This is a genomic window from Acidobacteriota bacterium (assembly GCA_040754075.1).
In the GTDB taxonomy this organism is placed as follows: domain Bacteria; phylum Acidobacteriota; class Blastocatellia; order UBA7656; family UBA7656; genus JBFMDH01.
In genome coordinates this window covers 1-115343 of the sequence record JBFMDH010000021.1, presented here as the reverse complement: position 1 = coordinate 115343, position 115343 = coordinate 1, and the positions used below count along the sequence as shown (strand labels likewise).

The following is a 115343-nucleotide window of genomic DNA, read 5'->3' as shown; positions in this document are numbered from 1 at the left end:
TCTCGCCTTATTGAATGTGCCAAGGTCTTGATTTCTGGTTTAGCGGCTCAGCCGCAATCGCGAGAGATAGCTTTGATAATCGAAACTTTATCTGTTGAAAGATATGAAGAGTTCATTAGATCGCGACCTGTTGTCGTCATTCACTTTTGGGCAGAATGGAATCGGATTGATGATCAAATGAAGGAAAGGTTAGGGCAAATTCAACTTGATGACGTGAATCTTTTCAGAATAGGCTCAGTTGATATTGACCGGGAAGAGTTTTGGTCTATTGCAAGGCAACTCAAGATAAGGGGACTGCCAGCACTGGCTTATTATAGGAACGGCGAATTTGTGGAACTGACTCAATCGCTTTATCCAAAAGAACAAATTGAAGAAAAGCTGAAGGAATATTTAAAGGAGATTCAAATAATGGACACTGAGGTTTCAAATCAAACCTGTTCACTTCCTGATGAATTGAAATCGGCATTCGATGCGGCGATTCAGGATTGGAGCGCCAATGCGAAAGTCAAAAAACTGTGGGCGAAAGATGCCACGCTTTGGACAAACAGTGATGAAAGCAATTGGCTCGGTTGGCTCGACATCGTTGACGCACAACTCAATGCAATCGACCATCTCACCAACATCGCTGATGAAATCAAACGCGAAGGCTTTGCTTACGCGCTCCTGCTTGGCATGGGCGGGTCGAGCCTTGCGCCCGAAGTGATGAATTTGACCTTCGGCAAACAATCCGGCTTTCCCGAATTTCAGGTTCTCGATTCCACCGACCCGCAACAGATTAAAACCTTTGAAAACCAAGTTGACCTCTCAGATTGCCTCTGCATCGTCTCAAGCAAATCCGGCAGCACGCTTGAACCCAATATCTTCAAGCAATATTTCTTTGAACGTTTGAAAGCAACCGTCGGCGCAGATAAAGCAGGTTCGCGCTTTATCGCTATCACCGACCCGAATTCCAAAATGCAGAAGGTTGCCGAAGCCGATAATTTCCGTCACATCTTTTTCGGCGTGCCGAGCATCGGCGGTCGCTATTCTGCGCTTTCGGATTTCGGATTGGTTCCTTCGGCAGTGATGGGCGTTGATGTTAAACGATTTTTAGCGAGCGTCAAACGCATGGTCGAAGCCTGCAAGAATGATGATGCAAGCTTAAATCCCGGCGTCGCGCTTGGTTTGGTACTTGGCACAGCAGCGCGGCAGGGACGCGATAAATTGACGATTGTCACTTCGCCGGGCATCGCGGATTTAGGCGCGTGGCTCGAACAACTCATCGCCGAATCCACCGGCAAAGAAGGTTACGGTATCATCCCGATTGACCGCGAAGCGCTGGGTGCGCCCGAAGTTTACGGCAATGACCGCGTGTTCGCTTATTTGCGATTGGCAGGTGCGGCAGACGCGGCGCAGGACGCAGCGGTCGCGGCGTTAGAGAAAGCCGGGCAGCCGGTGGTGCGCATTGCGGTGGGTGATGTTTACGATTTGGGGCAGGAGTATTTTCGTTGGGAAATCGCTACGGCGGTTGCCGGCGCGGTGATTGGCATCAATCCCTTCAATCAACCCGATGTCGAAGCGAGCAAAATCGTCACCAAAGAATTGACCACGGCGTATGAACAAACCGGCAGCCTGCCTGCGGAATCACCGATTCTCGAAGAGCAGGGAATCAAACTCTTCACCGATGAGAAAAATGCCGCGCGCCTTGCTGAAGCGGCAGGCGATGAGCAAACCCTGCTTGGGTATTTGCGCGCCCATCTGAATTCGATTCACGCGGGCGATTACGCGGCGTTTCTCGCTTATGTGGAAATGAACGAAACGCATGAAGCCTTGATTCAATCGGCGCGTCATGCGGTGCGTGATAAAAAGCGAGTTGCAACCTGCCTCGGATTCGGACCGCGCTTTTTGCATTCCACAGGGCAGGCTTACAAAGGCGGACCCAACAGCGGCGTGTTTTTGCAAATCACCGCCGATGACTCTGTGGAACTCGCGGTGCCCGAACAAACTTACACGTTCGGCATTGTCAAAGCGGCACAGGCGCGCGGCGATTTTCAAGTCTTAGCTGACCGCCAGCGTCGCGCCTTGCGCGTACATCTTGGCGCGGATGTGAAAGCCGGATTAGAAAAACTCAACACGTTAATTCAACAAGCCTTGAGATAAGCATATTTTTTAACACGAAGAACAAAAATCATGATAATGCGAACGAAAAGCGATTTACCCGAAGAGCTTGAAAACCACAGGATTGAGATTAGGACTGATCTTAAACTTCAAGACGAGATTGCTGACCTCTGGCGGTATCAAACGAATCATTTTTGAAAAAGTCTTCGTGTTCTTTGTGTTCTTGGTGTTCAAATTTTTACTCAATAAGGAGCAACAGGTATGCAACTTGGTATGGTCGGACTTGGCAGGATGGGCGCAAATATGGTGCGCCGTTTGATGCGCGGCGGTCACGAATGCGTAGTCACGGATTTGAACCCCGACGCCGTAAAACAAATGGAAGGCGAAGGCGCGACAGGTTCCGTTTCGCTTGATGATTTCGTTGGGAAACTCACGAAACCGCGCGTCGCCTGGGTGATGGTTCCCGCAGGTGCGCCCACGGAAAATACTGTGAAAGCTTTGGCTGAGAGAATGGAAGCGGGCGACATCATCATTGACGGCGGCAACTCTTATTTCAAAGACGATGCGCGTCGCGCCAAAGAACTTCTGCCGAAAGGCATTCACTATGTCGATGTCGGCACGAGCGGCGGCGTCTGGGGATTGGAGCGCGGTTACTGCATGATGATTGGTGGCCCGAAAGAAGTGATTGAACATCTCGACCCGATTTTTAAAACCCTTGCGCCCGGCATCGGTGAGATAGAAAAAACGCCGCAACGCGAAGGGCTGCAAAGCACTGCCGAAGATGGGTATCTTTATTGTGGCAAAGCGGGCGCAGGTCATTTCGTCAAGATGGTGCATAACGGCATCGAATACGGCTTGATGCAGGCATATGCCGAGGGCTTCGATATTTTCAAAAATGCCAACTCGGAAGCTTTGCCAGAAGAGATTCGCTATGATTTGAACCTCGCGGATATTGCCGAACTCTGGCGACGGGGAAGCGTTGTCAGTTCGTGGTTGCTGGATTTGACCGCGATGGCTTTGGCGGAAAATCCGACGCTCGCAAATTACACGGGTTTTGTGCAGGATTCCGGTGAAGGGCGTTGGACGATTCAAGCGGCGATTGAAGAAGCGGTTCCCGCAGATGTGTTGACCGCGGCGTTATTCGTGCGTTTTCGTTCGCGTCAAGAGCACACCTTTGCCGAAAAAGTTTTATCGGCAATGCGCCAGAAATTCGGCGGTCATGTGGAAAAGAAGTGAAACGGTTTTTCTCTTTTTCAAACATAAGGGAAAATTGTGCAGTACAATTTCGAGTGGACTCCAATTAAAGCGAAAGCGAATGCGCGTAAGCATAAAGTTAGCTTTGAGCGGGCTGCCGAAGTGTTTTTAGACCCGCTTGCCTTATCTATCTTTGATGACGCTCATAGCGAGAAAGAAGATAGATGGATAACCTTAGGCAAGGATAAATCTGACCTGCTGTTGGTGGTCATTCACACATTTAATGAGGCGGAAAAAGATCAATCAATTATCCGAATAATTTCGGCGCGAAAAGCTAACAGAAATGAAAGAAAGCAATACGAAGGTGAATCGCTATGAAAAAAGAATATGATTTTTCCAAAGGTGAACGCGGTAAATTCTATCGCCCGAATGTGAAACTTAATTTGCCAATCTATCTAGACCCTGATGTTGCTGAGTTTATTCAAAAGTATGCAAAAAAGAATAAGCTTGACGCACAAATTTTAGTCAATAAATTGTTGCGAGGCAGTAAAGACATTGTGCAATCAATCTTGTAGCTATTATCGGCAATGCGCCAGAAATTCGGCGGACAGGTTGAAAAGAAGTGACCAATAGCAGGTGGTAAACTTGCCGGGTAGAATGCCTCCTGAAGTTTTATGCAAAGGAGTTGTTTATGCAAAATGTCACTTTGGATAAGGTGGTTCAAGAAATGAAGACTTTGCCTTCCGAAGATTTGCAACAATTGCGTATCGTGTTGGATGAGTTGTTATCCGAGGAAGAGAAGCGCAAGCGGTTCGAGCAAGCTATGCTACAAGCCGGACTTTTCAGTGAAATCAGAAAGCCCAAAAGAGATATCGAAGCATTCAAAAAATACAAACCCGTGAGAGTGAAAGGTAAACCGGTTTCCGAAACCTTGATTGAGGAGCGCCGGTAAATGCCTGATTATTTTTTCGACAGCAGCGCAGTTGTGAAACGCTACCTTAACGAAACAGGAACAGCTTGGGTTGCGAACCCCTTCAATCCGGCTACAGGTAATCAAATCTATATTGCCCGCATTGCCGGCGTGGAAGTGGTTGCCGCAATAGCCAGGCGCAGAGCCGGAAAAAGCGTTCCTCTCAAGGATGCCGCAAATGCAATTGCTGAATTTAAGCGTGAATTCAATAGTGAATACCTGATTGTTGAAATGACCCCCAATTTGATTGATAAAGCGATGAATTTGACAGACACCTATCATCTGCGAAGCTATGATGCAACCCATCTTGCGGCAGCGATTGGAACCAACAATTTATTGCGGGCTTCAAATTTACTGCCGTTGACTTTGGTTTCTGCTGACCTTGAACTCAATAGAGCGGCGATTGCCGAAGGGCTTACGGTTGAAGACCCTAATGCCCATCCCTGAACTTATTGAATAGGAGAATTTAAATGGCATCAGACCTGGTGAATGCAATGAGTGGCAACAGCCATTCGGATGATCGAAGCGACCCTTGCATTATGGTGATTTTCGGCGCTTCGGGCGATTTGACCAAACGCAAATTAATCCCGGCGCTTTACAATCTGGCAAAAGCCGGACTGCTGTCGCGGCAGTTTGCCGTCATCGGCATTGCCCGTTCCGAGATGAGCGATGAGCAGTTTCGCGAAAAAATTTCTCAGGATATGAAAGAGTTTGCCACCAGCGAAATCGAACCCGATTTATGGGACTGGGTGCAACGCCGTCTGCATTACATTCCCGGCGAATTTGGCGATGACAACCTCTATCAAAGGCTCAAAGGGCGATTGGAAGAAGTCAATCAGGAACACGGCACGCACAGCAACTATTTTTATTATCTGGCGACCGCGCCAAGCTTTTTCGGTGAAGTGGCACGCCGACTGAACACCGCAGGATTGGCACACGAAGAACCGGGCAAAGGGTGGCGACGGGTGATTGTCGAAAAACCGTTCGGGCGCGACTTTGATTCGGCGCACGCGCTCAATCTGGAACTCAAAGAAGTTTTCAACGAAAAACAGATTTATCGCATCGACCATTATCTGGGCAAAGAGACGGTGCAGAATATTTTGGTTTTTCGCTTCGGCAACGGCATCTTTGAACCCATCTGGAATCGCCGCTACATCGACCATGTGCAAATCACCGCATCGGAAGCCGTCGGCGTCGAAGGTCGCGGCGGCTATTATGAAACCTCCGGCGCTTTGCGGGACATGGTTCCCAATCACCTTTTCCAACTGGTGACGCTGACGGCAATGGAGCCGCCCATCTCATTTGAAGCCGATGCGGTGCGCGATGAACAGGCAAAAATTTTACATGCCATTCAACCGATGACCGATGAAGAGGTGATACGTCGCACGGTGCGCGGTCAATATGGCGATGGCTTGGTGAAAGGCGAACGCGCCGTGTCCTATCGCGCCGAAACCAATGTCGCGCCCAATTCCAACACCGAAACCTTTGTGGCGATGAAATTGTTGATTGATAACTGGCGCTGGGCGGATGTGCCATTTTATTTGAGAACCGGCAAACATCTGCCCAAACGTGTCACCGAGATTGCCATTCAATTCAAACGCGCGCCCTTCGTGTTATTCCGCGACACCCCGGTCGATAAACTGGTGACCAATCGTCTGGTCATTCACATTCAACCCGATGAAGGCATCTCGCTGCATTTCGGCGCGAAGGTTCCCGGACCCGTCGTCAAACTGGGCGATGTCGATATGGATTTCAATTATGTCGATTATTTCGGCAAGACCACGAGTACAGGTTACGAGCGGTTGCTTTACGATTGTATGACCGGTGACGCAACGCTTTTCCAACGCGCCGATATGGTTGAGGCGGCGTGGCGCGTGGTCAGCCCGATTATCGATCTCTGGAGCGCGCTTCCGGCGCGCAATTTCCCGAATTATGCATCAGGCACCTGGGGACCAAAAGAGGCGGATGATTTGCTGGAACGCGAAGGTCGGCGCTGGCGCAAAGATGAAGAGGATTTTGCCGGGTAACCACTGCGGAACCGACGGCATAAAAACGGAACCCGTGGAAACTCAATGAAATTTCCCTATGTTCGCTCTCTATTCCGTCTGTTTCGTGGTTCTCTTTTTTCGCCTTGAGGTTGGAATAAAAATCCTGCGTAGTGGATTTACTGAGTGAGCAATTTAAGCGAAAGGAAACAATCTCAGCATGTCTAAAACACAGAATATTATCAGTTGGGTTTTGCAAATTATCGTTGCGGTTATTTTATTTCAAACCCTGTTTTTCAAATTCACCGGCGCTGATGAATCGAAATATATTTTTATGACACTTGGACTTGAACCCTGGGGGCGCATCGGTTCAGGCATTGTTGAACTCATCGCGGTTATTCTATTACTGATTCCGCGCACCGTTCCTTACGGTGCAATCCTCGCGCTTGGCACCATCACCGGAGCGATCTTCAGCCATCTGACCAAACTCGGAATCGTCGTCAAAGATGATGGCGGGGTGTTGTTTATTCTGGCGTGTGCGGTTTTTGTCGCGAGTTTAGTGATTTTGATTTTACACCGGCGGGAACTTCCTGTGGTCGGTCAAGTTTTCGGTTAAAAGGAAATCGTTCATCCAAACTCTGTTTCCTCTCCTTGGCGTGATGGGTAAGATAACTACCGGTCACGCTTTATTTTTTGAGAGGAATGCATGATTGAAAAATTTCTTTGTCGCGTTCTGTGCGGTTTATTTTTTATACTCGCTCTCTCACCGTCATTTACTTCTGACGGTTTGGCGATTGCCCAACCTGGCCAAGCCGATAAAGCGGCGACCCTGGCGGCAATTAATCGTACACGCGCCATCGTTGAGGAATTGATTCACACCACTTACCCGGAACTTGCAAAAACCGATATTCAAATTCAAAGCTTCACCGATAATGCCGATTATTTCCGCACCCTGTTCAATTTCAAGCGATGGCTGTTTGGCTTGAAGATGCGCTATTACATCAAAGTCAATCCGCAAGTTTTTGAACGCGGCGCTCCCGCAGCCGGTATCCGGGCGATTCTCAGTCATGAACTCGGACACGTTTATGATTTTCAGACTAAAAATCGTTTGCGGCTTTTCGGGTTGATGCGCTTGGCGGGAAAAAATTATACGGCGCGATTTGAGCGGCGCACGGATTTGCAAGCGATTTCGCGGGGGTGTGGTGAAGGGTTGAAACTCTATCGCGAATGGCTATACCGGAACGTGCCTGCTAAAAAATTAGCAGAGAAACAACGCAACTATTTTTCGCCCGCAGAGATTGAGGCGATTCAAACAAAATTAAAAGCCCAACCGGAACGATTAACCTATTGGTTAAAACGGGTTCCGCGAAGTTTGCGGGAAATCGAGGATACGCAGTGAATTAATCCGAGTTTCCAGCGCGTTCGCGATATGCGCGCACCAGCCGAATCAATTCACCTAAACTGGAAGGCTGCGCGGCGCGGCGGCGATTTTGTGCGCCGATTTCAAACGCAATGCGCCATTGCTCGAACAATACGCGATAAGCCGCAAAGACGCTGTTTTTCGGGTCGTAGATATGTGTGGCTTCCGAGGTCACGCCGTTCAATTCAATCACTTTGAAATTTTCGCCGCGTTGGAATTCCTCAAGTGAGCTGGCGCGAATATCGTAGCGCCCGAAATAAAAGCCGGTAAATTTTTTGCTGATGCGGTCGATACGTTCTTCGAGCGCATCGGTTTTGTGTTCGATGCCATCGAGAAAAATTGCGCCGCGCGAATGCGTCCCGAGTTCGATGAGTTGCCGGGGTTCACCGGCGCTTAAAACTTCTTCAAGATGGTCGCCCTGTTTATCGAGATAAAATTTCGCCATACAGACGGCGCGTTCATCTGCAAGAATCAAATGTTCAAGCGTGCGTTTGCCATCGCCCGTAACCACCGGGAAATGCTTTTCGGTGATGGAAAAAATTTTGCCCCGCGCTTCATCGGGAAAGCGATAATAAAAGACCCCGAATTCAAGCCCCGCGACATATTCCTGAATAATCATATCGCTTGCGGCAGCGGTTAAATAATCGCGCAATGCTTCATCGCTTCGCACTACCGCGACCCCGCTGCCGCGTTGCCCCTGGTCGGGTTTAAGCACCACAGGAAAGTCGAGCGCCAGTTCGCGCATAAACATTTTTGCCTGCGCGAATCGTTCATCAATATTGAGCGTCGCTTTGATTAATTGATGGCGCGCAATAAAATCTTCGGCGTTTGACAGACCTCGTAAAATTTCGGCTTTCGATTCACCGACGAAACCGCCTGTCGGGATCGCGGGATTTGAGGCGGTGAACAAAGTTGCGCTGCGATATTTGACCATCAGATAAATAACATAAGCGACCACCGGCGGATAAAATGCCCACATCTTCCAGAATTCCCACCGTCTTTTTCTGCGCCACCAACCAATGAACATTCGCCGTCCACGATAGGTAGTCATCCGCACCATGAATCTAAGGGCAATCAATAAAATCAACCCGATGCCTAAAATTTTTAGAAACGAAGTTTGATTGGAAATCAGAAAAGCTTTCAATACTTCTGCGCCGACGACTGCCGATAGACCAATGAGGAGCGGCGACCACACAACGCCCGCAAGTAAAAAGTAGAAACAGAACCACCAGAAATTGGTGTGCAAAAGTCCCGCGGCAAAGTAGGTCGGCAGCCTCGCGCCGGGAACGAAACGACTGGTCGCAATGACCGCCAAACCGTTACGATTGAACCAGCGCGAACTGCGCTCAACATCTTTTGATTTGATGAACCACTTGAGCGGCACACGCGCAAGCGACGGGCGACCTAAGAATCTACCGGCTAAAAATAACAACACATCACCGATGAAAATACCGATAAAACAGGCAATGGCTGCGGCAAGAAAACTCAGGCGTCCCTGCGCCACCATCAGTCCGGCGCTGATGCAGGTCAGGTCTTCGCTGACGAGGGTTGCCGCTGCCAGTAGGAGTATCACCACCAGTAAGGTGATGCCGTGGGCTTTCGGCAGGGTTGCCGGATTGAAGGCTTCGGCGGCTTCGGCAAGGCGCGTGGCGTCGGCGCGGTCGCGAGTCAAAGCTTTGCCCGCTTCGACGTGATTTAAAAAAGGCAGAATGAACTGTGCGAGCATCGCGCCTTCGGTAAACACCGTGAAGTGATTTTCAGTTGGTAAAAAATGGGCTTCGCTTTGCGGCACTAAACGGAAATGCTCACGCGCTGCTTCAATTGGAACCAGCACATCTTTTTCACCATGCAAAATCAACATCGGTGATTCGTAATGCAATAAAAATTCGCGCAACGGTCGCTGGTCGGTGTCATAAAAATTTCGCGCATAAGCGACACCGAGTATCGCATCATCCAGATAACCGAAATGCGGCGTGGCTTCGCGCAGAAGCCACAGCCCCGCGAGTTGCATGGCGTGAACCGCATGATTGAGATGGTAATCGCCGAGCAGTTCCATCTCCTGCACTCCGATAGCTGAAAGCATAGTGATTGACCGCACACGTTCAGGGGCGATGTCCGCCAGGTTCAACACTACGCCGCCGCTCATGCTGAAGGCGATGAGGTGAGCTTGTCGAATATTCAATTTATCCATCAAGGCGAGCACATAACGGGCGTGCGCGCGAATTGAATAGTCGGGAACTTGATGCGTGGATTCACCGAAGCCCGGCAAATCCGGGCGAATGACGCGGAAACTCCGGGCAAGTTCAGGCGCAAGCGAGTGGAAATCTTTGGAATCGCCGGGGCTGCCATGCAAAAGAATGACGACCGGGCGCGAAGCTTTTTGTGAAGAGGCGTCCGAATGGATTGATGCGGTGTCGGAAGGATTAATTGAACTGTCGTTAGTGAATTCGCGATAGGCAAGGCGAATGGTTTGATTGGTTGTCAGATCGCCGTCAACGGCTTGCACCTCGACGGCGCGCATCTCTGCGGAGAGCGGCTTTTCGGTTTGAAAAGTTCTCACCCCAAACGAGAGCACAAGCAAACCCAGATAACCGGCGACAAAATATCTTTTTCGCACCTTTAAGCGGTTCTCCATCGTTTGAGTGTCGAAGTCGCAACCCCGAACTCATTGCCCACTTCGACGCCCTGCAATCTTAGCATCATGGCAATTAAGGCGAAGTGGTGAACCGTGTGGCTCAGTAAAAATTGCATCTCGCGCAAAACCGTTGAATGGCTCCATAAATTTGCATCAACCGAAACATCTTCCAACCGAACCATTATTTTTGAAGCTTCATCGATTTGGAGGGCAGTGAGTTGTTCAATCAGCCCATCAATTTTGGCAATGGCAACCGAGCGGTTGCGTTCAATCAACTCATCGCGTTCCCGCGTGTCGTAATCAATGCGGCGGTTTTCCACGCCATTTAAAAAAGCTGTGAAAAAATCCAGGCAATGGCGAACGTGGCTGCCGATGCCGTAATTGAAAACCGGCGGCATCGTACACCAATAAATTTCATCATCGATTCGTTTGAGCAATTGATTTGCTTGGGTAAGCAAGACGATTGCTTCTTCGGTTAATGGGTTGTGGCTAAAGTTATCTGACATTCTTCCTCTGTCGTCACAACGGGAGTGAATTGCTCAATGATAGCGGCGCGTAATCTTTGCGCCAGAATTTTACGATCATCTGCACTAAAGGTTTGCTCACCGAAAACCACTTTCGCATCAATCCTGCGCAAGCGAAATAGGGCAATGGCGTGCGAAGCAAATTCCATATCGCCCCACCAGCAAACGGACAGGTGGGCGGGCGGTTCATCGGGCGGCGTTTGATATGAGATGCTGGCATAGCTTACCGGCAGTCCGGTTTTTACCGCAGGCTCAAGCAGCGACGGTTTAAACGGCAACACCGTGTCGCCTTTTGAACTGGTGCCTTCGGGGAAAACCACGACGCCTTGCCGCTTCTGCCAGGCATTTTCAATCAACTCGATGACGCGCGGAATATCCTGTTTGCGCGTGCGGTCGATGAAAATAATCCCCATGCTACGGGCTAAAAAGCCTATGCCGGGCCAATCTTTAACATCGCTTTTGGATACGAAAACGCAATCAAGTTGTGAAGCGAAAACAATGATGTCGGTGTAACTCAAATGATTGGATACCAGAAAAAATGGCGCGCGAGGTGGCGTGCCTTCGATGGTGAGTCGCAGTCCGGCAAATCGCGCAAGGGTCTTTCCCCAGGTGCGAAATATCCAGTTGCGCCAACTGTAGCGCAGGTTTTTGAAGGCAAACACCAGTGGCAAGCCCGTAAGCCAGAGCAGGTAAAGCCCCAGGGTGCTTGCACCGATGGTGAGCAATCGAAATGTAAGACGCAATGGTTTTTTCATTAGAACCAATCACACGCCGAAAAAAACTCGACTCAAGGCATCGAGCGCCGCCAGATCGAAAATGACGAAGAAATCAATGGTTTTAAACAACCGGTCAATCGCCGGTTCGCCGCAAACCTTCGCGCCGTATCGCAAATAGGTTCTGAAGAGTTTTGGGATTTTGGCAGTCGCTCTCGGCTGAGCGACAAAGCCTTCGTCAAAACAGACAAAATCTTTTTGCGGCGGCACATGAAATTCTTCATGAAAATGGCAGCCCTCGGCAAGCAGTTGCATGACCGCTTTGCCTTCGCTTGGGTCAAGGCTTGTCAGCGAACAACAGCCAAAAAGATAACGCTTGCGATAAAGCCGCATATAAGCCACCAAACCTTTCCATAACAGAAAGAGCGCTTTTTGACTGCGATGCGCGTCGGCAATGCAGGCGCGACCGAGTTCGACACTTTGATTGAGAACCTCGACCGGTAAATGCGTTAAATCGAATTCGCCAGCCGAGTAAAATCCCAACCGGGCGATTTCGCTGGTGTGCAAACGATAGGTGCCGACCACTGTATTGGTTTCCTGGTCAATGAGCATCAGGTGATGACAGGTGGCATCGAATTCGTCGCGGTCACGTCCGGTTTGAAACGATGCATCCAGTCCTTCCTGAAGTTCAAGGTTGAAAACTTCAAACCGGAGTTTCAAAACGGCGTCCAACTCGGCAGGCGTTTGCGCAAATCGCACGACATAACGGTCTTCGCTGATAGCAATCTGCGGAGGCCCGGGTGTCAGCGTCAACAACTCATTGGTTTGCAAAACAATTGAATGTTCAGGTGACATCTCAGACCTCCTTTCGCGTAAAATTTTTTGAGCAATCGAAAGAAATTATTGGATGCATGACCAATGATTTACGCATCCCGTATTCACACGATTGTGACAACTGATAAATCCGCAACCTGTGTGAGTTTATTCCATACAGTGAGTGAGGGCAGTGTACACGAGGAACAATCTTGACGCAAAGACCTTGAGCAGCAGATGGATAATCGCAACCTTTCGCATCGCGGCAGGCAGGTGAGTCGATTTCTGAGGCTTTGAAAAAATATTATTTCTCGGAAATATTTTTGAAACCAAACCGGTCTCGTCACGTTATAAGCCCATGTGAGTGAACAGCATTCAATGTTAAACAATGCGCCTGAGAGACATTGAATTGCTGGTAATAAGCGTTGTCGCTTAGGGTGAATCCTCCTCCATTACTCACTAAGCGCAGCAACCTTCGGAAGACCTCCTCTAACGAATGCGTTGCTGCGCTTTATTTTTTCTCACAATTTTTTACAAGTTTAACAACTTTTTAAACAATCTTCTTGCGAAAGCGCAGGGCGCTCAATATCAATAACAACACGCCCATCACCGTAAGCACGATTACTTCTTCCAGCAAATCAAAAAAGGTCGCGCCGCGTAAAACGATGCCGCGAAGAATTTGAATAAAGTGAGTTGCCGGGATGATGTAGCCGATGGCTTTCATGGGCAAGGGCATCGAATCGCGCGGAAACATAAACCCGGAAAGCAGAATCGAAGGCAACATAATCAGAAATGCCATTTGAAAAGCTTGCACCTGATTTTGCGCCTTGGTGGAAATCAACAACCCGATTGCCAGCGCCGTAAATAAAAACAGAATGCAAAGCAGTAATAGCAGTATCACTGAGCCGTTAATCGGCACCTGAAAAATCACCCGCATTGCCGTAAGCACCGTACAGGTTTCAAAAAATCCAATCAGTCCGTAAGGCAACAGTTTTCCCATCATCAGTCCGAACGGTTTAATTGGCGTGACCAATAATTGTTCAAGCGTTCCGCGTTCGCGTTCGCGGACAATCGAAAAAGCCGTCAGCAAGGTGGTGACCAGTTGCAAAATCACTGCGACCAGTCCCGGCACCATGAAATTTGCCGAACGCGAATCGGGATTAAACAGCATCTTAGGGCGCATCTCTATGGGAATTTGCAGACCGTTTTGTTGCAATTGTTCGGTGATGCGACTCAGCGATTCCTGCATGCCTACGGAATTTGAAACCGTCAGGCTTTGCGTTGCGACCGTCGAATCCGACCCATCAATTAACACCAGCACGGTTGCCTGCCGATTGGTTGCCAGGCGGTCTGAATAATCGGGCGGAATTTTGATGCCGACTTTGACGCGACCCGCAACAATCGCATGGTTCAACGCTTCGTCGGAATCGACATACTCGACAATGTTGAAATAATCGGTGTTTTGAAAAGCCGCCAGCAGTTCACGCGATTCGCGGTGTTGGTCTAAATCATAAACCGCCGTCTTGATGTTACGAATATCGGTATTGATGGCATAGCCGAACACCGTCAGTTGAATCATCGGGATGAGCAACATCAACATCAAGGTCAACGGGTCGCGGGTGATTTGAATAATCTCTTTATAAAAAACCGAACCGAATCCTTTGAACATAATTTAATCCATCTGATACTGGTTTAGCTTTGCCATCAAGATGCAAAGCGAAAACGGAACAAACGGAATGAACAGAACAAACGGAATATTCAAATGGGTTCGCTTAAAACGCTATTCTCTTTCGCCGTTTCTGCCTGTTCGGTTATTTCCGTTTGTTCCGTTTTCTCTTCATCACGCCAACTTTGACGACCGGTATATCGTTTGTCATTTATTGCCATTGGTTGAATAACGTTTCGTTAAACTCACGAACACATCTTCAAGCGAAGGGCGCGCCGGAGCGACTTCTACGCCGTGAATGCCAATCGCCGAAAGGGTTTTTTGAATGGCTTCGAGCGGCTGGTTTTTGTCCATCAATAGATGAATCGATTGCCCGAAAATCGTCGCGCCTTTGACATAGGTGGCGCGTTTCAACTCGCCGAGCGCAATGGTCGTATTGGGGCAAAAGACTTCTACCCATTTTGCATCGTCAGGCGTCACCTCCGGCAATCGTTTCAAATCATCCGGCTCGCCGCAGGTAATCAGTTTCGAGTTATAGATGTAACCGACGCGCGCGCAACGTTCGGCTTCATCCATATAATGCGTCGTGACGAACAGTGTCATGCCTTCGCTTGCCAGTTGAAAAAATAAATCCCAGAGTTCGCGCCGCGCCACCGGATCGATACCGGCGGTCGGTTCATCCAGAAAAATAATTTTCGGTTTATGCACCAGCGCACAGGCGAGCGCGAGCCGCTGTTTCCAACCCCCCGACAAGGTGCCGGCGCGACGGTCGGTGAATTGTTCAATATGGGTTAAATCAATAACCGCTTGCCGCCGCTGTTTAAAATAATCGCCTTTTAAACCGTAAACCTGCGCGTAAAAATTGATGTTTTCGCGCACCGTCAAATCCTGATAGAGGCTGAACTGTTGCGACATATAACCGATGTTTTGACGTATATCATCGGATTGTTTTTCAATATCGAAATCCAAAACCCTTGCGCCCCCGGCAGTCGGCGCAAGCAAGCCGCAGAGCATTCGTATGATGGTTGATTTGCCTGACCCATTCGGTCCCAGAAAACCAAAAATTTCACCTTTGTGAACATTGAAACTCACATCACTCACCGCCGTGAAGTTGCCGAATTTTTTCGTCAGTCCGTTGATTTCAATTGCATTCATAAGCAGGGTTCGGAATACAGGATTCAGGATTCAGGGGAGAAGAAACGATGAAGGCGGAAGGCTGAACAGAAAGCGTTTTGTAGTTGTTCATCGTTCATCGTTCCTACTTCATACTTTCTTCCCCTGAATCCTGAATCCTGTATCCTATTTACTAATTTCCACATCCGCAGCCATTCCGGCGCTCAACTTTCGTGAACTGTTATCCAACCGCACGCGCACACCGAATACCTGATGATTGCGTTCTTCGCGGGTCTGTACATTGCGCGGCGTGAATTCCCCTTTGGAAGCGATGCTTTCAACTTTTCCTTTGAAAGTCTCTTTGGGAAATGAATCAACCGTGACGCTCACTTCCTGTTCGCGTTGCACAAAGCCTTTTTCCGGTTCGGGCACATAGACCTGCACCCACAAACGATCAAGTTCGATGAGCGTTGCCACCGGTGAATTGGGCGCAATCAAATCGCCCGGTCGCACCCGCAGCACTTCAACATAGGCATCGGCTGGCGCTTTGACTTCCAACTCATTCATCTGCGTTTCAATTTGCGAGAGCGTGGCGCGGGCTCGCGTGAGTTGGGCTTTCGCCGCATCGATGTCTTCTTTGCGCGAACCGCGTTCCATCAACTGTTTTTGGGCGGCGGCTTGCCTGTATTGACGTTCGGCGCGGGCAATATCCTCCCGGCGTGTGCCTTCGCGCAACATATCGAGTTTCTGTCGCGCCGCATCGCGTTTGCCGCGCGCGCGATCCATATTGGCTTTCGCGGTGTCATAATCCTGCCGCGAGGCGATGCCTTCACGACTCAGTTTTTCAATGCGCGCAAAATTGGCTTTGGCGACCTCGTAATCGGCATTGGCGGCGTCGAGTTCATCCTGGGCGGCGGCGATTTCCTGCGTGCGGGGTCCGTTGCGCGCCAGTTCATAATTCATCCAGGCGGCTTCGGCTTGAGCGCGGGCTTCGGCAATCTCTTCCGGGCGAAAGCCGTTTTGTAATTTTTGCAGGTTAGCTTCGGCGGCGGCGATGGCAGCAAGAGCGTCATTGCGTTTGGCATCCAAATCGTAACTTTCAAAACGGATGAGCGGGTCGCCGGTTTTAATTTGCTGACCTTCTTTAACCAGGACTTCAGCAATGCGTCCGCCAACTTTCGAGCCAACATGAATTTCATCGGCTTCGATGGTGCCGGAAAGCACCAGCCGATTTGCCGGTTCGCGGGCGGAAACATATTTCCAGGTCGCGACTGCCGCTACGGCGATGAGAATGACGATTGCTAAAAGAATAATTTTTCTAAAACTGCTCTTCATCGTTTCACCTGCTTTTTGGAATTCGGGGTTGGCTTACGTTTTGCGGATGAAGCCGTTTGAGAAATGGGTTTGGCGCGCCGATGATTTAATTTTTCAGGCAGCGTTTCGGTCGCCGCTACGCCATTCAAATAAAGGTTTGCCGTATGGGTTGCGACCCGTTTGATGAAGGCTTCGTCGTATTCGGGTTTGCCAAGCGCCATTGCAATCACCGGGCGAAAGGCATGAAAAATCATCATCATGCCCATCAAACTGAGCGGCGCCAGATCAATATCAACCGGGCGTAATTCTTTGCGCTTGACGCCGTCGCCAATCAATTGTCTGAGCATTAAATAATTGTTGACCGGATATTGTTGAAAAATTTTAATGAGTTCTTTACCGCCTGCGAGCATTTCGCGCAGCAGAATGCGCGCCAGTTTCGGATGTGAAAGGATGTAATGAACTTCGCCTTCGATAAATTGCGCAAGTTTCGCGGGCGCAGGCGCAGGAGTTGCAGAAACCGCGGCAATAAACGAACGTACCGATTCCACGGCGTTTTCAAGCATCGCGCGATACAGCCCGTCTTTACTGCCAAAATAATAATGCACCATCGCCGAAGTGACCCCGGCAGTTGCGGCAATGTCACGAATCGACGCGGCGGCAAGCCCACGCTCGGCAATCAATTCTTCGGCTGCCGCCAGAATATTGGCTCTGACAATCGGATCATCGGTCTTTAATCTCGCCATGTTTTTTAATTCACCGTTTGATTAATTAATCACTTGATTAATGAATATAGGTCTGATGTAGGTTCCCGTCAAGGCGAATAAATTTTTTCGAGTGTGCTATGGTAGATTTCATCAATACATGAACCGAGGTTTGAAGATGGGACTTTTCTTGAAACAACTGTTAGCCGGACGCGATTTTGCCAAAGGCGATAGCGTGGCAACCGGGATGGCGAATTTTATTTATGTGGTCGGCGATGATGAAACGCGGGAATGTCTGGTGGTCGACCCGGCATGGGATGTTGAAGGCATTTTGGATTATCTCGACAATCACGATTTCAAACTCGCGGGTGCGCTGGCGACCCATTATCACCCGGATCACGTCGGCGGAACATTTTTAGGCTACACGGTTGAAGGCATCACGAAATTGATGGAGCAAAGACCGGTGCCGGTTCACGTCAACGCGCACGAGGCTGAATGGGTAAAAGAAATCACCGGCATTTCTGAAAACGACCTGCGAAAGCAGGCAGGCGGCGATGAAATCTTAATTGGCAATCACCGGTTGACCTTTCTTCATACCCCGGGGCACACACCCGGCAGCCAGTGTTTTCTGGTTGACGGCAATCTGATTTCCGGGGATACGTTGTTTATTGGGGGATGCGGGCGAGTGGATTTGCCCGGCAGCGACCCCGAACAGATGTATTATTCGCTCACTCAAGTGTTGGCGAAACTTTCCGATGAGACGGTGCTTTATCCCGGTCATCATTACGCCGCGAAAATGGTGAGCACGATGGGCGATGAAAAACGCAGCAATTTTTATATGAAGATGAAAAGCCTGGATGACTGGTTGAGTTTAATGGGCGGGTAATGATTTGTGCTGAAGTTAAAAAAAAGCGCGCTTTAATTTAAAGCGCGCCTGTCAGTTTGTTGGACTCTCTTTTTATTTTGGTTTATGGGAGTTGGCGTTTACCGTTTAATTTGTCTCCAGGAAAGCAGTTTGATGGTGCCGTAAGAATTGCCATTGTTTAAGCTGAGCACGAAACTGCCGGTTTCGATGTTGGCGCTCACCGGCGTGCTGTTCATGTGTGGGTTGCTATAGGAGATAACCTGTCCGTCAAAACTGCCGTTGCCGCTCAGGTCAAACTGCTCACCGCAATAAGTAATCCCGTTGAACGTTGGCCCATTCGGTGTGGTTGCCGCGTCAACGTCGCCGCGAATGCGAACATCCTGTACCGCAATCATCAGAATGTCGACATCGACGAACGGGGGCAATTCCGGGGTGTGTAAATTTTTGAGCTTTGAAGTGAAATTGGTATTGCCGGTAATTTCAATCGAACCCGTAGCAAAAATGGTTGTGTCGACTGTGGTTTTGCCGAGATTGCCTGAGATGGCGACATTGCCGCCATTTTTACCACTCGGATAATTATCCTGCCCGACAACATAAACGATGCGGTTATCAGCTTGAGGTCCGCCGCTCGGTTTAATCGTCCAGGAGCCACTGCCGTAACTCCACCCGGTGTGGTCTAGTTCTTCTTCACTGATGGTCACGACACCGGTTTGCGCGTTGCGTGAAATGAAGACGGAACCGGCAGAACTTTGGGTAATTCTGGAACCACTGTTCGTGCCGCTGGTTTGGTCAAGCGCGCTAGCCAATGAGGCATAATCTACACCGAGTCTATCGGCAAGTCCCTTGAGCCGCCCCGTCGCGTTGTTTTGATTTTGATTGCCGGAACTATCCGAACCGCTATTGATATGCGCGCCGTCGGCAAAATTGGGGTCAAGCAACAGCGTATCCACAGTGCGGAGGAAATAATCCTGAATGCGCGGATTGGTCGCTGGGCCACCCGAAGTTAAAGGGGCGCGAGTGACAAATTCGGGGACGAGAATTTCCGGCTGAAGCCCGCCGTAAAACCCATCAATATGAAAACCACCGCCTTGCGTGGTAACCGTTCCGGTAGCCGTAGCCGATTGGGCAATGTGCGGCGCACCTTGAATAATTAAATTGCTGTTTGAATGCACGCTGCCATAGGCTCCGAGAATTTCCGCGTTACCCGAAACTTCGATGTTGCCTCTGGCAATCATTGCCGGAAATGAGACAAAGCCGACCCAGCCTTCGAGCGTGACCGAAGCATTTCCGTAAGTCCCTGTTGAATAGATGACGACCTTGTTGTCGTTATCAATATTGGGATTATTGGCGTTTGTGCCGGAGGTTTCCGAAAACGGACTGGGCGGGTTGAAGTTGGGAACCTTGGGCGACGCCGTTGAACTGGAAGGCTCATCATCAATCAGGCTGACTTTATAATACACGCCTTCGATGGCAGCACCGGTGATGGCGTCTTTGAGTTGGGTTCCGAGATTGGGATTACTCGCATCTGCGGGGTCAATCATAATTGAGCCGGTTTCAAACTCTGCAGCATTGGCAGTGATGAAAGGATTATTGCCTGACAGGTAATTGGTATTGAAATCTGTGCCGCGCAAAGCCAGCAGGGTTGAAAAATCCTGACCTTTGTAATTTCTCACCAGACACAACGCATGATTCAAACCGGCTTCGGCTGCCTGTACAGCGGTGGTTTGAGTCGTATAGGTGTTGCTGACGCTCAATTCGGAAATAGCTGTCAGGCTGATGCCCATCACCAGTGCCAGTAACAAAGCCATGATGAGCAGGGTTTGAATTAATGCGACACCGCGTTCTTGATTTTTGAGTTTTCTATGCATGGCATTTTCCTTCCTCGGTTATCGATTCCTGAGCCGTATGGCACCAGAATAAGCGACTTCGCGATAACGTTTGTCGCCCTGGGTGATGCCGTTGGGAATGGCTACCAGATTGACGATGATGGTTTTGTTGGTGCGTGTGGAACCATTAGGGTCTGTGAAAGATAAACTGATAATGTTATCGGCAATCGGAATGCTCTGTGCCGGCGAAACCGTATTGTCGTCCATGATGATGCGCCGGTTGACTGCATCCAGGCGTAAGGTCACATCTTCGGAGGTGACGATAACGTCGGAGTTGGCAGCGATATTGGCAGTGTTTTGGGTATCGCCATTGAGGTCGCTTTTCAGGCGAATTGAACTTGCGGTCGAAGAATTACCCGAAACCACCGGCGATTGTAAAACTGCAAAATCACTTTCGTTGACGGTCATTTTGCCGGTCGGATTGGTTCCCGCACTGCGAATGATTTCATTCAATCGCGACAGGGCAAACCGGGCGTTGCGCTGCGCATCGGCATAAGCTTCTTCATATCGATATGAGCTTTGAAAGCGGTTCAGTAAAGAAATCGATATGCCGGTGACAACCGTAATCAACATCAAGCCAATAACGAGTTCCAGAAGCGAAAAACCGCTTTGCTGATTGATAGCCTTCATAAATCTCCTAATCCTGTCTGGTAAGAATGGTCGTAACGGTCATCCCGTTTCTCATCTGGGGGATGGGGTTCATTTGCAAAATTTTGATGGTGACATAACGCATATCGGCGGTGCCCCCCTGTCTGACTACCCAACTCACATCAAGGTCACCAATCGGCGTATTGGCGATGGTTGCATGATGAGGGTTATTCGGGTCTAACGTATAAAGATAAGGCGTCGTACTGTTTTGCCCTGCGGAAGCGGCAGTTGTGGTGGTCAGAGCGCCACCGATGCTCACCGTGGGGTGTTCGGAGTTTCTTGACCAGACTGTCGAGCGCAATCTATCCACCTGATCCTGCGCTGCAGCGCCCAGAACATTTTTATGGTTTGAAATATTATTCGAGCGCGAGATGTAAGCCGAAACCGCGACGATTGAAACCAAGCCGACAGACAGCACGACAATGGCAATGAGCACTTCGATAACTGAAAATCCGGTTTCACGAGTTTTACCGGGTGCAGGTTGGTAATTTTTTTCTCTCATATCATTGTTCCTGATTATTCGACGCTGATTTTGCCTCGCAGATTGATGCGAACCTTGATGGATTTGCCATAGCTTTGCAGGGTGATGAGTTGTTCGGTGGCACCAATCGGCAATTCGCCGCGAGAATTAAAAGTCGCTTTTATTGGAGCATTGTCGGGAAAGGTTGTCGTGATGTCATCGGGCAACGTTTCATAAAAATAATTTGAGAGGGGAACGCCCGCCGCGACTTCATCCGGGTCTATGGTATCAGGAACGCCATCGCCGTTGGTGCCGGTAAAATCAAATCCGTATTGTTTCGTGGTGTTGTTAAACGAGAAGGTCACATTTTTATTTTTGGTCATGGCAAGCGCGCGCACGGCTGCCGCTCTCTCGGCAATGTGGTCGGCAGCGTTTTTCAACCGGTAGGCGCGCACAGCATTAATAAAATTTGGCAAAGCGAATGCCAGGATGGTCGCGATAATCAGACAAACGACGACAGTTTCCAGAACTGAAAAACCGGCTTCGGATTTTCTGATTTTTGGCAGATGCGCATGATAATTAAACATCATATTTCCTGATAAATTTACGTTGATAACTTGGAACACTTCACAAGGGCAGTCAGAGGACAATGCGTAAATTGAATAAAAAATTGCCTGATGCGATTTAGCATTAGGCTACTTGATTGAATTTTCTGCGGGAGGTGCGGCAGGTTCAGACAAGGTATTCAGTTGTAGACTGCAACAATCTATACAATGCAGAAATTTCGCAAGGAGCGTACCAGAGCCTTCAATAACCTGACTTTTTGACTCTGCCGGTTAAAATTGCCGGTCAAGGCGCTCTGATTGATTAAAAATCAATGAATCGCTACCCTGCTAAGGGAGGCGTGCAGGCGGGCAATCTGCCACTTGCCACCAGTTAATGCCGACTGGTCATCACCTATAATCCCTGCCCTTGTTACCTGATGACACAATGAAGATAAAAAATTCTCGAAATTTACGAGAGCTATCAGCTTGAAACAAAAGCGTCATTTTATGCCTCTTGAATTTGGTTATTAAGGCGATTGGCGATGGGGTTTCTTTTGCCAGGTTGAGGGAGCGGTCTTTGACCGCGACTACCTAACGACGCGATCAAAGACCGCTTGCCTCAGTAAATCGTTTTGCGGGTTGCTTTAATGTAGCGCGGGTTTTTATCAATTGAGCAATTGGCGTTCGCTGCTTTGTAAAAGGGCTGAGAAAGAATCCGTAAGCGCCACCTCCTCGACATACGAACTCTCTCTCAGTTTGCCGGTTATTGAAGCTGTTTGAAGGTTTGGCGGAACCCGGTCATTTGAATGTATTGGAAAAAAGGCGTTCCGGGCGGCAGTCGATTGGGGTCTAGAAATGAAACGTCGAAAACCCAGTTGCGGGTAGGTGGACTATAGGTTCGCCCGCCGCTTTTATGCGCGCCATTGTGTTGATGACTGTTAAACAGATTGATGAGCGAACCGCAATAGTTGACGCGGGTGCCCCAGCTTTCTAAAAATCGCGGAAAGTTGTGTACCCCGCCTGCGAGATTGGCATCACCGCCACCTTGATTGGGTTGTCCGCTGACGCGCAAACTGCTCATGGTATCACCCATTAAAAGCGCCGCGCGTACAGTGGTTTCGCCTGCGCTGTTGACGGTGCGCGTGCCAAATTCACAGGGGTTGCGAAAACTCTTGGCATCCGTCCATTGGTTTGACAGCAAGGTCACGCTATCGGCTACGAAAGCCGCGGGAACCTGCGCGCCATTGTATTGATTGGGTTGAGTCGGCGCGCTGGCAGTTGGTCCCGCCGATACACCTGTTGCATTGTAATTGCCAAGCGTATAAAACCCATTTTCTGTCGCGATGGTGTAGCCTGTGTTGGTTGAACCAATCAGCGATTGTCCATTAATGGCGCGAACTGCGCGACGGAAATATTTATGATCGGTGAGGGCTGCCAGGTCGGTTTCAATGCCGACATCATAACGCGCCGCTTCCCAGGTGTAATCGACATCCAGTGCGCCATTGCGATTGACATCTTCACCCGGTTGTATCACGCCGTCATTGCGTCCATAAATGTCTTCCATATCGAATTCGCCATCATTATCTGCATCACCCCGGCGGTCGGAAACATAAACGATAGTGCCTGCGCCGCTATTGTCGGAAATGTCATCGCTTGAAAGACTGCCGCCCGGCAGCCCGCCGTTTGCCGGAAACAGTCCATCAAAATCGCCTCTGATAAATGCGCCAAGGTTTGCCATGTCAATATCGACGACACTCAAGACGCCATTGACCGGAACTTTTGCTGTGGTTCCGAGGCTGTTGCCGGGCGAGGTGCCGGTATAGTAATACCACCAGGTTGGTGAACCGGCATTGCCGGGCGAGCCTGAACTGCCTGATGGCAGGTCTTCGCTATAAAGCCCTTCGCGTGAACTATACATCTTTATCGGGAAGGGAACGACGCGATAAGTGGTGCTGCCCACGGTTACGGTCTGTTCAAATGAGGTCGCGGCGGTTGCATAGGTTGCGCTTTGCGCAGTGCCTTCGGTTGCCGATGCGGCGGCGTTACTGACGCGCCAGATGTATGGAGAAGGCGCAGTATCCAATTGACTGGTGGCGACGAAATTCATACTGCTGCTGTAGGTGTAAGCCGGACGCGAACTGAAATCGCGCGGGTCGCTTAAATTGGTATAGGCGGCGGTGGTGCTGGTGTTGCTGCCGCCATTGATGTTGCCCGCCGGAACTTTAATCGGTGGCCCGGTGATTTCATAGCGTTGCAATTTGAAGATGGCGCGCGCGTCACCGATATTGAGTCCGCTTGGATTCTTATGGGTGATGCCGAGGCTCAGAAAATCTGCGGTCGCATCGACGGCAATCGGATTGTAAGTGGAAGGGTCAACGGTGACCACTTCGATTTTAATCCAGGTTTCGCGGGTGGCAGGCATACCGCCCGATGTATAACTTGCGCCTGTATAAAGCCGATTACCGTTGACGCGCTTTGCCTGATAGCCATCACTCATCGCTACAGGTTCATAGCCGCGCGTCCCGTCACCGCTGCTGGTGCGACTGCCGCTTGCGCCGCCCGCGCCATTGCCCGCGCCATCGAGTCTCACGCCGCCCGTGCCACCCGGCAAACGCGATTGGCTGTCGCTCAGGGTGACGCGGATGCAGGGTTTGTTATAAAAACGCGAATCTCTGAGTACCGTGTTGTCTGTGTCCTTGCCGCGTTTGACCAATTCTATGGGGTCGTTATTGGTGCCGATTTGCAAAGGCAATTTCAACAGTTTTTGATGCGCCAACAGATTGCCGTTAAATTTTGCCGAATCCGAAGACCAGGTGGTGTTGGGCGTCCAGTTCGGCATATCGGCATCCCCAGCCTGTACGCCCGAAGCTTTTTTCACGCTGCCAACCGTCACCAGTTGATTGACGCCCGCGGCATCTGCGACATAGACATTGCCGTTCCAACTCCAACCGGGGTCACCGGTGCGCGCCCCCATGCGCGAGGTATCGCGAATGATTTCGCCTGCTGCGGTCACTCGTGAATTGAAATAGAGATTATTGCCCGACATCATAAAAATATGGCGGTTGGAATGGACGCGCCCGCCGAAATTAAAGACCGGCCCGGGATGGAGTTCCATATCATCGTTATAAAAAATGCCGAATTGAAACAGCGGTATCTGATGGTTGAAAAAAGTCCGCGTGAGTTGCGCCTGCGCGCCGCCCGCATAGGTTGCAACCGAGGTCAATCGCCAGGGCGTGCGAATCGAAATCAGCCCGGAAAACGGCCCGTCATCAATTGGCTTGGGCGTCGATGCGGCGTCTTGCGTTACGTCCTGAATGAAGGTGAAACCGGCAATGTCGGGTTGGTTATTTTCAATGCGCGTGATGTCGGCAGCCGTGGGTCGCAGTTGCACATCGAAGATGTTATTGAAATCTCGCGACATCAATTCCAGACTTGCCTGCGAAGCATAGAAAGCCTGGGTGTGTGAATAATCATTGCCCATCACCAGGGCTTCGGTCGTCACTTTTGATAAACTCGCGGCGACGAAAATTGCCAGCAACCCCATAATCAACACCGCCGTGAGCGTCGCGGTGCCGCGTTGCTGTTGATTGCTTGATTGAGAATCCCCTGAATGATTTTGCCGATGCTGATTCATTGCTTCATCTCCCTTTGGCGTTAAAAAACGGATTAAAATTTTTCGTAATCGAGATTGCGCGCGCTGTAGGTTGCGGTAAGCGAGGTTCTGAACGGTTGATTGGTTTTCGGGTCAATATCAGGACTGCGAACCGTTATCGAAACTCGCACCTGGCGGATATTAACCATCTGGTCACTGGCGGGCGCATCGGCAACCGTGCCGTCTTTCATAATGTATTGCACCTGAAAATTTTCTACCCCGAAAGCCAGAGGTTGCGCCGTCCAGCCGGTCGCGCCGCCATAAACATCGCGCATCAAAGTGCCGGTGTTGCTGCCTGTGCCGTCTTCATCGACGACGTAATACTTCGCCAGCGTGATGCGTTGCAGGCTGCCGGGCAGGGCAATCTGTTTAATGGCGCTTCCCGCGCCAGGCTGATTGAGGTTGAGCGGGTCGGCAGCGCCGCTCTGGAAGTTCAATCTATCGGTGCCGGCTTTACCGGTGAGCATGCCGAGCGCAGCGGCGCTGGTCTGCCCGCCAATCAAATAAATATCGCCGACCTGACAGGGCGCGTTGCTGTAGCCGCCTGAGGTTTGAATGGTTAATTGCGACCCGTCACTGGCAATGCCGTTAATCGGAATCGAGATGCTGTTATTGAACGCATCATCAATGAAAGCGATGGTAATCTGGTCTGTAGCGGTGCCATTAACCGAACCGGTGTTGTCGCGCGCATAAATCGGGGTGACGAAATCCAGAGTCGTATCCGCATCGGCTGTGCCGCCAAACAACGTGGCAACTTCATTATCAGGTACGAGCGCGCCGACATTCGGATAGCCGACACCCGAGTTGATAATATCGCGCCCCACGGTGTTGAGGGCGATGCGGGCGTTTTGCAAAGCTTCGGCGCGCATATTGGTATTGAGTCGCCCGGAACGCCCGACTTCGAGCAATCCGAAAACCGCGCCTAAGACGATGGCGAAAATCACCAGACCAACGAGCAGTTCAATAACTGAAAACCCGGTTTGCAATTTGTTGGTTCCGCGATGGCATTGATGAAAAATTTTTCTGATGGGTAATGGGTGTTGCATCATTCACCTCTCCAATCTATTCATCCGAAGTTCGATAATTGGCAATGTAGCTGGTAAAGGTTTCGCTGCGTTGTCGCGTGCCGACCCAGTAAGAAATCTCTACCTGAATTTCGCGCAAGGTGATGGGCGCAGTGGGGCGATTGGGGTCGGGTTTGTCGGTAATCGTGATGGTGCGCTTATACCCGCTGACCGGTTCGCTATCGTCTGCGTTACCGGCAATGCCGTCGGAGCCGTTGGCGTCATCTGCGGTTCCGACAACGCCATCCCGACCGGGTGTGGGATAAATCAGTTGTTCGCCGGTCAGGAACACCCCTGCGGGAACTGACATGCTGCCGGTATTGCCGATGGCATCCCAACCCAGAGTTTCCAAATCGCGCGCCGTAAAAATCGCTTCGACGGTCGAGGTGGCGAGTTGTTTTGCCGAAAGCATCTCTTGACTCATCGTCGTCTGCGCGATGGCTCTGGTCATCGCCGAAACCAGTCCGAGAATGCCAATCAGTAAAATCGCCACGGCAATTAAAACATCGAGATAGGAAAAGCCGGATTCTTTCGCGCGCTTGCCGGTTATTGCATCGGTTGGTTGATTCATTAGTTGACCTCCCAGATAAATCGGTTGGTATCAAATCGCCAAACCTTGGCGGATGCGGTTGGGCCAAACAATGTCACTGCGCGAATCAAATTGCCCGTCGGTTGTTCGGGCGATGGAGCGGTGCCCGGGGTTGGCGAAAAAAACAGTGTGAAGCTGATAGGCGCAGGCGATGATGACGCATAGCCTGCGGTATTGGTCACTGAACCATCGGCGAGAAAATAAATATCGAGCGTGCCGTTAATATCAAAATTTGCCGATGGGTAATTGTACGGCGCATTCGGCAAGGTCAAAGGATTGCCGCCAACCGTTGGTCTCTCCAGTGTGACTTCGGCATTTAAAACGCCGCGATTGATAATTACTTCATCACCGCCCGGCAACATACCCATATCCGCGAGGCGTATGAGATTGTTGGCGCGGTCAATGGTGATGCGCTGAGCCTGGCGTTGCGCCAACGCGCGTTGATGAGCTTCGCGAAAAAAACTTAAAATTTTCTGCGCTTCATCTTCGGCGGCATAAGCGCGTTTATTCCCCCTGAAACCGATGACCGCGGCTGTCGTTAAGATAATGATAATGCTGACGACGACCATCAATTCGATCATCGAAAACCCCCGCTCACCAAGCGGACGACCTTTAGCTGCAAGATACACGTCTGGCGTCATCTTAGGTTTTACTCCCGATTTTTGCTGAACTTTTGCGTGAGGTGTGAATCAAACGGGTGTCAGGGGGTACGATGAATGATTCTTCAAGCTTGACACCTTTGTGCTTAAACTTCCCACATACATAGCAAAGTGAATTGCTGGTTTTTAAAGAGAGCAAGACCGGTGCCATAAATTGTCAGGTTCGCTTTCGCGGCATTTTAAGCGAAAAGCATGGTCTTTTAATGATGAATGAAAGCCGGTCAAATCGGCTTATGAATGACCTGTTTGGATAAGCTTATCGCCATTTTTTTTACTGAGCAGCGCAACGCTTTTTTTCAAGCCGTCGCGATGAAATAAAAAAAATGAAATGCCCACCCATAGAGGGCGAACGGGCTAGTCGAATTGATACGAAAATCTACACTGTCAGTAGATTCTTACCTAGAACCGAGGGCTTGCCCGGTTAAAGATTCCGAATCGTTTATTCATCACCGGGAATCGAAAAATATTTTGTCAGCGGTTTTGCGCGCCGAACATCGACGCATTAAGATACTCGCCCAATTCTGCAAAGGAGGAAACAGACCTTGCCCGAATGGTTCAAGTTAATCGGCATTGTCATGGTCATTCTGGGATTCGCTTTCAAACTGCGCACCACGATTGTGGTGATGGTGGCGGCGCTCGTTACCGGTTTGATTGCCGGGTTGCCCTTGTTTTCAAGCGCAGGTTTTTTTCAAAGCTTGCCGTATTTCACCAAGCCCGGACAGGAAGGCATTATCAATATGCTCGGTCGCGCCTTTAGCGACAGTCGTCTGATGACGCTTTTCATCATCACGCTTCCGGCAATCGGACTTGCGGAGCGTTACGGGTTGCAGGAACAATCCGCCAACTGGATTCGCAAAATCAAAACGGCGACGGTTGGGCGGTTGGCGATTACTTATCAACTCTTTCGCATCTTGCATGGATTGATGGGGCTTCGTTTAAACGGTCATGCGTCGTTCGTGCGCCCGTTGATTTTTCCGATGTCGGTGGGCGCTGCCGAAGCAAAAAGCGGAGAAGAAGTCGCAGAAGACAAAATCGAAACTATCAAAGCGGCAAATGCGGCGAGCGAAAATTACGGCAATTTTTACGGGCAGAATCTTTCGTTCGTGCAAGCGGGAATTTTGCTGGTGTACGGGGTGATGAAAGGACTCGGATATGAACTGAGTCTCTGGCGAATGATTTTATTCACCACGCCGATTGTGATTTTTTCTGTGATTCTGGCAGTGATTCAATTCCGCTGGCTCGACAGGCGTTTGAAAGAATGAATGGTTCATCGCTATTTGTGCGAATGACGCGGTCAACGCCGCCTGCTCAACAAAATATTTTTCTCAATAAAAACACTCTCGTTGAAAAGGCGGTCAGAGACTGCCGCTGATAACTATTCAAAGGTATTTCAATGACTCACATCGCTTTTGTTTCCGTCGTCAATGCGTTACTCAATCTCGACACCGTGTATGTCATCACGGGCTTGGTGCTTGCGGTCTTTGCCGCGATGAGCTTTCGCGACCGCGCCAATCAACACCGTATCGCCAGCGGCATCTTCTGGTCGCTGCTTGCTGTGGCGTTTGCCTTTGGCAGTTTTCTGCCGCACTGGCTCACCGGGCTTCTGGTTCTGGCAATGGTGGTGATTGACGGCATCGGGCGCGTCGGGCGCGGGGCTTATAACGAAACCACCAAAGAAGAACAAGCCGCACACGCCCGGCGACTGCGCAATAAAATCTTTTTGCCGGTCATCGCCATTCCCGTTGTGACGATTGTTTTTGCAATGCCGTTTTTGATTGCCCTCTATTTCAAAGTCGAAGGCATAGATTCTGCCGCCGTCAATCGCGCGGCGCTCGTCGGTCTTGGGTTCGGTGGGGTCATGGCGATGCTTTTGTGTTTGCGCATCACCAGAGATAAACCCGCTGTAATGTTCAACGAAGGGCGGCGCATCAATGATGCGATGGGGGCGCTCAGTTTGTTGCCGCAACTGCTCGCTTCGCTTGGGGTGATTTTTACGGCGGCAAAAATCGGCGATTTGATTGCCGGTGGCATTCAACAGATTATTCCTGAAAACAGCCTGTTTTTACTGGTCTTGGCGAATTGTTTAGGCATGACGCTGTTTACCATTGTCATGGGCAATTCGTTTGCGGCATTCCCGGTGATTGCTTCGGGCGTGTTGGTGCCGTTGATTGTCAAACCTTTAGGCGTCAACCCTGAGATGGTCGCGATTATTACCCTGACGGCGGGTTCAAGCGGGACGTTAATGACACCGATGGCGGCGAATTTCAACATCGTGCCGACGGCTCTGTTGAATATGAAAGACCAGTACGGAGTGATTAAATTCCAACTGCCGTTTGCGCTGGCAATCTGGACGCTGCACGTTCTGCTGATGTGGACATTGATAAAAGTAATGTGACTACCACTTCGCCAGTTGTGACACTTGAAAAACTGTCACAACTGGAACACAAATTTCTGAGCGAAAACGCTATGCTGTAGGAAAAGAATGCCGCTCAATTCAATGCGGAGGCTGTAGTCATGATTCAACACTTTATTTGTTTAATGATATTTTTCGCGGCAAATCTTGGACTGGTTTTGCCACAGTCGCAGACTTCCCAACCAATGCAAACGTTTGCCACGCTAGAGGGAACAGTTATAAATCGTGCAGGCGGAGTTATCGTCGGAGCCAAGGTCACTTTAACCCACATTGAGCGTGGAACTAGTTGCGTTGTACAGACCAATGCGAACGGTTCTTTCAAAATTGTTGATTTGCCTCCTGGTATTTACAAAATTCAAATTGAAGCTAAAGAATTTGAGTCCACCGTTTGGGAAATGAATCTGGGCTTAGGTGATATGAAAGGGTTTACGGCACAACTCAAAGGTGGAGGGTTTGATTACAAGAAAGATGAAAATGAAGAACAGGATTTTATCAAAAATAAAATTCTCTCCGTCAATAGCCTGAAAAAAGACATTAAGAAAAACCTGCCATTAGGATCATCAATCGCACAAGTCAATGAATTCCTTAAACAACGAAGCATTGAGCATAGTAAATTATTCATCGGTGATAGTGACTCTGATTACCCAAATGAAAAAAATCTCAGACTAATTCACACATCAATTAGAAATGTTAGAAAAGGACTCTTGGGGAATTGGGGAATCTTCATATCATTTCGCTTTGATGAAAATGACCACCTGATTGACTATAAAGTGAAGTGGGTAGGGTTGACTTGATTGTAGCATTGAATATAAACAGTCGGGTTAAATTTTTGGAGGATATTAATTTTCTGGGTCGAGTAGGTGTTTCCAGAGTTTCGGTGAGGCGCGAAAGCTGGTTTGTTGTAAACGCCTCACCGCATCTTCAATATCAATCAAGTTGCGAGCTTGGTCTAATACGCCTAAAGTGCCGACAACCTTTAAGCCCCGGGACACTGCTTTTTCGCGTCCGCGCTTTTCATCAATGATGAGCAGGTCGCAACCCAACTCTTGGGCAAGGGCAATCGCTTCTTTTTCGCCTTCATCCAATTCGTTCAGTGCTTCATCAATTTGTTCGACAGTTTCAATCACTAACCATTCAGGACGCTGGTTCACCCAGTTGCGGACAACTTCGGGCGCATCTGCTGAATTCAACTCTTTCCATACCGCTTGCGGCAGAATGACTTGTGAAAATAAATCTCTCAGGATGTCGGTATAGCCAATAAGAATGAGGTAATTTATCGGGCTGGTGTCGGCAATAACAATCATTTCTTGATTACCCGTTCAAGGGTTGCCCGATCTTGGTCTAAATCCGATTCTGAATAAGGTAAATAAGCTTGACGTTCTTTAAGAAAGCTTTCAGTTTCCCACCAGGAAAGATGCAAAATTTGCTGCACCTGCCCTCTGCTGAGCGCACCGCTGCGATAGCCTTCAACGGCTATGGCTTCAAGAACACGGCGAGGCAAATCGCGCCATTCGGTTTCCAATTGACGCGCTACATCGTCAGGTAATTCAACCGCTATATTCATTGCTTATGCCTCCTGGAAAATCACTAACAGTGTAACACAGACCCTAACACCAGATGGATGCTACAGCCGCAACTTTGCAAGGAGCAATCGTCATCCTGCAAAAATAAATTGGACTTTCCATCACTCAGCAGAAAGAACCTGTAACCTGCTTTGCGTTCTTGGCGTCTTGGCGGTATAAACCAATTTCCACACGGTCTTAAAAAATCATAAAGGAGCCTCGAATGATGAGATTGAATGCGATTTGGCGGCGCGGTGTCGTCGCCGCTTTACTGGCAGTCAGCATTTTCGTATCACTTCCGCAAACTTCAGCACAACAGAAAGGTTACGATGCCAGCTTGATGAAAGGACTCAAGTGGCGACTCGTTGGACCCTATCGCGGCGGGCGTTCGGTAGCGGTCGCGGGTGTCAGTTCGCAACCCAACACCTTTTATTTCGGCGGCACCGGTGGCGGCATTTTTAAAACTACAGATGGCGGCAATAACTGGATGCCGATGTCTGACGGCTTTTTCAAAACCGCATCGGTTGGCGCAATCGGCGTTTCCGAATCCGACCCCAACATTGTTTACGTCGGCATGGGCGAAGGTCCGATTCGCGGCAATTTCTCTTACGGCGACGGCGTCTATAAAACCACGGACGCAGGCAAAACCTGGAAACATCTCGGACTCGTCGAGACCCGCCAAATCAGCCGCGTGCGCGTGCATCCGAAAAATCCCGACATCGTTTATGTCGGGGCGCAGGGACACGCCAGCGCCCCTAATGACGAACGCGGCGTGTTTAAATCTACGGATGGCGGCGCGACCTGGAAAAAAATTCTCTTCAAAAGCAATCGCGCAGGCGTCACCGATTTGATTCTCGACCCGAGCAACCCGAATACGATTTACGCCGGCATCTGGCAGGTCGAGCGCAAGCCCTGGACGATGGAAAGCGGCGGCGCAGATAGCGGACTGCACAAATCCACAGACGGCGGCGAAACCTGGACGGACATCTCGAAAAATCCCGGACTTCCGAAAGGCATTATGGGTAACATCGGCGTTACCGTGTCGCCGCTCAATCCCGAACGCCTCTGGGCTATCATTGAAGCCGAAGATGGCGGCGTCTTTCGCTCGGAAAATGGTGGCAAGACCTGGACGAAGGTCAACGAGTCGCGCAATCTCCGTCAACGCGCCTGGTATTACACGCGCATCTACGCAGACCCGCAATCCGCCGACACGGTCTATGTACTCAACACCAGTTTTTATAAATCGATTGATGGCGGGCGCACTTATTCAAGCATCCCTGTGCGACATGGCGATTGCCATGATTTGTGGATTGCGCCCGATGACCCGAAACGCATGATTATGGGCGATGATGGCGGCGCGGAAGTGACCTTCAACGGCGGCAAAGATTGGACGGAAGAAGACCAACCGACCGCACAGTTTTATCGCGTCACCGTTGACCAGGATTTCCCTTATCACATTTACGGCGCGCAACAGGATAATTCAACAGTGAAGATTGCTTCGCGCGCGCCCGGTTTCGGTATAGACACGTCGGACTGGTACGATGTGGGCGGCGGTGAAAGCGGTTGGATTGCGCCGCATCCGAAAGACTCGAATATCGTTTTCGCAGGTTCGTATGGCGGACTGCTGACGCGCTATGACCATCGCACCAAACAGGAGCGCAACATCAATGCCTGGCCCGATAACCCGATGGGACATGGCGCAGTAGATTTAAAATATCGCTTTCAATGGAATTTTCCGATTGTCTTTTCGCCGCACGATGCGAATGTGCTTTACGCGGCAAGCAATGTCATTCACAAAACCACCAGCGAAGGGCAAAGCTGGCAGGAAATCAGCCCAGACCTGACGCGCAACGATAAATCGAAACAGTTGCAATCGGGAGGACCCATCACCAAAGACACCACCAGTGTTGAATATTACGGCACCGTATTTACGATGATGGAATCGCCGGTGCAGAAAGATTTAATCTGGGCGGGCAGCGATGATGGCTTGGTTCACGTAACACGCGACGGCGGCAAAAATTGGACGAACGTGACGCCGCCAAAAGACCTCATGCCCGAATGGATTCAAATCAATTCGCTCGACGCTTCGCCCTTCGATGCGGGCACCTGTTATGTCGCGGCGACCATGTACAAGCTGGATGATTTCAAACCCTATCTCTACAAGACCACCGATTACGGCAAGACCTGGAAGAAAATCGTGAATGGCATTCCGGCTGACGCATTCACGCGGGTGATTCGCGAAGACCCCAACAAAAAAGGCTTGCTCTATGCCGGAACCGAAACCGGCATCTATGTTTCGTTCGATGATGGCGAAGCCTGGCAACCGTTGCAACTCAACATGCCGGTGACGCCTGTGACCGACATCGTCGCGCAAAAGCGCGATAAAGATTTAATTGTTGCAACCCAGGGGCGTTCGTTTTATGTGCTTGATGATATGACCGTGCTGCATCAACTTGCGGATGCCGCGAAAGCGGATGCGTATTTGTTCAAACCCGAAGAGGCGTATCGCTTTCAAGGTGGCGGCGGATTCAGCGCGCCCAATTCAACCATCGGCGAAAACCCGCCAAATGGGGTGGTCATTCACTACTATTTGAAGAATAAACCCAGTGATGTGCAGCTTGAAATTCTCGATGCGGCGGGCAAATCAATTAAGAAGTTTGCGAGTAGAGGCGCAGCCGGGCAGGGCGCGCCACAATCTGCCGGTGATGATTTCTTCGCGTTTTTTGGCGGCGGCGGAGCAAGTCGCGTAGCCGCAGCGGAAGCCGGACTCAATCGTTTCGTATGGGATATGCGTTATGCGGATGCGACGCGCTTTCCCGGTTTGATTATGTGGGCAGGATCGACGACGGGACCAAAAGCCGTGCCGGGAATGTATCAAGTGAAACTCACGGTTGATGGCAAAACCCAGACGCAGAATTTTGAAATCAAACGTGACCCGCGCCTTACGACGACGCAGGAAGATTATCAAAAACAGTTCGATCTGCTTACCAGAATTCGCGACAAAGTGACCGAAACCCACGAAGCGATTTTGCAGATTCGCGATGTGCGTAAACAGGTTGACGAGGTGGTGGCGCGCACCAAAGAGCAGACGGGCGCGAAAGCCATTGCCGATGCCGCGAAACGTTTGAACGATAAGATGAAAGCGGTTGAAGAGGCACTCTATCAAACCAAGAATCAGAGCGGTCAAGACCCGTTGAATTATCCGATTCGTTTGAATAACAAACTCGCGGCGCTCACAGGCGTGGTCGCCAGCGCCGATGCCGCGCCGACCGAGCAGACTTATAAAGTTTATGAATATCTGGTCGGCGAAATTAACCAAGAACTCGCGAAACTCGCCGAGATTATGAAGACCGATTTACCGGCATTCAACAAAGTGGTTCGCGACCAGGAAATTCCTGCGGTGATTGTGAAACCCAAAACCACTCCGCAATAGCAGCCGTGAATTTCTCAACAAACCGAAGGCGGAGGTTTGAATGCTCTGCCTTCGGTTTAATAAGGCGCTTTAACCTGAAGGGTTGGAATTTTTTCAAAATGACGGAGGTTTCGGGTTGCCAGTGTCAAATCTTTATTAAGCGCGGTAGCAGCGATTAAAGCATCTGGTAGTGCAACGGCATACTCACGCGTGATTTTTCCACCTTCAATGGCAACCGGTTCATCAAGGTAGGCGATACGAAAAAGATTGAGGAAGCGGTTTACTTTTGCTGCCTCTCTGGGAAGTTTCATTTTTTGACCGGCATAAATTTCTGCAACCGTAATGACAGATACCCAAAGGATTCCTTGTTTTCGCTCACGCCGTAGAAATTGTGTGGCTTGTGATACACCGCGAAAGTGATCTATCAAAATATTGGTATCAATTAACCAATCCATCAACTGCGTTCCTTCCATTGTCTGCGCAGCGCGTTTTCGTATGCAATACCATTCATTTCATCTTTCCAGATGCCGGAAGTTTCACGAAGGATACGATTGGCATTCAAAGATTTGGGCAAACGGGAAATCAGGAAATCGACATAATCGGCAACTTCGCGTTGTTTGTCTTCCGGTAGTTGGGTGAGTTTGTCTGTTAATTCCTCAAGATTTTGCATTTGCTGTTCATCCTATTTTGATGTCGGTAGCGGACTCATTATACAAACATCCTGCACGTTTGCGCAGTCTACATTCAAAGGTTCATGGTCTTCTGTACACGCCATAGTCACACGCTTTATTATCTCAGTTTCACTATTGAATAAATTTTTAGGATGAGATTATGGCACAACAAAATACTTTCGATGTGGTTTCAAAAGTTGATATGGCGGAGGTCAAAAATGCTTTGAATCAGGCGATGAAAGAGATCGGGCAGCGGTATGATTTCAAAGGCACCAATTCCAATATCGAACTCGATGAAAAAAATCATACGCTCACGTTGGCAACCGCGAGCGAGTTTACCTTGAAATCCTTAAACGATGTCTTGCAACAAAAACTGGTGCGGCGCAACGTTTCGCTGAAAGCGCTCTCATACGGAAAAATCGAACCCGCGGCGCGCGACAGCGTCCGTCAGGTCGTCACCTTGCAACAGGGCATTCCGATTGAAAAAGCCCGCGAAATCGTCAAATTCATTAAAGACTCGAAACTCAAAGTGCAAGCCGCCATCAACGGCGATTTCGTGCGGGTCACGGGTAAAGACCGCGACACCTTGCAACAGGTCATCGCCGCTTTGAAAGCCAAAGATTTCGGCATTGATATGCAATACACCAATTATCGAACGAACTGAGCGACGGAAGAGGTGATGAGGTGATGAGGTGATGGAGGTGAAGAGGTGACATAGAATTTTCATTACGCAGTTTTGTGGTTGTTTAGTTGTTACTACGCGCTGACAGATTTTTTCATCTGGCAAATATATAACGACCAACTGGCGCAAACCGCAGAAACCAACAACCACTCACCCCTTCACCTTTTCACCTCTTCATCCTTCACCTGAGTTGCAGCGTCGGGTCGCCAAATAAAATCCAGGTTTTGCGGGTATCCAAATCTTCGCAAACCCGCTTGGCTTTTTGAATCGCTTCACCAAGCGTCACCGGTTTACCGTTTGCTTGAAATAGGGCGCGATAGAGTTCGCGATTCATCGCCGCCTGATTGCCCGGTAAACTCATTCCCGATGATGCCCACACCGCAATCGCCCCGCCGTTTGGCGCTTTCAAAAACGCTTCGCCTAATGATTCAACCATCGGGTCTTGAAAATAACCATTCAAACAGGTCATGGTCACCATCAACGGCAGACGGTCACGATTGGTCAAACTGAGCGCGTCGGTGGCGGTCAACAAATTGCCGCGCCACACGGCGAGCGAACCATGTCCCGCATAGTTGATCAACTTCTGCCCGCGCATCATCGCTTCAAGAAGTTGTTTTCGCGCCGTCGCCGCATCCATCTGCCCGCGTTTGAGTTCGCTGATTTCGAGATTTTCAGGCAACGCTTCACGAAGCGCCCCGGAAGCCGCTTCAAAATTGAACCCGTCATTGGCATCACTAACCAGCAATGCCTCTTGCGAAACTTGCGACTGTTCGTAGGCAATCAATTTAGTAAGCACAGCGGTTAAGGCAACCAGGTTTTGCGCTGGCAGGCGACCGACCAACATTTCAGTAACACCATCATTATTGAAATCGGCAAACCAGTCGTCGCTGGCGGTTTCCATGTTTGCCGTTTCAATCAATCTGGTCGGCACATGATCGAGGCTCATTGTGCCGAGATAATTTTTCGGGTCGTAACTGGCATCGCCAACCAACATCACAAAACGCGGCGCAATTTGCCAATGAGTTTGCGCGAAGTTCAAGAAATCCTTTATCGCTTGCGGTGATTTGTGACCGTTGTTGAATTCATCGAACACATCTTCGAGGTCAACCAAAGTGACTTTGAAACCTTGGGTCTCGCGTAAGGCTTTAAGCGGCAGCATTGCCTCATAAAATTCGCGCGGCGTGATGATAACGAAATCCGCGATGTTGGTTGCGCTTCGCAAATTTGAAGCGCGATTGGCTTTTATCGCAAAGGGTTTTTGCGCTTGCTCATCACTGATTGCCAGCAATTGGCGTTGCCCGCTGCCTCCTGCAACGACATTGATAGCAAATCCGGTTTTTTGTCCGCTGATGTCAACCGCAAGTTCCTGTGCGGCATCGGCATTGGTGACATCGAAAACCCGCAGGTTGCGCGAGGTAAATCCACCGACCGTCACCCGCTGCCGCGCCGTTGCCGAAAATCGCAATGTGTTATTTGCCGCCGTAAAGGCGCGTTGATACTTGATGCGAATGGCATCAACCAGAGAAACATCGCTTGCGCCCTGTTCGGCTTTGAGTTGAACAAGGTTGATGCCTTCTTTGAGAAGCGCAGGCGAGATGGTGAAACTTGCGGTTTTATTTTCCTGCCCGGTGAACACAACGTCGCCCAATCGCCCGCCGTTCAGTTGCACCGAGACGCGATGCGCGCTTTGGGTGACGCCCTGCAAAACGACTTCGACAACTGCCGGTGTAGCCGTGGCTGCGAGATTACGAAGCGTCATTTCCTGATTGACCCAGTTACTGGTCACCAGCGAACCGAAAAAGTTTTCGCGGTCGCCGTTTCTGAGCGCCGAAAAATAGATGAAGCGGTCTTTGCGTTCGCCGGTTTGGGTGAAACTCGCTGCCCCGCTTGTCGCGCCATCAACTTTCGCAGACTTGACGCGCAAGCCCGCCTGATTGCCAAAGGTCAACCAGTAAACCCGCTCATCGGTTGCAGTCGAATCAAGCCCCAAGCCATAAAATTCAACCGCGTCCGTGGTATCAAAGCGCCCATCGTTTTCGCCTTTGACGTTGATGGGAATTTCGCGCCCGTCAACCAACATCTGCAAACGCCTGGGGTCAACATCGCGCGGAATGCCTGCGGCAATCAGTTCACTTTGCGTGACGCGATAATAGCCTTCACGTTTGATCAATAATTTCGCTGCCTGTTGCGTCGGCAAAGCGGTTTGCGCAAGCGAGGGTTCAAGCGCATTTGCTTTGCGGGTCATCGCTGTTGAACTTGACGAATCAACAAGTGTGGCTTGTCTTGCGCCGAGTTTCGCAAGCATTTCGGAACGCTGTAGGGATGGCGCTTTGCCGAGCGCATATTTCAATTCAAATGGCCCGTACATCGTAGCTTTGCCGTTTAAATCAATGGCTTCAAGCCGGTATTGCACCGGTTGCGCAAACGATGTGAGCGCATCCGACCAGGCGTAACCTTCGCCTGCCGCTAAAACGGTTTTGCCACCGGCAAGCAGAGCCGAACCGCCAATCAATTGTTGATTGATGCGCGTCAGTTTGCCGCCTTCATCGCGATAGACATTAAAGCCCAGGTTGTCTGCTTCGTAACCGGTCTTCCATTCCGTTAATACTTGTCCGTCGTTGTAAGCCGTGGCATTGAATGACACCAGATTCACTGCCGTAGGTGATGCGGGCGTTGAAATATTTAAACACCAACCGCCGCTGATGCTGCCGCCATCGCCGCCGACATCGTCAACTACCCAGAGTCTCCAGGTTCCGTTCGGGTTCAAGCCTTTCAAATCCGCAAGCGTGTTGCTGTAAGGCGCAGCCGGTGCAGGTGAAGGAAAGGTATCGCCGCCTTCGCCATCGTTGAGGTTCGTTGGTCTGTAAGAACCTGTAACGAATCCTGAACCGCTTGATGGGAAGTTAGAAGCCGCGTCTTCATCGATGGTGAGCGTCAGGTTGCTTACCCCTGGATTGGTGCCGCCAACATCTGACATCAACATGACTTTTTGTCCGGTCGGCGCTTCCAGCATAACATCCACATCGCGCGGCCAGGTGTGCGAAAAATTGGTTAGCGTCACAGATACTTTCACGGTGCCGGTATTCAATCCTGAAACCGCGATGTTCGAGGAATAAGGCGTCGCCGCGCCGGGCGTACCAGTCAACGGAATTGAAATGCTTGTCGAATTGCACAAAGTGCTGTTCGCTACATTGAGCGAAAAATTGGCATCCGACATATCAAAGAAAATATTGCCGACGGCTTCGACTTTGACCCGCGCCGAAGGCGATGAGAGGTTGGGAACCGTAACGAATTCGCTGCCGTCATTCGGGGTGCTTGCCGCAAGCACCGTTGGAAAAGTATTGCCGCCATCGGTCGAAAGCGAAATTTTCACATTCGCCGCATTGATGGGCGCAGCTGTGGTATTCGCTACGTTCCAGGTGACGAGTTGACTGGAACCGGCTGTCCAACTGCCGGTCGAAGTGTTGGGTTGGGTCACCGCAAAAGGACCTGCGGTTGAAACCACACTGACGCTCATCGATGCATTGGCAGTGCCGCCGCCCGCCGCGCGATTATCTCTTGCGGTGAAGCGGAAATTCATGGTGCGGGTTGTTGATGGCAACAACTCGCCGGTTAAACACGAACCTGACCCGCAAGTATAAGTCGAAGGCGGCACGTTGGCGTTATTCAAAATATATTGCAATCGCGGAAAGGTGCGCGAGGTGTTCGTTGAAGGCGTGAATGAACGAAACAGCGGGCGTGTGCCATCGTCCGTGTGTGGCGGAGCCGCCGCGCCCAAGTCAAATTCTTCCCAGACGTAAGTCATCGCATCGCCATTCGGGTCGGTGGGCGATGCGGTCAAGCTGAAGGGGGTGCTTGCGGGAATCGAATAATTGCTCAAAGCGGCAATCGTCGGCGCGCTGTTGCCGGTCGCTGCCGTGGTGGCGCAATTGCCTGACCCGTTGGCATAGCCGATGATGAATTCCAGACTGCCTGTGTGAAAGTAGAGTTCATTGCTGGTTTGCAGATTGTCGGGGCTGCAAATCGTGTAGCCCATAATTGTTGAACCGCTGCCCGGCTCATAGGAACTTGCGCCGCTGCGTTGTCCTGAACAACCGCCCGACGTGGTGTTGAAAGTGTGCGGCGCGCTGAATTGATGGGCGAATTCATGAGTGACGCCGGAAACGAAAATGCTGTGGGTGATGGGTGTGCCGCCCATCGTGGATGCGCCGCGACCTTTGCTGCCGCCACAGACGACGCCGAGTTGCGCGATACCTGAAAACGAGAGAAAGCCGGGGCTGACGGTAATGTCGCCAAAGACATGCCCGATGTCATAATTTGCCGAACCGATTACATTGGTCAGATTTGTCTGGTTTTCATTAAGCATGGTGCTTGGCGAACTGTTGGTGTATGGGTCGGTTGACCCATTGGTGTAGATGATGCTCAATTCGTTGGCAATCAACTGAAAGGTGATCGTGGCTTCGCGTTGATAGATGGCATTGACCTGATTGATTAAAGAAGTGATTTGCGTGAGCGCCGTGTTCGGGTCGCCGCCGCCATATTGCGTGGTGAATTCACCGGTCGCGGCGACTGCTAAACGATAGGTGCGAAGCGATGTGCCGGTGGAAAAAACATTGGGCGCAGTGAGCACGCCGCGTCGTTCGGCATCAGCCATCTCGGCATCGCCGACCAGACAACCGAGCGAGATTTTGTCGGTTGAAAGGTCGCGGTTGTAATAGGCTAGGTAATTGGTCGGGTCATCTTTGGCGAGCGGTTCGATAAACGATGTGCCATTGGCTGAAAGAATGATGGCGTGAAAACCGAGCGGCGTGAAATCAAATCGCGCTGTGGCAGTGGGGTCGTCTATGCCCTGGGCTTTGTAGGTTTTGACCTGCGGAAATTTCGCTGCCAGTGCCGCTGCCATGATTGGCGATTCTTCGATGCGGAATTTGGCAAATGTGCCATCGGGCATCGGCAAAGTTAAAATCACATTGGTCTTTTGCGCCGCATCAGTAAATTCCATCGGCGCTTGTGAAATCTGTGTGGCAAGCGCCTCGCGATTGAGACTCACACGGGTGAATGCATTCAAAGCGATTGGCGGCGCGAGTCGCTGCATGGCGTCGGTCTTTGAGGTCTGTTGCCAGACGCCATCGGCAGAGATAACGGTTGTAACAATGGCAGGCGCAGCTTTCGCCGTGAATCTCTGGTTTTGTAAATAAAAAATTGCGGCGGTGATCACCATAACGGCAAATAAAAAAGCCAATGCGCGAAATGATGATTGATGCGAAAAATGCTTTGATGATTTATAACGCGGATTGCCCGTAGTTTTCATAATCGAATGCTCACTTTTTATTCAGCTGTGTGAGGGACTTAATAATCAGTCAAGAAATCGGGGTGATTTTCAATCTTTGGCGTAGCTATAGAAGATGGTTTGCCTGGTTCAACCAGGCGTGTCCATCATAAGAGGGAAGCGCAGGCGAGTCAATAATCTTTGAGTTGTGGGAATTGTGCCGCGCAAACTTTCCTGATACGTCGAACCGGATTATCGCACGGGCTTGAATATCGCTTCTCATCAGGCAGTCGGTCATCATCTTGGGTTGTTGATAAATCAAAACGCGCCGGTGTTGCAGAGCAACATCAAGCGCGTCATGCTCTCTTGAAAATTCTTTGTGTCCTTTGTGTTTTTGCGGTTGGTTTTCTACGCCGTGCGTTTGATTAACATCACCGTCATATCATCAACCGGCGAGGCTGCGCCGACAAAACGCGACAACGCTTCATCGATGCGGTCGCGGATGCTCGATGCCGAGCGGTGCAGGTTTTTGGTGATGACTTCAATCAACCGTTCTTCGCCGAATTCTTCATCCTGTAAATTCACCGATTCGGTGATGCCGTCACTATAAATCACCAGCACATCGCCGACATTGAAATGCACACGGTCTTCGTCGTAACTCATGCCGGGCATCAATCCCACAGGCAATCCGCCTTTATCCAGTTTGACGATTTCGCCGTTGGTTCTGACGAGCAGCGGCACATTATGACCGCCGTTGGAATACGCCAGTTCGCCGGTTACAGGGTCGAGCACCGAATAAAACAAGGTGAGGTATTTGCTTGATGGCGAGTTTTCATAAATGTAGCTGTTGACCTCTTCCATCACCTGACTGATGGAGGTGCGGGCTTGCGATTGGGCGCGCACGGCGGCGTGAACCGATGACATCAGAAGCGCCGCGCCGGTGCCTTTGCCGGAAACGTCGCCAACTGCCAACACCAGTTTACCGTCGCGACGTGGAATGTAATCGTAATAATCGCCGCCGATTTCGCGACAGGGGAAAGACACGGCGGTCATATCCCAGCCTTCGATTTTCGGCGGGGCGACCGGTTGCAAGCGCATCTGAATTTCCGATGCGACTTTCAACTCTTCTTCCATGCGGCGTTTTTCGAGGCGTTCTTCGAGCAATCGTTCGTGTTCGATTTTGATTGCTGCAACCGAAGCAATCGTCGTCAAGACTTTGAGGTCTTCTTCTTCAAAACGATTGTGCAACGGATTGTCGATGTAAATCATGCCGAAGGTCTCTTCTTCGGAAGCCAGTGGCACTGCCATCACCGAGCGGATTTGACTGAGGACGACCGAATGTTGCGCTTGAAAGCGCGGGTCGTGCATGGCGTCCGAAGTTAAAATCGGGGTGGTTTCCGAAATCACTTTGTTGGCGATGGATTGACTGATTTGCACCTGAGAATTGCTTCCCAGGTCGCCGCTTTTGGCGCGGGCGATTTTACAGATTAAATCTTTGCCCTCTTTCAAAAATAGAAATCCGCGTTCGGCATCAATGGCGTTAAAGACCAGGTCGATGGTCATCTTCAAGGTGTCTTCGAGCGAGGTGCGTGGCAGCAGGGCGATACCCACCTGTGACACGATATTGAGTAAATCACGGTCTGAGGTCTGGTCTTGTTTTTGCGGCGCAATGGCTGTACGCACAGCGGTCATCGAACGCGCGCCGCTCGTCACATCGCCTGAAAACGAACCCGATTGAATCGATGAGAGCAATTCCGAAGTGGTGCGCGCCGGCAGATAGGTGGTGATGGTATCGGCAGGAAGATTATCCATCCCGCCCGATAGAAAAACGGTTCTACCCGATAGCGTCGCCTGTTCGCCCGCCGAATATTCGATTTCGGTTTCGCCGATGCGAATAATATCGCCGACTTTAAGGCGCGCGGTGTTGCTGAGCCGCTGACCATTGAGAAAGGTGCCGTTGGCGCTGCCATTATCAACCACGATAAGGTTGTCGTTTTCGCGGCGAAACTCGGCGTGCAGACGTGAAGCGAACGGGTCGCCGATGCAGATGTCATTGCGCGAAGAGCGTCCGATGGTTAAACGCAGTTTGTCCATCTTGACCACGGATGGCTCGAAATCTTTTGGGCGAACGATGAAAGTATGCATAGCTTTCCAGGGTTCAAGGTTCAGGATTCAGGGGAGAAGAAACGATGAAGGCGGAAGGATGAAGGATAAACAACTGCAAAACGTTTTTTGTTCATCGTTCATCGTTCATCCTTCATACTTTCCTTTCCCTGAATCCTGAATCCTATCGTGACATTACCACAATGGTTTTCGCAAGTTTATCGTGCCAGCCTTGTTGGCGCGGGTCCCAGAGCATCCACAAAAAACCCAGAAACCCTGCCAGCATCGAAAGCGGATAACCAATCAGGTGTCTGATGAGCGCGCCTTTGATGGTAAAGGGTCTGCCGTTGTTGTAGATGATTTGAATGCCGATGATGCGCATGCCGATGCTTTGCCCGCTGCGTCCTGCCATCACGATAAAATTTAAAAATAAGAGCAGGAAGGTAACGCCCGCGACGATGAACAAATCGCGGTTGGAATCAACGATGGAACGTCTGCCGACGGCTGAAATTAAAAATGTCGAACCCATGATGACAATCAAGGTGAGCAGAAAATCGAACATCCAGGCGCCATAACGCAAGCCGAATCCCGCCTGTTTATGCAAGCCGATGAAGGCATGGGTTGGCGGCGCAATCCGATGTTCGGCGGCAGCCAACGGCGGCGCTTTTGCGGCATCAGCTTGGGCGTCAACGTAAGACGGTACATTCAATGTAGCAGGCGGCGCACTCGCCGCGCGGTTCATCTTTTCAACTAATTCAGGAATCGGTTTGGCAACGGCTGCGTCAGGCTCTTGAACCGCAACCCCATGTCTTGGGGTCGGGAGGTTTTTACCGCATTTCGGACAAAACTTGGAGCGCAGGCTTATCTGGTTTCCACAATAAGGACAAAATCTGGTCATAAACAGAGTAGTCCGTAAGCGCTAGTCGGAAGCCGGTAACAAGCAGTCCTTTTACCGACCACTGACTACCAACTACCGGCAACCGATTACGTTAGCACAAATTTCAATAAGGTTCCGCCGAGTTTTAATTCGTCACCCGCTGTCAGTACCCGTGGCGCTTTGGTGTTTAAACGAATTGACCCGCCATTGACGGAATTGACCACCGTGCCGTTTACCGAACCTAAATCTTCAACCAGGAATTGTTCTCCCTGCCGGTAAATCCGGGCGTGGCGACGCGAGACTTTGGTCTCCGGGTCATACATCGTTAAATCAATTTCGGGAAAGATGCCGGTGTGCGGGTCTGTGCGTCCGAGCAGAATACTTTCTTTATCGATAGTGAATGGTTTGACGCCATCGTTGGCGCCAAGAATCAGCAGTTTAGCTGTGGCGCGCGAAGGCAGCGCAACATTATTGCTTGGCGCAGGCGTTCCCACCAGGGGTTGGCGCTGGCCACAATGCGCGCAAAAGACATCATCAACCCCGATTTTATCGCCGCAATGTCCGCAAAAAACCCAGGTCTGCGCCTGCGGTTGCACGCTTGCCGGTTGATTGGTCTGAACCCCGACGCCCAGCGAATCGCGCGATTTCAACGGGACTTCGACTCTACTTTCGCGGTTGGATTTATCTTGCGTGACCTCACGATTGCTCAGATAAGTCAGGTGGTTTTGCAACTCATGCATGAACTCCTGCGCCGAAACCGGTCTCTCGTCAGGCGAATGTGCCACCGCCCGCATTAACAGTTTTTCCATCTCCGGCGTAATATTGGGATTGATCTGTCGCGGCGTCGGATTTTTGCTGAAATCGAAAATTAACAAAGGATTATCCTGCGGGTCTGACCCGGTGAGCATATGAAACATGGTTGCGCCCAACGAGTAAATATCGGAACGCGGTTCAACCTTTCCGGCAAACAATTCCGGCGGCGCATATCCCATCGTGCCAATCGCGGTGACGCCTTTTTCTGTCGGACGCACAATGCGGGCAATGCCGAAATCGACCAGCATGACGCGTTGCGATTTGTCATCAAGCATGAGGTTTGCAGGTTTGAGGTCGCGATAAATAATCGGCGGATTTTGCGAATGAATGTAATGCAACACATCGCAGATTTGAATTGCCCATTTGGTCACAGCCGTTTCATCCACGACGCCGCCACGCACCTGCATTTGTTGAGCGAGGTCGCCGCCACCTATCCAGCGCATCACCAGATAATATTTCCCGCTCTCATTAAAGTAATCGTAGATGGTTGGAATGGAGGGATGTTCGAGTTGCGCCAGGACTTCGGATTCGCGTAGGAAATCTTCGACCGCTTTGGCGCGTTGCGAGGCATCGGCAAATAACTCGATCATCTCTTTAACGGCGCAGAGTCTATCGGCAAGCCGTTTATCTTTGGCTTGATAAACTGAACCCATACCGCCGCCGCCAACACGGCGCACGATGGAATATCTGTCCAGTAAAAGCGTGCCCGGTTCGAGTTGAACACCCGCCGACTTTTTAGGTTTTTTCGATTCAGGCATAATCCTTCTGTTCCAGATGAACGCGCTGTTTTATGATTGCTGGCTGAGTTGAAAACTATCCTCAAGTGCCGCTTTGCAAATTTGTCATTCTGATTATTTAAGTTTTGCACGGATACTGCAAACAGGCAAAACGCTTTATAAAATCCTGCGTAAATTTATGCTGACAATCGGTGAAGCAATTCAATCAATTATTGTTTAATAACCTGAAATTTTAAGAAAGTTTTGCCGACGATGACTTCATCGCCGTGTTGCAGCATCTGACGTTTGCCGGGCAGTAAGCGTCTGCCGCGATTGACAAAGGTGCCATTGGTTGAGCCTAAATCTTCAATTAAAAACTGCCCATTGTGTTTAATGATTCGCGCATGGCGGCGCGAGACCTTGGCTTCCGGGTCATCTTCGTCCAAATCGACATCGGGGAAGATGCCGCTGTCGGCGTCCCAGCGACCAATGCTGGTTTCAATGCCGCTGATGGCAAACTCTTTGCCGACGCGACCGCCGCGTTCAATCACCAGTTTGGCAAAGATGTCAGCATTGTTCTCAAGGTTTAATTCGCTCTGGTCTGAGCGCAACCCTTCGGTGCGCCCACGTTGCGACAGCACATAAGTTTTCGGTGTATTGCGCTGTTCGGTAATTTCGCTTCGCGACACATCGGCAACCGTGGTGTTCATCGACGAGGGTCGGTCATTACTCGCGACCGGTAAGACGTCATTGCTGCCGCTAGGGGTTTTCTCAGCGCCTGACGAACGAATCGGCATGGCAGGTTTGGGAAAACTCGTAGAAGTCGTAAACGAGGGCGGCGCAGGAATCGCGGATTCGTGAGTTGGCGGTTCTTGAATCGGCGCAGGCAGGCGCGTAGCCGGCGGGATGCTGTCATAACGCGGTGGCGACGGTGGCGGTGCCGCCGTTGGCGGTTGATAGTCCGGCGGAGCTTCCTCGCGTTTTAAAAATTTTGGCGCGTAGCCGGCGTCGAGTTTCATCCCACACTCGTCACAATATTCGCTACCGTCTATATTATGAGTTGCGCAATTATTACACCTAATCATAGGGCTGCTTCCTCCGAGGGTTTCTCTCGGGAGTTATTATTTTTCCGAAAGCCGATTATACCGCACGCCTGTTTCAGTAGCAATAAACCTCATTTCCCTCAATAAAAATAGTGCTTTTTAGACGATTCTCGTATCCGAAAACCTGTGTCGCAAAAAAGCCCGCAAAGTCTTCGTTGATGGGCGTGCATTTTTCGTTGCTTGCGCTCAAACTCACCACCCGCAGAAGGGAGACAACGATACAACCAAACCGCTTTTCGGGCAACTCAAGATACGGGTTTTTAGCGCATTAAAGTCAAAGAGAAAAAGCGAGTGAATTGATTATCACTCGCTTTCACCGGACTGGATATTAACCAATTTAGAATCGACTGATCTTATCTAAATAGCGCACGAACATTTTCATGCCGCCTGAAGCCATGTACCAGTCGAAATTTTCGTTCTTCGCATGATAGCCATGTTCGGGCAACGACAAGCCTAAAAAGTTAATCGGCACTTTCAAATATTTCTTCATCGTCACAACTGCGCCAATGGAGCCGCCTTCGCGGGTGAATGCGGGCTTTGCGCCAAACGCAAATTGCATGGCTTCGGTTGCGGCTTCGGAATATTTGCCGCCGAATTCGCCAACATAAGGTTCAAGCGCCCCCTGAAATTCCACTTTGATATCCGGGTTTTTCGCTTTTACGAAATCGCGCACCAGGGCAAAAACCGCTTTGGGGTTCTGGTCAGGAACCAATCGGCAACTGATTTTCGCCTGCGCCTGATAAGGCACGATGGTCTTGACGCCCGATCCTTGATAGCCGCCGCTGATGCCATGCACCTCGAATGTCGGAAGCGCCATCACCGCTTTCAAGACGCTTGCTTCATCATCGAAGCGCAAGGCTTTCAATTCGTGGGCTTTCTTGAAGCCTTTCGCAGTGAAGCCTGAATCGAGAAAACTTTGCACCTCCTGTTTCGTCGCTTTGCGAACGGCATCGTAAAAGCCTTTGATTTTCACCTTGCCGGTGGTCGCGTCATAACATTCATCAATCACTTTGCAAAGTTCGCCGATGGGATTGCGCGCCGCGCCGCCCGTGAGTCCCGAATGCACATCTTTCGCGCCGGTCTGCAAGGTCATCGTCACTAGCATCATGCCTCTTAACCCATATGGCACTGCGGGTTTTTTGCGCGAAATCCAGATGGTGTCGCTCACCAAAACGGAATCGGTTTTCAGCTTCTTCACATTGTTTTTGATAAAGTGCTCAAAGTTGGGGCTGCCGATTTCTTCTTCGAGTTCCCAGATGAAATTGATATTGAGCGGTAAATGGTTTTGCGCGGCGTAACGCGAAGCGAGCATCGCCGTAAGCGCCGGACCTTTATCATCGGTGGTGCCGCGCCCTTCGTAACGCCCGTTTTCTTTATAGAAAGTAAACGGCGCTTTGTGCCACTCATCGGCATTTGCCGGTTGCACATCAAGGTGATTGTAGATGGTGACGGTCGGGTAATGGTCACCGGCGCGCAGTTGTCCGAAGACTACAGGGTTGCCGGGCGTTTCATAAATTTCGGCGGTTGCGCCGATGGCTTCGAGATATTGTTTGGCTAAGGTTGCGCCGCGCCGTATATCGTCTTTGCGTTCGGGTTCCATGCTGATAGTTGGAATTTCGACGAACTCACCCAACTTGTCTTCAAATTCATTGCGTGAATCTTTGATATAGGAATTTAAATTGGTGTAAAGATTTTCTCCCATAAGATAAGCGGATTCTCCTTTAGAAATTCGTGCTGATTTTGGCGCGGTCATTATGATGACGGGGGTTTTCGAGTGTCAAGCAAGGATGCCTGGGCGCGAAAGATTCTTAAATTTCGTGCAAATAAAAAAGCCTCGACTCCTGCAAGGAAGCCGAGGCTTGAAGTTTAAATGACCTTAGAGCTTAACGGAAGTTCAGACGAAGTTGGAATTCGATGAGTCTTCCGCCCGGATCATTGGTGCCCGATACCGTGAAGTCACGATAGGCATTGCGGGTCTGTCCGAAGGTCGCGCCGATGCCCGACGCGGCAGCGTCTGTACCGGAACCTTGAATGGTGAAATTCTGATGATTGAACGCATTCAGGAATTGCACGCGGAACTCAAAATCGGTCTTTTCGGTGATCCTTGTGCGTTTCATCAAATTCAAATCCCAGCGGGCGAACCACGGGCCATAGAGGAAAATGCGGCTGCCGAGTTTTCCGGCTTCCGTAGGAGGCCCGATGTAAGGCGTTCCCGGATTCAAATCCGCAAGGGTTTTGCCGCCGACTTCAAATGCCGCCAGGGTGTTGTTGATAAATTCAATCGGCAGATAATACACCACACCTTGGCATTTGCCTGTGGTCTGACTGCACACGGTTGACTTACGAATCTTGACCAGGTCTTGCAATTGTTTGGCATCAATGTTGTGCAAGACCACGCCTGAGTCATTTTGATTGAAGGTCGCGCGTCCGCCGGTGAGCAGTATCGGCGTACCCGATTGGATACGGGTGACGCCGCCGATTTGCCAACCTTCGAGGAGTTTGCCGAGCACCGGAATATTGCCATTCAGGAAGCGTTGTCCCTGCCCGATGGGCAATTCATAAATCCAGTCGACTTTGAACTGATGACGCACGTCGCGCGGCGCAGGACCTTTTTCGTACTCAAAATCGCGCAGGGTGGTCGGCGTTAAAGCGGCTGCGCTTGAATTGACAAACATATTGGTCAACGACTTCGACCAGACATAGCTGCCTTGAACCAATAAACCGTTTGACAATCGTCTGCGCAGTTCAAGTTGCAAGGCGTTATAAGTCGAGCCGCCACCATTATCCATTATCCAGGATGAACCAGCCATCGGGTTCATCAGGAAATAGTTTGAACGTCTATAAGTGATGCTCGGATTATTCGGGTCGGTCAGCGTAACTGCGGGAACCAACCCGGCGTTAATCAAGGTCGTCATTCGGGTAACACTTGTCGCAATCGAATTTGCCGTGCTGCCCACCGTGCCACGGTCAAGCGAGACGACCGTGTTGCTGTCGGTGCTGCCGAAAATCGTCGTGATGATCGGCACATTGACCTGTCCGGGCAACCCTAGATTGCCATAGTTGTTGCCGCGTCCGGCGGCGCGACTGATTTTCAGATTGTTCTGGGCGTTCTGGAATTCCTTCAGGAAACCATTCTCAAACACATTGACTTCGTTCATGTTGTATTGCCGCCACATCTTGAGTCCGTGGTTGCCGACATAACGAATTTCCAATGCGGTATTGCGATTTAACTCGCGTTGCCAACCGAAGGTATAGGACTGCACGTAGCCAACATCGAGATTGGGATTGAAGTCATTAAGCGATGAACCTTGCGCAGCGGTGAACGGGAAGGTCACTTGCGGCGTGGCGCGGAACGGTAAGTTTGCCGCCCCGTCACGCAACCAGCGGCTGCCTGCCGTTCCAAACTCCACAGGGAAAGTGGTCGGGCTGGTGCCGACCGAGAAGAAACCGCCTTGATTGGAGCCGAACATCGAAATGTAGGCGTTGAAGCCTTCGCGCACATAGGCAATCGAATAACCGCCACGGAAAACCGTTTGTCCCGAATCGCCGAAAATTTTGCTCAGTATCCCGCTCTTGTATTCCGGCGTCCAGGCAAATCCCAGACTCGGCGCAAAATTGGTATATTGATTTTTGTAGGCTTTCTCGCCGGGTTCGAGTTTCTTGTACTGCGGCACCACAGGATTTTCAAAGACGCCCGGTTTGAAGAGATTGCCAATGCCTGAAACGCCGAACAAGCCATCCAATCCGACTCGCGTATAGACATCGTTTTCATTGATTGGCGATGCCTGAAATTCCCAACGCAAGCCGCCGGTCAAGGTCAGATTGGGTTTCACTTTCCACGAATCCTGCGCGTAGAGTCCCCATTCATCCTGATGATTGAATTCAGTGAAAGGCACCGGTTCATAACTATCGCCATTGATTGACAACGTCTTTGTGGTGCTGCTGATTCTGCCGGTCAACAGGGCATAGAGCGCCGCCGCTTCACTGCGTTGGGTCGCGGTGCTGCCGGGGAAATTTGTCGGAGTGAATATCGCAGTGCTGCCGTTATTGATCGGGTCGCCGGTGGCGATGCCGATGCCGATGGCTGGCACATAATGGGTGCTGACCGCCTGGGTGAAGGATTTGACTCGCGTAAACGCCAAGCCGAAATTCAAAGAGTGCGCACCCTTCAGATAGCTGAGGTTATCGCTGATGGTTCTGAGCGGCGTGTTGCGACGCGATTGCGAAGTGCGCGAGTTGAATGCGCTGGTGTATGGGTTGCCGACGGCAAAGCCACCAAACAGGTTGTAGAGACCCGGTGAGAATTCGCGGGTGAAAACCACCGTGCCATTGCCTGATGAAGTGGCGCGAACTTCATTGACGAGATTGTTGCTGATGGTCCAACGTTCTGCCGCCACAAAAGTGAAGTTGTTGCGATAGATGCTGCCGGTGATACCCGGTGTGCCCAGCGCAATGCCGGTTCCCGGATATTGATTGAGTTGACCGTTCACGCCATCCGGGTCTGAGAAATAATGTTGGTAGTTGTGGACAAATTCCAGGTGGTGTTTATCCGTGAGGTTGAAGTCCAATCTGACGGTTGGGAAACGGCGCAGGTTTTGTCCGGGGTCCTGGAAGGTCAGGTCCATCCGGTTGTAATCATTTGCCGTGTCAATGCGGCTCTTGAGCACGCCTTTTTGCGCGGCTTCATTGATTAAACCAAGTGCTGAGGCAATCGTCGGGTCAGGGGTTGTGGCGTATTGTCTGACCGATGCCGGAAGCGTCGGGTTTTTCGCTGCCGCCAGTTGATAGAGGTTGATGGCTCGGATTGCGCCTGTGGAATCTTTATAGGTGTAAATCCCTGCGCGCGCGCTATCGACCAACACGGTGCGCGCCGCATCGTAGGTTTGCGGCAAACGGAACTCCTCCATGTTGATAAAGAAAAACGCCCGGTCTTTGCCTTTCCAGACCTTGGGAATCCAGATGGGACCGCCGATGTTGCCGCCATATTGATTCAAAATCAAATGGTCGCGCGGCAATCCGTCAATGTTGTTGAAATAGTAGTTGCTGTTGAGCGCCGTGTTGCGATGTTGCCAAAACAGCGCGCCGCGATAGTTGTTCGAGCCTTGTTTGGTGACGAACTTGATTTGCACTGCGCCTTCACCGGCGCTTTCTGCGCCCGGTGTAGCGGTCGATACCGTGACTTCTTCGACGGCATCGGATTTCGCTTGCGTCGAAGTGAAAAAGCCGTCCGATGATTTCAAGAGATTGTCTTGAATGTTTGCGCCATCCAAGGTGATGTTGAGCGAAGATTTCGGCAGACCGTTCACCGAAGAAGTGCGCGGCGTGCCCGGCGTTTGAATGCCGGGAAGCGTCAACACCAATTGCATGGCGTCGCGCGTCGCCCACGGCAATTCGCTAATTTGCTTGCCGGTGATGGTCGAAGAAATGTTGGCGCTTTCCGTTTGAATGACGCTGCCGCCCGAAGTGACGACGACCTGTTCGGTTGCGCCGCCGACTTCCAGCGAAGCATTTGCAGTTGTCACCAGCCCGGTATCGACTTTGACGTTTTGAATGACTGTCGATTTAAAGCCCTGAGCCGTAATTGTGACCGTATAGGTGCCATTGGGAAGCGAAGGAATTGACCATCCGCCTTCATCATTGGCTTTTGCTTTATATTCGGTTTGAGTCTGCGTACTTTTAGCCGTGATTTGTGCCCCGCCAACCAGCGCGCCTTGGGTGTCGGTAACAACACCGGTCAGGCGGCCTGTGGTGGTTGATTGTGCCGGAACCAGATTCGCCAGCAACGACAGAACAATCAGGAGCAATACACAACGACTGAGTGAATGAAACCTCATCGTATCCTCCTCCACCTGCTATGCGCAGGTTTTGCTTTAAACAAAGTGAGCGTTATAAGAGTAAAAGACCAATGCGCCAGTCTTTACCTCTTTTTGCCGAGTGCAATGTACGGAAAACAAGAAAGAGCCTGAGTCGAACTTCCCCTCTTGATGGGGGGCAATTTACTCTCTTTGCACCCAAAACTCAAGTTGAAAGCAATAAGGCTTGGCGATTTTACGCGCCTTGGCGTTTACGAAATGATTAGCAGGTATAATCCAACATCGTCGAGAAACGATCTGACCCGTGATCAATGGCGATGTCTTTGCGCTGATAATCGATGTGCAACGCCGAAAGTATCACCACGGCGCGTTCATCCATCAGTCGCACCGTAAACGGCGCGCGCTGACCTCTGAGTTGCGGAAATAAATCCGACAGCAAAACATACCGGCAGGCGAGTCCCGGCAAAGAGGTTAATTGTTTCTGTGCGATGATGCCGGTTGAATTGAATACTTCCAAAGTCGGTTGTCCGCTTTTGTCTTCATCGATGTTGAACACGGCGAGCAGGGAATCGTTGACTCCGGGAGTGGCGTTTGCGCCGGTGATGAGATAATCGGAAGCCAAGCCACCGCGCCAGGCGATTTTCTGTAAAGCCCGCGCCCCGCGCGCCCCCGGTCGAAAATGGGTAAACGCGCCGGTGTTCCAGTTCAACACCCGCACCTCGGTTTTATTCAGGACGTGCGAAGTCTGTGGCGAAACCGCAATGCCGATGCCGCCCGCAAAGGGTTTTGCAAGCGATAATTTTTCAACATCGAGCCTACAACTTTGAAACGGTTTGAGTTTGATGGTGCCCTGAGTGAGTAAACCTGGCGCGAGTTGTGCGCCGAGGTCTTTGTCGCTGCGCGTCGTCCATTGCAAATTGCCTTCGCTGTCGCTTGCGTAAGCCAGCATCCACAATTCATCTTCGAGCGGTCGCCCGGCGCTCAGATAAACGCGACTGCTCAGTGATAGTCCGGCAAGCTTTGCCTGATTGAATACGAAAGCCGAATAGACCCAGCCGCGTGGTTTAAACGATTGACCCTCGCCAAACGGCGCTGCGCCGCGCGCCACCGGATAATTGGTTTGATGAATGGTGTGTTCGGCGGCAAGCGCATTTGCCGATTTTCCTTTGATTAACAGATAAGCGAAATTCTTGACCGTCGCCTTGTCGTTTTCAATGGTCAGCGCGCCGCCTTGTTTGATTTCGTGGCGCGTGGCTTTGACGAGTCGCGTCAGGTTTTTCGCTTGGGTAGGTTGCGCGTCGCCATTTAGATTGAAAAGCGCCGTGCCAAAAGCCGGAAGGTCATAAGCTTTTTCAATGCGCGCTTCGCCGTTATCGGCATAGAGCAGAATGCGTCCGCGACTGGCGGTTGCATAAGGGTTGAACAGGGAAAGGGTGCAGGCGTGCTCTTCAAGACTGGGGAATGGCATGCTCGAAAAATATTTGTCGGCGGTTTGAAATTGCAAAGGGTCTGGATGGGCGTGCAGGGTGTCAAAACTTTCGCCGGCATTCCAGCGCGCGAAGGCTGCGCTAAACAGGTCGCTTACAAACATCGGACGGTTGCCGCGCGAGCGCATTTTGATGGTCAGTCCGCCCCAGAAGGCGTCGCGACCGGTGAGCAAGTCGCGACAGTTGACAACCGTCGTTTGCATCGCCGGGACGCTCAACTTCACAGGGTTTTGCCGCGCCGCAGGTTTTCCTGCCGGATCATACAGGTACAACTCATAATCGGTGGCGTGAAGGTTTTCTCGATAGCCCTGCACCCCATCAAAGGTTGCCGAGGTCAAAATGATGTCGGTATGCAGATTCAAAGACGGGTCTTCGATAATCAGCGGCACGCACACCGATAACCAGCAGCCCTTGCCGTTTGCGGCAACGAGGGTGGTTGACAGTTGGGTTAAAGGTAAAGCTGCACCCGCAAGCGAGCCGGATAGCTGCGCCAAAAAATTTCTGCGATTGATGGTCTTCATGCCTTTCCCTCGAAGCCATCTCACAAACAGGTCGCGGTTCCACTGGAGCTTTAGAATATGTGTAGTGCAAAGAACGAAGCGAGATTTATGAGATGGTTTCTATCCTTTCTTTTTTAAGGCTTCACGCAATTGCTCGATGACCGCTTTAACCTGTGCGGCATTCGGCGCATTGGGCACATCGCGCAAATAGATTTCAAAAGCGTCGAGCGCTTTTTGATACTCCTTCTTCTGGAAATAGAGTTGACCGAGTAAAAGTTGCACGCCAGCCATTTGCGCGCCGCCGATTTCATAGGCTTTAGTGAGTTCGCGTTCGCAATCATCCATTTGACCGAGTTGCTGGTAAGACGCGCCGAGCATGAAATGAGCTTGAGCGTTGTTGGGTTCGGCTGCGGTTGCTTCTTTGAGCGTGGCTACGGCTGTATCGAATTTGCCCTGACGCATCTGCGCCGAGCCGAGTTTGACCTGTAAATCAACAACGTCGGCATCCTTGACTTTCAGGGCTTTTTGAATCTCTTCTTCGGCGGCAACCCATTCCTGTCCTTCGATGAGTGCTTCAATGAGCGGCGTATGCACGCTGTTTAAATTGGGGAAACGATTTTGTAAATTGCGCAATACCTGCGCGGCGTCTTTGTACTGCGCTTTTTTGTTGAGTACGATGCCGAGATTGAGTTGCGGGAAATAAACTTTGTCGGTGATTTTGATGGCAGCGCGAAATGTCTGTTCGGCTTCATCCAGGCGATTGAGTTTCATATAAACCACACCCAGATCGTTATGCGCCTGAAAATAATTTTTTTCTATGGAGATGGCTTTTTTGAGCGGTTCAATCGCTTGTTCATATTGACCGGCTTGCATAAGGGGAAGCGCTTTGGCATAAGCTTCTCTGGCTTTTGCAGAGACATTTCTATCGACATCATCAGCATTTATTTCTCCGGGCACAGCAGGCGTTTTCGCCGACAGCGGATTGAGATTTACGGTAATAAAATTGCCGGAAAATCTTGGGTCAAATGAGATAACCGTAGCCGCATAACTCGCGCTGTCGGAATCCACTGTAAGTTTAAACGGTACTGCGGGCGGGGTTGGTAAAAAGATACGCCCGTTAGAGTCGGTAAAGAAATACTCATCGCGCAAGCCGTCATCGGTGGTGATTTTAAAGCGTGTGACTTTTTGAAGTGGCGCGCCGTTTGGCAGAAATATTTGTCCGCGCAAACCTCTTTGCGCTTCGGCAAAAATAGATAGACAGATAATTGCGGAAATTAAAAATGTGAGCCGTGATAAAAATCGTTTCGCTGTCATAAGCTTCCTGTTGAGGAATAGGAGAAACGGGAGAACGCCGAAACGTTCCCCCGTTTGAGATTGATCTAACCGCGTGAGATTAGAAGTTGAGACGTAAGACGAATTGAATCAGGCGTCCGCCCGGATCATTCGTCGTTGAGGTATCGAGATAAGCGGAGTTGGTTTGCCCGAAAGTCAACCCGCCAACCCCCAAGCCGGTTGAATCGGCAGCCGCCGAACCGACCAGGAAGTTGATGTTATTAAACGCATTCAAGAATTCCGTGCGGAATTCGATGTTGGTGGTTTCGGTAATCCGCGTCTTCTTGGCAATACTCAAATCGGCGCGGAAGAAATTCGGACCATAGAGATCAATGAACGAGCCGACTTTACCCGGCGTCTTGGGTGGTGCGAGATATGCGCCTTGAGGAGTTCCGGCAATCGTGCCGAAAGCCTTCTGGGTATTTTCGATGAAGTTTCTCGGCAGGAAGAAAACGGTGCCGCGATTTGCGGCTTCGCCGTCTTTATAGACTTTGACCATTTTCTGCAATTCCTGGTTAGTAATGCCCACCAGATTGCAACCGGCTTCACCGGCATTAAAGGTGGCGCGTCCGCAATTCAACCTGAACTGGCGACCACTCTGCCAACGAATGATGCCGTCCGATTCCCAGCCTTCGAGGATTTTACCGATGACGCCACCGGGACCACGGAAGTTGAGGAATTTTTGTCCCGGCCCGATGGGGAATTCCCAAAGGTAATTCGCCTTGAAGGCATGGCGCAGGTCAAACGATGAGGTGCGTTTACCACTGCTCAGATTGCGAATCGAATAGCCAAAGGTTTCCAAAGCCCTGGCAAAGGTGTAGCTGCCTTGGATTAAAAGCCCGTTTGCCAGTCGGCGACGCAACTCGACTTGCAGCGAGTTGTAGTAACTGCTGCCGATATTGGTCTGGATGGCGCTGGTTGCCAGAATCGACGGGTTGGTAATGAACAAGTTTGGCGCTAAGCCTCTTGCCACACGGTTATTGTGGAAAGTGGTGTTGAATGCCAAGGTGTTTGCGGCGCTGCCGACGGTGCCGAAATCAAGCGCCGTGACGAAGGTGCCGCTCGCAAATTGCGAGGAGGTGGCGCTGCCAAATGAGGCTTCAAAGATTGGCAAAGCAACTTGGCCTGCGAGTCCCTGATTACGGAAGTTGTTGCCGCGACCGTTGGCGCGGGCGATTGCCAGATTCTTTTGTGCGTTGAGGAATTCCTGAAGGAAGCCACTTTCAAAGACATTGACTTCGTTGACCTGGACGTTACCCGGCAGGTAAATCGAACGATTGCCAACATAGCGGACTTCGAGAACCGTGTCGCGCATGATTTCTCTTTGCACGCCCGCCGACCAGGATTGCACATAAGGCGTTTTGATTTCCGGGTCGAAATCCCACATCGCCAAGCCCACCGAAAACGGTCTCGGGAAGCTCGGGTCAGCCGGTGGCGTAAGCGTCGGCAAGCCGTTGCGCAACAGGACGGAACCTGCTGGGAATTCAATGTCAGCTCGTTTTCCGGCAAAGTTCGTGAGTCCCGGATTGCTCGCCCAGACGCCCTGGAAGTCAAAGTTTCCACCCTTGAAGAAGGAGACTGAATAGCCTGCGCGAAAGACCGTCTGATCGCCTTCACCAAACAGAGTTTTCAGCCAACCACTCTTGAATCGCGGCGTCCAGGCGATACCGATATTGGGCGCGAAATTGTTGAGGTCATCATCATACGGCTTATCATTTTCAGTTACCGGGTTGTAGAACGGCACCTGTCCGCTGAGGGTGCCGGGTTTGAAAATATTACCGACGCCACTGACGCCGAAAAGATTGGCATAACCCGGACGGATATACACCCCGTTTTTATGAACCGGCGCCAGCACCGCTTCCCAACGCAGACCATAATTAATGGTCAGGTTGTCACGCAGGCGGAAAGCATCCTGTCCAAAGAAACCATATTCATAGGATTGATTGCGCTCGATGGCTTGTTCATTAAGCGAATACTTCTTGGTCTCTTCATTCAACTTGCCATTGATATTGACTGCCGTAACCCGACCGGTGAGCAAGCCGTAAAGGGCGCGGGCGGTTCCCTGAAAATTCGAGGGAATCGAATTGAACGAGTTGAATGCCGGGTCATTGGTTGCCACGCCAAAATTGACGGTCGGGACAATCGCGCCACCTGAACTCTGTTGGAACAGCGCATCTTTAATCCAACTGCCACCGAAACTGAAATTGTGTCGCCCTTTGAGATAAGAGACCGTATCGCGGAATTCAAATCGTGGGCCGTTGCGACGTGAATTGGTCGTTAATGAAAAAGGGTTGCTGCCAACCGGGAAGACCGGCGCGATGCCCGGGAACCCACTAGTCGAACCGAAGTAGGAGAAATCTCCGGGCGCAAGGTTGGCAAAGAAACCAACGGTGCCGCCGGTCAGTCCGTAACGCGCTTCGTTTACCAGAGACGAGGTGAGTTGCGAACGCAGGGCGGTCGAGAACGAGAAACGGTCTGAACCTTGTATGCCAAAAATTTGCGGCAGGGGATCGGGGAATGCCGGGTCTACACCATTCAGGAAATCCGCTTGTCCGGCGAAATCATTATAATGGTAGGTCACTTCCCAACGATGCTTGCTGGTGATATTGAAATCGAAACGCGCATCCGGGAAACGGCGCACTTGCCCGCCGGTATTGGTGAAGGTGAAGGATTGGAAATTCGGGTCGGTGCCATTGACCACTGCGCCTTTTGCCGTCGACGAACGAATGTCGCCAAGCACCTTGGCAATTGTCGGATCGGGTGTGGTCGGAAACCCATTGGCTCCGGCAAGCGAGTAGAGATTAAAAGTTCTAAACCCCGAAGGCTGCGTGATGTCAGGTATTTTGAAAATGCCGTTTTGCGCGTCGGGACTGAGAATCGTGCGGGTTCTTACAGCCTGTTCCGGCAGATGGAACGAGTCATAAGAGAAAAAGAAGAAGGCTTTGTCTTTGAGCCACGGAGTGATCGGGCCGCCGACTTTAAAGCCCCATTGATTGACCATTACCTGAGCGCGCGGGGTTTCGACTTTGGTTCCGTCCGCCAGGGTACGACGATTCAATTTGTTGAAATAGTAATTGGCATTGAAAGCCCGTTGACGGTTATACCACCAGCCGCCACCGTGATATTCATTGGTGCCGCTTTTAGTAACAAAACCGATTTGCACGGCACCCCCGGCTGCCGATTCGGCGGTCTGCCCGGCAGTCGTGACGCGCACTTCTTCAATCGCATCGATACGCGCACGGATATAGGTAAAAAATCCATCAGATGACCGGAAGTTGGTATCCTGCACATTGATTCCGTCGAGGGTGATGTTCAATGCGGATTTCGGTAAGCCGTTAACCGTAGATTGACGTGGGCGTCCGCCACCCGACGTGCCCGGAAGGTTGAGGACGAGGTCGAGCGCGTCACGTGAAGTGAAGGGAAGTTGGGTGATTTGTTTACCGACAATCGTTGACCCAATGGTCGTTGATTCTTTTTCAAGAATGGTTGCGCCACCCGTCACGGTAACCACTTCGTTCGTGGCTCCGACTTCGAGCGTAACCGTGACCGACGCGGTGGTGCCGCTGGTCGTCGTGACATTTTGGACAACCGTTTGTTTGAAGCCTTTGGCGGAAACGGTTACGGTATACGTTCCGACCGGCAATGATGAAAGAACGGTTTGACCGTCACTGCCGCCACTGGCTTTGTATTCAGTCCCGGTCGCTACGTTTTTAACCACCACCTGAACATCAGAAACTACTGCACCCTGTGGGTCAACCACTGTGATACTGATGCGGCTGGTGGTTACCACCTGAGCATTTGCCAGCCCGCTGAAACTGCCAAGCAGCATCAGGATGGACAGACAATACACACCGACTCTCTGAGAGAGAGTTGTTTTTCTCCTCATTAGGGTAAATCCTCCTTGCTATGTCTTGGACGATCATTCGGGATTCCAGTTTGCAAAACCGCTAACCGGTTAATGCAAATTTGCGCCTGAGACCTGAATGACCGGCACTACCAATTAAAATCCACTGATGATTGATTATTCGTGCGTTTAATTTTGAACGACTCTGAGATTTATCGAATTTACGACTGCCTGAATGTTTGAACGATTCATCAAGGAGCGATCATTGATTAGCTATCAATGCTCCCACTGAATTCCTGAATGTATGAGCGATTAAACCGACGACATTAAAAAATCGGAACTTACAACTTTTTTATTTTACTGCTTAATTCAATTGCCGAGATTTAGCTTTTTGTTTTTAGCTTCACGATTTTGAGACAAGAATGAATTTCTGGCAAGTCCGAAACAAAAAAATATTAAGACAGCTTACGCGGAAGCTTTATCGAGAGAAGGCTTGAACGGCATTTTTGTTGCCGAAAAGTTGGGGTGATTGATGGCTTACAAACGTTGGATGACTCTAACCAGGGTGAGCGCCTTGACATCGACGACCCCTGCATTTAACAAGGTTTCTGCCGCGACGCGAATCGTGCTTCCGGTGGTAAAAACATCATCAATTAAAAGTATGGAACGCGCTTTTAAGCGTTGCGGGTCGCGAACCTTAAAGGCTTTTGCTACGGATTTCAAGCGATCAACCTCATCCATGCCGACGCGGTGGCGCTCGGTCGCTTTGCTGCGTATCAGTGCAGTGGTATCGAGATTGAGACCATAGTCCCAAGCCAGGGCGCGCGCCACCACTTCGGCTTGATTGAATCCGCGTTCGCGCTTTCTCAGATCGTGCAGGGGAACCGGCACGATCACCTCGCTTGCTAAAACCGCTTCATTCGCTTGATAGGTTTGTCCGAGCATTTCTCGCAAACGACGACAAAGATGAGGCGTCGATTTTAAGAACAAAATATTGGCTTCAAGAGTTCCGGTATACGCGCCGCAGGCTCTCGCAAAAGTAAAAGGCATTTTCTGACAGCGTCCGCATTGACGCGGCTGAGCGGGTATGGTGGTCACGTCAGTCGTGCGCGCCGCAAATTGTTGAACCGGCGGCAATGGATAATCGCATTTGTGGCAGGTGCTCGTGCGGGTGAAAAGTTCGGTGAGGTGTGGATTTTCCCAACACCGATGGCAAACCACGCCGTCGCGCCAGGATTCAACCTGACCCTTACAGACGCGACATTCCTGCGGATAAGCGAGGGTGAGAATTCCGTCTCGTAAATTTTGCAGCGCGTGCGTGAACACGCCTTGCCTCCGTGCGGATAGATTTGGACAAGCGGATGGGGAATGAACCAAGGCTCAGGCTTTGCAGGCTGAGCCTTTCAATTATTCGCGTTCTTCTTTGTCGCTTAACAGTCCTTGCTCGACCAGTTCCTGGCAATCTCTGCAATAGGGTGCCCAGGGAATGGCGTCGAGTCGTTTCGCTTGAATTTCATTGCCGCAATTTAAACAATCGCCGTAATCGCCATTATCTACCCGGTCAATGGCTTCTTCGATAAGTTTTAAAGTGTTTCGTTCATTAGTGCTCTGCGAAAATAAAAGCTCTTTGGTGTAGGAGTTGGAAGCTTTATCAGCCGGGTCCTGGCTGATTTCGCGGTCAGCTTCTCTGCCATAATCCTCTGTGCGCTCTACCATACCCAGCAAAGCGTTTCTTTGGTCGATGAGTTTGGCTTCGTATTGTTTTAATCTTTTTTTATCCATTAAAAAACCTCTAGCTCAGATTTGTTCTTCCCTGAGTTGAAATCGCTCTCCCTCTTTGCATCGCCTCATTTCTGATAAGGCGAACCGTGAAGTATAGCAAATGCACGATAAGCTTGTTCAAGTAAAAATATGCGAGCAAGCTCATGGGTGAGCGTCATGCGTGAAAGCGCCAAGGTCAGGTTGGCGCGTTTTTTCACTTTTTCCGCCAGTCCCAGATGCCCGCCAATTACAAAAGTTAATTGTTTGGTTCCCGCAAGTCTGTGTTTTTCAAAAAACTCGGCAAACTGCTGCGAAGTCATTTCCCGCCCGCGTTCATCGAGCGCAATTAAAAAAGCATCTGCTTCCAGATGCTGCAAAATTTCTTCGCCCTCTTTTTCAATGAGCCGAAGTTTGACGCCTCCGGCATCGTCGCGGTCGCGCAATTCGGTAATCTCTACGCGACAATATTTTTTCAGGCGTTCAAGATAATCATTCGCCAATTCCCGAATCGCCGCGTTTTTGGTTTTGCCAATCCAGATAAATTGCAACTTCATGGTTTCCGGTTTGTTGGTTTGTGGTTTTTAGTTCATGAACCAGAAATTAATAAACCAGAAACCACAAACCTGCTGACTACTCGCCTCTACCGACGCCAATGTGATAGCGGCGCATCTTTTCATATAGATTTTTGCGGCTGATGCCGAGGATTTCCGAAGCGCGGGTTTTATTGCCGCGCACATATTCGAGAATTTCGCGGATGTAAACGGCTTCAAGTTCGGCAAGCGATGGTTTATGTGAGCGCGATTGCATCAAACGCCCGGCTGAGCGCAAATACTCAGGCAAATGTTCAATGTCGATCAGGTCACGATTGCTACCCGATACGGCGTGTTCGATGATGTTTCTCAGTTCGCGGATGTTGCCCGGAAAATCGTAATCCATCAGGATTGCCAATGCTTCATCTGAAAGTTGCAGGTGATTGCGCCCGTTGCGCTGTGCGAATTGTTGAACGAACCGTTCGGCAAGTAAAGGAATGTCTTCGGCGCGCGCCGCCAGACGCGGCAATTCAATCGTGAGCACTGCCAACCGATAATACAAATCCTGACGAAACGCCTGCGCGCGCACCGCCTCTTTCATATCGACATTGGCGACTGCAATGATGCGAACATCGAGTTTGATGGTCTGTTTGCCGCCGAGTCGTTCAAAGCTGCGTTCTTCGATAACGCGCAGCAATTTGGCTTGCGCCGACAGGCTGAGGTTGGCGATTTCATCCAATACCAGCGTGCCGCCATCAGCCATTTCAAAACGTCCGGGTTTAGCTTCGCTGGCACCGGTAAACGCGCCTTTTTCGTAGCCGAAGACTTCCGATTCAAATAAATCTTCCGGCAGCGCCGCGCCATCAACCTTGACGAAAGGTTTCTGGCGACGCGGGCTGAGGTCGTGCAGGTAACGCGCCAGGTAATCTTTGCCGGTGCCCGATTCGCCGAGGAGTAAAACACTGGTATCGGTTTGCGCGACGCGCTCGGCGAGTTCGGCAATTCTTTGCATAGCGGGTGAGGTAGCTATTAATTTATTCATGCGCCTGGCAAATCCAATATGCAATCTCTATGGGGCGGTTGCCCGTCTTAGTTATCGCTCAAAATTGCAAATTATTGAATACTTAGTTGCACACGTTTGGCATCGCGCCATAATCTCTCTAAATCATAAAAACGGCGTGCAGCGTCGGCAAAAACATGCACGATAAAATCACCATAATCCATCAAAATCCATTCGGCATTGGTGAATCCTTCGATGTGCAACGGGCGTTTGCCGGCTTCGCGTAAACGCTTTTCAATTTCGTCGGCGATGGCTTGCACCTGTCGCTGGTTGTTGCCGTTGCAGATGATGAAATATTCGGTAAACGAAGCCACTTCGCGCAAATCGAGAACCACCAGGTCTTGAGCTTTTTTATCGCTCGCCGCCTGTGCGGCGATTTGCACGGCATCTTCAATCTCTAATGCGTTCGCAATCTCTTTCGGGTTTCTACTCATACATTTTGCCTATAAAGTTTGTGCCTCTCTATGTAATCAATGACGGCGAGCGGCGTCAATCCGTTAATGCTTTCGCCATTTTTTACACGGCGACGAATTTCCGTAGATGAGACGTTTTGATTGACATAATCGGTCAAATAGATAAAACAACCTTCCGCTTTTGCAACCGGGTCTTGCCGATGCTTCAACTGCCCGCGCAAATCAATCACGCGGGCGCGAATCGTGTCATCCAAATGTGACGCCGATAATTCATGACCTGGGCGAAGGCTTACGATAATGTTGGTCATCGCCAGCAACCGCTGGTATTCACGCCACAAATGAAGCTCTGCAAACGAATCGCCACCCATCACAAAAAAGAATTTTATCGCGTTGCCATATTGAGCCTGCAACCTTTCCAGGGTTTGCACCGTGTAAGGTTTTTCCGGGAGTTCGATTTCCATTTTGGAAACTTCAATGCGCGGTTCGTCTTTAAACGCCAGCCGCGCCATCTCATAACGATGATGCGCTTCAGAGATATGATTGGTCGTTTTATGCGGCGGTCGATGCGCAGGGATGATTAACAACTGCTCGAGCGCAAAGCGTCGAACCACTGCCCGGGCGATTTCAATGTGTCCGATATGAATCGGGTCAAAGGTGCCGCCGTAAACTCCAATGCGTTTTTCGCTCATGCGGTTTCCGGTCTGTGGTTTCTGGCTCCTGGTTTTTGGTTTCTGGGATAATTGCTTTCAGTAGATAACTAGAAACCACAACCCGGAAACTACAACCCAGAAACCTTTTCCTCTTGCTGAAATTGTTCGATTTTTTTGCCGAGCCGGTAAATCAATTCTTTAATGCCAAGCCCAGTGACTGAGGAGATTTCCAAGATTTCCAGTTGGCGTTTTTCGCAAAACTCACGTAACGCTGCAAGACGCGCCGGATCATCGAGCGCATCGAGCTTTGACGCCACAACCATCTGCGGCTTATTAAGCAACGCCGGATTGTAAGACTGCAACTCGCGTTCGATGATTTGAAAATCTTCAACCGGGTCGCGACCTGTCGACGAAACATCCACGACATGCAGAAGCATTTTGGTGCGTTCGATGTGGCGCAGGAAATCGAGTCCAAGTCCGATGCCTTCGTGCGCGCCTTCAATCAAACCGGGAATATCGGCGACCACATAGGTTTTATAATCGTCATAAGCGACGACCCCGAGATGCGGTTCAAGCGTCGTGAACGGATAATCGGCGATTTTCGGTTTTGCCGCCGAGATGCGCGAAATCAGCGTCGATTTACCGGCGTTGGGAAATCCGACTAAGCCGACATCAGCGATGAGTTTCAATTCCAGTTGCAAGACGCGCACCGCCCCCGGTCGTCCGTCTTCGTGATAACGCGGGGCGCGATTCGTCGAAGTCGCAAATTGCGCATTGCCGCGACCGCCGCGACCGCCCGGCGCAATAACTACTCGTTCGCCGAGTTCGGTAAAATCGTGAATCAATTCGCCGGTGTCGGCGTCAGTTATCAGTGTGCCGACCGGCACCAACACGATGACATCTTCACCATCGCGTCCGTGTTTATTGGAACCTTCACCGTGACCGCCGCGACCGGCGCGATATTCGGGATTGAAGCGAAATTGCAGGAGGGTGTTGAGTTGGTCAGTAGCTTCGAGGATGACCGAACCGCCGCGACCGCCGTCGCCACCTGATGGACCGCCGCGTGGGACAAACTTTTCACGCCGAAAAGCTGTTACGCCGTTGCCGCCATCGCCACCTTTTACTGTTATCTTGGCTCGGTCTAAAAACTGCATCTTCTGATTGCGGATTGCGAATCGCGGATTGCGGATTTGGAAAGCCTTTCAATCCGCAATCCGCAATCTGCAATCCGCAATTCTAAGCTTGTGGATAGACGCTGATGAATTTGCCTTTGCGTCCTTTTTCCTCGAATTTGACGACGCCGGAAATCAAGGCAAACAGCGTATCATCGGAACCCCGTCCGACATTGTTGCCGGGTTTCCAACGGGTGCCGCGTTGACGAACCAGAATTTCTCCGCCGTTGACTGCCTGACCGCCGAAGCGTTTAATCCCTAATCGTTGAGCATTGGAATCGCGACCATTGCGCGAACTGCCTACACCTTTTTTGTGTGCCATAAAACCTCTAGTAGCGGCTGATGAGTGCCGTTATGAAATAATGATTTTAAAATTATCCGAGTGATTCGATCTTCACAGCCGTATAATTTTGCCGATGACCGTGAGTTTTCTTGTACTGTTTGCGGCGTTTCATCTTGAAGACGATGATTTTCTTTCCGCGTCCATGTTCAACTACGGTGCCGGAAACCCGCACGCCGTCAACCACCGGAGCGCCGACTTGAACGCTGTCGTCGGTGCTATGCACAAGGGTTTCAAAATCCACTGCATCCCCGACTTCCGCGTTGAGTGACGGAACCTGAACCACTTCGCCTTCGCTTACGCGAAATTGTTTGCCGCCTGATTGAATAATCGCAAATGACATAGTTATCTCTCTCCAAAACTTTACTTGAAACGAAAGTCCAAGATTATACTGACCGGATTCGAGCACTGTCAACGGTATGTTTTTCAAAATCCTGCTTGTGATTTAGCAATGCCCGCAGGATTTCAGGGTTAATGGGAAAATTAGCAGACTGGAAGTTGGGAAGAAAAAATATTTCAAGTGGCAATTTTCTATAACGCAAATTGCCAAACGACCATTCGTTCATCACAATAGAAAGCGTTTTGGAGTTCATCAATGATGTATTCTCGTCGTGCAATTAGCAGAATTTTAATTCCTGGATTGATGATTTGTTCGCTCTGGTCTTTGGCAAACGCGCAAAAGTCAACTGCCCAAGAACCGGATACAGTCAAACTCAACGCCACATTAATCCAGGTTCCTGTCGTCGTATCTGACCGTGGCGGCAAATTCATCGGCAATTTATTACCGAGCGACTTTTCGATTCTTGAAGACGGCAAACGCCAGGAGGTTGCACTGTTCAAAACCTTGCAACAGCCTTTCCATGCCGTATTGATTCTGGATACCTCGAATTGTGCCGCCGACCGGTTGCGCGCCATGCAGGCGGTCGCTCAGGGTTTTGCAAGAGAACTCAGCGCCCAGGATAAAATGATGGTGATGTCGTTTGATAACGAGGTGCGCGAGTTGACGGAATTCACCTCTGAGCAAAAGGAAATCGAAAACGCGATTGCGGCGACCGAACCTGGATTTGGCAAACTGCTTTATGAAGCGGTTGAAAATGCCTTGAACAAATTGAAAGCCGTTGACGGTCGCCGCGCCGTTATCCTCTTTACCGATGGCGTTGACATGAAAAGCATTGACGCCACCGCCGAAAGCAATTACCGGCTTGCCGAAGAATTGGGCGCAGTGATTTACGTGGTGAAATTCGATACCCGTTGGTGGCAGGAAGCCGAAGCGCGCAAACGAAAAAAAGAGCGTCCCGAAAAAAACTTGCCGTTTGAAGTCGATGTGCGAATTCCTTTGCCGCCTGAATACGGTGGCCCAGACCTGACGCCTCCGGGACTTCCGAGACCGAAAATTGAAATCGGCACCAGCACCGCAACTCCGCCCATCATTTATCAAGATGGCGTAACCGGCAACCGCACACAGGTAAATGCGCCCCCGCCGGATGAAATTACTCAACAACTCAATAAGGTGTACGGCGAGGCTGATGCGTATTTGTTGTCGCTGACATCGCGAACCGCCGGAACGGTTTTTCAAGCAGAAACTTTTGCAGCGACGCGCTCGGCTTTTGCAGCGATTCTCGATGAGATACGCAATCAATATTTAATCGGTTACTATCCGATGAATGAAAAGCGCGATGGTAAATTTCATAAAATAAAAGTTGAAGTCTCGCGCAAGGATGCAAAAGTACGCGCGCGCCCCGGCTATCGGTCAGCCAAAGATACGAATTAGCCCTTATTGAAGAAGCGGTAAACTTGAGCAAAATCGCGCTCCGACGCATGCCGATTTAAGGACAGGGCTACACCATATCGTGTATTTTTTCTTAGTCATCTTAACATCCTGCCAGCCTATTCAGCAGTTTTTCGTTTATTTCTGCAAAATTTCTGCGGTTTTTTAAATTTACCTCAGCCAATAATCGTGCGGCACGGCAGTTGCCCGGAACGTGGCGATTGAATCTCCGATAACCGAGGGTAAGAAAATGAAAAAAGGTCTCCCCATCCTCATCCTGCTGACCGCGTTTTTGGCAATCAATATTTTTCCGATCAGTTCATTTGCTCAAGATAATCAAACGCCCAAACTCGTTCTCGATGGTTCAACGCAAAGCTATGACGATGAATCATTGAGCGGCGAAGACGATGAACCGGTCGAGCGCGTGGCGCGTGTCTCGTTCGTTGACGGGGATGTTTCATTTTTGCGGGCGGGGGTAACGGAATGGTCTGATGCGGTTGAAAATTTGCCATTGCTTTCCGGCGATCAGATTTATGTTGGCAAGCGGGGGCGCGCCGAGATTCAATTCGGACGCGGCAATTATGTGCGATTATCCGAACAGACCGCTTTAACGATTACCGAACTTTCGCACACTGCGGCTTTGCTTGAAATCACCGAAGGCATCGCTATCATTCGCCTCGAACGCTTCGGCGCAGCCTGGAATCGCTTTGAAGTGGATACCCCGAATTCGGCATTGATTTTACAACGTGACGGCATCTATCGCATCAATGTGCGAGGCGAACGCGATTCGGAAGTGATTGTGCGGCGTGGTTCTGCCGAAGTCTCAACTGATGATGGTGATTTTCGGGTTCGCGAAAATCAGCGACTAACCATTGATACGACGCCAAACGGCAGACTTGAAATCGTTGCCGACAATTCCAACGATGATTGGGATAGATGGAGTTATGACCGCGACACCACGATTGCCACGAACTACATCAATACCTCGCCCGATTATGTGAGCAGTTACGAGACCAATTACAATTGCTTTTATGGCGCGAGCGACCTTGCGGCTTACGGATTCTGGACGAATGTTTCGAGTTATGGAAATTGCTGGGTGCCGCGCGTTGCCAGTGGTTGGGCGCCTTATCGTACAGGTCGTTGGTTGTGGATTCCGCGAACCGGCTGGACCTGGCTTTCGAGCGAACCTTGGGGCTGGGCGCCGTATCATTACGGACGCTGGGCTTATATCAACAATCTCGGTTGGGCATGGGTTCCGGGCTTTCATAATCGTTATTACAACTATGGGCATTCTTATTATCAATGGCGGCCCGCTTTGGTTTCCTTCTACAACACAGGCGGCAGCCATGTCGGTTGGTGTCCGCTTGCGCCCGGTGAACGTTGGCGCAATCCGAACCGCTTTAGAAATGATAACCCACACAGACATTTGCAATATCCAACAACCCGCGATGCCTGGCGCAGACCCGATAGTGGCAGTCGCCCGCGCAATCAAAACGGCATCACCTGGGTGGCGGCGAATGAATTTGGCGGCAGACCAAATGGTCGATTGAAAAGCATAGACAATACCCACATCACGCGAGTCGAAGGCGCCGTTAAACCAGGCTTGCCGGATTTGCGCGCCGCTGAAAATTCCGGCGTGGTGGTGTGGCGCAATGGTGATAGCAATAGTCGTCGTCCGGTTGCGCCGCCGAAAGAGATCATCGGTCGTTCGGTAGTCACACGCCAACGCCCGACCGACACCGAAGTTACTTACGCGCCGCCGCGTGAACGCAAATTCATCGGCACCCCGACGATGACCGATTCCGGTAGTCTGAAAAATCGGCGCGTTTATCGCGGTGATACAGGAAGCGAAATTTCAACCGGCGAAGGAACTTCACGCTCGAAAGATAAATCGCAGAACAACGGCGAGGCGAACGGCAATTCCGATAACCGCAATCGCAACACCGATGCTGCCAATAATGATTCATCGCGCGCCAGAAGAAAATTCGAGCGCGCGGATGAAGGGTCGATTGTTACGCGAGAAGAGAAGTCGCAAAGCGATAGCAATGCCAATTGGAAATCGCAGCGTTCGACACCGACGGAATATCCGAACAGCGATAATGCGGCGGAACGCAAGAAACGTGAACGCAATAACGACGACCAATCGCCAAACAATTCGGATTGGCGTTCGCGTCGCACCGATAACGAAACGCAAAATGGTGGCGAGTCCAATCAAGGCAATGCCAATCGTGAACGTAAACGTCAGGAGCGCCAGGAGCAGCCGCAAAACGATAACGGCAATCGTTATGAACGCCGCCGCGAAGAACCGCAAAAGCCCGTTGAACAACCGCGACCGAGAGAAGAACGCCAGCAGGAAAAACAGGAGCGTCGCGAGATGCGCCAGCGAGAAGAGCCGCGTTCCGCGCCGCCACCTCCGCCGCCACAACCATCGCCCTCAAAAGAGGAACGCCGCGCTCGTAAAAATGGTGGCAATTAGGCAGGGGAAAAAGAATTGATCATTGCATCAATCACGATTTTAGATTTTTGAATTTCGTTCGTTGAACTTTGCTTGGTGAATTGTTTTCGCGCCGCGGTTGGCGCTAACTGGACGGATGAGAAGCGAACTGATTTGATTAACACCCCATCTGCTTCATCCTGTTTCTCTTTTCATCTGTCTGGTTAGCGCCAACCGTATTTTTTTCACCACACCTTTCTTGACACTCGCGCAGCCCGTCTATAGATTCGCTCACCATGAGCGAACCGATTAATCTGATAAAAACCATATTTTTTAACGATGAAGAGGAGTTTCGTTGCGGCTGGCGCGTGTTGATTTTTTTTGTCCTTTACGTGGCGATTTTCTTGTTGATTAACGCCGTGGTTTTTCTGCTGAGCGCCCTTGTGCCAGCCTTGAAACCGCTGTTGACTATCTCTACGGAGCGACCTGCCGCCGAGTGGCGAGAGCTATTCGGCTTTATGTTATACAACGCCGGAAGTTTACTGGCGGTGCTTGCGGCAAATGCGATTTGCGCGAGAGCTTTGGAGCATCGCAGCTTTTTATCAACCGGATTTGCGTTGCATAAAGGCTGGTTGCGGGATTTCGTTTGGGGATTGGTGTTGGGCGCAACAACGCTCACGGTTGCGGTTGCCATCGCGGCGGCAAGCGGCGCGACGACATTCAATGTACAAGTATCCGGCATTAACTTTCTGGTATTCGCGTTTATTGTCCTGGCAATTACTTTTCTTATCTCGGCGGCAAATGAAGAAGCGATGGTTCGCGGCTTTGCCTTTCAGGCGTTGACCCACAACATCGGCGCGCCTATTGCTTTATTGATTACCTCAACGATTTTCGGAGTTTTGCATCTCGGCAATCCCAGTGTCAGCTTTTTTTCGACGCTCAATACGATTCTGGCAGGGGTGTGGTTAGGGGTGGCTTATCTGATGACGCGAAGTTTGTGGTTAGCTACGGCGTTGCATGCGTCCTGGAATTTCGTGATGGTTTTTGTGTTCGGTCTGCCGGTGAGTGGCATTGTGTTTTATAAAAATTTCGGTTGGTTTGCAGGGGAATCGCCGCACTGGAGTTGGCTTTCCGGCGGCATTTACGGACCCGAAGGCGGCGCTGCGGCAACCGTTGCGTTGATTGTCTGTACTTTGGTGATTTGGAAAAGCGGCTTATTTTCGACTTCAAAGGAAATGGTCGAAGCCATCAAACATGGCAAACGCCAGCCGGAAATGACGAGGTTGTTTGCGAAAGAAACTGATGATGGATTGCAGTGAATGACGAGCGAACCCAAAAATTCAAACTTGTCATTTTCTTAAAGCTACAGGTTTGGATTGGGGAGAATCGATTAGCGACGACTTTGAGGGTTTGTCAGTTCATTAAAGCCATAAAGCGAAAGCCTGTCTGTAAATCAAGCAGACAGGCTTTCGCTTGGAAAATTCAACCGCGATTTACGAATTCTTTTCCGCGATGTCGCCGATTAGTGGGAGTTTCCACATTTGCCCCTGGTTGGCTTTAATCATTCCGATGATGTGAACGATTATGATGGCTAAAACAATAGCCATTTGAATCAAGCTGAGTATCAGATTTCCTCCGGCGAATGCTGCACCGAATGGATTATCAGAAGTCGTTGTAACCGCTTTCCCCATACCTAATGCAATACTCAGAACGTAGAAAATGATGTAGATGGCAAAATACACGCCCCACAACAGCAAGCCTTGCAATGCATGAAAGCGTACAAAGCGACTTTCTTTCGGCTCGCTGGCAAGCCATAAAATACAAGGGATGAGGTTGATGCAGCACAAACAGCTTGGTATGTAGCAAAGCATGGCTGCGACGTTATAGCTCAACCCTCCAATTTTGGTTTTATTGTCTTGTGGCGGTGGCAAACCTCCTCCACCTCCGTAACCATAACCTCCACCTCCCGGCGGCGGAAAGCCTCCGCCCTGTGGTGGCGGAAAACCACCTCCCTGTGGCGGTGGATAGCCTCCCCCTGGCGGCGGATAACTTCCTCCCGGCGGTGGCGGATATCCGCCCGGCGGGTTTCCATATGGTGGCTGACTGCTCATGTATCTATATCCCCCTTTGCAATTATTCTGAACCGGAAATGAAGTACCCCGCGCCGCAATATACTAGACACCGCCAACGAGTGACAAGCTATCGGCGAGATATTTTTATTTCGTAACAATTTATTTTGTAAAAGCTGCAACAATGGACTCTATCAGAGCCGCTGCACTGTAGACCGGCGGTTGAATGAGATTTTGCAGATGATACTCTCTGGCGGTTGCCGCAGTAACCGAACCGATGCAGGCTGCCCATACAGTTTGCATCAACCCGGAAAGATTTTCCTGCCCGATGAGCGCCACAAAATGATGAATTGTTGAAGGGCTGGTAAACATCACCACATCTATTTTGCCTTGAGCGAGTTGTTCAACCAAAGCTTCGCGATTAGCCGTAGTGCTGACGGTTTGATAGACCGTCAGGTCATCCACGGTCGCGCCTAATTTGCCGAGTTCCAACGGTAACAAATCTCTTGCCGCTTGGGCGCGAGGTAATAAAAACCTGAGACCCGCAATGTTTTCTTCACCACCCGCATTTTCAATAATGGCGCTAAGTAAACCTTCGGCTCGGGCGTCCGTTGCGATGAGGTTCGCATTAATGGCGAAATTTTTAAGCGTTCTGGCGGTTGCCTCTCCGATAGCGCAGATTTTGGCAGCGGTTAGCTTTGACAAATCTTTATGCAGATAATCGTTTAATCGCTCGAAGAAAAATTTGACCCCGTTGGCGCTGGTGAAGATGAGATAGTGATAACTTGCCAGTTGGTCAATCGCCCGATCAACTGCTTGCCAGCTATCGGGCGGGACAATTTTTATCATCGGCACACAAAGCACCCTTGCGCCCAGGCTTTCGAGCAAACTGACGGTCTCTTGCGCTTGTTCAATGGCTCGCGTTACCAATACCGTTCGACCCTTGAGTGGTTGATTCACATCGGTCATGTATGCTTGTTACCCTTCTATTGAGGCAAAGTAAAATTTATCTGCGACAAAATAAAGTTGATAAAATGCCTGTTCAAAAATTAAAAATTTTTTCACCGCCAAATTATATTCAAGCGGTTTTCCTGAGAGCAATTGAATCCGAAAAATTACTTTTGCACACTACCCAAAACTTTAGCTAAGTCAGCGGAATTGTTGACTTAATAACATTTTACTGGTATAAACCTCGCTGAAATAGAATGTGCGGCAGTGAAGGCACGGCTATTGAAACCTTCAAAGTGAGGAACCTATGAGCAGCCTTTCGACGAAAACCAATAAGAGCCGCTCTGCTGCCTCTCAAAAACTTCCAGTTAAATCAAGTAAGAAGACCCTTACAAAAAAGGCGAAAACTTCGTTAGCAAAAAAAGCTGCAACGAAATCTAAGCCGATTACCGCTTTAAAGGTGAAAAAGCCTGTCAGCACAGTTCAAAAAGCGGTTGCGAAGAAGCCGGTTGCAAAGACGGCTGTCGCAAAAAAGGGCAAAGCTGCTTCGACTAACAAAGCGGCGTTGAAAAAGCCTGTAGCCAAGCCGATAGCTGTCACAAAATCAAAAGTTCAGGTCAAACCGACTGCAAAGGCAAAAGCCCCTGTGAGCAAAAAGGCTTTGCGGAGAGCCGAACCGGTTGTAGCCAAATCACCGGAAGTTTTGCCCAGAAAAAACTCTTCGCAGGCTGCTCTTGCCGCAATGGCAGCATTTGAACAGGCGCTCAAACTTTTCAATAAACACAATTATGCTCCGGCAAGAGATGCCTTTGAGCGCATCCTGCAGAAATTCTCGGATCAGGCGGATGTGGTTGCCGGCGCGAGAAAATACATCGCCATTTGTGAACAGCGACTGGCGCGCACTCCTGCCGCCCCGAAAAACCCCGAAGCTCTGTACGACCAGGGAGTTTTTGAATTGAACAATGCCAATGTTCAGGAAGCAATTAATCTCTTTGAAAAAGCCTTGAAGGGAAAACCCACGGCAGACCATATTCTCTATTCACTGGCTGCCGCTTACGCGCGTTTACAAAACCCTAAAAAATCTCTGGATGCCTTGAACCGGGCTATTTCGATTCAACCTGTCAATCGTTCCCGCGCTCGAAGTGATATAGACTTTGCCAGCCTCTACAACGATGAAGAATTCCAACAAATCACCGGTTATGGTTTACTGTTTGAAGATTAAGTTTGATTGAGGTGGTAAACCCAAATGCTTGCGAAACACAATACGGGGTTGAGAATTGTCTCGATTGGCGGCGGCACAGGTCTTTCCACCTTGCTCTCAGGCTTGAAAGAGTATGTCGGAGAGGAAAGTTCCATACCCGATTGGATTGATTTGCTGACCGCTGTCGTCACTGTAACCGATGATGGCGGCAGTTCCGGTCGGTTACGCGAAGAGTTTCAAATCCTTGCTCCCGGCGACATTCGCAATTGCATCGTGGCGCTTGCCGAAGACCGTCATCTGCTCACGCAACTGCTGCGTTACCGCTTTGAATCGGGCGGTGAACTTTCGGGCCATAGCATCGGCAACATTCTGCTCACCGCTTTAACCGACATCACCGGCGATTTTTTTGAAGCCATCAAAGTCATCAGTGAAGTGCTCGCCATCAAAGGACGCATCTTTCCTTCGACTATGGAGAATGCGAGGTTGGTGGCGAAACTGACGGATGGGCGCACCATCGAAGGCGAATCGAAAATTACCGCAGCGCGTTCACATATCGAAAAATTATGGCTTGCGCCGCCGTATTGCAAACCCCTGCCGGAAACCCTCGAAGCCATCAAACAAGCGCACATCATCACCATCGGTCCCGGTTCGCTCTATACCTCGATTATGCCCAATCTGCTGGTTGATGGCATTGTTGAAGCGATTTGTAATTCGTCGGCGATTAAAATTTATATCTGCAATATCATGACACAACCGGGGGAAACCGAAGGCTTCGGCGGCGAAGACCATATTCGCGCGCTGTTTGATTACAGCCCGAATTTGAAATTGGATTATGTATTCGCCAACAGCGCGCCGATTAGCCACAGTTTGCGCGAGAAATATTTTGCCGATGGTTCGGTGCCGGTTGAATTCGGTGAAAAAGCCGAAGCGATGTTTGCCGGTAGTGAATTTAAAATCATTCGCAGCGATTTCCTGAGCGAAGACGGCGTAGTGCGTCACGACCCGCAAAAACTGGCGCAGGTGATTATTGACCTCTATTTGACGGATGTTTTCGGAATGCCCCGCTTTGAAATCACCGATCTTTCACACATTGAAATCACTTGTTGATTGGCTTTTCCCTGCAAACTAAATTCTCGCGTCGCCCGAACGCTTACAGTAAAATTGAGGCTGCTGTTTGGAGGTTCCCGATTATTTTTCAAAACGATTGAAATGGGATAGATAAATTTATGGCTGATGTAATGATACTGGCTGCCGGTTTAGGCACACGAATGAAATCGCGTCGCGCCAAAGTTCTACATGAATTGGCGGGTCGCCCACTGGTTGCGCATGTGGTTCGCGCTGCGTTTGCGCTCAACCCCGAATCCCTCATCACTATCGTCGGGCATCAAGCCGCTGATGTTGAACAGGCGGTGCGTGATGAAGTCAGACGACTGGTTGAAACTGGCGCAACGGCGCATCCCGAATTGCTTTTCGCGCTGCAAACCGAGCAACGCGGCACAGGACACGCCGTCATGGCAGCGCGGGAACTCCTTGCAGGCAAAACCCATCCCCTGGTCGTTACCGCGGGCGATGTGCCGATGATGCAAAGCGCCATGCTCGAACGACTGGTCGCGCAGCACCACGCCGAACGCAACGACGCGACGGTTTTGACCGTGCGACTCGAAGACCCCTTCGGTTACGGACGCATCATTCGCGACGCGGAAGGGAACTACCTGCGTTGCGTTGAACAAAAAGACGGCTCACCCGAAGAACTCGCCATCAAAGAGGTCAATGTCAGCATCTATTGTTTCAATCCTCAGTCGCTCGTTGGCGCGCTCGATTATCTGAGTAGCGATAACGCGCAAAACGAATTTTATTTAACCGACGTGCCGCAAATTCTAATGAATCAAGGCAAACGCCTGGGATTGTTTTGTTATGAAAACCCGGATGAAGTTCGCGGCATCAACACCCGTGTCGAGCTTGCCGAACTTGAACGCGATTTGCGCGAAAAGAAATTGCGCGAATTGATGCTTGCGGGCGTGACCATTATTGACCCGGCGACGACTTACATTCATGCCGATGTTGAAATCGGACAGGACACCGTCATTCACCCGCAGGTTATCATCGAAGGTCGCAGTTGCATCGGCGCGGGCTGCACGATTCAATCGTGGACGCGGCTCAAAGATGTGCAGGTCGGCGATGAGGTGACCATAAAAAATTCCTGCGTTATTGAAGATTGCACTTTGCATAATCAAGTTCAGGTCGGTCCCTTTGCGCGCTTGAGAATGAACGCCGAGTTTGATGAGAAGTCGGTAATTGGCAATTTCGTTGAAGTGAAAAAATCGAAAATCGGCAAAGGCACTAAGGCGCAGCACCTCGCGTATCTTGGCGACGCGACGCTTGGTGAAAAAGTCAACATCGGCGCGGGCACCATCACCTGCAATTATGACGGGGTTCGCAAACATGAAACCCACATTGAAGACAACGTAAAAATCGGCAGCGATACCATGTTGGTTGCGCCTGTGCGCGTCGGCACTGGTTCAGTCACCGGCGCAGGCACTGTGGTCACCAAAGACGTGCCGCCCGATTCCTTAGCCGTCGGCGTGCCCGCTGTGGTGAAGAAGAAACTTAGATAAACGTTAAGCCGCGTGAGATAACGATGAACCGAATTTTGCAAGATACTTTAGCAATGATAAAAGCTGAACGTGGAGGTTCAGGTTCAGAAAGGTTTGCTCTGGTTGATAAATTGCTTCTTGAATATGGGGAAAACAATTTAGCGGAGCGTCTTTACAACGATATACCGCCAGAATGGACATGGGGAATCGTAGCTGATTTATTTGCAATTCTAATTTGGTCAACCAGTGACAACGGTCATGCACTGACAAACGTAACCGATCAGTGGCTGGAACAAGGCGATGACTTGAGGAAAATCCAGATAGCTTTACATCTGGATACCTATCCTTTTCTGCAAAGAGACAAAATGAACTCAGTTCTTTCAAGCTTGGCAACACGCTATCCGATAGTTGCCGACCGATGCAATGAACTGATTTTGTCGAGAAGCGAATCTGAGTAATTAAATTTACCTGAATTGGTTGAATATTTTGGATAAAAATATCTACCCGGCCTGTCTAAAATTTTTTGGATAAATTTATTTTCCCAGCCTGTCTAAACCAATCGTGTAAGCAATCGAAAACAAGGTGCTGAGTTTGCCGGATTATCGAACCGATGAGGAACTGGTCGAGTGTGCGCTCGCCGGGCGGGCGGAAGCCTTCCCGGAACTCTATGACCGTTTCTATTCGCGGGCTTACCGGCTGGCTTATGGCATGACCGGACGCCACGATTTGGCTGAAGACCTCACACAGGAAATTTTTATGCGCGTCTATCAAAAGCTTGATAAGTACGAACGCCGGTCGAGTTTTGCGACGTGGTTTTATCGTCTCGCAGTCAATAGCAGTCTCAATTCCCGAATGCGTGAAAAACGCGAAAATCACCAAGATATTGAATCGCACATCGGCTTGCCGGTGAGCCTGACGACCAGACCGGTTGAAACCGGTGTGCTCAGGCAACAGGTGCAGGCGCAAATCAACCGGGCGTTGCTCAGTTTGAAACCCAAGATGCGCATCATCGTCATTCTCAAAGATATTGAAGGGCTAAACATCGCGGAAATCGCCGACCGCCTGAATTGTTCAAAAGGCACAGTCGCTTCCAGATTGTTTCGCGCCCGCGATTTACTGGCGCAAAAACTGGCGCATTTGCGAAATACATTTTAATTGGATGAATAAGCCAATCGAACAACTGAAAAACCGGATTTGCGCCGCGCGCTTTCGCGAGTTGATGATTCGCGCGATGGATGGCGAACTCGACGCCCAGGCGCAATCGAAACTCGATGCGCATTTAAAAAGTTGTGCGCGATGTCGCGCCAGTTTTGCACGCCAGCAATTTGCGATGCAGTTGATTTCACAATACACCCTTCCCGATGCCTCGCCCGCAGGCAAACCCGAATGGGTCAAGGTGAGCGCCTTTGCAAAACCGCAGCCTGAACTTTCAAGAGGATGGATTGCCTCTCGATTTTTAAACCGGCGCGGCGTCGTTGTAACGATGGCAATTGTCGTGCTCATTCTCGCTATATTTGCGTGGCGTTATTTTCAATCGCCGCCGGTCACCTGGGAAATCGTTCGCCTCACCGGAAATCCGAAAATCAATCAGCGAATTCTTACGCGCACCGACAAAATCGCTATGGGTGAAACGGTAGAGACCGATAGCCAGTCGCGCGCCATGATTCAAGTCGGCATCATCGGACAGGTCGAGATAGACGCGAATACGCGATTGCGTTTGATTAGCGCCGGGGCAAAAAACCATCGCCTGGCGCTCGAACGCGGCAAAATTTATGCGACGATTCTAGCGCCACCGCAGGAATTTTTTGTCGAAACCCCTTCCGCGCTTGCAGTGGATATGGGGTGCGCTTATAGCCTCGAAGTCAACGACGCAGGTGAAAGCACACTCTTCGTTAAATCGGGTTGGGTAGCGTTGAAACTTGGCGGGCGGGAATCGCTTGTACCTGCCGGAAGTATGTGCCAGACCAAGCCCGGCATTGGACCCGGCACGCCTTATTTCGAGGACGCGACGAAGCGATTTAAAATCGCGCTCGAACGACTCGATTTCCAAAATGGCGGAAAAGAAGAACTGACCATTGTGCTTAACGAAGCGCGTGTCAAAGATACCTTGACGCTCTGGCATCTGCTTGAACGCGCCAGTGGCGAAGCGCGATTGCCAATTTATGAACGACTCGCGAGGCTTGCGCCACCGCCTGATGAGGTGACGCGGGAAGGCGCAGTAGCAGGTAATCGCGACATGCTCAATCGGTGGCGCGAGCGCATTGAATATCTGAGCATTGGCATTGACCTGACGAATGCGCCGACCGCAACCGGCACCTTGAAACCCGTTGGCGCAATGATTGATGCGCGCTTCAATCACTCGGCGACGCTTTTAAATGACGGCAGAGTGTTGATTGCCGGTGGTCGTGAAAAGCAAGGCACGATTCTAAGCAGCGCGGAAATCTACGACCCGGCGACCGGTGAGTTCACCGCAACCGGCGCAATGAAAACGCCGAGGGTCGGGCAGACGGCGACTCTGTTGCCGGATGGCAAAGTGCTGATTGCGGGCGGTTCGGACAGCGAATTTTTTTATGGCGCACTGTCGAGCGCAGAACTTTACGACCCCACGACCGGACAATTTTCAACGACCGGCGACATGCATGCCAAAAGGCTGGCGCACAAAGCCACTCTTTTGCAAAACGGCAAAGTGCTGATTACCGGCGGGCAAGGCGAAGACTTGCCCAATCACGATACAACGGAAATCTATGACCCGATGACCGGCGTTTTTACGCTTGCGGCAAAGATGCATGAAAAACGCGCCGACCACACAGCGACGTTACTTGCAGACGGACGAGTTTTGGTCACGGGTGGCTCGGATGCGCGACACGCGACGATTCAAGTGAGCGATACAGCGGAAATCTACGACCCGGTGAATAATCAATTTACCGCAGCGGGGAAGATGAGCGTCGTGCGCTTCAAACACTCGGCAGAACTTTTGCCCGATGGTCGCGTCATCATCATCGGCGGCTCGAATGTGACACTGTACGAAGGGCGTTATGCCAGTGCCGAAATCTTTGACCCGCAAACTCGCCAGTTTACGCCTACCGGAAAACTGAATACTGCGCGCTACAAAATCCGCGATGCGGTGGTGTTGCTGAGTAACGGGAAAATTTTAGTCGCCGGCGGCGGGCGCGCGGAAGTTTATGACCCGGCGACAGGGCTTTTCGCGGCGGTTAAAGGCGGCATGGGCACCACGCGGTTTTATGCGACAGCGACGCTCTTACAAAATGGCGAGGTGTTGATTGTCGGCGGTTACAGCGCCGAATCGAACAATATGTCCGCCAACGCGAGCGCCTGGATTTACCAGCCGGAATAATTCGGAAAATTTAAAACAGAGGATAGTGATGACAGAAAGCAATCAAATTGCCCCTGATGGCAAATTCCATTCGATGGACTGGGGATTATTGATTTTGAGATTCGGCGTTGCCGCCATGCTGGTGACCCATCACGGCTGGGAAAAATTTGCGGGCGCGGTGGGATTTTTATTCGGCGGCAAAGAGTGGGGTTTTATCGGCTTTATTGGCAGCCTCGGTTTTCCGTTGCCAACCTTTTTTGCCCTGTGCGCGGCGTTTGCGGAATTCATCGGCTGTTTGTTATTGATGGTTGGACTCTGCACACGCTACGCCGCAGCTTTCGTCGCGCTGACCATGTCGGTTGCCGTCTATTTTCATTTGACGACCGATTCAGGATTTGAACTCGCGGCGATTTATCTATTGGTTACGCTGTTTTTTGTGCTTTCCGGCGCTGGCAGATTTTCGCTGGATGAATGGTTGCGTCATCGTTTACGACCACAGCCGGTTGCCGAATCTCTGCAAACCGCTGTTTGATTTTTGCGAATGAGAAAACTCGTACTCAACTTTACATTCGTGATTTCACGACAACCCGATTTACCAAAGGAGAGAACATTATGCCTGATAAAAACCGACGTTTATTTTTACAGCAAAGCGGTCTGGGGCTTGCCGCCGTTAGTGTTGCCGGATGGGTTCTCAGAACCGATGCGCGACCAACGCCTGCAAGCGTATTGGAAGACGGAGCCGAACGGGTGCTCATTCAAATGGGCGCGGCATCGAAAGAAAATATAATGGCAACCGGTGAGTTGAAAAAAATCACTCCCGTGTCTATTGGCCCGGCATATAAACCGGGCGCGCCGTTTCGCGGCAAACTCTGTTCGCCATTTGAACCGGGAACGCCATTTGTGATGACCGGAAGGGTCTGGTCGTTTGATAGCAAACGCCCGTTGCCAGGCGTGGTGCTCGATTTCTGGCACGTCGATAATCAAGGGGTCTATTCAAATGGCAACGGCGATTTCAAAAATCGCGGGCGACTCCTCAGCAGCGAAAACGGTTACTATGAATTTGAATCCATACGCCCGGTGCCTTATCAACCGAACCCTTCGGATGCGAAATTCTGGCGTTGCGCGCATTTTCATCTGATGGCGGTTTGTCCGGGCTATAAACCGTTGATTACCGAAATTCATTTCAAAGACGACCCCAAACAAAAAATGGATTCGATGTACAGAACAGAACTTGCCGTCGCGCCGGATAAACGTGTGGTCAATGGCAAGACCATCGAGACAGCGGTGTTCGACATCGTTTTGGAACGCGATGGCAGCGCATCGTAAAAGCGTGACTTGAGACCGGTGGCACAAGAAATGAGCGCGGTCAAAGACCGCTCACTCAACCGGTCATCAGTCAACCACTCAATTTCATTCCACAGCAACCCCAGCCTGCTTGAAGCCAAAGTTAAAATCGAACCGGGCATTCGCGCCTGAAATTTAAAACCATTGGCGATTGAACGTACTCACCGCCGGTTGAGTGAGCGGTCTTTGACCGCGCCGTTATGTTGTAAATCGCTCCAGCCCGGCAACGATTAAAAATCTGTGTGTTTAAGGAGAAGATATGCGAATTTGTAAATTGATTTTTACAGGGTTGCTCGCCGTTGCATTGCTGCCGGTTGCCTATGCCCAAAACGGCGCAGCGCAACGTTCGCCGCTTGACGCTACCAACTGGGGCGTGGTCTTGGACACGCCCGCGACCAAACTGGTGAAGGTGAAAACCGATGTGCCGTATTTGAAAGATGCAAACGGCACCTTGACGGTTGATATTTATCTGCCGCCGGATATCAACGCCAATGAAAAACGCGCCGCCGTTTTATTCATCAACGCCGTAGGCGATCGCCCCAACAGTCGCGTGAAAAATTGGGAGATTTATAAATCGTGGCCGCGTCTGGTTGCCGCGCATGGACTCGTCGGCGTGTCGATGGATGCCGATGGTTCGCGCATTCAGGAATGCTTGCGCGGCGTTTTTGAATTTTTAACCAAACAAGGCGAGGCGCACGGCATTGATGGTACGCGGCTTGGATTGTATGCGGCATCAGCGAATGTCACAGGGGCGACGCAGTATTTAAACAGCGACGTGGCGACCAAAAATATTCGCGCCGCCGCGTTGTATTACGGCGGCGTCCCCAACGGCAATTTGCGAAGCGATTTGCCGGTGTTGTTCATTGTTGCGGCGGGCGATGCGCCAAGGCTTGGACAACCGCTCACGGCTTTGTGGCAACGGGTGGTTGAAACGGGCGCGCCTTGGACATTGATGTTTGCCCAAGGGTTGCCGCATGCGTTTGATGCCTTTTCCGATAACGATGACGCGCGGCGCATCATTCAACAAACCCTTGGCTTTTGGAAATCGCATCTGGAGCCGGTTCCGCAACCGACGTGGGCGCGTTCTCAGGCGCGGGAAATCGTCGCTGCCACTTATGACAACAATCCGCAACGTGCCGCCAGTCTGCTTGCCGACTACATCAAGGAAAACCCCAGTGATGCGACGGCGCAACTGCAATACGGCAGAGCCTTGCAACAACTGCGACGCTTTGATGAAGCAATCATCGCATTAGAGAAAGCCTTGACGCTTGACCCGACAACGACCTTTGCTTACTCCACACTGGGGCAGATTAAAATCGCGCAACAAAAATACCAGCAGGCGGCGCAATATCTCACGCGCGCCATTGATGCCGGACAGCGCAACAGTCTGATTTACGGGCAACTGGCTTGGGCGCAATTGCACAGTGGACGCAACGAAGAAGCGGTGAAAAATTATGAAAAAGCCTTTGAAATGGGCATCCCGCCGGGCGCGAATACGCGCGGTGTGGCGTTCTATAATCTGGCTTGCGGATATGCGCGACTCGGACAGAAAGAGAAAGCGTTGACCGCGCTAGCGAGTGCGATGAGCGAAGGCTTCACCGACCGCAAGGCTTATGAAACCGACGAAGACCTTGTGCCGCTGCGCGCCGAGCCGCGTTTTCAAGAACTCCTCTCCCGCTTGCCGAAATCGTAAACATTTATTGAAGGCGACTGGAATTTCCGGTCGCCTTTTCTGCTGAAACGTTCTCGAATTCTCAATGTCTGCGGTTTCCCTGACCTTTTTCGGTGAGAATTTAATTATTCTCCTCTTTTCTCTCTTCCTACGTTACAATTTAGCGAACCAGCAGGGCAAAGTTTCGGGCAGGAACTTCAAGACATTACCGATGCTTATCCAACCCTGGTTGTTGAAATCCGAATTCAGGGAGTGAAATCAGTATGTGTGGAATAGTCGGGTACGTTGGGGACAAACAGGTCGTCGGCGTCATTATTGAAGGGCTGAGAAAACTGGAATACAGAGGTTATGATTCGGCGGGCATTGCTGTCGTGGACGAAGACCATCATCTGGAAATTCGTCGCGCCGAAGGTAAACTGCGCAACCTCGAAGACGCCATTCGCCTCAGACCGCTTGATGGCAATTACGGCATCGGGCATACACGTTGGGCAACCCACGGGCGACCGACGGAAGAGAACGCCCACCCGCACCGCGATGCCTCGGGCAACATCGTCGTCGTTCATAATGGCGTCATTGATAATTTCCTGCCGCTTAAACGCAAACTCCAGGAAGCCGGACATAAATTCGTCACCGAAACCGACACCGAAGTCATCGCCCACCTGATTGGTAAATTTTATGACGAGGGCGCGGGCAGTCTCGAAGCCGCAACCCGCCGGGCGATTACCGAACTGCGCGGCATCTTTGCCTTAGCGATTGTTTCGGCGCTTGAACCCGAAAAAATTGTTGCGGTGCGCCAGGGACCACCAATCGTCATTGGCTTAGGTCAGGATGAATACCTCGTAGCATCCGATATTCCGCCGATTCTCTACCACACGCGCGACCTGTTTTTCTTAGGCGATGGCGAAATGGCAGTGCTCACGCGCAAAGGCGTGACGGTCACAGATTTTGAAGGCAATTCGATAACGCCGCATGTGCAGCGCATCACCTGGGACCCGATTATGGCGGAAAAAGGCGGCTTTAAGCATTACATGCTCAAAGAAATTTACGAGCAACCGCGCGCCATTCGCGATACCGTAACCGGGCGCGTGTCGCAACAGACCGGGCGCGTTTATCTGGATGAAATGGAAATCAGCGAAGCCGAATTTCGGTCGTTTACTTCTGTCAAAGCGATTGCCTGCGGGACCAGTCTGCACGCGGCGATGGCGGGCAAATACATGCTCGAAGAATTGGCGCGCATCCCTGTTGAAATCGATTACGCATCGGAGTTTCGTTATCGCGACCCGATAATCGATGACAAAACGTTAGTCGTAGCGATTTCGCAATCGGGCGAAACCGCCGATACCCTGGCGGCGGTTCGCGAAGCCAAAGAAAAAGGCGCGAAAATACTGGCGATTTGCAATGTTTTCGGGTCGATGCTCACACGCGAAGCGCACGGCACGATTCTCACTCACGCGGGACCGGAAATCGGTGTCGCGTCAACCAAAGCCTTCACCAGTCAAATGACGGTGTTTTATCTGCTGGCGCTTTACCTTGCGCAACTGCGCGGCAAAATGAGCGAAGAAGAATCGCTCGAACATGTTCGCGCTTTGAATAGTTTGCCGGTGCAGTTGGAATCTTTACTGGGTTGCGATGACCAGATTGAAAAACTGGCGCGTGAATTCCACCGGGCGCAGGACTTTCTCTATCTCGGTCGCGGCATCAATTTCCCGATTGCCCTTGAAGGCGCATTGAAACTCAAAGAGATTTCTTACATTCACGCCGAAGGCTATCCGGCGGGCGAAATGAAACACGGGCCGAATGCGCTGATTGATGAAGAGTTGCCGGTCGTGGTGATTGCCACGCAAGATGAAACCTGCGAATACTCCAGGCTCAGATTTGAAAAGACGCTTTCCAATATGGTCGAAGTGAAAGCGCGTGACGGCAAAGTGATTGCGCTGGTGACCGAAGGCGACACCGAAGCGCGCCAGATTGCCGACCACATTATTGAAATTCCTCATGCCAGCGATTTGATTTCGCCGACGCTGGCGATTGTGCCGCTGCAACTGCTGGCTTATCATATCGGCGTCCGGCGCGGGTGCGATGTTGACCAACCGCGCAACCTCGCGAAATCCGTCACCGTTGAATAAGCAAAAGTGAGAGCGCAAAATAAATGCGAAATAATTTTGCGCTCTCTGCCATTTCCAAGCTATAAAACTACAGCACAAAACCTGCTTTGGGGGGATGGAAGTATTTAGGGTCGAGTGGGTAGAGGTATGAATAAAAAAGCTTGGTTGAAATTATCTGCGTTTAAACTGCATACCAAAGCGACCATCCTCATCTCCATCATTCTGCTCATTATTTTTGCGATTGCCACTTACTTTGCCGACCTCTCGTTGAGTCAACTGAGTTACAATGAAGAGGAAAGGCAGGCACAACTGCTGGCGGCAAGAGTTGCCGATACCACTGAACATTACATTGAAAAAGGGCGACAACGAAAAGCCGAGACGCTGAATAATTCCCAACCGCCATCCGTGCAACCGGATTGGCAAGACGTAAAAGATGAACTCGCCTCAACGATGGTCAAAAACAATCAGGAAATTATCGAGGTGCGGGTTTTTTATCTAACCCAAAATAATCAGTTCAGCGAGGTAGTCAGAATACCGAGCGAAGCCGCCCCTTCGCCGGTGATTAACCGTCAACCGTCAAGCTCTCCGCATGAATATGCCGATATTATTATGGAGCGTCACGAAGGGCCAAATCGCCTGCTTGATGTCGAGGCGGGATTGGAAATCCTTTATGACTCGCAACTCGTGCAGGTCGGGTTTGTGCGGGTCTGGCTGTCGTTTGACCAGAGTAATAATGCGGTGTCGCGGCATCGCAAACTCGTTTGGCCGTTGATGCTGCTGGCGATTGTCGCGGTCACCTTCATTATCTATTTTCTCTTCCGGCAAATCGTTTACGAGCCGCTCGATAAATTGCTGGCGGCGATGACCAAAGCCGAAGCCGGGAATTTGACCATCGAAGTTCCGCCAACCTCCAGAGATGAAATCGGCATGCTCACCCAGCGATTCAATCGCATGCTCGGGCGCATACGCGAGATGACCGAGCAGTTGAATCTTGAACAGCAACACCTTGAAGCCCGCGTCAAAGCCTCAACCACCGAACTTGCCGAACGCAATGAACAACTCGAAGAAGCGCATCTCAATCTTTATGAAATGCAGCGCGAGGTCGTCAAACTGGAACGCCTGGCGACCGCCGGTCAGCTTGCCGCGCAATTCGCGCACGAAGTCGGCACCCCGTTGAATTTAATTTCCGGTCACGTGCAACTGCTTCGCGCCCGCACCACCGATGAACGGATTGCCAAACGTCTGGATGTGATCGGCGAACAGATCGAAAGAATTACCGCCATCGTCCGTTCAATGCTGGCTTCAACCCGAAGGCCCAAACCTAACCTCGAACTCATCGACATTAATCAGATGGTGGCGCAGATACTGGATGCCACACAACCGACCCTGACGTTGCGCAATGTCAAATTGCAGATGCGGCTCTCACCTTCGCCGGTTTATGTGCAAGCCGACACCGATCAATTACAACAGGTCTTCATCAATTTGATTAACAATAATCTCGATGCCATGCCCCAGGGCGGCGACCTGAGCGTTGCCGTTCATAGCGATGAGACGCAAGCGGTTATCATTGTCACAGACAGCGGCGAAGGCATCCCTCGCGAATATCTGGATGTGATTTTTGACCCGATGTTTACTACCAAAAAAGGTCACGGTACGGGACTTGGCTTGACCATTTCCAAAGAGATTATTGCCGAACATAACGGGGATATTAAGGTTGAAAGTGAAGTCGGTGTGGGCACCAGCTTTTTCGTTATCCTGCCGATGGCAAGGATTGAACAAATGGTCTCTTCCTCCTGAAACCTCCTTTAATCAGCTATCCGTCTGATCAAATAAGCCTACATAGCGCCGTTCGATTTTACTCGAAACGGCGCGGTCGGTGATTCGCAATCGCGGTCAAAGGCTGCGCCTCAACTCCAGCACGCCTTTGCGGGCTTTTGTGGCTGTTTTGCGTTCAGTGACAATAAAGCCACAGCCGCTTTCTCCTGCCTGATGGATGAATGAATTTTCGGTTTAACACTTAACTTATAAATTTCAATGACTTAGAAATTCGGTCGAGGGAAAAAGGCTGTGGCATAAGACTTGCCAAAATTGACAGTACATTGCCCTGAAGTACACAAAGTATTGTTCGTTCTTTGTAAAGCGAATCGTTGCGCTGGCAATTTTTGAAAAACCGGTTATCGGGTTTTTTACTGGTTGTCAGCGTAACCATTCAATATGGCAATGGCAGAGTTTGAAGATTTATACAAGTCCCATAGGCGCTGGCAAAAGGGTTAAATGCAGCCTGTTTTCAATCGTGAGCTTTTCAACCTCCCATCTCACTTTTGTGCGGTAAACCGGCAACAGGAAGTCGGCTGATAGCAGTGTGCAGGGAATGGAGGTTGGTTCGCATTGCCTTGCTCTAAGAAAGCCTTAATGGGTTGTTTTTAGAGCAGAGCAATTCGATTGTTTTTGAGATTGCTTTGCAATGAATTGGCAAAACGCTGATTCGTTTTTCTCCTGAGCAAGCCAATGAAGTTTTGCTGGCTTGTTTCTCTCCAGTGCGGGTCAGTTTTTTTAACTGACCCCTTTTTTTCTGCAAGCGTCCTGGGCAGGCAGTGAGTTGAAAAACTGTGAGCAAGTTACTCAAAATCATCGTCTTGATTATCGTCCTGTTTTTCCTGGCGAGTTTTTTGCTCTACAGAATGCACACGGGACGCGCTTCATCAAGACCTGCGGGTTCGCACACCGCTGCGGAAGAGCATGAAGTCATGATGATTCACGGCAACCTCGACCACATCGATTCTCACTCAAAAACCCTTTCGCTAAAAGATAACGCGCAAACCCTGGAATTCGTCATCGACAATACCACCATGTTCGTCAAGGATGGACAGGTGGTTGAGCCTGCGGAAATTACTTCCGGCAGAGAGGTCGCCATTCGCTACACGCGCTCCGGCAACATCAATACCGCGCATTATGTCTTTTACGCACACGCTGAATGAAACTTCGCGTTTTGCCTTAAAGGCTCCCCCTACAATCCGATTTGACACGCCATCAAGGCTCCCCCTATAGCGGTTTGCAATACGATTTACTGAGGTTGAACAAGCGGTCTTTGCCCAGCGTCGTTAGGCAGTCGCGGTCAAAGACCGCTTTCTCAACAGAGGCTGAGTAAATTCATTTGCAAACCGCTATATTCGCTCTCCGCTTGACCCTGCTCAAAACGACCATCAACGCCGAATATCCGATGTCCATCAGGATGAAGGCTTCCCGATTGATAGGGGCGTCTTTGATGTCAATCAAAAGACCGGCGAAATCATCGCGCATAGCGATGCCGAAAATTAAAATAAGCGGCATCGCAACAATGTGCCGTCATAGTTGAAAATCAAGCGGCGCGGTCGCGTCGAAACACCATAGATAAAGCTTAATGGCTCAGGGTGAAAAATAACCTTCGTTCAAAAACGGCCCCGGCTTTCAGTAAATGAGTTTCGCCATTCGTCGGAATTTTACTGCACCGATAAGTTTCCGATTTACCCACCGATAGTGAAAATCCCTTGATTTTACGGGCTTTTTTGCAGGTTGCCGGCGTGGCACCCGCTTTGCATTTGCTAAAATCGCACTCGTAGATTGGTGACCGGCGATTTTTGCTCAGCGCCTTTCGAGGGCGCTTGAAGAGGGGATTACGATGGCAGAGTCTATGCTCAATGCAAATTTTAAAAATGCGGTGCGCGTGCAAACCAGTTTCATCGCGCCGCTTGAACGCCGGTGTCTTCATTTTTTTGCGCGTCACGCGCCCGCGTGGTTGATGCCCGACCATCTGACGACGCTTGGGCTTGCGGCGATGTTTTTCGCGGGCATCGCTTATGCGGCGGCGCGCTGGTGGTCGCCGGCTTTGCTCATTGTCAATGTTTTATTGTTGGTGAATTGGTATGGCGATAGTCTCGATGGGACGCTGGCGCGATTTCGCGATAAACAACGTCCGCGTTATGGCTTTTATGTTGACCATATGGTTGATGCTTTCGGTTCGTTGTTTTTATTCACCGGCTTGGCGCTTTCGACCTACATCACGCCGATGGTTGCCATCTTTTCGCTCATCGGCTATCTGTTGCTGATGATGGATTCTTTCTTAGCGACTTATACGATAGGCGAATTCAGAATCTCATTATTCAAATTCAGTCCGACGGAACTAAGAATACTGCTTGCCGTCGGCAATGTTTACGCTTTCTTTAAACCTTCGGTGAAAGTTTTCGGAACCGCCTATAAATTTTTCGACCCGGCGTGTGTCATTGCCATTGCATTGATGCTGGTGGTGTTAATCATTTCAGTGGCGCGCAATACCTTGACGCTCTATCGCGCCGAGAAAATTTAAGATGAACGAGCAGGCACTGATTAAACAAGAGAACGAATTTGCAGTTAGTCGCACGACGCTGTTTCGCCGCTGGTTGAAATTCAGCGCCGTGGGCGCAACCGGCATTGCCGTGCAACTCGCAACCCTTGCCCTTCTGTTAAGGCTTGCCGGAATGCATTACCTGCTGGCGACCGCCTTAGCCGTTGAACTGAGCGTCCTGCATAATTTCATCTGGCACAGGCGTTGGACGTGGGCGGAACGCCATTCGACAAGCAATGCGGCGATGCTCATAAAATTCAATTTAACCAACGGGGCGCTTTCGATTATTGGCAATCTGATTTTTATGTGGATTTTTGTAAGCTTTGCAGGACTTGATGCGCGGTTTGCCAATGTGCTGACGATTTCCATTTGCGCGCTTGCCAATTTCTTCCTGTCGGATCGAGTGGTTTTTACTTGAAGCCGGTTTTAAATTTATGGTTGATTAAAACCTTGCAACTTCTAAAGACTTACTGAGACAGGAGAAAGTGTTTGGCTTATTCGACCCTACCTCGCCTGAAAAATAAAAAATCAATTGAAGAATTGCAGTCTATTGAATGGGCTGCCGGATTGGCACTGGTCGCTTACGGACTGAAAATCGGCATTCGCGCCAATGATGCGAAACTGCTGGAGCGGTTGCTTGACCATTTGCCGCCGAATTGGCAGGTCGCGAAATCGCCTGTGGTTGATAGATTATACTCAATCGTCAAAAGCAAAAAATCTCGTCAACCGCAATTGCCATACACGCTTTACCGCGATGATGAAAAATTGCTGGCTACGAAAACCCTCAAAGGGCTTGGCGATTATTTTGAATCCGATGTGCAGTTATATGTCGCAGAGTTTGCGCCCAAGCGGGTCTTTATTCATGCGGGCGCGGTCGCCTGGCAAGGCAAAGCGATTATCATTCCGGGGCGCAGTTTCAGCGGCAAAACCTCACTGGTTGCGGCATTCATCAAAGCCGGGGCGACCTACTATTCCGATGAGTATGCGGTTTTAGATGAACGCGGACTGTTGCATGCTTACCCGCGTAAACTCTCTGTGCGTGAAGGCGAGCGATTTCAGGGGATTAAATATTCGGCAGAAAAATTGGGCGCAACCGTTGGCAGCAAACCTTTGCCTGTAGGGGTGGTAATCGTCAGCCGTTATCGTCGCGGGGCGCGCTGGCAACCAAAATCCCTGTCTGCCGGAAAAGCGATATTGGCATTGCTAAACAATACGGTTTCAGCCAGGCGGCAACCGGAGATAGCCATAAGCACCTTGAAGCGGGCAATTAACGGAGCGCAGTTGTTGAAAAGCGCGCGTGGAGAGGCGCGGGAAGTGGTGGAACAATTAATCGGAATGTTGAAGCAAGGGGACATAAAAATTTGATTTGACAGCAGTAATCCACCCGTTGTACAAAACATCTGGCTAAACTAACTACCTCTACAGTTTTAAAACCATTTGCCCGACCTTGGAGAATTCATGATGCATAACTCAAATTCCGTTCGACCGCTAGCGAGAAAAGACGGCATCGTCGTCCAGGAATTATCCGATGAAACCTTGGTTTACGATTTAACCTGCGATAAAGCGCATTGTTTGAATCAGACAGCGGCAATCATTTGGAATCATTGTGATGGGACAAAAGAGGTCGCGGAACTCGCGCAAATTCTATCCGCGCAATCGGGGCTTCCGGCAGATGAACAACTGGTATGGCTGGCGCTTGACCAACTGAGCAAAGCGCATTTATTGCCCAAAGCAAAAAACCAAAACGGTCTATCACGCCGAGAGGTTATTAAACGTGTCGGCATCAGCGCCGCGATGGCTTTGCCGTTGGTTACCTCTATCGTTGCGCCATCGGCGGTACAGGCAGCAACCTGTTTCCCAAGTGGGCAACCCTGCACATCGAGCGCAGAATGTTGTAGCGGAATATGCAGCAGTAATGTCTGCGCTTAATGGTCGGGCGCGATGAAATTATTCAGGTTGAATGAAAGCCGCGTAACTTGCGCGGCTTTCGGTTTTTGAGCATATCCAACGGCTTGGGTTTTGGTTTAATATCTTCACTCAGTAACTCCGCATGACTTACCCTGAAGACAACGCGAAGCCGAAAGCTAGGGGTCGTTTGCTTGCCGAATTTCTTTCGGGATGCTGGCGCACTGTTCCTGCGCCGCTCGATTTATCAGCAAGCGAACTGGCTTTGTTGAATCCCTTGTTGCAGGGGTCGGGAGCAAGCGGGCTTGGTTGGTGGCGGTTGCGCGATTCCCCTTTCGTTCACAGCGAAACCGCTATGGAATTAAAACAGGCGTATCGTCGTCAGGCGCTTGATGCAGCGCGGCGCGAACTTGATATTCAACAAGTATTTTCATTACTGCGCAATGAAGGTATCGAACCACTGCTGGTCAAAGGCTGGGCAGTGGCGCGACTCTATCCGTCAAAAGGGTTGCGACCGATTGGCGGCGATATGGATTTGATTATTCAGCCCAAACACCTGGCAAGCATGAAAACTTTTTTGCAACAGCCGGACAATCGGAAATATTGCCTTGACCTGACGCACGAAGAAATTTTCGATTGGAGTGAAGCCGATTTTGAAGATGCTTTTATCCACGCGCAAAGCGTTCGATTGGGTGAAACCGAGGTGCGGGTGATGGGATGGGAAGACCATTTGCGTTATCTGTGCCAGCACCTTTTGCGACATGGCGTCTGGCGTCCGTTGTGGTTATGCGATGTGGCGGTGATGTTGGAAAATCGCCCGTCGCCAATTGACTGGCAACGCTGCCTTGGTAAAAACAGACACATCGCAGACTGGGTTTTGGGGGTGATGCGATTGGCTTATGAATTACTCGGAGCCGATGTCAGCGATTCGCCTGCCGAAAATCAAAAATTGCCGCACTGGTTTTTATCAACCGTACTCACGCATTGGTGTCAACCGACCACCGCAGAGCACCGACCGCCTGAATTGATAGCCGTAACTCTTCGCCACCCGCGCCGGCTTCCGCAGGCTTTGCGGGCGCGTTGGCCCGATGCCATTTCAGCTTCATTTAGAATGCGCGCGCCGTTTAATGAATGGCCACGACTGCCATTTCAACTCGCTAACTATGCGCAAACCTTTGCGCGATTTTTTGGGCGTGAGGTGGCTTCATTATCCGCTAAAACGCCAGGCGATTGAGCCGGTCAATAGCTCATAATCGACAGGCAGTTGGGAGAAAAACCATATGCAATTTTTTAATCAACTCGGCGAACTCATTGAACAACGATGGCGCGATAAAAATTACGATGAAACCAGTTTTCCCGAAATCGCCGCTGCCGCTTTGAACGAAATGCCGCCGCACCGGCACATCGCAACCGACGCCATCCTGCAATGGGTACAGGCGAAAAATAATTTGCCGCGTCAGATGGATGTCGAAGGGCGTTTCGGCAATCCGCCCATCACGCTCTATGTCGGGCAGCGGTTTTATATTGATGTCTATTTCTGGCTGGATGGCACCACCTCCATTCATCAGCATTCGTTTTGCGGCGCATTTCAGGTTTTACAAGGCTCAAGCATTCACAGCCGTTATGATTTTGACCTTGAGCAAAATATCAACCAGCATCTGGCAACCGGACAGGTGCAATTCAAAAATGTCGAATTACTGCAAGTCGGCGGCACGCGCCAGATTGCTTCGGGCAAGCAATTCATTCACGCCTTGTTTCATCTCGACAGACCCTCGGCAACCATTTGCGTGCGCACCCCGCAGGATATTAAAACCCTCCCGCAATACGATTATCTGAAACCTTACCTGGCGCGCGACCCGTTTTTTCGCAATGAAATGCTCACCAAAAAAATGCAGACCTTGAATCTGCTCTTTGGCATGAAGCATCCCGAAACCGATGCTTTTATGGGTGAATTGATTTCCACTGCGGATTTTCAAACCACCTTTTCGGCGCTCGATATGGCGTTTAATTATCTGACCGCCGACCCGACGCAGACGCTATTTAAATTGACCGGCGGAACCGAACGCTTTCAACGATTGCTTGAACAGGCGCGCCGTCGGCACGGCGAGTTGATTGATTTGATTCCCCCGGTCTTTGACGAAATCAAGCGGCAAAATGCCATCGTCGGCAAACGCGCCTATGTCAGTGATAGCGACCTGCGGTTCTTTCTGGCGTTGCTTTTGAATGTTCCCGATAAACGGATGATTCTTGAACTCGTTAAACAACGATTTCCGGAAAGCGAACCGGCAGCCATGATTGGTGCATGGGTCATGGAACTCGCCAATACCAAAGCCTTCGGCACAACGGAGCCGAACCTTTTGGGCATCGCCGATTTCGATGAAGATTATCGATTCGTTTTGGAGCGATTGATGGAAGGCAATACGACTGAGCAGATTCAAACCGCCATTAAACAGCAATTCCCGACCGATTATGGCGAAAGTTTGCTTGAAGATTTGGAGATGATTTGCCGGCAAGTGCGCGAAGCCGGTTTGTTCAAAGCGTTATTTGCCGAGCAGGGTTAAATCAACCGGCAGTGCCGCAGCCTTTGCGTTGCAAGCGAAACGCAAAAGGCATCAACATTTTCGTCTATCGCATCAAGCGATTTCCCGTCAGGGTTCAACCATCAAAGGGCGGAGTTTGTTTTGAAGTTGCGCTCTGCATTATTTCATTTGAAACCATGAAATTTACTCTCAATCTGCAAAGTTTAATCGCCAGAATCGGATTTTTAGTTGTCGTTATCCTCATTGCGGTTTTTCTGGTTGATGCCATCTTTAAACATTATGTGGTCGGCACCCTCACAGACGACCGCCAGCCGCTTAATCGCAATAAATTACTTTCAGCCATCGGCACATTTCCCGATTCGGCGCGACTCAATGCGCGGCTTGCCGAAGCCGAACTGTTAAACATCAATGCCGACCGCGACCTCGAACGCGCTGCCTATCACGCGGCGCGCGCCACCAGTCTTTCACCGAATAATTATGAATATCGTTTGCTTGCGGCTTCGATTGAAGAATTGCGCGGCAATCGCGAGGTTGCCGAAGCGGCGCTGAGAAAAGCGCAGGAACTTGCGCCCGCGAATTCCGAAGTGCACTGGCGCATCGGTAATCTCCTGGTGCGCAAAGGCAAACTTGCAGACGCCTTGCCGGAATTCAAATTGGCTTTATCAACGCGCAATGAATTCGTCGGCAATACGCTTGATTTATTGTGGCGCGCTTCGGGCGGCAAAGTCGAAACCCTGGAATCGGTCATCAGCGAAAACACCAAAGCGCGCATCGCGCTCGCGCAATTTCTGGTGAATCAAAAACAGGTGGATGCGGCAGCCAGAGTTTTCGCGGGGCTTGACCGCAAAGCCAAACTTGCCGCGCCCGAAAGCGCGCAAATCCTCGACCGCCTGATGCAGGCAGGGGCGCTCATTGAAGCCAAAGAACTTTGGGTCGGCTTGGTGAGCGAGACCCCTGTAAACAGCAATGATTTCATGTGGAATGGCGGCTTTGAATCCGACGCATTAAAAAATTTCGCACAGTTTGATTGGAACATCAGCCGTTCGGATTATGCGCGGTTCAGTCTCGATACGGCGGTGGCGCATGGCGGTTCGCGCTCACTTAAAATTGATTTTGTTGGTAAAGACACGACACGACTCGAGAAAGAGATTAAACAGGTGGTTGCCGTGAGCGCCGGAAAAAAATACCGCCTCGAATGTTTTGTGAAGACCGATAAATTCACGGCATTTTCCGCGCCCAATGAGTTGCAGGTCGTGGTGGTTGATTTAAAAACCAATGCGGAGATAGCCAAATCCGAGGCGATTCAAGCAGGAACCATTGATTGGAAACGCCTGACTATTGATTTTGTTGCGCCCGATGTACCCCCCAACGGTTTACTCATTGCCATTCGCCGCTTGCCGCAATTCAGCTACGATGAACCCACGAAAGGCACTGTGTGGTTCGATGATTTCAGCCTGAAAGAAGAGTAGATAGAATACAGGATTCAGGATTCAGGGAAAGGAAAGTATGAAGTAGGAACGATGAACGATGAACAGAAAGCGGTTTGCAATTGCTCATTTAAACAGTGGGTTGCAGTTGTTCATCGTTTAACATTTCGCCTTCATCGTTCATACTTCCGCCTTCATCGTTTCTTCTCCCCTGACTCCTGACTCCCGTATCCTGAATCCTAAATCTTGAATCCTGAATCCTGAATCCTGCATCCTGAATCCTAAACCATGACCCGATTAATCACCCTTGGACTGCTGCTCGCCGTTGTTTTTTCGACGCTTGCGCATGGAACAGTTGAACCTTGGTCAATAGCGATTTTGCAGGGATTGATAACCGCGCTTGGGTTGCTCTGGGCAATGCGGATTTTTCGCGATAAACAAATCAATCTGTTTATGCCGCAAACCGCGATGCCGATTTTATTGCTGGTGATTTACGGGTTCATTCAAGGGATGGCGTTTACTGATGCCAATGGCACCCGCGCCGGGCTTTCATCGGATGTTGAAGCGACGCGCAACGCGACCTTGATGTTGCTGGTTTTATTCATTGCTTTTTTAATTGCCGCGAACTTTTTAAATGGACGTGAAAGCCTGGGACGGCTGTCAACCTTTTTGGTATTTTATGGGGTATTGCTGGCGACCTTTGCGCTGATTCAACATTTCACCTGGGAAGGCAAATTTTACTGGTTTAGGGAAACCAAAGGTTCGGCGTTTGGTCCCTTTGTCAATCGCAATCACTTTGCCGGATACCTGGCGATGCTCGCGCCGTTTCCTGTGGCGATGATTATGGCGCGCGGGGTTGCGCGTGACCGCTGGATTTTCTACGGATTTGCGGCGATTTTGATGGGCATTGCGATTGTGGTTTCCAGTTCGCGCGGGGGCTTGATCAGTCTCACCCTCGGACTGCTGTTTGTATGGCTGATGAGTCGTCGTTTGCAGGTAAAAGGCAAACCTGCGCAACCGGCGATGGCTGAAAAAACTATCTTGGCGACGGTGAAACGGATTGGCTTGGTGACCCTGGTAATTGCCGTTGTCAGTGCAGGGGTGATGTGGATTGGTTCCGAGCAGGTGATCAATCGCGCGGCGGAAACTGTCGGGCAACTATCGACTTCGTCGACGACCCAGGAGAAATATTTTTATCGCAGTTGGATATGGCGAAATACTTGGGATATGATTAGCCATCGCGCGCTTTGGGGCAATGGATTGGGCGCTTATGAAACGGCTTTTCCGCGATATAGCGCCGCAAATGGAGAGATGGTCATCTCGGAAGCCCACAACGATTACCTGCAAATTTTAGCCGATTGCGGAATCATCGGGGGGCTTCTGGCGGGGTGGTTTTTGATGGCTCTTGGTCAAGCTGTTTGGCGAGCTGTGCAATCGCGTGATGCAACGCTGGCAGGCGTTGCGCTGGCTTGCGGCGGCGGCATTTTCGCCTTACTGGTACATAGTTTTTCGGATTTTAATTTGCAGATTCCGTCAAACGCGCTGTTGTTTTTAGTTCTTGCGGCAATCGTTTCGCATATTGGTGAAAATCAAGCGCCTGTGACGACCTGAGCTTTGCTTGCGGTATGCAGGAAAACATAATTCTTATCAATTGCCTCCAGCTTTAGCTGGAGGATGAGAGAGGCGGGTTATCTGGCTTGAGCCAAAATTTAAGAATTAGGCTAAAGCCCGGAGTTTAATTGCTCTGTTTATGGAGGCAACTCAAGAAACTCTGTCTTGACTTACGGACAACCGCTTTCTACTAAATCTTCCGAGGTTTTTTCGGCTAAAATTCAAAACGTTTTGCCTCTACTGATAATCAGTGAATGGGTTTTACAGGAGTAGCAGTATGAAGTACGGTTCACGAAATTCTCACCCATCTGCTTTGGTGATGACGTTGATGGCGTGCCTGGTGTTGTTGACGCATACGCTAACGCTTGGGGCGCAGGAACGGCGTCAGCCTAATCTCAAACCACCTGCGCAACAAGGCAGCGAAACCGTTACCACCGGCGTGATTATTTCGCCTGATGAAGATTATCGCGTCGGTCCAAGCGACGTGATTGATATTCAGGTCGAAGATGCGCCGCGCCTGTGCGGGTCGCATCGCATCAGCGCCAAAGGCAATATCGTGCTGCCTTTTTTGAAACGCATCAACATTCTCAATAAAACCACCGAAGAGATAGAAAACCTCATCGCCGATGGATTGCGCGGCAGATATTTGAAAGACCCGCAGATTCACGTCACTGTGCTTAACACCTACAGCCGCATGTTTTTTATTCAAGGCTCGGTGCGCCGTCCCGGCACTTATTACATCGAAGGCAAACCCACACTGGTGAAATTGATTTCCGCGGCGGGCGGACTCAATGATAATTACGGCTCGACAGCTTATATCTTGCGAGAAATCAAAAAAGAGAAGGATGAAATGCCTGAGGTCAACAATGTATCGGCAAATCCGCATGCCAGTGTGACGCCGCAACCGGCTGCGCAAACCACACAGACCGGTGAGAACAAACCGGCTGACGCGCAAGATGCGAACGATAATGCCGATTACGATTTGATTCCCGTCAATATGGGCAAATTTCTCAAAGGGCAAATCAATGATGTGACCATGACATTGCAGCCCGGCGACATTATCAACATTCCGACCACCGATGTTTTTTTTGTTGCCGGTGAAGTTTATCAACCCGGCGAGTTCGCCCTCAAAGAAGGCACGACGTTGCGACAGGCGATTTCACTGGCGCAGGGCACGACCTTTCAGGCAGCGCCCGGCAAAGGGGTGATTTTCCGCGAAGAGCAGGGTAAAAAACGTGTGGAAATTCCTGTGGATATTGGCGCGGTGATGAACGGCAAAAAAGATGACATCGCCATCCTGCCCAATGATATTGTCATCGTTCCCAACAGCCGCTGGAAATCCGTGACCGGCGCGGTGCTGCGCGCCTTCAGCACCAACTCGGCGCGTCTGCCGGTGCGTTATTAATTTTAAACTTACTGGATTTTATTTCGCCCCGAACGCTCAGCTTTTCAGGAGACTCGTCTATGTCTGACGAAAAAGACGAAAAGAATGAACTGGAAAAAATAGAGGCTCAAGGCAGCAATCCGAATGACCTTGAGATACTTGCGCCACGTTATCCTTCACTGGCTGGGCAATTGAATGCCGGTTCCTATGGCTACGGGTATGGTTACGGACAGGAAGATGACAACCATCGTCTGCGCGATTTGTTGCGCATTGTGCGCCGTCGCAAATGGTTGATTCTCACACTGGTCTTCATCATCACCACACTGGTGACGATTGAAATGTACCGCACCAAATCCACCTATGAATCTTCGACCTTGATTGAAATCGGCAAAGATACCAATGTCAGTATGCGACCGGGCGATCTGGCGGTGAACGAAGAATACGACCCGTTTTATCAGGTCAATATCAAAACCAAAATCCTGTTTTTGAAAAGCCCTGCGCTGCTTGAACAGGTGGTCGTCAATCAAAAGTTATACGAGAATCCGAAATTCCTGAATTCGGGCGGCAAAAAATCCATCAGCGAAGCCTTGCAAACCATCTTTGCGCGATTCAAACAAAACGAAGAGCCGAAAGTCGAAACCGTCAATCTGGTGCCGCAGGAAGACATCAGCCCCGATGACCATGAAAAATTATTTCCTTATGTGGGCGTCATTCTTGGCGGATTGAATGTTGAACAAATCAAAGATACCCGCGCCATCAAAGTTTCGTTTACCCATAATGACCCGAAAATTGCTCGACAGGTGACCGCAGGCATTGCCGATGCTTTTTTGGAATCGAACTTTGAGCGCAAAGCCGGAAAGTTCAAACAAACCGCACACTGGCTGGATGAATCGGCGGCGAAATTAAAGGCGCAGGCAGAACGCGCCGAGCAAGACCTCGCCAATTATGCGCGCACTCACAACATCTACAACACCGAAGGCAACAATACGTTAGCTACGGAAAAACTGACGCGACTCCATGACCAGTGGCTCAAGGCGCAACAGGAAACTTTGTTAAAGCGTTCGCTTTACGAAGAGGTGAAAGCCGGACGGGTGAGAGATTTGCCCGAAGCGTTTGCCGATATGGTGTTCAAATCCGCGCCGCGTCTGCAAGGTTTGCAGGTGCAACTTGCGGAACTCGAAAAGAAACGCGCTTCGCTCAGTACCAAATACGGACCCGAATACCCGGACGTGATTGAAAACAACGAGCAGATTGCCGCCGTCAAAGCGCAGATTGCCGAAAACACCCGTCTGCTTGAACGCCAATTGCAAGCCGATTATGAACGCGCGGTTGCCGAAGAAGCGACGATTAAAAAACAACTCGATGCGGCAAAGATCGAAGCCGTACAACAGAATCAGGACGCCGCCGATTACAATATTAAAAAGCAGGAAGTCGCCACCAATCGCAAACTCTATGACGACTTCATGCAAAAAAGTAATCAGGCGAATTTGCAGGTACAGGAACAGCAAAATAATTTGCGCATCATTCAAGCCGCACAGTTGCCTTTGGGACCATCCGGCCCCAATCGCTTTCGCGCCATTTTACTGGGATTCGTTTTAAGTTTAGGCGCAGGCATTGGACTCGCGCTCTTACTTGAATATCTCGACAACACCGTGAAGACGGTTGAAGATGTGATGCGTTACGCGCAACTTCCGGCGCTCGGCATTATCCCCGCAACCCTCGGCGCAGGTTCGCGTAAAACCATTGCAAAAGGCAAAGGCGCAAGCAATGGCAACGGCAAATTGCAACTGGCAAGCAGTGGCACATTGCCGCGCAGTGCCCAACTGATGGCGCTCGACCATCGTTCATCGGCTGCTGAAGCTTATCGTGTGCTGAGAACTTCGGTCTTGCTGTCTACCGCAGGACAGCCACCGAAACTCATCCTGGTTACCAGCGGGCAACCGGGCGAAGGCAAAACCACCACCGCCGCCAACACCGCCATATCGCTTGCTCAACTCGGTGCTTCAGTGTTGATTGTCGATTGCGATTTGCGCCGTCCGGCGATGCATAAAGTCTTCGGGCTGGACTCTTCCATAGGGCTTTCAACCTATCTGTCGCGTGATGTGGCGCTCGACCGTGTGATTCAAAAATTGCCGGTCGATAATCTCCACTTTATGCCGAGCGGTTCGATTCCACCGAATCCGGCGGAATTGATTAGCTCTGAACGAATGCGGGAGATGCTCGCGACGCTTGCCAAAACCTATGACCATATTCTGATTGATTCGCCGCCGCTCATTAACGTCACCGACCCGGTGATACTTTCGACAATGGTGGATGGCGTGATGCTGGTGGTTCATGGTGGCAAGAGCACGCGCGATGTCGTGAGACGCGCGCGGCAGGAACTTGCAGCCGTCGGCGCAAAGGTTTTCGGTGTGGTGTTGAATAATGTTGATTTGAAACGCGATGGTTACAGCGATTATTACTATTACCGCTATTCTTCAGGCTATGGCGCAGCAAACGATGGCGATTGAGAATCAGAAAATCGGGTGACCCCATCATTCATTGGCGATTTGAAAAGGCGCGAAAATTCTAAGGGATTTGCGCCTTTTTTAATTTGTTGCAATCGCCATCCGCGAATCTTTTAATGTTCAAACGCGCGTCATTGCTCTTTCACACGCTGAGGTATTCCAAACCGAGTCAGCTTTATCTCAAATTTTTTGGACTGGCGAAACATCATCTGAAACTGGTTCGCGTGCCGGATGCGCCGACGTCATTAAGCGGTGAACTGCATCCGGCAGTTGCGTTCGTCTATCACGATGACGGCAACCGTCGCGAGCAAATTAAACGGGGCGAGTTTCGCTTTCTCAATCGCCCGGAAAATCTGGGTGTGCCGGTTGATTGGCAGGCGGCGCGCTTGCCCGCGCTCTGGCAATACAATCTGCATTACTTCAATTATCTCTATTTGCTCGAAGCCGCAGAGCAGGCTGAACTATGCAGCGATTGGGTAAGGCAAAATCCTATGCAAAGCGGCACGGGGTGGCACCCGTTTCCAACCTCGCTACGCATCGTCAACTGGTGCAAAGCCAATTTTACGGATGCCGGATTATTAAAGAGCCTTTATCAACAGGCGGCGTATCTCTATCGTAACTATGAAGCGCATCATCCGGGCAATCATTTACTTGAAAATGCCCGGGCATTGATTTTTGCCGGAAATTTTTTTGCAGGGCAGGGCGAAGCCTCTCGCTGGCTCGAAAAAGGCTTAGCGATTTTTCGCGAGCAAACGCCTGTACAGGTTTTAAGTGACGGCGGGCATTTTGAGCGCAGCCCCATGTACCATGCCTTGATGCTCGAAGCCTATCTCGACATCATTAATATTTTGCCTGCCGATGCGCCTGACAGAAATTGGTTGGTTGAGGCGGCAGGTTCGATGAGCGATTTTTTATTTTCGCTCACTAAACCCGATGGCGAAATTGCTTTATTTAATGATGCCACGCGAGAGATTGCCGCGCCGCCCGCCAGGCTTTTGAATTATGCGAAAGGCTTGCTTGATTACGAAGCGAAAAAGAAAAATCAGTTCATCGAGTCAGGCTATTTTATTCACCAAAACCCCGAAGTTTATTTGATTATTGATGGCGGGCGTATTGCGCCGGATTTTTTGCCGGCGCACGCGCACGCCGATATTTTCAGTTTTGAACTGTCTATCAATGGCAAACCTTTTGTGGTTGATACAGGGGTATTTGAATATCAGGCAGGCGCGATGCGCGATTTTGTTCGCAGCACGCGCGCTCACAATACCGTGTGTATTGATAACCAGGATCAAGCCGAATGTTGGGGCAGTTTTCGCGTGGGTCGTCGTTTTCTCCCCTTTGCTGTGGCATTCTCAAATGCCGATGGGCAGAGCCAGTTTTCCGGGCGCTTTGCGGGTTACGCTAAATTAATTGGCGATGGCATCATTCATCAGCGCATCATCGCGTGTGATGATAGTCGGCGAGAGATTAAAGTGGAAGACGTAATCGAAGGCAGCGGCGAGCATCTGGTTGAAAGTTTGCTCCACTTTCATAACCAGGTGGACATTGCGGTGCAGGGAAATGAATTAACCCTTTCCAATGATAATGTCAGTTGTCAGTTGTCGATTGAGGCGGCTACCTTTCACCTTGAAGATTCGTGGTATTGCCCGGAATTCGGGTTGAAACTAAAAAATAAGGCACTGGTTATTGGCAGCAGGAAAAAATTGCCAACCCGATTTGCGCTGACATTCCGATATTAATGCAAGCCTCCGATACCGTTCATCAATTAAGAGAGCATAATGAAAGTTATTGAAACAGAGATTCCCGAAGTTTTAATCATCGAGTCGCAAGCCTTTCGCGACGAACGTGGTTTTTTCTTTGAAAGTTACCATCGTCGCAAATTCGCCGAGATGGGAATTCAGGATACGTTTGTACAAGACAATCACGCGATGTCTCAGCGCGGAATTTTGCGCGGCTTGCATTATCAAATCAAACATCCGCAAGCCAAACTCTGCCGGGTGATTCGCGGCGAAGTCCTGGATGTGGCGGTCGATATACGGCGCGGTTCGCCGCATTTCGGCAAACATGTGCGCCTGATATTATCCGCCGAAAATATGCGTCAGATTTATATTCCTGCGGGATTTGCGCATGGTTATGTGGTGCTTTCCGACACGGCGGAATTCCTCTATAAATGCAGCGATTTCTATTATCCCGAATATGACCGGGGGATTTTGTGGAATGACCCGGAATTGGCAATCGACTGGGGCATTACGAATCCTCAAACTTCCGAAAAAGACCGCCGTCATTTGCCGCTGTCGCGGATTTCAGCCGAAGATTTACCGTCGTACTGAAATGCCTGATGTGGTTAATTGAGCAGTTGCTAACTGGCGCTAAAAAATTAACTTTTGAAATGAATTGACTTTTGCGAGTGATTCTAATATTCTGGACGCGCATTGCGCATTGCGCTAAAGATTTCCGGGTTCTTGTTTTTCACAAGAATTTTGTAGGAGGCACAATGAGAAACACCAGATTTTTTATGAATTTGACGAGTCTGTCACTGGTTGTCGCAACCTTCACTTTCTTTACGTTGACATCCTATGCAACGCCGAATGTGGTGGCTCCGGAACCTTTACCGGCAGCCGATGGCACCTTGACCGCAAGCGGTTCGGTTTCGATTAACGGCAATGCCGTAAAGACCGGCGCAACGGTTCTAAGCGGCAGCACGATTTCGGTTGGCGGCGATGGTATCGCGGTGATTGATATTCCGGGAATCGGACGGGTCACGGTCGGACCCAGCACCAATGCTACGCTGACCTATTCATCCGGCGGAATTCTTGTGAAGACCACCTGCAACGATATGCGTGTAACCGTCAATCGCGGTCAGGCGACGGTGACCGGCAACAATATCAATAAAACGTTGACTGCCGGACAAAACGAATATTTCAGTTCGCCGGTTGATACCAATGCGATTGTTGGTTCCGATATTGCGGTCAATTGCGGCAACGCCGTGATCTGCGGACTCGGCGAAATTCCCGCCGCGGGTGGCAAACCGCTCTTTCTGGGCGCGGGACTTTTAGGATTGCTCCTGCTGGGTGGCACTGCCGCGGGCGTCACCACAGGGGTGATCAGTGGCGGCGGTTCAAGACCGCGCGTCAGCCCGACAGCTCCCTAACCTTCGGTTCATCTTTATCAACGATTATCTGGCTAGCGCCTCCGAATGAGACACCGGAGGCGCTAGCTTTATCATTTCTGCCCCCGATAAATGGAGGTCGCTTGGCTAGCGAGATATGCCCTGAATGCGGTTATCCACTGCACCGGTCACACAGTCGCGGATTTAATGAAAAGCTCATTCGCAGTCTCACCAAGGCAAAAATTTATCGCTGTCATGAATGCGAGTGGCGCGGCTGGGTTTCTAAAGGCGCGCCGCGTAAAGTTTCGCCGCTGTTACAGAGATTGGTGCCTATTGGTCTCACGCTGCTGGTGACCTTATTGATTTCATTACTGGCAATCTATTTTGCCGGGCAATCCTGAAGCGCAGATGCGATGCTTTATTCAGGTCAATCAACCCTGCCCCACGACTTCACTGGTGTAATCAATTTGGCAATTACGTCTTGATTCGCCTTGGGGTCTTTGTCACAATAAAAACCCGGCTGTAAAATTTACAACCAACTGTCTGCCCCCTGCTTCACCAACGACAAAGACAGGGTTTAAGCTTTGGAGGTCGTCGCTTGAAACTCGCAGTAAAATTATTTTCACTGGTTTTCGCCTTGTTGCCACTGGCTTTGAATGCTCAGGCGCAAGACGCATCCGGCATCGCCTCTGTCACCTTAGGTCCTGAGCAGATTGGCAAAATCCGAACTTCGCTCAGTATCTCCACGCGCATTGCTTTTCAACGCAATATCAAAGAGATCGTTTGCGGCGATTTGTATGTTGATGGTCGAGGCACCTATGTGATTCAACGCGGCGGCGCAAACGGCGAACCGAGTAATGATTTTTTTATTAAACCGGTCAATCAAAGCCGAACCGTCAGTAATATGTTCGTCAGAACCGATGACGGTCACGTTTACAATTTCGATTTAACCGTTGTTGCCAAACCCGAACAGGCGCATCGCACAGTGAATGTTTACGACCCCAAACCGACAACCCCGACATCGCCAAATAACAATCCAGCAGCAGCTAACAATCCCGAAAATGCCCCTTGCCCGAATGAAGCCGATATAAAAAAGAAAGAGAGCGAAATGTTACAGGGCGCGCAAACCAAAGCCGACGACATCGTTCGTCGCGCCCGCGAACAGGCTAATCAGATTATCATTGATGCCGAAGCGCAACGCGCCGAAATGAATCGCGACAACACCCAACGCGGTTCACAGGAAGCCGAAGCCCGGTTTCGTCAAGGCGTCATGGCCGGCATACAGATTACCGGGGTAAAAAATTCTTCGGCGACATTCGATAAAATTAAAGTGCTGCTCGATTCACAAATGCTATCGTTTGACGGGAAATATTATTTGCGCTACATCATTCAAAATCTCAAATCGGGCGAGTTTGCCTTCGGCTCCATCTCGCTTGAAGCGGGCGCTTCCAAACAAACGATTCCGGTAGAGTTGACGCAATCGAAACAGGAAAATTCACTGGCGTCGGCGGAATCGCTTACCGGGGTGCTGGTTTTTGACCAGAAGATGGTGGCTCCGAAAGACAAACTCTTTTTCGTTATTCGCGGAACCGACGATACGGAAATCGGCAGAATCAATATTCAGTAAAACTTTTTATGTCGAGATTATTTGTTGCATCATTCATCCTATTGGCTTGTACGCTTGCCGCGTCGGCGCAAAACCCTTTGACGCCGCCTGAACGTTCGCCCATTCCGCTGACCAGTGATGAACAGGAACGCCGTTTAAAAGAGGAACGTGAAAGGAATAAACTGCCTGTTCAACCCAATACTGCTGCGGCAAGTACCATCAAAATTCCTACAGCCGTATTGAGCGGCAATATCTCATCGGGCAATGCCGAGATTGATTTGATTGTCATGCAGGCAGCCAGACAATTTGCCCTCGACCCCTATTTGATTTTTTCATTGATGCGTCAGGAATCAAGTTTCAATCGCGGCGCGGTTTCACCGAAAGGCGCATCGGGCTTGATGCAGTTGATGCCGGCGACGGCGGCGCGTTTCGGGGTAAAGAATATTTTCGATGTGCGGGAAAACATTTTCGGCGGTTCGCGATATTTGCGCTGGCTGCTGGATCGTTTCAATGGCGATGTGCGACTGGCGCTTGCCGGTTACAATGCCGGTGAAGGCGCTGTTGAGTTTTATGGCAATAAAATCCCGCCGTTTTATGAAACGCAAAATTATGTCCGCATCATTTATACGCGCTACGCCAATTTGCGTCTCGGCGGCGTGCCCTCACCGGTAATTTCGGAACCTGCAAAACCCTCTGCGGCGACGGCGGAAAAAGCTCCCACATATAATCAGATTATCGTCTTTACTTCATCAAGCGGCGATGGCAAAACCGCCAAAATGCAGTAAGGGGTCAGGCCGTTTCATCTGCTATCAACCACACAGTTAACGGGGAAAATATGGGGCATCGGTTATTGGTCTGTTTGTTGATTGTTCAATTCGGCGTTGTCGCGACCCTTTTCGCGCAACAAGGGGCTAACCGCGATGAGGCGGAACGCGAGCGCGTTAAACGGGCTGTCGAAAATAACTCTGTCGCCGGTAAAGATGAACCGGCAACCCGCATCGAAAAATTTTTGCATCGTAAAAATGTTTTGCTCATTAAAGAAATAACCTTGATTGGCGCGGTGCCCGGTCAGGCAGGGAGTGAAGTGCGCATTGAAACGCTTGCCATTTCACAGGTGGGTGAGGTGAACAAAGTATACGGTCTCAGAATCACCCGCGCGGCGGCGCGCGGCGACCACGTTGGCTTTATTGACTTCGATGAACTGGGCGCTTTACAAACGGCGTTCGACTATTTATTGAAAACCTCGGGTGATTTCAAAGCGACAACGGTTGAGAGCGCGACGGCGACAACCGAATCGCGCAATGAAACCCTGAATAGCGCCTCAACAGAGATGGCGATAACGACGCGCGATGGATTGAAATTCGGTTTAATCCAACAGGGTAAACAGCAGACCGGCTTCATTCAAATCAATGGGTTGTCGGAATCAACGGTTTCATTTGGCATTGGGGCGCTCGGTCGTTTGCGCAATTTGCTTTTGCAATCGCGTCAGGCATTGGTGATTGCGGGCGCGAAATAAATGCGCCTAAGAAAAAACGCCGTTTTATTTTGCTTAAAAAACTTAGAATAATGAGTTTAACTTGACGAATATTGGTGTGGGCAATAAACTTGGGGCTTGAAAATATTCTAGTTCCAATCCCCTTGTTATAGCCCTTACCTTCAGGAATACATTCACATTTGAATTTGGCTGGAGAGAGCTTGACTGGTCGCCGGTTTTCGGGGGAGCGAATTAAGGATTTGTCGTATCTGGTGTTCTATTTTCATTTGTTCGTCGAACGATGAAAAACGGTTTAAAAAGTTTGCTTAACGTCAGCAATTCTGCAGGTCTGCTCCTCATCTACATCTCTAGCGTTAGTTATAAAGTTGCGAAGCCTTGTATAAAACCTTCAGACAAGGGTTGTCAAAAATGTGTAGATACGCAGGCAGTTGAGCCTTAACCGATTGAGAATTTTTTGAAAATTGCAGTGCCGCAGTGGCGGTTTCCCTACGGGGTTTAAATATTGACGGTCGAAGTGTCTCTACACCCGGACGGTTTTCGGCTTTAGCGAATTGATGAATGCATAAACGACCTGATGCGAAAAATTTTTGATAACCTGGCGGTTGCCATTTTTTTATTGACCGTGATGTTTACGGCGCTTGCGCAAGGCACGGTCGAAGCCTGGTCAAGGGCGATCTTTGAACTTCTGGTGGTGATATTGGCGCTCGTCTGGGCGGGCAAAATAGTGGTTGAAAAAAAACTTGCCATTCAATTGCCGGATACGGCATTGCCCTTATTTAGCTTCTTTTTACTCGGCGTCTTCCAATGTCTGGCGTTTACCGGCGCGAGTGGCGAAATCGCGAGCCTTTCGCGTGATGTTGAAGCGACGCGCAATACGGTTTTTTTATTTCTGTTTTTACTCGGCGCTTTTTTGATTGCCGCAAATTTTTTTGTTGAAGCCGGGCGGCTTCGCCTGCTTGCCAATTTTCTGGTGATTTACGGATTTGCGCTGGCGATGTTTGCTTTGCTGCAACATTTCACCTGGAACGGCAAATTTTACTGGGTGCGTGCCAACACCCAGAGCGCCTCGCCGTTTGGTCCCTTCGTCAATCACAATCATTATTCGGGCTATATGGAACTGCTCATTCCGGTGGCAATCGCCCTGGCAATGGATAAAGCAGCGAAATCCGAAGCGCGAATTTTTTACGGGTTTGCCGCTTTTGTGATGATGGTATCGGCAGTCGCGGCGCTGTCGCGCGGCGGCTTCATCAGCCTTGCGGCAACCGCGTTATTTATCGGCTTGTGTAAATTGTTCGCGCATTCAAAAGCGCGCGCTTATCAAGATGCGAGGGCAGCGTGGCATGGGCGACAAGCAAAACCGGGACTTCGGCTTTTGAAGACCTCAGCTTTGCTCGCAGCAGTATGCGCAGTGGCGCTGTTAGGGTTGATGTGGATTGGCCCCGACAGATTTTTAGGGCGGGTTACCGGCGGACAACTCGTCAGCAGTAATCAGGGGGAAGAGAGTTTTTTTACCAGTCGCGGCTGGATTTGGCGCGATACGCTGCTGATGATTAAAGCGCATCCGTTGCTCGGTGTCGGACTCGGCGCATACGAAACCGCTTATGCGACTTACAGTGTAAGCGACACGGTTTTATTGGTTGGGCAGGCGCATAACGATTATTTGCAGGTTCTGGCAGATGCCGGGGTTGTAGGCGGCGCATTGGTAATCTGGTTTCTGGTCATGATGTTCAAACAGATTTTAACGGGTTTGCAAGCGCGCGAATCGTTTAAACGCGCGCTGGCGCTCGGCAGTGGCGCAGGAATTTTTGCGATTCTGGTGCATAGCTTTTTCGATTTCAATCTGCAAATTCCCTCGAGTTCACTGGTGTTTTTAACCTTGCTTGCGATGCTCGGACAAACAGCGAAAAAAACCATGACGGAAGGACGCGCGCTGCAAACGGTTTAATGATGGGTAAGCCGGGAGGGAACGGCACAACATACGAAAATTAACGAAAAACTACGAAACCCATTATCCGAATATTTTCGCTATATTCGGTAATCGCATTTGCCTTTGATTGCAAAAAAAACTGCATACCCGATAGTCCATTGATGGCAAAATAAAATTTCGTGAACGGGTTTGAGTTTTGGGTGAATGTGGTAAAATGCCGGAGGCTTTTTTAGGTGTCATGCTCTCCAATCAAATATGAGGTTTTACCTCCCTGTGTTAAATGACATGCTCTCAGGAGGTTTGGCAATGCAGAGAAATGTCAAAAGATTTACCATGCGACAAGTTAGATTTTTGAATGATTTTTCATTCCGGGTTGGCGTGTTGGGCATTTTATTATTGGCTAACGGGTTTTCGGGAATCGCCCAGCAACCGCAAGCGAAACCGCAAGCGCCCGCCGCGCCGACCAGTAAGCCTGCGACCACAAGCGGCGCTGCTCCGTCTTCAGAAATTTTCGTAGTATCGCAAGATGATTATCGCATCGGCATCAGCGATGTTTTAGAGATTGTCATCGAAGACGCGCCGGAACTTTCAAAAACTTACACCATTGAAACGGTCGGCGGCTTTACTATGCCTGTGGTTGGTAAAGTCGTGGCGGTAAACAAAACGCCGGAAGAAGTTTCCAATTTTATTCGCGAAACTTTAATCAAAGAGGACTATCTCAAAGACCCGCACCTGAGCATTACGGTCAAAGAATACAACAGCCGTCAGTATTTCATTCAAGGCATGATAAAAAATCCGGGCGTGTACAAAGTGCGCGGGCAATTGACCCTGTTCAAATTGATTTCGATTGCCGGTGGGGTAGCCGATAATCATGGGGCGTTGGCGCAAATCGTCCGCAACCGACCGGCATCGGCTGCAATGTCCAGTCCGTCAGCGGTAGCCGAACCGGTTGGGCAATCTCAAAATACCGAAGCCGCACAGGAACCGGTTGGCAATTATGAGTTGCTCACCGCCAACATCAACGGACTGCTTTATAAAGGTCAGTTCGATAAAGATGTCGTCTTACAACCCGGTGACATTGTCAACATTCCACGCTCCAATATCTTTTTCATCGGCGGCGAAGTGAATGCGCAGGGGCAATATCCTTTGAGCGAAGGCACAACCTTGAGGCAGGCAATCGCTTTTGCGGGTGGCACCAAACCGAAAGCGGCGACCTCGAAAGCGGTGATTTTTCGCCGTTCGCGGGAAGACGGCAAACAGATGGAGATTCCGGTCAACATCGATGACGTGATGAAAGGTAAAAACGACATCGCGTTGCAGGCGGACGATTTTATTGTTGTCCCCAGCAGTAAAATGAAAGCTTTCGGCTTAACCTTACTGAATATGGTGGGCGCGCCGTTGGTGCTGCGCGGAACCTATTAGCAACGATTGCAAAAATATTCACACACCAGGAGCGGTCTTTGACCGCGATGTGCTGCGGGATGGCGGTCAAAGGTCATCTTTTTACCAATAATAATTAGAGAGAGCAGGTGTTGAAGGAGAAAACCGGTGGAAGATAAAGAGAGAAGAGTGGAGTTGGAACGGATTCCATCGAACGAGGAAACGCCGCTTGCGCGACCCGGTTACCCGCGCGCGTTTTATCCGCCCGATGTAGGCGGCGGCTATGGATATGGTTACCCGGAACAAAAAAGCGGACTCAACTGGCGCACCATCTGGCGCACGGTCTATAAGCGCAAATGGCTGATTCTGGTGCTTACTTTGATTGTCACTTCGGTTGCCACGGTTGAAATTTACCGCACCAAATCGACCTATCGGGCGACCGCTTCAATTGAAATTCGTCGTGATACGTTTGCTATGGCTGGCGCAAACATTCTTGTCCAAGCCAATGACCTGGATACGATGAACACCTATCTGTATACGATTAAAAGTCGCCCGCTGTTGATGCGTGTCGCTGCGGATTTGAAACTCGACCAGAACCCCAATTTTTTTGATGTCACCAACCGCAAATCGATTGCGGAATCTATTCAAACCATTTTTAGACGTGTCGGTTCCAGCAACGCGGCAGACCCGTCGTCAATCCCGCCGGCGAACCTCTATATGGAACCGACGGTGAGTCCCACAAGCGCCGATTTGTCGCCTGAAGAGAAAGCCAAGTGGTCGTCTTATGCGGCAGTGATTGCCAGTGGCATCGAAGCGCAACCGGTGCAGGATGCGCGATTGATATTAATTTCTTATACGCATACAGACCCGGTAACCGCGGCTTTTGTCGCCAACAGCGTCGCCAATCATTTCATTGACGAAAATTTTCGCGCCAAGACTGCGAAATACACCAAGACTTCCGATTGGATTGAAACCACGACCCGCAAGCTTGAAGCCAATCTGCAACAGGCTGAACGCGAGATGGCAGATTATTTGAGCCGTCACGACCTGGCATTTTTAAGCGGCGGCGGCAGAGCCGGGGATAACGGGGTGACTCTGGGCAGCGATAAATTTTTCGACCTCAACAAAAAAGTGCAGGAAGCCGAAAACAATCGCGTCATTAAGGAATCGCTTTACGAACAGGTGAAAAAGGGCAACGTCACGGGCTTGCCGCAAGCCTATGCCGACCAGCAGATTGACGAACTACAGAAAAGATTGCGCGAACTTAAAATTAAGGAAACCCAGCTTGCAGGTAAATTCGGCAACAATAACCCGACAATGATTACCCTGCGCGCAGAGATTGCCACCGTGCAAACCCAACTCGAAGACAGCGTCAAACGCCTCGCCGCGAAATTGCAGGTCGAGTATGAAAATGCGGTGCGCGAAGAAAAATTGCTCAAGCAACAACTGGCAAACAGCAAAGTCGAAGCTGATAAACAGAACCGCGACGAAATTGAATACAACACCATAAAAAGTCAGGTGGAAACTCAGCGCAAGCTCTATAACGATTTTCTCGAACAGAACACCAAAGTCGAATTGCAGAAAGCCGAACAGAGCAACAACATTCGGGTTGCGGAACAGGCGGAAGCCCCGGTTGCGCCGGTCGGACCGCAACGTTTTCGCACGATTATCACCTGGTTTTTACTGAGTCTCGCGGGCGGCATCGGTCTGGCATTTTTCCTGGAATCTCTCGATAACACCATCAAGACCGTCGAAGACATCACCAATTATGCGCAACTGCCCGCGCTTGGCGTCATCCCGGCAATCGGCGCGCGTAAAGTGCGGTCGCTGACCGGTGGCAAACGCGCTTCGCCGGTGAAGGCTTTAAGCAAAGCGCCCGCCACAGGAGTGGCAGCCGGGAATTCGCAAATCATTGCGCTTGATACGCGCTCGACCGGCGCAGAGGCTTATCGCGCTTTGAGAACCTCGGTGATGTTATCAAGCGCCGGCGGCCCGCCCAAACGTGTATTGGTTACCAGCGGGCAACCGGGCGAAGGCAAAACCACGACGACCATCAATACCGCAGTGTCGCTTTCGCAACTTGGCGCGTCCGTGGTGATTGTCGATTGCGATTTGCGCAAACCCTCGACCCATAAAGTTTTCGGGCTTGATCATTCGCGCGGGGTTTCGACCTATCTTTCAAGAGATGTCGAACTCGACAGCGTGATTCAAAAACTGCCGATAGCCAATTTGTCGCTCATCCCTTGCGGGCCGATTCCGCCCAATCCTGCGGAACTCATCAGCTCCGACAGGATGAAAGAGATGTTGAAACAGTTATCGGAAAGATACGACCACATTTTGATCGATTCGCCGCCGTTGATGCATGTGACCGATCCGGTGATTTTATCGACGCTGGTGGATGGGGTCATTCTGGTTGTCCATGCGGGCAAGAGCACGCGCGATCTGGTGCGGCGCTCACGTCAGGAATTATCGAGTGTCGGCGCGAAAATTTTCGGCGTGGTCTTAAATAACGTCGATTTCCGCAGCGGTTCTTACGATGATTATTATTACTATCGCTACTACGACAACTATTACGGCAGCGACAAAAACGAAGCCCACGGCGATTGAAGCGGATATGCACGACGTTTGAGCAATCAAAAATGTTTTCGGCATTCAAACTTTTGACCGGCAACAGGCGATGGTCAGCGTACACAGCGGTTTTGACCTTCAGGCATGATTGATCATGACAGGCTATTCAAAGAATTGATTGCAACCTTCTTTCTGGAATTCCTTGAATTGTTTCTGCCTTCGATGAGTGCCTTTATGGATGCCGATTCTATTGTTTTTCTCGACAAGGAGTTGTTTACCGATGTGACATCGGGCGACCGTCACGAAGCCGATTTGATTGTCAAAGCGCGATTCAAAAATCAGGAATCGTTTTTTCTCATCCATGTGGAAAATCAAGCGCAGCCTCAACCGCAATTCGGGCAGCGAATGTTCAGCTATTTTGCGCGGCTTTACGATAAACACCGGTTGCCGGTCTATCCGATAGTGATTTTTTCTTACGACAAACCGCGCCGCAAACAAGCTGCCGCGCATCGCGTAACCTTTCCTGATTTGGATGTTCTGGCATTTCATTATCGGGTGATTCAACTCAATCAATATCGTTGGCAGGATTATGCGCGGACGGAAAATCCGGTAGCCAGCGCTTTGATGGCGAAAATGCAGATTGCCGTCAAAGAGCGCCCGCGAGTGAAATTGGAATGCACGCGGTTGCTGGCAACCTTGAAACTCGACCGGGCGCGGATGCAGTTGATCGCCGGATTCGTTGATAGCTATTTGAAATTAACCGCGGCGGAGATGAAAATGTTTACGCGGGAGTTAAAGCGATTGGCTCCTGCGGAACAGGAGAAGGTGATGGAATTAACCAACAGTTGGATTGAAAGCGGCAGGCGACAAGGTTTGCAACAAGGCAAGCGCGAAGGTTTGCAACAAGGCAAACGCGAAGGCTTACGACAAGGCAAACGCGAAGGCGAAGCGGCGCTGGTGTTGCGGTTGTTGCGCCGTCGGATTGGCGCGTTAGAGCGTGTCAGCGAAGAGCGCATCCGGTCGCTGACGCTGGCGCAAATCGAGCGCCTCGCAGAAGCCTTACTTGATTTTCGTGAACCTCAGGACTTGACCCGCTGGTTGCAAAAACACTTGAAACGTTGAGCAAATGGCGGTCATTAAAAGCGGAATCTTTTTGGAGTGCGGTAACTTGTTACCGCTTTCGCGAACCGGAACTTTTTGGAGTGCGGTAACTTGTTACCGCTTTGGCGTAATCGTCAAAGCCCCGCGGTCATCTATGAGTGCGCCATCTCGCGGCAACGCCTTTGGTGTAAACGCCAAAGCCATTCCTGCTGATTCAGTTGAGCAAGCGGTCTTGGATTGTGTTTATTCAAACTTCGATCTTTTGAGTTATTGAGCAAGCGGTTCCGTCAATCACGTTGTTTTTGTAATGTTTAATGTCTTCGACCTTTTGAATTGTTGAGCAAGCGGTCTCTGACCACGTCTTTGAATTGTTGAGCAAGCGGTCTCTGACCGCGTCTGCGCTGTCCGGTTGATTCAAATAGCGCGCGGCATCCGGCAATTGAGAATCCGGGGTTCTCAGTTCATCGTTCATACTTCATACTTCATCGTTTCCATGAAACCCATCATCCGCGTAGAAAATTTAAGCAAGCAATATCGCATCGGCGCAAAACAATCGCCATATCGTGCCCTTTGCGCTGCTTTTTCAAACAAGTCTTCAAAAACGACGACGGATCAACGGGACACGCTATCTTATGACCGGTGATTTGACGCTTTCGGCAGGCAGCCTCGCTAAATTCTTCCAAAGACGGTGGAGCGTTGAGGTCTATCACAAATCGCTGAAGCAAAATGCCAGTCTGGTGAAGTCGCCGACCAAAAGCGTAGTAATCCAAGGGAATTATTTGTTTGCCTTAAATACACCGTTTTCTAAGTTTTTACGTCTTTTAGTCATTTAGTTTTATCATGAAAAAAGAACATATAAAACTAAGCGAAAAAGATGAGAGTTATTTGACAGCCCTGATCAGCAAAGGTCAACAAAAG

95 protein-coding genes and 1 pseudogene are annotated in these 115343 nt (G+C 50.4%); 53 read left to right on the top strand and 43 right to left on the bottom strand.

Features of this window, described 5'->3' with window-relative positions; all coding sequences use genetic code 11:
* Positions 1–27 precede the first annotated feature (27 nt).
* The 10 genes and pseudogenes from AB1757_20805 (at position 28) to AB1757_20760 (ending at position 7645) form a co-directional block, all read left to right on the top strand.
* Positions 28–372, top strand: a pseudogene (locus tag AB1757_20805) (thioredoxin family protein).
* Positions 367–2139 (top strand): bifunctional transaldolase/phosoglucose isomerase, encoded by a 1773-nt coding sequence (locus AB1757_20800; protein ID MEW6129493.1) that lies wholly within the window; start codon positions 367–369, stop codon positions 2137–2139. The pseudogene AB1757_20805 and the gene AB1757_20800 overlap by 6 nt, the downstream one beginning before the upstream one ends.
* A 219-nt stretch (positions 2140–2358) precedes the next feature.
* On the top strand, positions 2359–3333 hold the full coding sequence (gene gnd / locus AB1757_20795) for a phosphogluconate dehydrogenase (NAD(+)-dependent, decarboxylating) (GenBank protein MEW6129492.1): 975 nt from the start codon (positions 2359–2361) through the stop codon (positions 3331–3333).
* A 36-nt stretch (positions 3334–3369) separates the two neighbouring features.
* A complete protein-coding gene (locus AB1757_20790; protein ID MEW6129491.1) occupies positions 3370–3669 on the top strand; it encodes a BrnT family toxin in 300 nt (99 codons plus the stop codon).
* On the top strand, positions 3666–3866 hold the full coding sequence (locus tag AB1757_20785) for a hypothetical protein (protein ID MEW6129490.1): 201 nt from the start codon (positions 3666–3668) through the stop codon (positions 3864–3866). The genes AB1757_20790 and AB1757_20785 overlap by 4 nt, the downstream gene beginning before the upstream one ends.
* 116 nt (positions 3867–3982) lie before the next feature.
* Positions 3983–4243 (top strand): hypothetical protein, encoded by a 261-nt coding sequence (locus tag AB1757_20780; GenBank protein ID MEW6129489.1) that lies wholly within the window; start codon positions 3983–3985, stop codon positions 4241–4243.
* Positions 4244–4708: a type II toxin-antitoxin system VapC family toxin gene (locus AB1757_20775; protein ID MEW6129488.1), complete on the top strand. Its 465-nt coding sequence runs from the start codon at positions 4244–4246 to the stop codon at positions 4706–4708.
* A 23-nt stretch (positions 4709–4731) separates the two neighbouring features.
* The gene (gene zwf / locus AB1757_20770; GenBank protein ID MEW6129487.1) at positions 4732–6288 is read left to right on the top strand and encodes a glucose-6-phosphate dehydrogenase; all 1557 of its coding nucleotides are present in this window, start codon (positions 4732–4734) and stop codon (positions 6286–6288) included.
* 178 nt (positions 6289–6466) lie between these two features.
* Complete coding sequence (locus tag AB1757_20765) at positions 6467–6862, top strand: DoxX family protein (GenBank protein MEW6129486.1); 396 nt, start codon at positions 6467–6469, stop codon at positions 6860–6862.
* A gap of 90 nt (positions 6863–6952) precedes the next feature.
* Positions 6953–7645, top strand: a complete 693-nt coding sequence (locus AB1757_20760) for a hypothetical protein (GenBank protein MEW6129485.1) — start codon at positions 6953–6955, stop codon at positions 7643–7645.
* A gap of 1 nt (position 7646) precedes the next feature.
* On the opposite strand, the gene AB1757_20755 is transcribed toward AB1757_20760, so the two are convergent.
* From AB1757_20755 to AB1757_20720, 8 genes are all read right to left on the bottom strand, one after another.
* Positions 7647–10283, bottom strand: coding sequence for an alpha/beta fold hydrolase (locus AB1757_20755; protein ID MEW6129484.1), 2637 nt, complete (start codon positions 10281–10283; stop codon positions 7647–7649).
* A 2-nt stretch (positions 10284–10285) separates the two neighbouring features.
* Entirely contained in the window at positions 10286–10807 is a 522-nt protein-coding gene (locus tag AB1757_20750; protein ID MEW6129483.1) for a DinB family protein, read from the bottom strand.
* On the bottom strand, positions 10777–11580 hold the full coding sequence (locus AB1757_20745) for a lysophospholipid acyltransferase family protein (protein MEW6129482.1): 804 nt from the start codon (positions 11578–11580) through the stop codon (positions 10777–10779). The genes AB1757_20750 and AB1757_20745 overlap by 31 nt, the downstream gene beginning before the upstream one ends.
* Before the next feature lie 9 nt (positions 11581–11589).
* The gene (locus tag AB1757_20740) at positions 11590–12393 is read right to left on the bottom strand and encodes a GNAT family N-acyltransferase (protein MEW6129481.1); all 804 of its coding nucleotides are present in this window, start codon (positions 12391–12393) and stop codon (positions 11590–11592) included.
* Between the two features lie 508 nt (positions 12394–12901).
* Positions 12902–14020 (bottom strand): ABC transporter permease, encoded by a 1119-nt coding sequence (locus AB1757_20735; GenBank protein ID MEW6129480.1) that lies wholly within the window; start codon positions 14018–14020, stop codon positions 12902–12904.
* A 204-nt stretch (positions 14021–14224) separates the two neighbouring features.
* Positions 14225–15172, bottom strand: coding sequence for an ABC transporter ATP-binding protein (locus tag AB1757_20730; protein ID MEW6129479.1), 948 nt, complete (start codon positions 15170–15172; stop codon positions 14225–14227).
* A gap of 144 nt (positions 15173–15316) precedes the next feature.
* Positions 15317–16465, bottom strand: coding sequence for an efflux RND transporter periplasmic adaptor subunit (locus AB1757_20725; protein ID MEW6129478.1), 1149 nt, complete (start codon positions 16463–16465; stop codon positions 15317–15319).
* Positions 16462–17187 carry a CerR family C-terminal domain-containing protein gene (locus AB1757_20720; GenBank protein MEW6129477.1) on the bottom strand — a complete coding sequence of 242 codons (726 nt, stop codon included), beginning with the start codon at positions 17185–17187 and terminating at the stop codon, positions 16462–16464. Before AB1757_20720 ends, AB1757_20725 begins: the two co-directional genes overlap by 4 nt.
* 136 nt (positions 17188–17323) lie before the next feature.
* Between AB1757_20720 and AB1757_20715 the strand changes: the two genes are divergently transcribed.
* Positions 17324–18031: an MBL fold metallo-hydrolase gene (locus AB1757_20715; GenBank protein ID MEW6129476.1), complete on the top strand. Its 708-nt coding sequence runs from the start codon at positions 17324–17326 to the stop codon at positions 18029–18031.
* A 98-nt stretch (positions 18032–18129) separates the two neighbouring features.
* Here AB1757_20715 and AB1757_20710 read toward each other — a convergent pair whose 3' ends face one another.
* The 8 genes from AB1757_20710 to AB1757_20675 all read right to left on the bottom strand — a co-directional run bounded on the left by AB1757_20710 (position 18130) and on the right by AB1757_20675 (position 27495).
* A complete protein-coding gene (locus tag AB1757_20710) occupies positions 18130–19878 on the bottom strand; it encodes a hypothetical protein (GenBank protein ID MEW6129475.1) in 1749 nt (582 codons plus the stop codon).
* An 18-nt stretch (positions 19879–19896) separates the two neighbouring features.
* Entirely contained in the window at positions 19897–20526 is a 630-nt protein-coding gene (locus AB1757_20705) for a prepilin-type N-terminal cleavage/methylation domain-containing protein (GenBank protein MEW6129474.1), read from the bottom strand.
* A gap of 7 nt (positions 20527–20533) precedes the next feature.
* Positions 20534–21046, bottom strand: coding sequence for a prepilin-type N-terminal cleavage/methylation domain-containing protein (locus AB1757_20700; GenBank protein MEW6129473.1), 513 nt, complete (start codon positions 21044–21046; stop codon positions 20534–20536).
* Positions 21047–21060: 14 nt separating this feature from the next.
* On the bottom strand, positions 21061–21594 hold the full coding sequence (locus tag AB1757_20695; GenBank protein ID MEW6129472.1) for a hypothetical protein: 534 nt from the start codon (positions 21592–21594) through the stop codon (positions 21061–21063).
* Positions 21595–22312: 718 nt separating this feature from the next.
* Positions 22313–25183, bottom strand: a complete 2871-nt coding sequence (locus AB1757_20690) for a hypothetical protein (protein MEW6129471.1) — start codon at positions 25181–25183, stop codon at positions 22313–22315.
* 32 nt (positions 25184–25215) lie between these two features.
* Positions 25216–26250, bottom strand: a complete 1035-nt coding sequence (locus tag AB1757_20685) for a PilW family protein (GenBank protein MEW6129470.1) — start codon at positions 26248–26250, stop codon at positions 25216–25218.
* 13 nt (positions 26251–26263) lie between these two features.
* Positions 26264–26836, bottom strand: coding sequence for a hypothetical protein (locus AB1757_20680; GenBank protein MEW6129469.1), 573 nt, complete (start codon positions 26834–26836; stop codon positions 26264–26266).
* The gene (locus tag AB1757_20675; protein MEW6129468.1) at positions 26836–27495 is read right to left on the bottom strand and encodes a prepilin-type N-terminal cleavage/methylation domain-containing protein; all 660 of its coding nucleotides are present in this window, start codon (positions 27493–27495) and stop codon (positions 26836–26838) included. The genes AB1757_20680 and AB1757_20675 overlap by 1 nt, the downstream gene beginning before the upstream one ends.
* A 560-nt stretch (positions 27496–28055) precedes the next feature.
* Here AB1757_20675 and AB1757_20670 point away from each other — a divergent pair.
* From AB1757_20670 to AB1757_20660, 3 genes are all read left to right on the top strand, one after another.
* Entirely contained in the window at positions 28056–28775 is a 720-nt protein-coding gene (locus AB1757_20670) for a DUF969 family protein (GenBank protein ID MEW6129467.1), read from the top strand.
* 131 nt (positions 28776–28906) lie between these two features.
* Complete coding sequence (locus AB1757_20665) at positions 28907–29908, top strand: DUF979 domain-containing protein (GenBank protein ID MEW6129466.1); 1002 nt, start codon at positions 28907–28909, stop codon at positions 29906–29908.
* A gap of 119 nt (positions 29909–30027) precedes the next feature.
* Positions 30028–30720, top strand: a complete 693-nt coding sequence (locus tag AB1757_20660; protein ID MEW6129465.1) for a carboxypeptidase-like regulatory domain-containing protein — start codon at positions 30028–30030, stop codon at positions 30718–30720.
* 45 nt (positions 30721–30765) lie between these two features.
* On the opposite strand, the gene AB1757_20655 is transcribed toward AB1757_20660, so the two are convergent.
* Complete coding sequence (locus tag AB1757_20655; protein ID MEW6129464.1) at positions 30766–31230, bottom strand: DUF3368 domain-containing protein; 465 nt, start codon at positions 31228–31230, stop codon at positions 30766–30768.
* Positions 31227–31490: a UPF0175 family protein gene (locus tag AB1757_20650; protein ID MEW6129463.1), complete on the bottom strand. Its 264-nt coding sequence runs from the start codon at positions 31488–31490 to the stop codon at positions 31227–31229. The genes AB1757_20655 and AB1757_20650 overlap by 4 nt, the downstream gene beginning before the upstream one ends.
* A 221-nt stretch (positions 31491–31711) precedes the next feature.
* Here AB1757_20650 and AB1757_20645 point away from each other — a divergent pair, with 221 nt between their 5' ends.
* A complete protein-coding gene (locus AB1757_20645) occupies positions 31712–34921 on the top strand; it encodes a glycosyl hydrolase (GenBank protein MEW6129462.1) in 3210 nt (1069 codons plus the stop codon).
* A 56-nt stretch (positions 34922–34977) separates the two neighbouring features.
* Here the strand turns inward: AB1757_20645 and AB1757_20640 are convergent, their stop codons facing one another.
* Together AB1757_20640 and AB1757_20635 are read right to left on the bottom strand one after the other, a co-directional pair.
* Entirely contained in the window at positions 34978–35355 is a 378-nt protein-coding gene (locus AB1757_20640; protein ID MEW6129461.1) for a type II toxin-antitoxin system VapC family toxin, read from the bottom strand.
* Positions 35355–35570, bottom strand: coding sequence for a DUF2281 domain-containing protein (locus AB1757_20635; protein ID MEW6129460.1), 216 nt, complete (start codon positions 35568–35570; stop codon positions 35355–35357). Before AB1757_20635 ends, AB1757_20640 begins: the two co-directional genes overlap by 1 nt.
* A gap of 161 nt (positions 35571–35731) precedes the next feature.
* Here AB1757_20635 and AB1757_20630 point away from each other — a divergent pair, with 161 nt between their 5' ends.
* Positions 35732–36235, top strand: coding sequence for a YajQ family cyclic di-GMP-binding protein (locus AB1757_20630; GenBank protein ID MEW6129459.1), 504 nt, complete (start codon positions 35732–35734; stop codon positions 36233–36235).
* Between the two features lie 199 nt (positions 36236–36434).
* Here the strand turns inward: AB1757_20630 and AB1757_20625 are convergent, their stop codons facing one another.
* From AB1757_20625 to rplU, 19 genes are all read right to left on the bottom strand, one after another.
* Positions 36435–41564 (bottom strand): C25 family cysteine peptidase, encoded by a 5130-nt coding sequence (locus AB1757_20625; GenBank protein ID MEW6129458.1) that lies wholly within the window; start codon positions 41562–41564, stop codon positions 36435–36437.
* A 366-nt stretch (positions 41565–41930) separates the two neighbouring features.
* Complete coding sequence (locus tag AB1757_20620; protein ID MEW6129457.1) at positions 41931–43667, bottom strand: SpoIIE family protein phosphatase; 1737 nt, start codon at positions 43665–43667, stop codon at positions 41931–41933.
* A gap of 142 nt (positions 43668–43809) precedes the next feature.
* Positions 43810–44523, bottom strand: coding sequence for an RDD family protein (locus AB1757_20615; protein MEW6129456.1), 714 nt, complete (start codon positions 44521–44523; stop codon positions 43810–43812).
* Between the two features lie 86 nt (positions 44524–44609).
* Complete coding sequence (locus tag AB1757_20610) at positions 44610–46073, bottom strand: protein kinase (protein ID MEW6129455.1); 1464 nt, start codon at positions 46071–46073, stop codon at positions 44610–44612.
* 188 nt (positions 46074–46261) lie between these two features.
* Positions 46262–47050: an FHA domain-containing protein gene (locus AB1757_20605; protein MEW6129454.1), complete on the bottom strand. Its 789-nt coding sequence runs from the start codon at positions 47048–47050 to the stop codon at positions 46262–46264.
* A 421-nt stretch (positions 47051–47471) separates the two neighbouring features.
* Positions 47472–48836, bottom strand: a complete 1365-nt coding sequence (locus AB1757_20600; protein ID MEW6129453.1) for a M20/M25/M40 family metallo-hydrolase — start codon at positions 48834–48836, stop codon at positions 47472–47474.
* Positions 48837–49017: 181 nt separating this feature from the next.
* Positions 49018–52968 (bottom strand): TonB-dependent receptor, encoded by a 3951-nt coding sequence (locus tag AB1757_20595; GenBank protein MEW6129452.1) that lies wholly within the window; start codon positions 52966–52968, stop codon positions 49018–49020.
* A 241-nt stretch (positions 52969–53209) separates the two neighbouring features.
* Positions 53210–54955 (bottom strand): hypothetical protein, encoded by a 1746-nt coding sequence (locus AB1757_20590; protein ID MEW6129451.1) that lies wholly within the window; start codon positions 54953–54955, stop codon positions 53210–53212.
* 99 nt (positions 54956–55054) lie between these two features.
* Complete coding sequence (locus tag AB1757_20585; GenBank protein MEW6129450.1) at positions 55055–56248, bottom strand: tetratricopeptide repeat protein; 1194 nt, start codon at positions 56246–56248, stop codon at positions 55055–55057.
* A gap of 79 nt (positions 56249–56327) precedes the next feature.
* Positions 56328–60152: a TonB-dependent receptor gene (locus AB1757_20580; GenBank protein MEW6129449.1), complete on the bottom strand. Its 3825-nt coding sequence runs from the start codon at positions 60150–60152 to the stop codon at positions 56328–56330.
* 495 nt (positions 60153–60647) lie between these two features.
* Positions 60648–61436: a phosphoribosyltransferase family protein gene (locus AB1757_20575; GenBank protein MEW6129448.1), complete on the bottom strand. Its 789-nt coding sequence runs from the start codon at positions 61434–61436 to the stop codon at positions 60648–60650.
* Positions 61437–61517: 81 nt separating this feature from the next.
* Positions 61518–61892 (bottom strand): TraR/DksA family transcriptional regulator, encoded by a 375-nt coding sequence (locus AB1757_20570; GenBank protein MEW6129447.1) that lies wholly within the window; start codon positions 61890–61892, stop codon positions 61518–61520.
* Between the two features lie 65 nt (positions 61893–61957).
* Positions 61958–62425, bottom strand: coding sequence for a 23S rRNA (pseudouridine(1915)-N(3))-methyltransferase RlmH (locus AB1757_20565; protein ID MEW6129446.1), 468 nt, complete (start codon positions 62423–62425; stop codon positions 61958–61960).
* Between the two features lie 76 nt (positions 62426–62501).
* On the bottom strand, positions 62502–63443 hold the full coding sequence (locus AB1757_20560) for a sigma-54 dependent transcriptional regulator (protein ID MEW6129445.1): 942 nt from the start codon (positions 63441–63443) through the stop codon (positions 62502–62504).
* 71 nt (positions 63444–63514) lie between these two features.
* Positions 63515–63895: a ribosome silencing factor gene (gene rsfS, locus AB1757_20555; protein MEW6129444.1), complete on the bottom strand. Its 381-nt coding sequence runs from the start codon at positions 63893–63895 to the stop codon at positions 63515–63517.
* Positions 63892–64563 (bottom strand): nicotinate-nucleotide adenylyltransferase, encoded by a 672-nt coding sequence (gene nadD / locus AB1757_20550; GenBank protein ID MEW6129443.1) that lies wholly within the window; start codon positions 64561–64563, stop codon positions 63892–63894. The genes rsfS and nadD overlap by 4 nt, the downstream gene beginning before the upstream one ends.
* Positions 64564–64652: 89 nt before the next feature.
* A complete protein-coding gene (obgE, locus tag AB1757_20545; protein ID MEW6129442.1) occupies positions 64653–65678 on the bottom strand; it encodes a GTPase ObgE in 1026 nt (341 codons plus the stop codon).
* Between the two features lie 82 nt (positions 65679–65760).
* The gene (gene rpmA, locus AB1757_20540) at positions 65761–66018 is read right to left on the bottom strand and encodes a 50S ribosomal protein L27 (protein ID MEW6129441.1); all 258 of its coding nucleotides are present in this window, start codon (positions 66016–66018) and stop codon (positions 65761–65763) included.
* Positions 66019–66070: 52 nt separating this feature from the next.
* Entirely contained in the window at positions 66071–66379 is a 309-nt protein-coding gene (rplU, locus tag AB1757_20535) for a 50S ribosomal protein L21 (protein ID MEW6129440.1), read from the bottom strand.
* Positions 66380–66631: 252 nt separating this feature from the next.
* Between rplU and AB1757_20530 the strand changes: the two genes are divergently transcribed.
* The 3 genes from AB1757_20530 (at position 66632) to AB1757_20520 (ending at position 71557) form a co-directional block, all read left to right on the top strand.
* Entirely contained in the window at positions 66632–67807 is a 1176-nt protein-coding gene (locus tag AB1757_20530; GenBank protein ID MEW6129439.1) for a VWA domain-containing protein, read from the top strand.
* 247 nt (positions 67808–68054) lie between these two features.
* Positions 68055–70280, top strand: coding sequence for a DUF6600 domain-containing protein (locus tag AB1757_20525; protein MEW6129438.1), 2226 nt, complete (start codon positions 68055–68057; stop codon positions 70278–70280).
* Between the two features lie 254 nt (positions 70281–70534).
* Positions 70535–71557 (top strand): CPBP family intramembrane glutamic endopeptidase, encoded by a 1023-nt coding sequence (locus AB1757_20520; protein MEW6129437.1) that lies wholly within the window; start codon positions 70535–70537, stop codon positions 71555–71557.
* Positions 71558–71731: 174 nt separating this feature from the next.
* Here AB1757_20520 and AB1757_20515 read toward each other — a convergent pair whose 3' ends face one another.
* Positions 71732–72349, bottom strand: coding sequence for a DUF4870 domain-containing protein (locus AB1757_20515; GenBank protein MEW6129436.1), 618 nt, complete (start codon positions 72347–72349; stop codon positions 71732–71734).
* Between the two features lie 120 nt (positions 72350–72469).
* Positions 72470–73276 (bottom strand): uroporphyrinogen-III synthase, encoded by an 807-nt coding sequence (locus AB1757_20510; GenBank protein MEW6129435.1) that lies wholly within the window; start codon positions 73274–73276, stop codon positions 72470–72472.
* A 439-nt stretch (positions 73277–73715) separates the two neighbouring features.
* Between AB1757_20510 and AB1757_20505 the strand changes: the two genes are divergently transcribed.
* The 13 genes from AB1757_20505 to AB1757_20445 all read left to right on the top strand — a co-directional run bounded on the left by AB1757_20505 (position 73716) and on the right by AB1757_20445 (position 88483).
* Positions 73716–74477 carry a tetratricopeptide repeat protein gene (locus AB1757_20505; protein ID MEW6129434.1) on the top strand — a complete coding sequence of 254 codons (762 nt, stop codon included), beginning with the start codon at positions 73716–73718 and terminating at the stop codon, positions 74475–74477.
* 24 nt (positions 74478–74501) lie between these two features.
* Positions 74502–75563 carry a gluconeogenesis factor YvcK family protein gene (locus AB1757_20500; GenBank protein ID MEW6129433.1) on the top strand — a complete coding sequence of 354 codons (1062 nt, stop codon included), beginning with the start codon at positions 74502–74504 and terminating at the stop codon, positions 75561–75563.
* A gap of 119 nt (positions 75564–75682) precedes the next feature.
* Complete coding sequence (gene glmU / locus AB1757_20495; GenBank protein MEW6129432.1) at positions 75683–77071, top strand: bifunctional UDP-N-acetylglucosamine diphosphorylase/glucosamine-1-phosphate N-acetyltransferase GlmU; 1389 nt, start codon at positions 75683–75685, stop codon at positions 77069–77071.
* 23 nt (positions 77072–77094) lie between these two features.
* Positions 77095–77508 (top strand): hypothetical protein, encoded by a 414-nt coding sequence (locus AB1757_20490; GenBank protein ID MEW6129431.1) that lies wholly within the window; start codon positions 77095–77097, stop codon positions 77506–77508.
* 124 nt (positions 77509–77632) lie between these two features.
* Positions 77633–78205, top strand: coding sequence for a sigma-70 family RNA polymerase sigma factor (locus AB1757_20485; protein MEW6129430.1), 573 nt, complete (start codon positions 77633–77635; stop codon positions 78203–78205).
* 4 nt (positions 78206–78209) lie between these two features.
* Complete coding sequence (locus AB1757_20480) at positions 78210–80405, top strand: kelch repeat-containing protein (protein ID MEW6129429.1); 2196 nt, start codon at positions 78210–78212, stop codon at positions 80403–80405.
* Positions 80406–80433: 28 nt separating this feature from the next.
* Positions 80434–80916 carry a DoxX family protein gene (locus AB1757_20475; protein MEW6129428.1) on the top strand — a complete coding sequence of 161 codons (483 nt, stop codon included), beginning with the start codon at positions 80434–80436 and terminating at the stop codon, positions 80914–80916.
* A gap of 80 nt (positions 80917–80996) precedes the next feature.
* Positions 80997–81710 carry a hypothetical protein gene (locus tag AB1757_20470; GenBank protein MEW6129427.1) on the top strand — a complete coding sequence of 238 codons (714 nt, stop codon included), beginning with the start codon at positions 80997–80999 and terminating at the stop codon, positions 81708–81710.
* 18 nt (positions 81711–81728) lie between these two features.
* Positions 81729–81860, top strand: a complete 132-nt coding sequence (locus AB1757_20465) for a hypothetical protein (GenBank protein ID MEW6129426.1) — start codon at positions 81729–81731, stop codon at positions 81858–81860.
* 127 nt (positions 81861–81987) lie between these two features.
* Positions 81988–83421: a tetratricopeptide repeat protein gene (locus tag AB1757_20460; GenBank protein MEW6129425.1), complete on the top strand. Its 1434-nt coding sequence runs from the start codon at positions 81988–81990 to the stop codon at positions 83419–83421.
* Positions 83422–83663: 242 nt separating this feature from the next.
* Positions 83664–85526 (top strand): glutamine--fructose-6-phosphate transaminase (isomerizing), encoded by a 1863-nt coding sequence (glmS, locus tag AB1757_20455; GenBank protein MEW6129424.1) that lies wholly within the window; start codon positions 83664–83666, stop codon positions 85524–85526.
* A gap of 126 nt (positions 85527–85652) precedes the next feature.
* Positions 85653–87302 (top strand): ATP-binding protein, encoded by a 1650-nt coding sequence (locus tag AB1757_20450; protein MEW6129423.1) that lies wholly within the window; start codon positions 85653–85655, stop codon positions 87300–87302.
* 812 nt (positions 87303–88114) lie between these two features.
* The gene (locus AB1757_20445; GenBank protein MEW6129422.1) at positions 88115–88483 is read left to right on the top strand and encodes a hypothetical protein; all 369 of its coding nucleotides are present in this window, start codon (positions 88115–88117) and stop codon (positions 88481–88483) included.
* Between the two features lie 172 nt (positions 88484–88655).
* Here the strand turns inward: AB1757_20445 and AB1757_20440 are convergent, their stop codons facing one another.
* Positions 88656–88835, bottom strand: a complete 180-nt coding sequence (locus AB1757_20440; GenBank protein ID MEW6129421.1) for a hypothetical protein — start codon at positions 88833–88835, stop codon at positions 88656–88658.
* A 328-nt stretch (positions 88836–89163) separates the two neighbouring features.
* Here AB1757_20440 and AB1757_20435 point away from each other — a divergent pair, with 328 nt between their 5' ends.
* The 21 genes from AB1757_20435 to AB1757_20335 all read left to right on the top strand — a co-directional run bounded on the left by AB1757_20435 (position 89164) and on the right by AB1757_20335 (position 114446).
* The gene (locus AB1757_20435) at positions 89164–89847 is read left to right on the top strand and encodes a CDP-alcohol phosphatidyltransferase family protein (GenBank protein MEW6129420.1); all 684 of its coding nucleotides are present in this window, start codon (positions 89164–89166) and stop codon (positions 89845–89847) included.
* A gap of 1 nt (position 89848) precedes the next feature.
* Positions 89849–90283 (top strand): GtrA family protein, encoded by a 435-nt coding sequence (locus tag AB1757_20430; GenBank protein MEW6129419.1) that lies wholly within the window; start codon positions 89849–89851, stop codon positions 90281–90283.
* 71 nt (positions 90284–90354) lie between these two features.
* Positions 90355–91230, top strand: a complete 876-nt coding sequence (locus tag AB1757_20425) for a hypothetical protein (GenBank protein MEW6129418.1) — start codon at positions 90355–90357, stop codon at positions 91228–91230.
* Positions 91231–91323: 93 nt separating this feature from the next.
* Positions 91324–91794, top strand: a complete 471-nt coding sequence (locus AB1757_20420; GenBank protein MEW6129417.1) for a PqqD family peptide modification chaperone — start codon at positions 91324–91326, stop codon at positions 91792–91794.
* A gap of 121 nt (positions 91795–91915) precedes the next feature.
* Complete coding sequence (locus AB1757_20415) at positions 91916–93004, top strand: nucleotidyltransferase family protein (GenBank protein ID MEW6129416.1); 1089 nt, start codon at positions 91916–91918, stop codon at positions 93002–93004.
* 46 nt (positions 93005–93050) lie between these two features.
* Complete coding sequence (locus AB1757_20410) at positions 93051–94331, top strand: hypothetical protein (protein ID MEW6129415.1); 1281 nt, start codon at positions 93051–93053, stop codon at positions 94329–94331.
* A 155-nt stretch (positions 94332–94486) separates the two neighbouring features.
* A complete protein-coding gene (locus tag AB1757_20405) occupies positions 94487–95779 on the top strand; it encodes a hypothetical protein (GenBank protein ID MEW6129414.1) in 1293 nt (430 codons plus the stop codon).
* A gap of 246 nt (positions 95780–96025) precedes the next feature.
* Positions 96026–97348, top strand: coding sequence for an O-antigen ligase family protein (locus AB1757_20400; protein ID MEW6129413.1), 1323 nt, complete (start codon positions 96026–96028; stop codon positions 97346–97348).
* Between the two features lie 277 nt (positions 97349–97625).
* On the top strand, positions 97626–98753 hold the full coding sequence (locus AB1757_20395) for a polysaccharide biosynthesis/export family protein (GenBank protein MEW6129412.1): 1128 nt from the start codon (positions 97626–97628) through the stop codon (positions 98751–98753).
* A gap of 59 nt (positions 98754–98812) precedes the next feature.
* Entirely contained in the window at positions 98813–101242 is a 2430-nt protein-coding gene (locus AB1757_20390; GenBank protein MEW6129411.1) for a polysaccharide biosynthesis tyrosine autokinase, read from the top strand.
* 113 nt (positions 101243–101355) lie between these two features.
* Positions 101356–102978, top strand: coding sequence for an alginate lyase family protein (locus AB1757_20385; GenBank protein MEW6129410.1), 1623 nt, complete (start codon positions 101356–101358; stop codon positions 102976–102978).
* 39 nt (positions 102979–103017) lie between these two features.
* The gene (rfbC, locus tag AB1757_20380; GenBank protein ID MEW6129409.1) at positions 103018–103569 is read left to right on the top strand and encodes a dTDP-4-dehydrorhamnose 3,5-epimerase; all 552 of its coding nucleotides are present in this window, start codon (positions 103018–103020) and stop codon (positions 103567–103569) included.
* A gap of 164 nt (positions 103570–103733) precedes the next feature.
* Positions 103734–104390, top strand: coding sequence for a hypothetical protein (locus AB1757_20375; GenBank protein MEW6129408.1), 657 nt, complete (start codon positions 103734–103736; stop codon positions 104388–104390).
* Positions 104391–104491: 101 nt separating this feature from the next.
* Complete coding sequence (locus AB1757_20370) at positions 104492–104749, top strand: hypothetical protein (GenBank protein MEW6129407.1); 258 nt, start codon at positions 104492–104494, stop codon at positions 104747–104749.
* Between the two features lie 197 nt (positions 104750–104946).
* A complete protein-coding gene (locus AB1757_20365; protein MEW6129406.1) occupies positions 104947–105975 on the top strand; it encodes a hypothetical protein in 1029 nt (342 codons plus the stop codon).
* 8 nt (positions 105976–105983) lie between these two features.
* On the top strand, positions 105984–106739 hold the full coding sequence (locus tag AB1757_20360; GenBank protein MEW6129405.1) for a lytic transglycosylase domain-containing protein: 756 nt from the start codon (positions 105984–105986) through the stop codon (positions 106737–106739).
* A gap of 50 nt (positions 106740–106789) precedes the next feature.
* Positions 106790–107470, top strand: coding sequence for a hypothetical protein (locus tag AB1757_20355; protein ID MEW6129404.1), 681 nt, complete (start codon positions 106790–106792; stop codon positions 107468–107470).
* Between the two features lie 553 nt (positions 107471–108023).
* A complete protein-coding gene (locus AB1757_20350) occupies positions 108024–109394 on the top strand; it encodes an O-antigen ligase family protein (protein ID MEW6129403.1) in 1371 nt (456 codons plus the stop codon).
* Between the two features lie 288 nt (positions 109395–109682).
* Positions 109683–110798, top strand: coding sequence for an SLBB domain-containing protein (locus tag AB1757_20345; protein MEW6129402.1), 1116 nt, complete (start codon positions 109683–109685; stop codon positions 110796–110798).
* 126 nt (positions 110799–110924) lie between these two features.
* Complete coding sequence (locus AB1757_20340) at positions 110925–113363, top strand: polysaccharide biosynthesis tyrosine autokinase (protein MEW6129401.1); 2439 nt, start codon at positions 110925–110927, stop codon at positions 113361–113363.
* Positions 113364–113468: 105 nt separating this feature from the next.
* The gene (locus AB1757_20335) at positions 113469–114446 is read left to right on the top strand and encodes a DUF4351 domain-containing protein (GenBank protein ID MEW6129400.1); all 978 of its coding nucleotides are present in this window, start codon (positions 113469–113471) and stop codon (positions 114444–114446) included.
* Between the two features lie 226 nt (positions 114447–114672).
* On the opposite strand, the gene AB1757_20330 is transcribed toward AB1757_20335, so the two are convergent.
* Positions 114673–114897, bottom strand: coding sequence for a hypothetical protein (locus tag AB1757_20330; GenBank protein MEW6129399.1), 225 nt, complete (start codon positions 114895–114897; stop codon positions 114673–114675).
* Between the last annotated feature and the right edge of the window lie 446 nt (positions 114898–115343).

Bases quoted from the DNA above. Each gene is read 5' to 3' on its own strand.
- AB1757_20630 (MEW6129459.1), top strand. From the start codon at position 35,732: ATGGCACAACAAAATACTTTCGATGTGGTTTCAAAAGTTGATATGGCG.
- AB1757_20565 (MEW6129446.1), bottom strand. From the start codon at position 62,425: ATGAAGTTGCAATTTATCTGGATTGGCAAAACCAAAAACGCGGCGATT.
- obgE (MEW6129442.1), bottom strand. From the start codon at position 65,678: ATGCAGTTTTTAGACCGAGCCAAGATAACAGTAAAAGGTGGCGATGGC.
- AB1757_20500 (MEW6129433.1), top strand. From the start codon at position 74,502: ATGCTTGCGAAACACAATACGGGGTTGAGAATTGTCTCGATTGGCGGC.
- AB1757_20480 (MEW6129429.1), top strand. From the start codon at position 78,210: ATGAATAAGCCAATCGAACAACTGAAAAACCGGATTTGCGCCGCGCGC.
- AB1757_20385 (MEW6129410.1), top strand. From the start codon at position 101,356: ATGTTCAAACGCGCGTCATTGCTCTTTCACACGCTGAGGTATTCCAAA.
- AB1757_20710 (MEW6129475.1), bottom strand. From the start codon at position 19,878: ATGCATAGAAAACTCAAAAATCAAGAACGCGGTGTCGCATTAATTCAA.
- AB1757_20640 (MEW6129461.1), bottom strand. From the start codon at position 35,355: ATGGATTGGTTAATTGATACCAATATTTTGATAGATCACTTTCGCGGT.
- AB1757_20345 (MEW6129402.1), top strand. From the start codon at position 109,683: ATGCAGAGAAATGTCAAAAGATTTACCATGCGACAAGTTAGATTTTTG.
- AB1757_20730 (MEW6129479.1), bottom strand. From the start codon at position 15,172: ATGAATGCAATTGAAATCAACGGACTGACGAAAAAATTCGGCAACTTC.
- AB1757_20410 (MEW6129415.1), top strand. From the start codon at position 93,051: ATGCAATTTTTTAATCAACTCGGCGAACTCATTGAACAACGATGGCGC.
- AB1757_20585 (MEW6129450.1), bottom strand. From the start codon at position 56,248: ATGACAGCGAAACGATTTTTATCACGGCTCACATTTTTAATTTCCGCA.
- AB1757_20330 (MEW6129399.1), bottom strand. From the start codon at position 114,897: ATGAACGATGAACTGAGAACCCCGGATTCTCAATTGCCGGATGCCGCG.
- AB1757_20750 (MEW6129483.1), bottom strand. From the start codon at position 10,807: ATGTCAGATAACTTTAGCCACAACCCATTAACCGAAGAAGCAATCGTC.
- gnd (MEW6129492.1), top strand. From the start codon at position 2,359: ATGCAACTTGGTATGGTCGGACTTGGCAGGATGGGCGCAAATATGGTG.
- nadD (MEW6129443.1), bottom strand. From the start codon at position 64,563: ATGAGCGAAAAACGCATTGGAGTTTACGGCGGCACCTTTGACCCGATT.
- glmS (MEW6129424.1), top strand. From the start codon at position 83,664: ATGTGTGGAATAGTCGGGTACGTTGGGGACAAACAGGTCGTCGGCGTC.
- AB1757_20745 (MEW6129482.1), bottom strand. From the start codon at position 11,580: ATGAAAAAACCATTGCGTCTTACATTTCGATTGCTCACCATCGGTGCA.
- AB1757_20685 (MEW6129470.1), bottom strand. From the start codon at position 26,250: ATGATGCAACACCCATTACCCATCAGAAAAATTTTTCATCAATGCCAT.
- AB1757_20735 (MEW6129480.1), bottom strand. From the start codon at position 14,020: ATGTTCAAAGGATTCGGTTCGGTTTTTTATAAAGAGATTATTCAAATC.
- AB1757_20635 (MEW6129460.1), bottom strand. From the start codon at position 35,570: ATGCAAAATCTTGAGGAATTAACAGACAAACTCACCCAACTACCGGAA.
- AB1757_20680 (MEW6129469.1), bottom strand. From the start codon at position 26,836: ATGAATCAACCAACCGATGCAATAACCGGCAAGCGCGCGAAAGAATCC.
- glmU (MEW6129432.1), top strand. From the start codon at position 75,683: ATGGCTGATGTAATGATACTGGCTGCCGGTTTAGGCACACGAATGAAA.
- AB1757_20475 (MEW6129428.1), top strand. From the start codon at position 80,434: ATGACAGAAAGCAATCAAATTGCCCCTGATGGCAAATTCCATTCGATG.
- AB1757_20615 (MEW6129456.1), bottom strand. From the start codon at position 44,523: ATGACCAGATTTTGTCCTTATTGTGGAAACCAGATAAGCCTGCGCTCC.
- AB1757_20335 (MEW6129400.1), top strand. From the start codon at position 113,469: ATGATTGATCATGACAGGCTATTCAAAGAATTGATTGCAACCTTCTTT.
- AB1757_20520 (MEW6129437.1), top strand. From the start codon at position 70,535: ATGAGCGAACCGATTAATCTGATAAAAACCATATTTTTTAACGATGAA.
- AB1757_20560 (MEW6129445.1), bottom strand. From the start codon at position 63,443: ATGAATAAATTAATAGCTACCTCACCCGCTATGCAAAGAATTGCCGAA.
- AB1757_20645 (MEW6129462.1), top strand. From the start codon at position 31,712: ATGATGAGATTGAATGCGATTTGGCGGCGCGGTGTCGTCGCCGCTTTA.
- AB1757_20700 (MEW6129473.1), bottom strand. From the start codon at position 21,046: ATGAGAGAAAAAAATTACCAACCTGCACCCGGTAAAACTCGTGAAACC.
- AB1757_20675 (MEW6129468.1), bottom strand. From the start codon at position 27,495: ATGACGCCAGACGTGTATCTTGCAGCTAAAGGTCGTCCGCTTGGTGAG.
- AB1757_20740 (MEW6129481.1), bottom strand. From the start codon at position 12,393: ATGTCACCTGAACATTCAATTGTTTTGCAAACCAATGAGTTGTTGACG.
- AB1757_20395 (MEW6129412.1), top strand. From the start codon at position 97,626: ATGAAGTACGGTTCACGAAATTCTCACCCATCTGCTTTGGTGATGACG.
- AB1757_20580 (MEW6129449.1), bottom strand. From the start codon at position 60,152: ATGAGGAGAAAAACAACTCTCTCTCAGAGAGTCGGTGTGTATTGTCTG.
- AB1757_20350 (MEW6129403.1), top strand. From the start codon at position 108,024: ATGCGAAAAATTTTTGATAACCTGGCGGTTGCCATTTTTTTATTGACC.
- AB1757_20650 (MEW6129463.1), bottom strand. From the start codon at position 31,490: ATGAATATAGCGGTTGAATTACCTGACGATGTAGCGCGTCAATTGGAA.
- AB1757_20470 (MEW6129427.1), top strand. From the start codon at position 80,997: ATGCCTGATAAAAACCGACGTTTATTTTTACAGCAAAGCGGTCTGGGG.
- AB1757_20420 (MEW6129417.1), top strand. From the start codon at position 91,324: ATGATGCATAACTCAAATTCCGTTCGACCGCTAGCGAGAAAAGACGGC.
- AB1757_20780 (MEW6129489.1), top strand. From the start codon at position 3,983: ATGCAAAATGTCACTTTGGATAAGGTGGTTCAAGAAATGAAGACTTTG.
- AB1757_20525 (MEW6129438.1), top strand. From the start codon at position 68,055: ATGAAAAAAGGTCTCCCCATCCTCATCCTGCTGACCGCGTTTTTGGCA.
- AB1757_20715 (MEW6129476.1), top strand. From the start codon at position 17,324: ATGGGACTTTTCTTGAAACAACTGTTAGCCGGACGCGATTTTGCCAAA.
- AB1757_20570 (MEW6129447.1), bottom strand. From the start codon at position 61,892: ATGGATAAAAAAAGATTAAAACAATACGAAGCCAAACTCATCGACCAA.
- AB1757_20590 (MEW6129451.1), bottom strand. From the start codon at position 54,955: ATGAAGACCATCAATCGCAGAAATTTTTTGGCGCAGCTATCCGGCTCG.
- rsfS (MEW6129444.1), bottom strand. From the start codon at position 63,895: ATGAGTAGAAACCCGAAAGAGATTGCGAACGCATTAGAGATTGAAGAT.
- AB1757_20605 (MEW6129454.1), bottom strand. From the start codon at position 47,050: ATGAAACTCGACGCCGGCTACGCGCCAAAATTTTTAAAACGCGAGGAA.
- AB1757_20375 (MEW6129408.1), top strand. From the start codon at position 103,734: ATGAGAAACACCAGATTTTTTATGAATTTGACGAGTCTGTCACTGGTT.
- rfbC (MEW6129409.1), top strand. From the start codon at position 103,018: ATGAAAGTTATTGAAACAGAGATTCCCGAAGTTTTAATCATCGAGTCG.
- AB1757_20515 (MEW6129436.1), bottom strand. From the start codon at position 72,349: ATGAGCAGTCAGCCACCATATGGAAACCCGCCGGGCGGATATCCGCCA.
- AB1757_20660 (MEW6129465.1), top strand. From the start codon at position 30,028: ATGATTCAACACTTTATTTGTTTAATGATATTTTTCGCGGCAAATCTT.
- AB1757_20610 (MEW6129455.1), bottom strand. From the start codon at position 46,073: ATGCCTGAATCGAAAAAACCTAAAAAGTCGGCGGGTGTTCAACTCGAA.
- AB1757_20720 (MEW6129477.1), bottom strand. From the start codon at position 17,187: ATGGCGAGATTAAAGACCGATGATCCGATTGTCAGAGCCAATATTCTG.
- AB1757_20665 (MEW6129466.1), top strand. From the start codon at position 28,907: ATGACTCACATCGCTTTTGTTTCCGTCGTCAATGCGTTACTCAATCTC.
- AB1757_20620 (MEW6129457.1), bottom strand. From the start codon at position 43,667: ATGCATACTTTCATCGTTCGCCCAAAAGATTTCGAGCCATCCGTGGTC.
- AB1757_20355 (MEW6129404.1), top strand. From the start codon at position 106,790: ATGGGGCATCGGTTATTGGTCTGTTTGTTGATTGTTCAATTCGGCGTT.
- AB1757_20430 (MEW6129419.1), top strand. From the start codon at position 89,849: ATGAACGAGCAGGCACTGATTAAACAAGAGAACGAATTTGCAGTTAGT.
- AB1757_20655 (MEW6129464.1), bottom strand. From the start codon at position 31,230: ATGATTGTTATTGCCGACACCAGCCCGATAAATTACCTCATTCTTATT.
- AB1757_20435 (MEW6129420.1), top strand. From the start codon at position 89,164: ATGGCAGAGTCTATGCTCAATGCAAATTTTAAAAATGCGGTGCGCGTG.
- AB1757_20725 (MEW6129478.1), bottom strand. From the start codon at position 16,465: ATGAAGAGCAGTTTTAGAAAAATTATTCTTTTAGCAATCGTCATTCTC.
- AB1757_20775 (MEW6129488.1), top strand. From the start codon at position 4,244: ATGCCTGATTATTTTTTCGACAGCAGCGCAGTTGTGAAACGCTACCTT.
- AB1757_20760 (MEW6129485.1), top strand. From the start codon at position 6,953: ATGATTGAAAAATTTCTTTGTCGCGTTCTGTGCGGTTTATTTTTTATA.
- AB1757_20785 (MEW6129490.1), top strand. From the start codon at position 3,666: ATGAAAAAAGAATATGATTTTTCCAAAGGTGAACGCGGTAAATTCTAT.
- AB1757_20440 (MEW6129421.1), bottom strand. From the start codon at position 88,835: ATGCCGCTTATTTTAATTTTCGGCATCGCTATGCGCGATGATTTCGCC.
- rplU (MEW6129440.1), bottom strand. From the start codon at position 66,379: ATGTCATTTGCGATTATTCAATCAGGCGGCAAACAATTTCGCGTAAGC.
- AB1757_20450 (MEW6129423.1), top strand. From the start codon at position 85,653: ATGAATAAAAAAGCTTGGTTGAAATTATCTGCGTTTAAACTGCATACC.
- AB1757_20360 (MEW6129405.1), top strand. From the start codon at position 105,984: ATGTCGAGATTATTTGTTGCATCATTCATCCTATTGGCTTGTACGCTT.
- AB1757_20690 (MEW6129471.1), bottom strand. From the start codon at position 25,183: ATGAATCAGCATCGGCAAAATCATTCAGGGGATTCTCAATCAAGCAAT.
- AB1757_20400 (MEW6129413.1), top strand. From the start codon at position 96,026: ATGACCCGATTAATCACCCTTGGACTGCTGCTCGCCGTTGTTTTTTCG.
- AB1757_20415 (MEW6129416.1), top strand. From the start codon at position 91,916: ATGACTTACCCTGAAGACAACGCGAAGCCGAAAGCTAGGGGTCGTTTG.
- AB1757_20460 (MEW6129425.1), top strand. From the start codon at position 81,988: ATGCGAATTTGTAAATTGATTTTTACAGGGTTGCTCGCCGTTGCATTG.
- AB1757_20595 (MEW6129452.1), bottom strand. From the start codon at position 52,968: ATGAGGTTTCATTCACTCAGTCGTTGTGTATTGCTCCTGATTGTTCTG.
- AB1757_20530 (MEW6129439.1), top strand. From the start codon at position 66,632: ATGATGTATTCTCGTCGTGCAATTAGCAGAATTTTAATTCCTGGATTG.
- AB1757_20625 (MEW6129458.1), bottom strand. From the start codon at position 41,564: ATGAAAACTACGGGCAATCCGCGTTATAAATCATCAAAGCATTTTTCG.
- zwf (MEW6129487.1), top strand. From the start codon at position 4,732: ATGGCATCAGACCTGGTGAATGCAATGAGTGGCAACAGCCATTCGGAT.
- AB1757_20490 (MEW6129431.1), top strand. From the start codon at position 77,095: ATGAACCGAATTTTGCAAGATACTTTAGCAATGATAAAAGCTGAACGT.
- AB1757_20765 (MEW6129486.1), top strand. From the start codon at position 6,467: ATGTCTAAAACACAGAATATTATCAGTTGGGTTTTGCAAATTATCGTT.
- AB1757_20390 (MEW6129411.1), top strand. From the start codon at position 98,813: ATGTCTGACGAAAAAGACGAAAAGAATGAACTGGAAAAAATAGAGGCT.
- AB1757_20705 (MEW6129474.1), bottom strand. From the start codon at position 20,526: ATGAAGGCTATCAATCAGCAAAGCGGTTTTTCGCTTCTGGAACTCGTT.
- AB1757_20695 (MEW6129472.1), bottom strand. From the start codon at position 21,594: ATGATGTTTAATTATCATGCGCATCTGCCAAAAATCAGAAAATCCGAA.
- AB1757_20405 (MEW6129414.1), top strand. From the start codon at position 94,487: ATGAAATTTACTCTCAATCTGCAAAGTTTAATCGCCAGAATCGGATTT.
- AB1757_20600 (MEW6129453.1), bottom strand. From the start codon at position 48,836: ATGGGAGAAAATCTTTACACCAATTTAAATTCCTATATCAAAGATTCA.
- AB1757_20510 (MEW6129435.1), bottom strand. From the start codon at position 73,276: ATGACCGATGTGAATCAACCACTCAAGGGTCGAACGGTATTGGTAACG.
- rpmA (MEW6129441.1), bottom strand. From the start codon at position 66,018: ATGGCACACAAAAAAGGTGTAGGCAGTTCGCGCAATGGTCGCGATTCC.